Here is a 112,966-nt window from a genome sequence, read left to right as displayed (position 1 = left end):
CCTTTTTGCTGCATGACGACACGCTGGAGCGCACGTCCAGCGGCACGGGATCACCGGCGGAGCAGGACTGGGCTTCGCTCGCCAAGCTCGATGCCGGCAGCTGGCACAGCCCGGCGCACACCGCCGAACCCCTTCCCCGCTTCGCCCAGATCGCCGCCTTCTGCCAGGCCAATGGCTGTGCGCTGAACGTGGAAATCAAGCCCTGCCCAGGCGAGGAGGCCCGCACCGGCGCCACCGTCGCCCGGGAGGCCGCGCGGCACTGGGCGGGCGCAGACATCGCGCCGCTGCTGAGCAGCTTCAAGCCCGAGGCCCTGGCTGCCGCGCGGGCTGCCGTGCCCGCCCTGCCCCGGGCCCTGTTGCTCGATCGCCTGTGGGACGGCTGGGCGGACACCGCCGAGGCCTTGGGCGTGGTGGCCGTCATCACGAACTGGCGCTGCATGGACCGCGCCCTCATCGAGCAGCTCCACACACGGGGCTGGCGCGCCCTGGCCTACACGGTCAACGATGCCGACGTGGCCGCGCGCTTGCTGGCAGACGGCATCGACGGGATCATCACGGACGCGGTGAACCGCCTGGGGCCGGGCGGTAGCAGCTGATCAGCGCCGTCACGCGGTAGAAGTGGCTGGCCGGTCGCAGGCGTGCCGCCTCGCACGCGGGCTTGAAGTCGGCCTGCGCCTCGTTGAGCAGCATGCGCACGAGCCGCTCGCCGGCCGGGCCCTCCCAGACCTCCCACTGCACGTTCGCTGCCATCGGGATGACGCGCTTCGCGCGCCACGGGTTGTTGGCGTGGCTGTAGGGCTGGCTGCGCGTCAGCGGCTGGTGCACGCTCGCCACGCCGATAGCGGATACCAGCGGGGCGATGATCTCGGCGTGCGCAAAGCGCAGCGCAGCCCCCCGGCCAGCCGGCAGGCGGTCGAGCATGTCGTCGAGCAACTGCGTGGCGATGTCGTAGGTCACCGGGCCGGCCTCCAGCAGGCCGGGGCCCTTGCGGTAGAAGTCTTCGGCGTCGTCCAGCGCCATGAACACGGCGGCCGCGGCAGCCGGCACGAAGGGCGCCACCTCGCCGCCCATCTCCAGCGTCAGCCCAGCCATCGCCCCGCGCACATCCATCACGTGCCGGGCGGCAGCGACCGGGTCGGCCACGCGGGCCGTGAAGGCAGCCCCGTACAGTCCGGCCAGCAGGGCCTGAGCCGCCTGCGGCAGCTGCGGGTCAGCCTCGATGCGCTCCTGCTGCTCGGAAAGCAGCGGGCTGCGCAACCACGCCTGGTAGGCCTCGCTGCGCTGCAGGGTCGCGCGGCGGGCAGGCGTCTCGGCCAGGTCGCGCCGGGCATCCAGGCGGTGGAAGTACAGCAGGAAGCGGTCGGCGCCCCAGCTTGCCGGCACCTGCGCGCGCGGCGCCGCCTGCTGCAGGGCCGCTGCAAAACTGCGTGAACTGTCCACGGCACGGTCCACGCCCGAACTGAGCAGTTCCACGGCAGGCTGGGCGGCAAACAGGCCAGGCAGCCGCGCCACCAGCCGCTGCGCCAAGGCCTCGTGCTCCTGCACGCCGAGCTGGCTCAGGTTGCCGTAGCCCAGCTGCCGCTGCGCTGCGATGAAGCGCTGCAGGTCAGCCCCAAAGCGCCGGCCCAGCGGCGTCAGCGCGCCCGCTGCCTCGGCCTGGCGCCACACGGCCAGCGCGGCCTCGTCGCTGCCGGCCTTGGTCAGCCCGCGGCTGCCATGCCGGGCCACCAGCTGCACGGCCACCGGTGTGTAGCCCGGCGGCGCGGCCTCGTACTGCGCGGCGGGCTCCTGCGGGCGGTAGGGCGTCTTCGAGCCCAGATCGCTGCCGGCCTGCGCGGCGCCGGCCAGCAGGCTCAGGCCGATCGCCCACCAGGGCAGCCATCGGCGTGTCATGTCATCGGGAATTCGCATTGGGTTTCTAGGCTGCGCGGCTTTGTCAATCCAACCGAAAGCCTAGCCATGTTCCGTGACAACCTGTCCACCACCCTGACCGCGGTCGCCGCCGCCGTCCTGTGCCTGCCCGCGCAGGCCCAGAACGCCGCACCGGCCGAGAAGGTGGAGGCGGTGGTCATCTCGGGCCAGGCCTCCAGCCTGCGCAAGTCGCTGAAGATGCAAGCCGAGGCCGACAACATCGTCAGCGCCGTTGTCGCCGACGACATCGGCGCCCTGCCCGACATCAATGCCGCCGAGTCGCTGGCCCGGCTACCGGGCGTGGCCGTGCAGCGCGACCAGGGCGAGGGCCGCTATGTCGTCGTGCGAGGCCTGGGGCCCGACATGAACACCATCACCGTCAACGGGTCTCTGGTGCCATCGCCCGAGGCCAGCCGCCGTGGCGTGAGCATGGACGTGCTGCCTTCGGGCCTGATCCGCTCGCTGGAAGTCATCAAGTCCCTCACGCCCGACATGGACGCCAACTCGCTGGGCGGCACCGTGGACGTGAAGACGCTGTCGGCCTTCGACCTGCCGCGCAGCCTGCTGAGCGCGGGTACCTCGGTCAGCCGCGATGCGCTCTCCCGCCAGACCAGCCCAGCCGCCAGCCTGCTGGGCGCCACGCGCCTCATGGACGGCACGCTGGGCATCGCCGCCGCGCTCAACGTGGACCGCCGCAAGTTCGGCTCCGAAGACGTGGAAACCGACGGCGCCTGGGCTGCCGGCAAGCTGACCGGCGTGGAACTGCGCCACTACCGCCCCAACCGCGACCGCGCCGCCTTTGCGGCCAACGTCGACTACAAGCCTTCGGCCGAGAGCAGCTTCTACCTGCGCGGCATCCTGGCGCGTTTCAGCGACGACGAAGAGCGCGACCGCCTGACGATCAGCAACATCACCGGTGGCTCGGTCGCCGAGGGCGCCACCGCCACCGTGCGGGCCGAGCGCCGGCTGCGGGCCCGCAAGTACACCCGCACGATCACCTCCCTGGTGGCCGGCACCGAGCAGGACCTGGGCGACTGGCTGCTGGAAGCGAACCTGGGCCTGGGAGGCGGCAAGGAGCGCACGCCGGAGCAGATCAACGACGCGCGCTTTCGCCAGAACAACGTGGCGGGCGTGTCCTTCACCGACACCGTCAAGCCGCTCGTGACCGGCCCGGCCGCCCTCTACGACGCCAGCAAGTACACGCTCAACAGCTTCACGCTGCAAAAGCGCCAGAGCGATGACGATGAACACAACGGCCGCCTGGACCTGACGCGCACCTTCACGCTGGCCGACGGCGGCAAGCTGGCGCTCAAGTTCGGCGCCAAGCTGTCCCGCCGCGAGAAGCGCAACGACACCGACCAGTGGTCCTACAGCAGCGCCTCGGCTACCAGCGCCAACTACTGGGGCGCCGGCTCGACCGCCCTGTCGGCCTTCGTTACCGGCTCGACGCTGGACTTCTCCATGGGCGACATCGGCCCGGCGATGGATGCCGCTGCGGTGCGTGCGCGCCTGGCCACCCTGCCCCGCGACCCGGCCAAGGTGGCCGGCGCCTCGGCGCTGTCCGACTACCAGATCCACGAGAACATCGACGCCGGCTACGTGCAGGCCACCATGGACCTGAGCCCCGCCTGGATGGTGCTGGCCGGCCTGCGCGTCGAGCGCACGCGCTTTGACGCGGCGGGCTTCCAGAGCTCCGTCGCCGGCGTGCTCTCGCCCACGCGCTTCGAGCGGGACGACAGCCATTGGCTGCCGGGCCTGCACACCCGCTACAAGCTCAGCCGCGACACCAGCCTGCGCGCGGCGTGGACGAACACGGTCGTGCGGCCGAACTTCGACCAGCTCTCGCCCGCCGTCACGCTGAGCAGCACCACCGAGGCCAGCCTCGGCAACCCGCAGCTCGCGCCCATGCGCGCCCACAACCTCGACCTCGGCGTGGAGCAGACGCTGGGCAATGACGGTGCCGCGTCCGCCTACCTGTTTCACAAGGACATCCAGGACTTCACCTACGCCACCAACCTCGCCGGCACCGGCCCCTGGGCGGGCTACACCAGCGTGACGAGCTACGCCAACGGCCCGCGCGCCACCGTGCAGGGCGTGGAGCTCTCCTGGCAGCAGCAACTGCGCAGCCTGCCGGGCTGGATGAGCGGCTTCATCGTCGGCGCCAATGCGGCGTTCACGCATTCGACAGCCGACGTCGGCCGCTTCGACACGGCCAGCCAGTCGCAGCGGGTGCGCCGCAGCCGCATGCCGGGCCAGTCCGACAGCACCGTCAACCTGATGCTGGGCTATGAGGCCGGCCCGCTGAGCGCCCGCCTGGCCGTCAACCACAAGTCCAAGTACCTGCTGCAATTCGGTGCCGACGTGACCAACCCCGCGCAGGACCAGATCGTGGCCGCACAGCGGCAGGTGGACCTGTCGCTGTCCTACAAGGTCACGCCGTCGGTGCAGCTCACGTTCGAGGGTGTGAACCTCAACAACGAGCACTACTACACCTACGTCGGCGTGCCGGCGCTGAACTACCAGTACGAGCAGTACGGTCGCACCTTCAAGCTCGGCCTGAAGGTGAGCCTGTTCTGAGCAGCCGCACAGGTCAGCCCGCCGGGCGGGCGACCTGGGCGTAGACGGCCGTGTCCCTGGGCTGGCCGTCCACGCCGAGGGTGTCGCAGCGCAACACGCCCTCCAGCTCGAACCCGCAGCGCTCAGCCACGGCACAGCTCTTCAGGTTGCGCGCATCGCAGCGGATCTCCACCCGCCGCGCCTCAAGCAGCCCGAAGGCCAGCACCGACAGCAGGCGCACGGCCTCGCTCACGTGGCCTTGGCCAGCGGCATCCGGCCGGACCCAGTAGCCGATCTCGAACTTGCGCAGCGTCCAGTCGATGCGGTGCAGCCCGGTGCCGCCCAGCAGCCGCCCGGGGCTGCCGTCAGCCCGGCGGGCGTAAATCTGCCAGCACAGGTCGGTGCGCGCGATGAAGTCGGCTTGCATGCGGCGCACCACCAGCTCGGCGCTCTCGGCGCTGGGTGCGTCCTGCGCCCACGGCATCCAGGGACGCAGGTGGGCCAGCGATTGCGTGACGACGACCGCCATTTCGGCACCTAGCCCGGCACGCGGTGCCATCAGGAGGGTGCGCTCGCCATCCAAACGCTCGGGGATGTCGATGAGGACCGGATCGGTACTCATGCTGTGGCCACCTCCACCGGTTTGGGCAGCTCGCGCACGCCGCGGATGACCGGGTGGCGCCAGGCCAGGAGCGCAAGCAGGCAGGCGCCCACGCCGGCAAAACCGAGCGCCGCGCGCAACCCGACATGCTCGCCCAGCCAGCCGCCGATCAAGGCGCCGGGCCCCGCGGGCAACAGGATCAGCCAGCGCATGGTGCTCGTCATGCGGCCCAGCATGGGCGCGGGCGTGACGGCCTGACGCAGCGACAGGAAGTTGATGAAGATCAGCACCGCGCCCACCCCGAAAGCGAAGAGCATCACGCCGAAACTCATGACGCCGAATTGACCCGCCGGGGTCAGGGCCAGTTGCAGCCAGCCCAGGCCACACACCCCGTAGCCCACCACCAGGCATGGCCCCGGCCCGAGGCGCCGGCTGATGCGGTGGCCAAAGATGCTGGCCAGCACGGTGCCCGCGCCCAGCGCCACATAGGACAGGCCGACCGTCTGCGGGCTCAAGCGCAGCTCGCGGGTGGCGAACAGGATCTGCACCACCAGCGCTGCGTTGTGGAAGATCTGCCAGGACCCGGTGGCCGTGGCCAGGCTGACCAGCAGCGGCCGCTCGCGCACGAAACGCAGGCCGGCCTTGAGCTCCTGCCAGAAGTGCTGGTCGCGCCGCTCGGCCAGGGTCTCCTTGACCTGGACGCCGCGCAGGATGGCCGCCGAGATCAGCAGCAGCGCGGCGTCCACCGCCAGCGCCAGCGGTGCCCCGAACAGCTTGATGAGCGCACCCGCCAGGCCCGGGCCGGCCACCTCGGCGCCAGACGAGGCCAGCGCGTTCTTGGCGTGGGCCTCCACCAGGCGTTCGCGCGGCACGACCTGCGTCAGCACGATCTGCGCCGCGCTGCCCGCCACCGTGTAGACACAGCCGAGCACGAAGCCGACGACATAGAGCCAGCCCATGCCCAGCCAGCCCATCCAGGCGGCCAGGGGCACCGTGGCGACCGCCACCGCCAGCAGGCTCTCACCGGCGATGTAGACCGGCAGCTTGCGCACCCGGTCCAGCAGCACGCCGGCCGGCAGCGAGAACAGCACGAAGGGCAGGATCTCCATCGCCTGCAGCAGGCCCATTTGCGTGGGGCTGGCATTCAGCAGCACGGCGGCCGTGAGCGGCAGCGCGAGCATGGTGATCTGCCCGCCGAGCGAGGAGATGAGGATGGACGACCACAGCCGCCGGTACACCGCGTCGCGCAGCAAGTCGCCAGGCGCGAGGGTGAAAAACTGCATCAGACGAGACCACATGGTTAGGCTCTGCTCAAGACCACTCAACACGCAGGCAGCACCTGCGCAGGACGGCGTGAAGCGCACGAACGATACGCCGGGCGGGCCGGCTGCGCTTCGTGGGCGCTTCAGGTGCGCTTCACGCGCACAACAGCGCCGTCAGTCGAGATCGAGCAGCTTGGTCATGCGGTACATGCTAGCAGCGCAAGCCTGCGGCGTCGGGTGCCAGCGGTCACGGGTGGCGGACGACCAGCTCGGTGTACCCGGTGGCCGGGTCCGGCGCCCGTGTCAGGCTGCCAGGCGGCAGCGGCGCGATCAACAACTCCGCCGTGGTGAGCACCTCGCAGCCGGCGCACACATGCCCGCCCATCACGCGCCCGGCCGCGTCTGACACGCTGATGTGCAGGTGCACGCCGGCGGGCGTGAAGCTGCCGCTGAGCGACAGGATCTCCAGCGGGCCGTCGATGCGCGTGGGCCCGGGCGCCCCGGCCAGGCGAAGTTCGGCATGTCGCAGGCTGCCGATGCCAGCCACGACGAAGCCGGTGCCATCGCCCAGCGTGGCACGCAAGTCATCCCCCGGGTGCAGGCGCCGCGCCGCCAGCATCACCACCCCACCGCAGCGCCGTCTCGGCGCGGGTCGCTGGCCGCCACGTAGCCGTCCACGGCCGGGTCGCCCAGGCGCCAGATGAATTGGCCGGCGCCGAAGTCTTGGTAGCTGTCGTGGATGTCGCCGATCTCGTGGCCGCGCGCGCGCAGGCCTTCGACGGTGGCGGCGGGCATGTGGCGTTCCACGTTGATGGACAAGCCCTCGTTGAACCGCCAGCGCGGCGCATCGCACGCGGCCTGCGGGTTCTGGCCGTGGCAGAGCATGCGCACAAGCGTCTGCAGATGCCCCTGCGGCTGCATGTTGCCGCCCATGACGCCGAAGCTCATGACCGGTGCACCGCTCTGCGTCAGAAACGCCGGAATGATGGTGTGGAACGGCCGCTTGCCCGGTGCCACCTGGTTGGCATGCCCGGGCTCCAGCGTGAAGCAGTGGCCGCGGTTTTGAAGGCTCACACCATAGCCCGGCAGCACCAGGCCCGAGCCGAAGCCCATGTAGTTGCTTTGGATGAAGCTGACCATCATGCCGGTCTCGTCGGCCGCGGTCAGGTAGATGGTGCCGCCCTTGATCGGGTTGCCCGCGCCGAAGACCTGGGCCCGTGCGGGGTCGATGAGGCGGGCACGCTCGGCCAGGTAGCCGGGGTCCAGCAGTTGAGCCGGGCTCACCGCCATGGCGTGTGGCTCAGCGACGAAGCGGTAGACATCCGCAAACGCGAGCTTCATCGCTTCGACCATCAGGTGCTGCGCCTCGGGGCTGTCCACGTGATGGTCGGCGTGTTGGGTGCAGGCCAGCAGGCCCAGTGCCATTTGCGCTGCGATGCCCTGACCGTTGGGCGGGATCTCGTGCAGCGTGTGGCCCGCGAAGTCCTGCGCCAGTGGCGTGACCCACTCGGGCTGGTAGCCGGCCAGGTCGGCCTCCGTCAGCGCGCCGCCTGTGTCTCGCGCAAAGCGCGCCAGCGCGGCAGCGATTTCGCCGCTGTAGAACGCCTCGCCGCGCGTCTCGGCAATGAGCCTCAAGCTGCGGGCTGCATCGGGGAAGCAAAAGCGCTCACCGATGGCGGGTGCGCGCCCCCGGGGCAGGAAGGCCCGCGCAAAGCCCGGCTGCGACGTGATCTCGTGCAGCGCCGCAGCCATCGCCCATTTGCCTTGCACGATGGGCGGCACGGCATAGCCGCGCTCGGCGATCTCGATGGCGGGCTGCATCAGGTCGGCGAACGGCAGCCGTCCGAACCGCTCGCTCAGCGCCCTCCACCCGCCCACGGCGCCGGGCACCGTGACCGAGCCCCAACCGCGACGGGGCATGACCTGACCCTCGAAGAAGCTCGGCGTCCAGGCAGCCGGTGCGGGGCCGGAGGCATTGAGCCCATGCAGTTGCCGGCCGTCCCACAGGATGCAGAAGGCGTCCGACCCGAGGCCGTTGCTGCAGGGCTCCACCACCGTCATGCAAGCGGCGGCGGCGATCGCGGCGTCCACCGCATTGCCGCCCGCCTGCAGCACGCGCAAGCCGGCCTGCGCCGCCAGCGGGTGCGAGGTGGAAACCACGTTGCGCGCGAACAGCGGGCTGCGTTGGCTGGGGTAGCCAGCCGTCCAGTTGAAGGTGTTCATGGCACCCGATTCTGGCGGGTGTAAGGCTTTGCAACCGCGTCAACGACGGGCACCGAGGCGTCGTTGTCTGCTCAAGCTTTCGCGAAGCCCGAACCGAAACCTGAAACCACCCTGGAGCCCTCAAGATGAACACGCTGAAGACCTCGATCGCCACCGCCCTCATCACGCTCGCCTCGGGCGTGGCCCTGGCACAAACCGCCGCCCCTGCGGCCACTGCCACCTCGGCTGAAACGAAGGTCGCGGCCCCCGCCGCCACCACGGCACCCGCTGCGACCACCACCGCCGTGACGGCCACCCCGACAGCTGCCCCGACGGCCACGGCCGCCGCCACCCCGGCTCCGACGGCCAAGCCTGCCGTGGCGACTGCAACCACGCCTGCCGCTCCTGCCGCACCGGCCGCCACCTCGGCCACCTCGGCCACTGCGCCGACCGCCGCCAAGCATGCGGCCCATCACAAGGGCCACAAGACGACGGACAAGGCCAGTGAAAAGGCCGGTGACAAGGCCACCAGCAAGGCTGGCGAGAGCGGCATGAACGCGTCCGCCCCCGCAGCACCGGCGGAGAAGCACGTCAAGGTGACCGCACCGGCCGCGGCACCGGCCAAAGCACCGACCACGGCCACCGCCCCGACGACTGCCACGGCCACCGTGACCGCCGCCGCCACCCCGACCAAGACGCAGTAAGCGCAACCGCGCTCAGCGCAAGGCCGCAGTCCTCACGGGCTGCGGCCTTTTTTGTTGACGCTTGCGAACGCGTTGTCTCAGCGCATGGGCGCCAGCTCGCGCAGCGCCTTCACCGCGCCGGCCCCGGCGGCAGCGCCGAAGCGCTTGGCCAGCCGCTCGGCCACGTTGTCGCGCGGGGTGTAGTCGATCACGTCCTCAGCCTTCACCACCTCGCGCGCCACGTAGTCGAGGTTGCCGAAGTGATCGGCCAGCCCAAGGTTCACGGCCTGCTCGCCGTTCCAGAACAGTCCCGAGAAGGTGTCCGGCGTTTCCTTCAAGCGCGAGCCCCGGCCTTCGCGCACCACCGTGATGAATTGCTGGTGGATCTGATCGAGCATGGCCTGGGCGTACGCGCGCTGCTTGGGCGACACGGGGCTGAACGGGTCCAGCATGCCCTTGTTCTCCCCGGCGGTCAGCAGGCGGCGCTCCACGCCCAGCTTGTCCATCAGGCCGGTGAAGCCGAAGCCGTCCATCAGCACGCCGATGGAACCCACCACCGAGGCCTTATCCACGTAGATGTCGTCAGCAGCGGCAGCGATGTAATAGGCCCCGGACGCGCAGATTTCCTCCACCACCGCGTACACCGGCTTGTCGTACAGCTGCTTGAGCCGCTTGATCTCGTCGTACACGATGCCCGCCTGCACCGGGCTGCCGCCGGGCGAGTTGATGCGCAGCACCACCGCCTGGGCGCCTTCGTCCTTGAAGGCGTCCTTCAACGCGGCCAGCAGCAACTCGGCGCTGGCTTCGGTGTCGGCCGCAATCTCGCCCCGCACTTCCACCAGCGCGGTGTGCGGCGTGGTGCTGGGCGTGACATGCCGGCCCTGCGTCCAGGCGCTGTACGCCACCAGGCCCGCCAGCCCCAGCCAGAAGAAGCGCCACACGTTGCGCCAGCGGCGCTCCTGCCGGCGCTCACGCAGGAATTCGCGGGCCAGCTCCGCCATCAGCGGCTCGGGCACGGCGGGTGCAGCCACGGGTGCGGCCACAGGGGCGCCCACGGGTTCGGGCATGGGGGGCGGCAGATCGTCAACAGGGGAGGTCATGCTTCAGTCTTCAAAGGCGGGGCGCGTGTCGGCCGTCGGGTGCCAGAACACCTCGCCGTCACGCTCGGTCAATTCGATCTTGGTGAGCCGGCCGCGGGTGCAGGGGCCCATGAGGCAGCGACCTGACAGCGGGTCGTACACCGCGCCGTGGATGCTGCACATGATGTAGCGCTTGTCGCCGTCTAGGAACTCGCCTTCCTGCCAGTCCATCTCGGTGGGCACGTGGGCACAGCGGTTCAGGTAAGCCACCGCCTGCCCCTCGAACCGCAAGGCGAACGCCCGCACCGGCTCGCGCCACTGCAACACGTCAAAACTGACGGCCTTGCCGCGCTCCGGCAGGTCCGCCGACGCGCACAGCCGCTGCGGCGGCGCGATGGGCTGCTCAGGCATGGGCCACCAGCCAGTCGTGCAACTCCCGCGTGGAGTGCGCAATGAACAAAGGATTGAACGGCGCGAACGCATCGGGGTCATGCGCCCCAAAGCTCACCGCAACACACGGCGCGCCGGCGTTGGCGGCGAGCTGCAGGTCGTGCGTGGTGTCGCCGATCATCAGCGTGCGCTCGGGCTCCACGCCGAACTCGCGCATCAGCTCCAGCAACATCTGCGGGTGCGGCTTGGACTGCGTCTCGTCCGCCGTGCGTGTGCCGTCGAACACGCGCTGCAGCTCGCGGGCGTGCAGCAGCCGGTCCAGGCCCTTGCGCGTCTTGCCAGTGGCCACGGCCAGCCAGTGATGGCGGGCTTTCAGCGCCGCGAGCATGTCCAACGTGCCGTCGAAGAACGACAACTCGTCTTCGGCCGACAGGTAGTGGTGCCGAAAGCGCAAACCCAGTTCCGGGTAGCGCGCCTCCGGAAGGTCCGGCACGGCGTGTTCCAAGGCGTCGCGCAAGCCCAGGCCGATGACGTACTTGGCCCGCTCAAAGTCCGGCTCGGGCACGCCAATGTCCACCGCCGCGCGCTGGATGCAGCGGGCGATCAGCGCCGTGGAGTCGAACAGGGTGCCGTCCCAATCGAAGGCGATCAGGTCAAAGCGTTGGGGTCGGGTCGCGGTCATGGGGCGATCAGCTTCTCACACTCGGGCGGCAGCGGGGCTTCCAGGGTCACCTCCTCGCCGGTGGCGGGGTGCTGGAACCGCAGGCGGCGCGCGTGCAGGAACATGCGGTCAAAGCGCTCGCCGCCCCGCGCCAGGGTTCGGTTCTTCTCGAAATCACCGTATTTGGGGTCGCCCACGATGGGGTGGCCGGCCTGCTGCAAATGCACACGAATCTGGTGCGTGCGGCCGGTTTTGATGGTCACGTCCAACAGGCTGAACTGCGGTGTGGTCTGCACGACCTTGACGAGGCTGATGGAACGCTTGGCGTCTTCCTCACCCTCTTTGCCCGGGCGCACCCAGCGTTCGCCGTCGCTGCCGATGAACTTCACCAAGGGCACGTCGATGACCTTGAGCTTGGCCGGCCAGTCGCCCCACACGAGTGCCGCATACGTCTTGCCCGTCTCGCGGTCGCGCAGTTGATCCTGCAAATTCACCAGCGCGCTGCGCTTCTTGGCAATCATCAAGAGGCCCGAGGTTTCCTTGTCCAGCCGATGCACCAGTTCCAGGAACTTGGCCGTCGGCCGGGCTCGGCGCAGCGCTTCAATGACGCCGTAACTCACGCCCGAGCCGCCGTGCACCGCCACCCCGGCGGGCTTGTCGATCACCAGCAGGTGCTCGTCTTCGAACACCACGGGAAACTCCCGCGCCGGGGCTGCTGGCGCCGCGGCCCGCTCCGGCACCCGGACCGGCGGAATGCGCACCTCGTCGCCCAGTTCCAGCCGGGTGTCGGCCTGTGCGCGACCCTTGTTCACCCGCACTTCGCCCGCCCGGATCACCCGGTAGACATGGGTTTTGGGCACGCCCTTGAGCTCGCGCAGCAGGAAGTTGTCCAGCCGCTGGCCGGCCGAACCCTCGTCCACGATGACACGCCGAACTGCGGGTTTATCCGTACTCACGGCGGTGGTCGCCCCCGTGGCAGGGGCCGCAGGGCCTGCCCCTATAATCCTTTTCACCACGTTGCTGCCGTAAGTGTTTGATTTTTTTGATTTTAGCGGCGGCAACGAGGCGTCCGTGGGGCCCGCCCCACAGGCACAACCAGGCGATGCAACGCATCCAGCAGCCGGCAGGCGGTTTCCCCAAGTGAAATCGCGGTGGGCCACTCGATGCGGCAGAGCGATGACACCCGGAACCCACCCGTGCGACTTCACCCCGCCTCACCGCGAGAAGCGCCACGGTTGCCAAACAAGGTTTTCACGGTGTGAGCGCGCGCGATCGGTCTTTCAGGCCGGGCCGCAAACGCTCGCACCAGCGTCCAGCCCTCCTCCGCGGATGAGCCCTTCCCTTCCCCACCCGCTGCGCCCCGCCGCGCGACCCCAGCCAGAAGCTGCGGTGGTCGTCCGGTCCGGCGCCTTGGCATGCGGCCAGGACGAGGCAGAGCTTTCCCGCGGCAAGAAGAGCCGGTCGCATGCGCCAACGCTGCTCGACGTCTGACCTCCGTCAGAAACCCGAGCGGTCCAGGGCACTCCTTCCACGGTTCCACGCTGTCGCTCGTGCGTCTTGAACGCCACCTGCGGGTGGCTTGACGTGGCGCGCTTCCACCCGAAGCGCGCGAAGGAGTGATGACATGAAACGCATGCTGATCAATGCGACGCAGCCGGAAGAGCGGCGCCTCGCAATCGTTGATGGCCAGAAGCTGCTGGACTTCGAGACCGAAATCGAAGGCCGCGAGCAGCGCAAGGGCAACATCTACAAGGCCGTGGTGACGCGGGTCGAGCCCTCGCTCGAAGCCTGCTTCGTGGACTACGGTGAAGACCGCCACGGCTTCCTGCCGTTCAAGGAAATCTCGCGCCAGTTCTTCCGCGAAGGCACCGACGTCAAGAACGCGACCATCAAGGACGCGATCAAGGAAGGCCAGGAACTGCTGGTGCAGGTCGAGAAGGAAGAGCGCGGCAACAAGGGTGCGGCGCTCACCACCTTCATCTCGCTGGCCGGTCGCTACCTGGTGCTGATGCCCAACAACCCGCGGGGTGGTGGCGTGAGCCGCCGCATCGAGGGCGAAGACCGCGAAGAGCTGAAGGAAAACCTCGACCAGCTCCAGTACCCCAAGGGCATGAGCCTGATCGCCCGCACCGCCGGCATCGGCCGCTCTGCCGCCGAGCTGCAGTGGGACCTGAACTACATGCTCAAGCTGTGGGACGCCATCGACGGCGCCTCCAAGGCGGGCAAAGGCGCCTTCCTGATTTACCAGGAGTCGTCGCTGGTCATCCGCGCCATCCGCGACTACTTCACCGCCGACATCGGCGAGATCCTGATCGACACGGACGACCTGTTCGAGCAGGCCCACCAGTTCATGAACCACGTGATGCCCGACCAGGGCCATCGCGTGAAGCGCTACCGCGATGACGCGCCGCTGTTCAGCCGCTTCCAGATCGAGCACCAGATCGAGACGGCCCACAGCCGCACGGTGAACCTGCCCTCGGGCGGCGCCATCGTCATCGACCACACCGAAGCGCTCGTCTCGGTGGACGTCAACTCCGCCCGCGCCACCCGCGGCGGCGACATCGAAGAAACCGCCACCCGCACCAACCTGGAAGCGGCCGACGAAATCGCCCGCCAGATGCGCCTGCGCGACCTGGGCGGCCTGATCGTCGTGGACTTCATCGACATGGAGGAGTCCAAGAACCGCCGTGACGTGGAACAGCGCCTGCGCGACGCCCTGCGCAACGACCGCGCCCGCGTGCAGTTCGCCTCCATCAGCAAGTTCGGCCTGCTGGAAATGAGCCGCCAGCGCCTGCGCCCGGCCCTCAGCGAAGGCAACCACATCACCTGCCCGCGCTGCAACGGCACCGGCCACATCCGCGACACGGAGTCCTCGGCGCTGCAAATCCTGCGCATGGTCCAGGAAGAGGCCATGAAGGACAACACCGCCGCCGTGCACGTGCAAGTGCCGGTGGAAGTGACGTCGTTCCTGCTGAACGAGAAGCGCACCGAGATCACCAAGATCGAACTCAAGCAGCGCGTGACCGTGCTGCTGGTGCCCAACAAGCACCTCGAGACGCCGAACTACAAGCTGGAGCGCCTGCGCCACGACGACCCGCGTCTGGAAAACCTGCAGGCCAGCTACACCATGATCGACGAGCCGACCGACGAGGTGGGCATCACCCGCCGTGGCGACGTCGAGAAGAAGAACAAGCAGGAGCCTGTGATCAAGGGCATCCTGCCCGAGCAGCCGGCGCCCATGCCGGAACCCGCCCCCGCCCCGGTCGCAGCCCCCGTAGCCGCACCGGCGCCGGTCGTGGCCGCGCCGGCCCCCGCCCCCAAGGGCTTCTTCAGCCGTCTGTTCGGCGCCCTCTTCGGTGGCGGCGCGGCTGCACCGGCGCCGGCTCCGGCCGTGGAAGCCCCGGCTCCGGCCCCGGCCGCAACCGACAAACCCAAGCGCGAAGGCGGCCGTGACGGTCGCCGCGACGGCCGCCGTGGCGACCGCAGCGAGCGCGGGGAACGTGGCGAGCGTGGTGAGCGCAGCGACGGCCGCAACGCCGGTGGCCGCCGCGACGGCAAGCCCCAAGAGGGCCGCAACGACCGCGGTGACCGCAACAACAAGCGTCCGGAAGCAGGCGACAAGGCCGAGGCCTCGACGCAGCGTCCGGAGCGTGGCGAACGCACGGAGCGCGCAGAACGTGGTGAGCGCAGCGAGCGTGGCGAACGCCGCCCGCGTGGTGAGCGTCAAGACCGCCCGGACCGTGCCGAGCGCACCCCGGCGGACGTGACGGCCGCCCTGCCCGTCACCGCGTCGCTGACCGAAGATCAGGCCGCCGCGCATGACTCGCCGCCCGCGTTCGTCGACAGCCAGGCCGAAGGCGCGTTGCCGCCCACCGGCGACACCCCGGCCGGCGAAGAACGCCAAGGCCGTGGCCGCCGCCGCCGCCGTGGTGGCCGTGACCGCGACGACCAAGCCGGCTCGGACGGCGCAGCCGCACCGTCCACCACTGACACCGCGGAAGGCACCGACGCCGCGGCATCGGCTGCGATCGACGCGCCCGCCGAGGGCGGTGCCGCCGCCGCCGAAGGTGACGACGCAGGTGAAGGCCATGGCCGCGAAAGCCGTCGCCGTGGCGGCCGCGGCCGCAACCGCAACCGCCGCGAAGACGCAGCCGCTGATGGCCAGGACGCCCCGGCCGCCGACGCTGCCGCGCCGGTGCAAAGCTCGCTGATCGAAGACGCCATGGCCAACGCCGCGGCACCGGCTGCTGCCGCACCGGCGCCTGTGGCCGAAGCGCCTGCCGCAGCCGCGCCTACCGCCCCCGTGGTGCAGCCGTTCGCGCTGCCGATGAGCGAACTGCACGCGATTGCCGACGCTGCCGGCCTGCAGTGGGTCAACTCCGACGCCGACAAGATCGCTGCCGCACAAGTCGCGATTGCCGCCGAGCCCGCCCCGGCCCCGCTGGGCCGTGAACCGGCACCGGTGGTGGTGCTGGACGAAGGCCCGCTGGTGCTCGTGGAAACCCGCAAGGATCTGAGCCAGGTGAAGCTGCCTTTCGAGGCATGATGCGCCACGGCTGATTTCCGCCCCCTCAAACGCCGCCGGCCACAAGCCGTGCGGCGTTTTCCATTCCTGAGCTCCATCGAGGCTGCTTCATGACCACCCTCTCCGCGAACCCCCACGCGCCTGCCGCGGCGGCCAAGATGCCGCCGCAGATTCCGTACATCATCGGCAACGAAGGCTGTGAGCGCTTCAGCTTCTACGGCATGCGCAACATCCTGACGATGTTCCTCATGACCAGCCTGCTGATGGCCGTGCCCGAGGACCTGCGCAAGGCCGAGGCCAAGGAGGTGTTCCACACCTTCGTGATCGGCGTGTATTTCTTCCCGCTGCTGGGCGGCTGGCTGGCCGACCGCTTCTTCGGCAAGTACCCCACGATCTTCTGGCTGAGCCTGCTGTACTGCGCGGGCCACGCCTGCCTGGCGATCTTCGAGAACAACCTGCGGGGCTTCTACTTCGGCCTGTTCCTGATCTCGCTCGGCTCCGGCGGCATCAAGCCGCTGGTGAGCTCCTTCGTGGGCGACCAGTTCGACAAGAGCAACCGGTCCCTGGCCCAGAAGGTGTACGACGCGTTCTACTGGATCATCAACTTCGGCAGCTTCTTCGCGTCGCTGCTGATGCCGCTGATCCTGAAGAAGTACGGCGCCAGCATCGCCTTCGGCCTGCCCGGCGTGCTGATGGCCCTGGCCACGCTGATCCTCTGGAGCGGCCGCCACAAGTACGTGCACGAACCCGCCCGCGGCGCCAACCCGCACAGCTTCCTGAAGGTGGTGCTCACGGCCCTGAAGGCCGGCGGCCTGGGGCTGTCGGTTGCGGTGCTGGGCCTGGGGCTGGCGGCCTACAGCCTGAGCCAGATGGGCAGCCTCGGCTTCGTGCCGGCGGTGTGCCTGGCCCTGGTGCTGGTGATGGCCTTCGGCGGCGTGGGCGCAGCCCTGCAACTGGAGCGCGCACGCGGCGTGCATCCGGACGATGCGGTGGACGGCGTGCGCGCCGTGCTGCGCGTGCTGGTGCTGTTTGCGCTGGTCACGCCGTTCTGGTCGCTGTTCGACCAGAAGGCCTCCACCTGGGTGCTGCAGGCCAACCAGATGACCAAGCCCGAGTGGTTCGAGTCGTCCATGATGCAGGCGCTGAACCCGGCGCTGGTGATGATCCTCATCCCCTTCAACAACCTGGTGCTCTACCCGCTGCTGGAGCGCACCGGCGTGCGCGTGACGGCGCTGCGCCGCATGGGTGCGGGCATTGCGCTGGCCGGCGCGGCCTGGATCGTGGCCGGCGTGTTGCAGTTGTGGCTGGACGCGGGTAACGCGGTCAGCATCGTCTGGCAGATGCTTCCGTATGCCTTGCTGACGCTGGGCGAGGTGCTGGTGTCGGCCACCGGGCTGGAGTTCGCGTACAGCCAGGCGCCGCTGTCGATGAAGGGCACCATCATGAGCTTCTGGAGCCTGTCGGTCACGGTGGGCAACCTGTGGGTGCTGCTGTCCAACATCAGCATCAAGAGCCCCAGCGCCTTGGCGGCGATCCAGTCCACCGGGTACAGCGAAACCGCCTGCCTGATGTTCTTCTTCGCCGGCTTCGCCCTGGTGGCGGCCGCCGTGTTTGGCTTGGTGGCACGCCGCTACCCGATGCTGAACAACTACCGCGGCTGAGATCGGTGAAATTACCGAGGGCGGGCCGTGAGGCGGGCCCTCGGTGCGACGGGCCCCTAAACTGCCCGTCGCCTGCAGGGCGCGGCCGCGGGGCCGCACGGTCCACCGGGCGATTCACCCACCGAATGTGTGCCGCCATGACCTGCGCCCCCCGCCACGACCGCACGCGCCGCTCGCGCTTGAGCCCCGGCGCGACGGCGGCCTGCGTGGCGGCCTGCATCGTGGCCCTCTGCGCGCTCAGCGCGTGCGGAGGCGGTGGCAGCAGCAGCGCCATCGCCCCCACCCCTGCGCCGGCCCCCACGCCCAGCGTCTCGCCCCTGCAACCACCGGCACCGCCCGCCGTGGAGCCCGACGACGCCCGAGGCGCCATGCCCGGCCTGAACGGGGTTCGCGCCCGGATCTCCATTCCGGCCGGCTGGGACGCCAGCGTGTGCCTGAACCTCGACGTGTTCAACCGCCACCCCAGCGCCCCCCTTCAGCGCTGGGAAGCCGTGGTGGACCTGGGCGTGTGGACCTTGCGCAGCACGCCCGGCGCTCGGGCGGAGGGCACCACCGGCTTCATCACGGTGCGATCCGACGCCCTGGCCCCTGCCGTGGCGGCGGGCACGCAGACGCAAGCGCAGCTGTGCCTGCAACCCCGCAGCACCTGGGACCGCACGCCCACGCTCGTCAGCGTCGGCAGCGACCTGCCCGCCGCCAGTGCGGATCCGCTGGAAGCCGGGTTGTGGCGCCTGGTGTCGGCCAGTTCACGGCTGACCGCCAGTTGGCAGGCCTCCGGCCGCTTCGCGATGCGACCGTACAGCGGCCACCCCGATCAGCAATGGCGCCTGCGGGCCCAAGCCAACGGCAGCTACCGCTTCGCGCTGGCCAGCCGCGACCAGTGCCTGGGCGCCGCCTCGCCCGCCGTGCCGCTGGTGGCCTGCAACGCGGCCGCGCCCGGCTGGACGCTGGAGACCCTGCGCGCCCGCAGTGACGCGGCGCCTGGACGCTTTCGGCTGCACCGCAGCGACGGCGACAGCGAGTGCCTGCGCCTGAACGAGAGCGAGGCCGCGACTCTGGGGGCCTGCGATGCACAGTCCGACCTCTACCTGGAACCGGTGGGGTATGGCGAACGCGTGGCGCCCGTGGAATTCGAGCTGCGCGGACGGCTGCTGATCAAGCCCAGCACCGATGTGGCAAGCCCGCGCATGATCGGCCGCATCCCGGCGGACACGCAGGCCGCCGTGCAACTCGCCTACCGAGACCACCTGCCCGTGTGGTTCCAGCGCGCCACCGACGGCCGCGTGCGCTGGGTGGGCGACAGCGTCATCGCCTCCCCCATGACGTCTGCGGTGGTGGAAGGCGGCAACGCCCTGCCCTCGGCCGCGACGATGCCAGCCGATGTGGCGGCCTTCTTGCCCCTCGGTCGCTACGACACGGCCGCCGTGTTCTACATCTCCGGGGTGGACGCGGCAGGCGCGCCGGTCGCCGGCGGCTGGGGTTGGGGGCCGGGCGCCAGCGCGGCGTCCAACGGCACGCTGTGGGTCACCGTGAACGGCGGCGCCACGCCCGCGGCGGCCTGGGTGTCGTGGCAGAACGAGCCCATCGAAGTGTTCGTGCACGAGCCCATGCACGGGCTGGACAGTTATTTCGACCGCCTGGGTGTGCCCTTGCCTGAGGGCTACCTGCACGGCGGCGAACAAAACCTCTACGCCAACAACCAGCACGGCTGGCTGCCCTGGTACCGCGACATCCTGCTGGGCCGCGTGATCGCGGCGGACGGCAGTTATCGCGGCTACGGCCCCCGTGCCTTCCAACTCGGCCCGCCGCGCCTGCGCGTGGCCGCGCCTTGACCGCTGCATTCCATGAACGACGCCACCCGCCGCCGCCCCTACATCGACCCCACCTCCGCCGAAGCGGAGGCCCAGGCCGCGCCCAAGCCCGACGAGCCGCCTGCGACCTGGCAGCTGGCGTCCAAGCGCCCGCGCCCGCCCTCCCAACCCGGCCGCCCGCCGCGCGGCGCGTTGCCAACCGAGGGCTCGTACTTTGCGCGCCACTGGCGCGGCGAGATGAGCCTGCCGCGCAGCTTCTGGGTCAACCACATGCTGGTGGCCACGCCGCTGGCGATGCTGCTCACGGGCTTGATGAGCTGGATCAGCGTGAAGGGCGATTCGCTGCAGATCAACGCCATCGTCGTGCTGCTGGGTTTCCCGCTGCTGACCGCCTTGGACGTGTGGTGCATCGTCGGCGCCTGGCGGGCGGCCACCGTGTACTTGCGACACCACGGGTCGCTGCTATGGGGCTGGCTCACACGCGGCGCGCTGGTGCTGGGCACGCTGCAACTGGCCGCGTCACTGCTGTTCGGCCTGCTGCCCAGCCTGGGGGAGTATTGGCAAATGGCGCGGGGCATCGACCCCATCGGCCAAGCCACGTTCACCGTGGCTGAAGACGGGCGCAGCCTGCTGCTGTCGGGCGTCATCGGCATGGGGGACGGCGAGCGCCTGCGCGCCTTGCTGGCCAGCGACGCCGCGCGGGACCTGAAGCGCGTGGAGTTGTCGTCTCCGGGCGGCCGGGTGCGCGAGGCCGAGCAGATGGCTGCGGCCGTGAAGGCGCACCGCCACGAGTCGCGCGCAGTGGGCACCTGTGCCAGCGCCTGCACGCTGGTGTTCCTGGCCGGCAGCCAGCGGCACCTGGCCCCGGAAGGCCAACTGGGCTTCCACCGCGCGTCCACCGGCACGTTCAACCCGGTGTTCGAGCAACTGGCCAACCAGCAGCTGGCCAGCACCTACCGCAGCCTGGGCCTGCCCGAGGCCATGATCGAGAAGACGCTGCGCACGCCGGCGCGGTCGATGTGGTTCGTGCCGCGCGAGGAGCTGCAGTCCTACCAATTGATCGCACCGTCGCCGCGCACCTTGGCGATTGCGCTGCCGCCGGCCGGCGCCCCGTTGGCCGACTACACCGACACGCTGCGCCAGCACCCGGTGTGGCAGGCGCTGGACCGCCGCACCCACGGCACCATCGACACCGTGGCGCAGCGCATGCTGGCCGCGCGTGCCGCCGGGGCGGCCGACGATGCGGTGCAAGCCACGGTGCTGGCCCCGCTCGCCAGCCAGATGCCGAGTCTTCTGCAAAACACCGACGGCGTGCTGCGCCGGCGCTACGTGCAGATCGTGAACGACCAGCTCAAGGCGCTGCGCACGCCCGCCACCGGCAGCAACCGCGCCCTGTGCCGCGACCTGCTGGACGGTCGGCTGACCGCCCGTACGCAGATGCCGCAGGAGCTCCAGGCGCGCGAAGCAGCCTGGCTGCTGGACGCGGCCAACGGCACGCCGCCGCGCTTCCAGCCCAAGGCGCCGACGCGCATTGAAGTCGAGGTGCTGGATCGCTCGGTGGGCAGTGCCGCCATGGGCCTGCTGTCCCGCCTGTGGGCCGACGCCCCCGACGCGCCGGGCGCCTCGCCCGCCGCGGCAGCCGCGTCCTGCGACCCGGTCATCGCGCTGCTGGACCGCCTGCCGGCGCAAACGCCGGCTCGCCGTGAGCTGGCCGAGCGGCTGATGTTCCACCCGCGCTGAGTTCGCTGGCGCGTCCACCGCGCTGCGTCCTCCAAATCGCCATCCTTCACACACCATCCATATGCGGCGCTTACACGGTGCCTCCTAGGATGCCCCGCACCCCGCCGATGTGGCGGCGTTCCTCTCCCGGAGTCCCATCCATCATGTCCTTCCCATTCCCGCTGCGTGCGCCCGCCCTGGCCGCCTTGCTGACTGCATCCCTGCTGGGCGCGCAACCCGCGGCCCAAGCCGCACCGGCCGCGTCCGCCGCCATCAGCCTGGACACCACGCCCCGCGCCGGCCAGCACCAGCGGCAGTTGATTGACATCCAGGCCGTCATGAAAATGCGCGCCGAAGCTGCTGCTGACGCCACGGACGAACAGCGCGCGAAGACCGCCAAGGCCAACGAGCAGATGGCCCAGATGGGCGGCATGAAGATGACCATGCAGATGGAGCAGACGATGAAGGTCGGCCAGCCGGATGCCGCCGGCTGGTTGCCCTTGACCGTCACCTCCGGCAGCAAGAAGGGCACCATGCAGATGGGCGACAAGGTCATTCCCCTGCCGGACGGCAAGCAGGGCGACATGGCCATCACCGCCCGATTCAACCCGCGAGACTTCAGCTTTGAGGTCCAGAAAATCGAGGGCAGTTCACCCGAGATGAACGCGCTGATGCGGGCCCAGGGCGAGACCCTCATCAGCCAGGCGCTGCAACTGCCCAAGGCGCTCAGCCAGCAACCGCTGAAGGTGGGCGAGAGCGTGACGGTGCCGTTCAACATGGCGATGCCCGTGCCGGTGCCGGGTGCGGGCGGCGGCATGCAGGCCCAGATCCACTACACCCTGGTTCGCGTGGACAAGGGCGTGGCCTACTTCGACCTCGGCATGACGCTGGACGTCAAGCTGGACACCCCGCTTCCCAAGCCCGCCGCGGCCGCGGCTGCGGCCTCGTCCGCTTCTGCGGCGGAGACCACCGACACACCGGACGCCCCGCCCCGCATGTTGCACGTGGTGATGACCGGCGGCGGCAAGGGCACGAGCAGCCTGCGCCTGGCCGACCGCCTGCCGCTGGCCGGCCAGCTGACCATGGACATGAAGATGACCATGGACGGCCCCGACCACCAGCGGGTGCTGATGGACATGGACATGGCCATGCAGACCAAGGGCGAGTCGCTGGCCAAGCCCGCGACCAAGAAGAAGCCGTGACCGGGCCGGCCTACGCGGCCGGCGGCGCCTGCTCGACGACGACGAAGCTGACCGCGTAGTCGCTCTCGTCGCTGAGCGTGACGAGGCCGCTCAGGCGGCGTTCGGCAAACCAGTCGGCCAGCGGGCCCAGCAGCTTCAGCACGGGCCGGCCGCTGGCCTCGTTGAGGATCTGGCAGTCGGGCAGCCGCATGGGCAGGTGCAGGCCCAGGCCGATGGCCTTGCTGAAGGCCTCCTTGGCCGAAAAGCGTGTGGCCAGGAAACGCACGCCACGCGCGTGCGAACGCTCCCGCCGCGCCAGGAACACTTGCAGCTCCTGCGGGCCCAGCACCTTCTCGGCAAAGCGGTCACCGCGCCGGGCCAGGGTGGTCTCGATGCGGCGGATGTCGCAGATGTCGGTGCCGATGCCGTAGATCATGCGCACTCCCAGGCGTAGACGAAATTGCGGTGGGCCTGGCCGTCGAGGATGAAGTCGGTCTCGCCCTTCACCACACCACCTTCACGCGCATAAAACCGCTGCGCGCCGGTGTTGCCGGCCCAGACGGTCAGCCACAGGCCGTCGGCCGGCCACGTGGCCCGCGCCGCCTTCAGCAGATGCACGCCCTGGCCCTGGCCGGTGCAGGGCGGCGCCACGTACAGGCGCTCCAGCTCCACCGTCGCGCGGGCTGCCACGGGCGCTGTCGCGCCGCGGCGCAGCTGGGCCAAGGCCTGCAAGTGGCCCTCGTGTTCATGCACCCACAAGGCGCGGTCGGGGTCGGCCAACAGGTGGCGAAACGCCCCTTCGCTGAACGACGCCGCGAGGTAGGGCAACACGCCGGCGTGCACGCCCGATTGGGCATAACTGTCCAGCCACACCCACTGTGCCAGGGCCGCCAGGCGCGGCGCGTCGTCGGCATGGGCCCGCCGCAGGTTCATGTGCCGGCGGTTGCAATGGCGCGCAGGTAGGCGCGCACAGTCTCGGCGTAGCCCAGTTCCAGCGCATCGGCGATCAGTGCGTGGCCGATGGACACCTCCTGCACCCCGGGCACGGCGGCCAGGAAGGCGCCGAGGTTGTCGCGGTTCAGGTCATGCCCGGCGTTGATGCCCAGCCCCGCCTGCAAGGCGGCCTGTGCCGTGGCGGTGAAGCCCGCCAGCACGTCGGCCTGGCGCGGCGTGCCGAAGGCGCTGGCGAAGGTCTCGGTGTACAGCTCGATGCGATCGGCGCCCAGCTCCGCCACCGCGGCCATGGCAGCGGGAAGCGGGTCCATGAACAGGCTCACACGCACACCCAGGTCTTGCGCCTCGCGGATCAGCGGCGCCAGGCGCGCCGCGTCTTGCGGAAGCGTCCAGCCGTGGTCCGACGTGAACTGATCTTCCGCATCGGGCACGAAGGTGACCTGGTGCGGCCGGTGGCGGCGCACGAAGTCCATCAGGTTCTGGGTGGGGTTGCCCTCGATGTTGAACTCGGCCTGCGGCCAATCCTTCAGGAAGGCGGCCAGGTCGTCCACATCCCTGGCGCGAATGTGCCGCTCGTCCGGCCGCGGGTGCACGGTGATGCCCTGCGCGCCGGCCTGCAGGCACTGCTCGGCGGCCCGCAACACGCTGGGAATGCCCAGGTGGCGGGTGTTGCGAAGCAGCGCGACCTTGTTGACGTTGACCGACAGCGCGCAGCGACCGCTGGCAGGAGCGAAGGGATTCATGGGTTCAAACATCCAGCAGTTGTTGCACGTCCAGCATCAGCGCCCGGGTGCGCAGCGGCTGGTGGCCCAAATGGTAGTGAAGCAGGCCGCGCAGGGTCGTCTTGAGCCCCTGGGGGGCTGCCGCACAGGTCTGGCGCAAGGCGGCGGGGCTGCCGTGCAGGAGCGCCGCCTGCAGTTGAATGAGCAGCGCGCCGGGCAGGCTCGCGTCGCTGACCGGCGGGATCACGCCCGACTCGGGCGAGAGTTGGTAACGCCGCTCCGGGTCCACCGCGGCCTGGGTGGGCGTGACCACGCTGAGGTCTGGCAGCAAGCCCAGCGCCGACAGCAGCTGGATTTCAAACGCCCGCAACGTACTGTCGCCCTCGGCCAGATGCGCCAGCGCATCGGCGTAGGCGTCGAACAACTCGGGGTGCGGGTCGTGTCGGGCCAGCAGCTTGAGCAGCAGTTCGTTCAGGTAGTAGCCCGAGAACAGCGCCGCCCCGGAGGGCAGCGTGGCGCCGCCGCCCCACTCGGCGCTGCGAAGCGTCTGCACCTCGCCCCCGTCGGCCTTGGCCGGGCGGCTGAGGCTCACGGTGATGCGCTGCAGCGGCAACAACACGGCGCGCAGCTGCGAGTACGGGCGCTTGGCCCCCTTGGCTGCCACCGCCACCCGCCCGGACTCGCGCGTGAACAGGTCCAGGATCAAGCTGGACTCGCTCCAGTCGTGCTGGTGCAGGACGTAGGCCGGCTGGCTGGGCGGCAGGCGTGGGCTCATGGGTGTCGCCCGTGCGGGCCGGCGCTCACTCGTAGCCGTAGGAGCGCAGGTGCTCTTCGCTGTCGGCCCAGCCCGAGCGCACCTTCACCCACAGCTCCAGGAACACGCGGCCGTCCATCAGGTGCTCCAGCTCTTGGCGCGACTCGGAGCCGATGCGCTTCAGGCGCTCGCCGCCCTGCCCGATGATCATGCCCTTGTGGGCGTCGCGCTCGACGACGATGCTGGCGCTGATGCGGCGCAGTTCGCCCTCGTCTTCCCACTTGTCGATCACGACGGTGGAGGTGTAAGGCAACTCGTCGCCCGTCAGGCGGAAGAGCTTCTCGCGGATGATTTCGCTGGCCAGGAACTTCTCGCTGCGGTCGGTCAGCGCGTCCTCGTCGTAGAACCAGCCCTGCTCGGGCAGGTAGGGCTTGAGGATCTTGAAGAGGCGGTCCACGTCCGCCGGCTTCTTGGCCGACAGCGGCACGAACTCGGCAAAGTTACGGCGCTCCTGCATGCCTTTGAGCCAAGGCGCAAGTTCGGCGCGGCGGTGCACGGCGTCGAGCTTGTTGGCGATCAGCACCACCGGCTTGTCTTCCGGCAGCAGGCCCAGCACCTTGGCGTCGTCCAGGCCGAAGCGGCCGGCTTCCACCACGAACAGCACCAGGTCCACGTCGGCCAGCACGCCATGCACCGTGCGGTTGAGCGTGCGGTTCAGCGCGGCGTTGTGCTTGGTCTGGAAGCCCGGCGTGTCGACGAACACGAACTGCGCTTCGTCCACCGTGCGCACACCCGTGATGCGATGGCGCGTGGTTTGGGCCTTGTCCGAGGTGATGCTGACCTTCTGGCCCACCAGCGCGTTCAAGAGCGTGGACTTGCCGACGTTTGGACGACCCACGATGGCGATGAGGCCGCAGCGTTGCGGGACGGGTTGGGGCAGCGTGGGCTCGGTCATGGGTTGCCTCGTACGGCGGTGAGTTTGTCCAGCAGGCGGCGGGCGGCCTCCTGCTCAGCGGCGCGGCGGGATCGCCCTTCGCCCAATTCGGCGGCATCCAAGGCGGCCACCGCGCATTCGACCTCGAAGGTCTGCGCATGGGCCTGGCCGCGCGTGGCGACGATGCGATAGGCCGGCACGGCGATGCGGCGGGCTTGGAGCCACTCTTGCAACGCGGTCTTGGCGTCCTTGGCGAAGTCGCCCGCACTGCTGGCCGTGGCAATGGTGTCGCCCAGCAAGCGACGCACGATGGACAGGGCCACCTCGTAGCCCGCGTCCATGTAGGCTGCGCCCAGCAACGCCTCCACCGCATCGGCCAGGATGGACGGGCGCTGCGCGCCGCCGCCGCGGGCTTCGCCGTCCGACATCTTGAGCACGCCCGGCAGGCCCAGCGTCAGCGCCAGCTTGTGCAGGCTGTCCTCGCGCACCAAGTGGGCCCGCACGCGGGTCAGGTCGCCTTCGTCCGAGCCGGCGTAGCGCTCGTACAGCAGACTGGACACAGCCAGGCTCAGCACCGCGTCGCCCAGGAACTCCAGGCGTTCGTTGTGATCGGCGCCATAGCTGCGGTGCGTGAGCGCACGCGACAGCAACTCCGGCCGCTGGAAACGGTGGCCGAGACGGCGCTGAAGGTCGTCGAGTGCGGGATTCATTGACGCGACGCGGGCGTCAACGAGACTTGCCGCGGTACTTGATCGTCAGGTAGACCGGCCCGAACAGGTCGATCTCCTTGTCCCAGGCGAACTCGATCACGACCTTGTCGTTGTTGTCCTTGGTCACCGTCAGGTCGCCGCCCTTGATGCTCTGGATGGAGTATTCAACCTGCGTGGCGCGGTCAAACTCCTGGCGCACCTGTGGCACCGTGGCCGGATTGCCGGACGCGATGCGGTCCACCACGCGCTGCACGGTGTAGTACTCCAGCACCGTGGGGAACACCTTCATCAACACCACGGCCGAGGTGGCGATGACCGCCCCCCAGAACAGCAGGCCGATGAGGGTGAGGCCGCGTTGGCGGCGAGGCAGCGAGGGGGAGCAGCGGCGAGAGCGCATCTGGATCAATCGAAAAAGGTTCCGACGCGCTTGAGGTTACCGAAATTCATCCAGACCAAGAAGGCCCTGCCCACGATGTTCTCGTCCGGAACGAATCCCCAGAATCGAGAGTCGCGCGAGTTGTCGCGGTTGTCGCCCAGCATGAAGTAGTGGCCCGCCGGCACCTTGCAGGTCACGCCTTCGAGCGTGTAGCGGCAGTTTTCATGGAACGGGAACGGGCCGTCGGCCCGGTCGGCACGGAAAAAGCGCTGGGCGTCCGGCTGCACGAGGATCTGGTGTTCCTTCTCGCCCAGCTTTTCCAGGAAGCGCTGGCGGTACACGCGGCCGTCTTCGTCGTAGAAATTGCCCTGCGACTGCACCGGCACCGCTTGGCCGTTCACGTACAGCTTCTGGTTGACGTAGCTGATCTCGTCGCCCGGGATGCCTGCCACGCGCTTGATGAAGTCGGTGCTGGGGTCTTCCGGGTAACGGAACACCATGACGTCACCGCGCTTCACGTCGTTGTTGGCGATGATCTTCTTGTTCAGCACCGGCAGACGAATGCCGTAGTGGAACTTGTTCACCAGGATGAGGTCCCCCACCAGCAGCGTGGGCACCATGGAACCGGAAGGGATCTTGAACGGCTCGAACAGGAAGCTGCGCAGCAGGAACACCGCCAGGATCACCGGGAACAGGCCGGCGGTCCAGTCCAGCCACCAGGGCTGTTGCAGGATTTGCTGGCGGGCCGGCTCGATGTCACCGTCCACCCGGGCAATGCCCTGGGCCGCCAGTTGCTCGCGGCGCTTGGCGTCGTTGGCCACCAGGGCCTCAGCCGCAGCACGGCGTGCCGGCGCGAAGTAGTAGCGCTCTGCCAGCCAGTACAGCAAGGTCACCGCGGTCAGGATGAACAGCAGCAACGCGAAGTTGCCGCTCCATCGACCGGTGTACCAGCCGCCCAGGTAGGCCACCAGGGCCGCGTACAAAACACCGGTCAGAGCGCTCATCAAGGAGGTTTTCAAGGCAGAGGGAGAGAGGGTCAGTCGTCGACTTGCAGGATGGCGAGGAAGGCTTCTTGAGGCACCTCGACCGAGCCGATCTGCTTCATGCGCTTCTTGCCGGCCTTTTGCTTTTCCAGCAGCTTGCGCTTGCGGGTGATGTCACCACCGTAGCATTTTGCCAGCACGTTCTTGCGCAGCGCCTTGATGTTCTCGCGGGCGATGATGTTGGCACCGATGGCGGCCTGAATGGCCACGTCGTACATCTGACGCGGAATCTGCTCGCGCATCTTGGCGGCCACGCCGCGGCCGCGGTACTGGCTCTGGCTGCGGTGCACGATCATGGCCAGCGGGTCGACCTTGTCGCCGTTGATGAGGATGTCCACCTTCACCACGTCGGCGGCGCGGTACTCCTTGAACTCGTAGTCCATGGACGCGTAGCCGCGCGAGGCGGACTTCAGCTTGTCGAAGAAGTCCAGCACGATCTCGGCCAGCGGGATCTCGTAGGTCAGCATGACCTGCTTGCCGTGGTAGGCCATGTTGAGCTGCACGCCGCGCTTCTGATTGGCCAACGTCATGACGACGCCGACGTAGTCCTGCGGCATGTACAGGTGCACCGTGACGATGGGCTCGCGGATCTCGCGGATGCGGCCCACGTCGGGCATCTTGGACGGGTTCTCGACCTGGATGACCTCGCCGTCGTTCAGCTCCACCTCGTAGATGACGCTGGGGGCGGTGGTGACGAGGTCTTGGTCGAACTCACGCTCCAGACGCTCCTGCACGATTTCCATGTGCAGCAGGCCCAGGAAGCCGACGCGGAACCCGAAGCCCAGCGCCTGGCTGACTTCGGGCTCGTAGCGGATGGAAGCGTCGTTCAGGCAGAGCTTCTCCAGCGCATCGCGCAGCTGGTCGTATTCGCTGGCCTCGGTCGGATACAGACCCGCGAACACCTGCGGCTGGATTTCCTTGAAGCCAGGCAGCGCTTCCGTTGCCGGGCCGGCATTGTTGGGCAGCTTCTTTTCCAGCGTGACGGTGTCACCCACCTTCGCGGCGGCCAACTCCTTGATGCCGCAGATGATGAAGCCCACCTCGCCGGCCTTGAGCACGTCACGGTTCTCGCTCTTGGGCGTGAACACGCCCAGGTGCTCAATCGGGTAGACCGAGTTCGTGGCCATCATGCGGATGCGCTCGTTCTTGCGCAGCTCGCCGTCCACCACGCGCACCAGCATCACCACGCCCACGTAGTTGTCGAACCAGGCGTCGATGATCATGGCCCGCGGCGGGCCTTCCGGGTCGCCCTTGGGCGGCGGCATCTTGGCAATGACGGCTTCCAGGATCTCATCGATGCCCATGCCGGTCTTGGCCGAGCACGGGATCGCGTCGGTGGCGTCGATGCCGATGACGTCTTCGATCTCCGCCTTGGCGTTGTCCGGGTCGGCCGACGGCAAGTCCATCTTGTTGAGCACCGGCACCACTTCAACGCCCAGATCCAGCGCCGTGTAGCAGTTGGCCACGGTCTGTGCTTCCACGCCCTGCGACGCGTCCACCACCAACAGCGCCCCCTCGCAGGCCGACAACGAGCGACTGACCTCGTAGGAGAAGTCCACGTGCCCCGGCGTGTCGATGAGGTTGAGGTTGTAGACCTGACCGTTCTGCGCCTTGTATTGCAGCGCGGCCGTCTGGGCCTTGATGGTGATGCCGCGCTCGCGCTCCAGGTCCATGGAGTCCAGCACCTGCGCTTCCATCTCGCGATCGCTCAAGCCGCCGCAGCGTTGAATGATCCGGTCGGCCAACGTGCTCTTGCCGTGGTCGATGTGGGCAATGATGGAGAAATTGCGGATGTGGTTCATGCTGTGTTTCGCGAAATCCTGGGGCCGCTACAACGGCGTCAGCCGTTGCGACGCAAGCTCAAATCGCGAAGCGATGTGAAGGCGCGGAACGCGCCGTGCTGGAGTCAAAAAAAAGGCACGTCGAAGAGGCGACGTGCCTTCCAACAAAAAGGTATGGCAACTGCTTGTTGGGCCTTCATTGTAGCCAAAAGCCCCCGCCGGGACACCGCACCAGCATTGGTTTTGCGGCCGTTGCGGGCCGCCAACAAGGATTTTGACCACAGGTTATCCACAAGCCGCTGTGAATGTCCTGTGGATGCTTTTGCGACCGCCGCCAACACCTCGAATTGCGTTGCTGGGGGCGATGAAGCCACGCCTTTCAAGGGTGCATTTTAGCGTTCCAGAGAAACAATCCGGCACCGCCCCGATAAGTGAGCCTGCACCCACTTGCGAAATCGCCCCGAAAGGTCAGAAGCTCTTTTTTCGGATTGTGGAATATCCGACGTGCAGCCCCGGATTCCCGCGCTCAGCGCCCTGGCTTCAACAACACAAAGCTGACCACATCGTCACGCCGGACGACCAGGTTGATCACCTTCGCCTTGTCGGCCTTGGCGATTTGCGCCTGGAAAGCCTTGACCGTCGACACCTCGACGTTGTCGACCGAGAGGATGAGATCGCCCTCGCGCAGGCCCGCACGCGCTGCAGCCCCGGACGCAGCCTCGACGCGAACACCCGCCTTGAGCTTGAGTTCCTTGCGCTGCGCGTCCGTCAGCTCGGCCACCTTGAGACCCAAGGCCAGGCTGGCGTTGGCCGGCGCCGCGTCTTTGCCCTTGTCAGCGTCCACATCGCTGCCCTTGGGCTTCTCGGCCTCGCCCACGGTGACGACGATGTCTTTGAAGCTGCCGCGGCGGAACACGGTCAGCGTCGCCTTGTTGCCCGGCTTCACCGCCGCGATCATGCGGCGCAGATCCAGCGCCTTCTCCACGGGCTTGCCATCGACCTTGGTGATGACGTCACCGCCTTCGATGCCCGCCTTCTCCGCCGGGCTGCCGGCCGTGACGTTGCGCACCACCGCGCCAAGCGTCTTGCCCAACCCGATCGACTCGGCAATTTCCTTGGTCATGTCGTCGGGCAGCACGCCCAGGAAGCCGCGCACCACACGGCCGCCATTGCGGAGTTGGTCCGCCACCCGCATCGCCTCGTCGATGGGGATGGCGAACGAGATGCCCATGTAGCCGCCGTTCTGGCTGTAGATCTGCGAGTTGATGCCGATCACCTCGCCCCGCATGTTCACCAGCGGCCCGCCCGAGTTCCCCGGGTTGATGGCCACATCGGTTTGGATCAGTGGCAGCAGGTCGCCGGTGTCGCGCTGTTTGGCGCTGATGATGCCGGCCGTGACCGTGTTCTCCAGGCCGAACGGCGAGCCGATGGCCATCACCCACTCACCCACGCGGGCGCGGTTGCTGTCCCCCACCTTCACGAAGGGCAGCGCCGACGCGTCCACCTTCACCACGGCCACGTCGGAACGCGCATCGGCGCCGACGATCTTGGCCTTGAGTTCTCGCTTGTCGGTCAGCGTGACGATGACCTCGTCCGCGCCTTGCACCACGTGCGCATTGGTCATCACGTAACCGTCGGCCGACAGGATGAAGCCCGAGCCGACGCCACGGCGCGTGGGCGCGTCATCCTCAGGCGTCGAGCCGCCCCGCGGCGCCCCGCGACGCGGGTTGGGCACCGGGATGCCGAAGCGGCGGAAGAACTCTTGCATCTGCTCGTTCATCTCGCCCTGACCTTCCGCGGCCTTCACCTTCTCGGCGGTGCGGATGTTCACCACGGCCGGGCCAACGCGCTCGACGAGCTCGGCAAAGTCCGGCAGGTCGCGAGGCTGCGCAGCAGCAGGCGCCTGTCCGAGGGCCAGCGAAAACGCCAGCACCACGCCCGTCCAAAGAAAACGCGTGCGAGAAGAAGGGGTCAAGATCTCAACCTGCATGGGTCATTTCCAAAAGGTCACGAAAGGGGCGAACGACGCGGATTCTGACGGGTTCGCCGATGCACCGCGGGGCGTGGGGCATCGCACATGCACCCAGACTCAGCGACGGATGGCCCCGGAGCGCGCAGCAACGTCGAATATGACGCATGCCCGAACGCAAGGCAGAGGTCACCGAGGTCCTCGCCGGGGGCGTTCAGGGCTGCATCGGCGCTGAACGCACTTTGGACGCTTTTGGCGCTGCGTACAGCGTGGCCCGAAGGCCGCCCCAGGTGGCCGGCGCTTGGCCTCGGCTCACCACCAGCCACCGGGCTGGCGCGGCGGTATGGAGCAGCATCCAGCGATCCAGATCCATCAGCACCGACGGCACGACGGCCCGCTCGGGCGCGGCATCGGCCTCCCTCAGCCACCAGGCTTGCCCATCCCAGCGCAAGCGCCGTGTTTGCGCACGCGACTCGCGCCATCCCCAGGCTGCGGTGGCGGGCACCGCCGCCCACGCCGGCCACAACGCGGGGTTGTGCGACACAGCCCAGGCCGCCAGCCCTGCCGCCATCAAGGCTGAAAAAAAAGAAACCGCGGCCTGCACTGCAGACAGCGGTTGGATGTGGATGACCAGTGGCGGTGCAGGTCGCATCGCCGCGGCCGCAAGGCGTCAGACGCGCTTGAAGATCAGCGTGCCGTTGGTGCCGCCAAAGCCAAAGTTGTTCTTGGCCGCCACATCAATCTTCATCGGCCGCGCCTCATTGGCGCAGTAGTCCAGGTCGCACTCGGGATCCTGGTTGAAGATGTTGATGGTGGGGGGCGCCACCTGGTCATGCACCGCCAACGCCGTGAAGACCGACTCGATGCCCCCGGCCCCGCCGAGCAGGTGACCCGTCATGGACTTGGTGGAACTGACCACCATCTTCTTGGCGTGGTCGCCGAACGCCAGCTTGATGGCGTTGGTTTCGTTCACGTCCCCCAGCGGCGTCGAGGTGCCGTGGGCGTTCATGTAGTGCACCTGATCGGGGTTCATGCCGGCGTTTCGCAGCGCCGCGCGCATGGAGCGCTTGGGGCCGTCAACGTTCGGCGCGGTCATGTGGTACGCGTCCGCACCCATGCCGAAACCCGCCAGTTCGCAGTAGATCTTGGCGCCGCGCTTCTTGGCGTGTTCGTACTCTTCGAGGACGAGAACGCCGGCGCCCTCGCCCAGCACAAAGCCGTCGCGATCCTTGTCCCAGGGGCGGGACGCAGTGGCGGGGTCGTCGTTGCGGGTGGAGAGTGCCCGGGCGGCGGCAAAACCACCGATGCCCAGCGGCGACACCGCGCCTTCGGCACCGCCGGCGATCATCACGTCGGCGTCGCCGTACTCGATGAGTCGACCGGCTTCGCCGATCGCATGCAGACCCGTGGTGCAGGCCGTCACGATCGCCAGGTTGGGGCCCTGGAAGCCGAACTGGATGGACACGTGGCCAGAGATCATGTTGATGATCGAGGCCGGAATGAAGAACGGAGAGATGCGCCGCGGGCCGCGGTTCATCAACTCCATCTTGGTCTCTTCGATCAGCGGCAAGCCGCCGATGCCAGAGCCGACGAGCACGCCGATGCGCTCGGCCTGCTCCTCGCTGAGTTGATCTCCGGTGGGAATGCCGGAATCACGCACCGCCTGCATCGCCGCCGCCAGGCCGTAATGGATGAATCCATCCATGTGCCGGGCTTCCTTGGCGGGGATGTAGTCCTCGATGTTGAAGCCTTTGACCTCGCCCGCGAAATGACAGGCCAGGTTGCTGGCGTCGAAGCGGGTGACGGTGGCGATGCCGGAACGCCCGGCGAGGATGTTGGCCCAGCCTTCGGCAACCGAGTTGCCGACAGGACTGACGAGGCCAAGACCGGTGACGACGACGCGGCGACGGGTCATGCAGTGCGGATCAGGGATCAGAGTTGCGAGAGAAGGAAGGCGCTCAGGCCTTCTGGTGCTTCACGGCGTAGTCGATCGCCAGTTGCACGGTGGTGATCTTCTCGGCCTCTTCGTCCGGGATTTCGATGCCGAACTCGTCTTCGAGGGCCATCACCAGTTCCACGGTGTCCAGCGAATCAGCGCCCAGATCGGCGACGAAAGCCTTTTCGTTGGTGACGTCGGCTTCCGCCACGCCGAGTTGCTCGGCAATGATCTTCTTGACTCGTGCTTCGATATCGCTCATGAACTCCTCCAGGAGAGGTTTACTGAAAACAGCCCGGCATTCTACGGGCTCTAGATGAGCGCCCCTAAATCGGGGCGCCCGGGCCCAAATCAGGCCATGAACATGCCGCCGTTGACGTGCAGCTCGGCGCCCGTGATGTAGGCACCGCCCGGCGAGGCGAGGAAGGCCACCGCGGCGGCGATTTCCTCGGGCGCGCCCAGGCGGCCGAGCGGGATCTGCGCAAGCAATGCAGCCTTTTGCGCCTCGGGCAGCACCTCGGTCATGTCGGTGGCGATGAAGCCCGGGGCGACACAGTTCACCGTGATGCCGCGGCTGCCCAGTTCACGGGCCAGCGAGCGCGTGAGGCCCGCCACGCCGGCCTTGGCCGCCGCGTAATTGGCCTGGCCGGCATTGCCCGACGCACCGACGACCGAGGTGATGTTGATGATGCGGCCCGACCGCTGCTTCATCATGGGCTTGGTCACCGCGCGGGACATGCGAAACACCGCCTTCAGGTTGGTGTCCAGCACCGCATCCCAGTCCTCGTCCTTCATGCGCATGGACAGCGTGTCACGGGTGATGCCGGCGTTGTTGACCAGCACGTGCACGCCACCGTCCTTGGCCACGATCTCGTCCACAGCGGCCTGTGCGGCCGGGCCGTCGGTCACGTTCAGCACGATGCCGCGCCCGCCGTGGGCAGCCAACGCTTCGGAGATGCCCGCGGCACCCGACTCGGTCGTGGCCGTGCCGATCACGCGCCAGCCAGCCTGCGCCAGCGCGAGCGCGATGGCACGGCCGATGCCCCGGCTCGCGCCGGTGACCAGGGCCACGCCCAAGGTTGCGGATTCAGTCATGGGTCAAGCTCCCAGCAGAGTGCGGGCTTCAGCAAGCGAAGCCGGGTCGAAAACACAGGCGGCTTGCAGCTCGCCATCGATGCGCTTGGCCATGCCCGTCAGCACCTTGCCCGGGCCCGCCTCGATCACATGCGCAACACCGCGCGCCTTCAGCGCCTGAACCACTTCCACCCAGCGCACGGGCCCGAAGGCCTGCCGGTACAGCGCGTCGCGCAGCGCATCGGCGTTGTCGGTCACGGCCACGTCGATGTTGTTGATGACCGGGAACAGCGCTGGCTGGAAGGACACCGAGGCGAGCTTGTCCTTCAGGCGCTCCGCGGCGGGCTTCATCAAGCTGGAATGGAACGGCGCCGACACCGGCAGCGGGAGGGCACGTTTGGCGCCCGCAGCCTTGAGCAACTCGGCCGCCTTGTCGGCGCCCGCCTTGCTGCCAGCAATCACGGTCTGCTTGGGGTCGTTGAAGTTGACCGCCTCGATGACCTCGCCGCTTTGTGCCGCAGCCTCGATGCAGCAGGCGCGCACCGCGTCACCGTCCAGCCCCAGCACGGCGTACATCGCACCCACGCCCACTGGCACAGCCTCTTGCATGGCCTGCGCACGAAACCGCACCAGGGGCAGCGCGTCGGCCAGCGACAGCGCCCCCGCCGCCACCAGGGCCGTGTACTCGCCCAGCGAGTGGCCGGCAGCGGCCACCGGCTGCACGCCGGCTTCCGCCACGAAGGCCCGCCAGCAGGCGATGCCCGCCGTCAGCATCACCGGCTGGGTGTTGGTGGTGAGGTCGAGCTGGTCCTTCGGACCGGCGTGCATCAGGGCGCCGATGTCCTCGCCGAGCGCGTCGGACGCCTCGGCCAAGGTGCGGCGCACTTCAGGGTGGTCGCCCCAGGCGTCGAGCATGCCGACGGCCTGCGAGCCTTGGCCGGGAAACACTACGGCGAAAGGTGCAGTCATGATTGAACTCCAGGGTGTGTCGCGACAGTGTGCGCAGCGGGCGCTGCGCCGTCGCATCAGTACTTGAGCAGGGCCGCGCCCCAGGTGAAGCCGCCGCCCACGCCTTCGAGCATGACGGTCTGGCCTCGCTGGATGCGGCCACTGCGGACCGCTTCATCCAGCGCCAGCGGCACGGAGGCCGCCGAGGTGTTGCCATGGTCATGCACCGTGGCAATCAGCTTGCTTAGGTCCATCTTCAGCTTCTTGGCCGTGCCTTGCATGATGCGGATGTTGGCTTGGTGCGGGATGAGCCAGTCGATGTCGGCATCCGTCAGTTGGGCCTTCTCCAGCACCGAGCGCGCCACCTTCTCGAGCACGCCCACGGCGAGCTTGAACACGGCTTGCCCGTCCATGCGCAGGAACGGCGTGCCTTGCACCTGCCCGCCGGCCACCGTGCCGGGCGTGCACAGGATGTCGACATGGCGCGCATCGGCATGCAGTTCAGTAGCCAGCACACCGGGCTCATCGCTGGCAGCCAGCACCACGGCGCCCGCGCCGTCGCCGAACAGCACGCAGGTGGTGCGGTCTTTGAAGTCGAGGATGCGAGAGAACACTTCGGCGCCAACCACCAGCGCCTTGCTGGCCGCACCACTCTTGATCATCGAGTCCGCCACGCTCAGGGCGTAGATGAATCCCGAGCACACCGCCTGCACATCAAAGGCCGGGCAGCCGTGTACGCCGAGCTTGTTCTGCAGCAAGCAGGCGGTGGACGGGAACACCATGTCGGGCGTGGACGTCGCGACGATGATGAGGTCGAGGTCTTGGGCCGAGATGCCCGCGGCCTCCAGCGCAGCGTGTGCGGCGGGCAAGGCGAGGTCGCTGGACGACTCGTGCGGCGCTGCGAAATGTCGCGCCCGGATGCCGGTGCGTTCGACGATCCACTCGTCCGACGTTTCGATGCAGTCCGCAGCGAGCCGCTGGACCAGATCCTGGTTGGTGACGCGAGCGCCCGGCAGATGGCTGCCGGTGCCAATAATTCGTGAGTAACGAGGCGAGTGATTTCCAGAGGGGCTCATGCAGCCTGCGCGACAGCGGGTGTCGCGTTGTCTCCTGCATCGCTCGCCTGGGCTTGCAGCGTGGCGACGATGCGGTCGTGGACCCGGTCAAGCAGCCGGTTGCGGGCGGCATCATAAGCGCGGGCCAGCGCGTTCTCGAATGCGACCGCATCGGCCGCGCCGTGGCTCTTGAACACGAGCCCCCGCAAGCCCAGCAGCGCCGCGCCGTTGAAACGGCGATGGTCCACCCGGTGCTTGAAGGCCTTGAGCACGGGCAACGCCAGCACCGCCAGAAGCTTCGTCAGCAGGTTGCGCCCGAACTCTTCCTTGATGAAGTTGCCCATCATGGTGGCCAGGCCTTCGGACGTCTTGAGCATGACGTTGCCCACGAATCCGTCGCACACGACGAGATCCGTCGTGCCCTTGTAGATGTCATTGCCTTCGACGTTGCCGAAGAAGTTCAGATGGCCGGCCGAGCCCGCTGCACGCAGCAACTCGCCAGCCTGCTTGATGACTTCACTGCCCTTGATCGCTTCTTCGCCGATGTTCAGCAGGCCCACGCTGGGCTCTTCGATGCCCTCCACGGCAGCCACCAGGGCGCTGCCCATCACGGCGAACTGCAGCAGGTTCTGCGCGGAAGAGTCCACGTTGGCGCCGAGATCCAGCACAGTCGTGAAACGGCCCGTGGCGTTGGGAACGACCGCGGCAATGGCCGGGCGATCGATGCCTTCGAGCGTCTTGAGCAGCACCTTGGCCACGGCCATGAGCGCGCCCGTGTTGCCGGCCGACACGCAGGCGTGCGCCTGCACGGGCTCGCCATCGCGACCCGCCTTCAGCTGCTGGATGGCCACGCGCATGGACGAGTCGCGCTTGCGTCGCAGGGCCACGTCGATCGGGTCGTCCATGGTGACCACTTCGCTCGCGGGCACCACGCGGCAACGTGACCAGCCGGCCGCGGCCGTCAAGGCCTCGGGTTGACCGACGAGCAACAGCTCGGCGCCCGGGTGCTTTTCAAGAAAGGCCCGACAGGCCGGCAAGGTGACCGAGGGGCCGTGGTCGCCGCCCATGCAGTCGACGGCCAGGCGGATCGGTTCAGACAACGGAACGGTCATTGCAGTGGTTTTCGTGAGCCACAAAGACCAAACCCGGCACTGCGCGGTACGCAGGCCGGGTCGGCAGATTCATCGCGTGGGTGGGCGCTGCAGGCAGCGCCCGTCACCATCAGGCCGCGTCGGCCTTGCTCTTCAGCACCTTGCGACCACGGTAGAAACCGGTGGGGCTGATGTGGTGACGCAGGTGCACTTCGCCCGTCGTCGGCTCGATGGCCGTGCCCGGGGTCACCAGGGCGTTGTGGGAACGGTGCATGCCGCGCTTGGAAGGCGACTTCTTGTTTTGCTGAACGGCCATGAAATTCTCCAGACTCTGCGGAACTTGGGGACGCGACCCCGAGGAGTGAGAACCACGCTCGAACTCCAGGCCGCAGAAAAGCCCATGAGTATAGCAGCGGTTCACCAACTCGCCAAGTCACGCACGTTGAAATGCGCGCGCTGCCTGGCACCCACATGCGGTCACCCCTGGCCGGTGCGCTTCAGCGCCGCGAGTATGGCGAACGGGTTGGGGCGCTCTTCGACCTCAGCATCTTCCGCGTCGTCGGCCAGCGGAAGCGGCTCCGGGCACACCTCATGCCGCGGCACCAGGGGCAGCGCCAGCAGCAGTTCGTCTTCGATCAATTCCCGGGCATCCAGATGCCGCGGCAGGGCCAGAACGTCATCGTCGCTGTCCACATCCAACTCGGCCGCCTCGGCCTCGGTTTCAACGAACCGAATCCACCGGTCAATGTCGATCGCCTCGTGCACGGGCTTCAGGCAGCGCTGGCAGGTCAGCGCCACTTCGCCAGATGCCGTCAGATGCAACCAGGTTTGTGCTTTGCCGCCCTTGGGCTGGCGCACTTCACCGGCCAGACTCCACTGCAACACGGGCCACCCACTGGCCGGGGCCTCGGGCGCCGCCGCGTCGGCCAGGCGCTCCAGCGAAGCCGCGGGCCATTGGCCGGACAGGCTGGCCGCATCCTGCGCCAGCGCCGCGACATCCAGCTTCTCGGGAACAAAGGTACGGGTTTTCATGGGCGTGAGTTTAGGCGCGCGAGAATCCCGCGATGCCTCCGCTGATCCTCGCCTCCACATCTCGATACCGCCAAGAACTGCTCGCCCGATTGCGCCTGCCGTTCGCATGCGTGGCGCCCCATGTGGACGAAGCCGCCCTGCCGGGCGAAGCCCCCGCCGCCCTGGCCGAGCGACTGGCCCTGGCCAAAGCCCGCGCCGTGGCGGCCCTGCATCCGGACGCCATCGTGCTGGGCTCGGATCAAGTGGCCGACCTCGCGGGCGAGGCACTGGGCAAGCCGGGCACCCATGACGCCGCGGCTGCGCAATTGCGTCGCATGAGCGGGCGTGAAGTCGTGTTCCAGACGGCGGTGGCGGTGGTAGCGCCGGGTCTGGCGGCCATCGAACGCGCCGAAGTGCGGGTCACCGTGCGCGCGTTGACCGACGCGGCCATCGAAACCTACCTCCAGGCGGACCAACCGTACGACTGCGCCGGCAGCGCGAAGGTCGAAAGCCTGGGCATTGCCCTGCTCGACAGCGTGGTGTCGGACGACCCGACAGCCCTCATCGGTCTGCCGCTGATTCGCACCTGCGCCCTGCTGCGCCGCGCTGGCCTGGAGCCGCTGGCATGAGCACGCTCGGACGCCTCCTCCTGATGCCCAACACGCTGGACTTCGGCGTCGATGACAGCTTGGACTTGCGCGAAGTGCTGCCGGACCGCGTCATCGCCCAAGCCGCAAGACTCACCCACTGGGCCGCCGAAAACGCCAAGACCACCCGCGCCCTGCTCAAGCGCGTGGACGCCATCGCACCACTGGCGCAGCCCTTGCAATCCGTGCAAATCGTGGAATTGCCGCGCGCCGCCAAGGGGGGCAAGGCCGCGGGCGACGACAGCGGCGCCTGGCGCGCCTTGCTGGCCCCGGCGCTGGCCGGCCACGACGTGGGTTTGATTTCAGAAGCGGGCCTGCCGGCGGTGGCCGACCCCGGTGCACGGCTGGTTGCGCTGGCTCATGAAGCCGGGATCGAAGTGGTGCCGCTGTCAGGCCCCAGCTCGCTGCTGCTGGCGGTGGCCGCCAGCGGGCTGAACGGACAGAGTTTTGCGTTCGTGGGCTACCTGCCCGTGGACGCCGGCGGGCGTACGGCGCGCATCAAAGAGCTGGAGGCGCTGTCCGCCAAGGCGCAGCAGACCCAACTGCTCATTGAAACGCCGTACCGCAACGAATCGATGCGGCAGGCGCTGCTGTCGGCTTTGAAGCCCAGCACACGCCTGTCGATCAGCGTCGGCCTGACGCTGCCTGGCGGCTGGACGCGCACCGCCACGGTCGCCGAGTGGCGACGCCACGCGACGGCCCTGCCCGACCGGATTCCGGCCGTGTTCTCGCTGCTGGCTTAGCCCTCGACAGGCGCCGGCTTCTTGGCGCCGAACAAGGCCGCGACCTGGCGCTTGGGCTTGATGTAGCTGGACAAACCCTTGCCGACACCGGCCGCGGGCGCTGCCTTGGCCTTTTCCCAGGCGGGCGTGGCTTCCGACGCCGAGGCCTCATAGGGCTTGTCGAAGAACGGGTCGGCTGCCGGTGCGGGCGGGCGATGGGCGGGGCGCGCCGGGCGCGGCGCCTCGTCCCGCTCCGCCACATCGTCACGACGACGGCGCTCGAAGCGCGGCCGGTCGCCCATGCCCGCGTCCAGCTCGAACGCGTCCAGGTCGATCTTGCGCTTGATGAGCTTTTCGATGTCGGCCACCAGGCGCGCATCGGCCTTGGTGACCAGCGTCACCGCCAGGCCCGAAGCCCCAGCGCGGCCAGTGCGGCCGATGCGGTGGACGTAGTCTTCGGCGTTGAAGGGCACGTCGAAGTTGAAGACTGCCGGCAGATCGGCAATGTCCAGGCCCCGCGCGGCCACGTCTGTGGCGACCAGCACATCGACCTCGCCGCGCTTGAAGGCCTCGAGGGACTTCAGGCGCTCGTCCTGCGACTTGTCGCCGTGCAAGGCCGCGGTGCGGAGGCCATCGCGCTCGAACGCACGCGCCAGTCGCGCCACGCCCAGTTTGGAGTTGCCGAACACGATGGCTTGCCGGATCGACCGCTCGCGCAGGATCTGGCGAATGATGGCGCGCTTGTCGTCATCGGTGGCGCTGATGAAGCGCTGCTCCACCGTCGACGCCGTCTGGTTCGGGCGCGCGGTCTCCACCAGGATGGGGTCCTGCAGGTAACTTTGGGCCAGGCGCTTGATCTCGGGCGAGAACGTGGCCGAGAACAGCAGCGTCTGGCGCGCCTTCGGCAGGAAGCTGAGGATGCGCTGCAGGTCCGGCAAGAAGCCGATGTCCAGCATGCGGTCAGCCTCGTCGAGCACGACGTACTCGACCTGGTTGAGCACGCAGTTCTTGGCTTCGATGTGATCCAGCAGGCGGCCCGGCGTGGCGATCAGCACTTCGACACCCGCCTTGAGTTGGGCCGTCTGGGGCTTCATGTCCACGCCGCCGAACACCACGGCAGAGCGCAACTGTGTGTGCTTGGCGTACTTCTTGACGTTGTCGGCCACTTGGTCGGCCAACTCACGCGTGGGGGCCAGCACCAGAGCGCGCACGGGGTGACGAGCGGGCGAGACGCTGGGGTTCTCGTGCTTGAGCATGCGCTGCAGCAGCGGAATGGAGAACGCGGCCGTTTTGCCCGTTCCGGTTTGCGCCGCCCCCATGACATCACGCCCTTGCAAGACGATGGGGATCGCTTTCGCCTGGATGGGCGTCATCGTCAGGTAGCCGGAATCGGCGACCGCACGGAGCAGCTTGGCGTCCAGCGGCAGGGTGTCGAAACGGGCAGGCGCGACCGCCTCGGCAGGGGCCGCGACGGCGGACTCGGGGTTTTCTTGCATCCGGCGATTATCCCGGATGGGCGCCGGTCACTCCGAACGGGCGACCGGCGGCGTCGCGGGCACCCGCGAGTTCAGCACCATCCAGCGCGGCGTGCGGAAGCGCACCACGCGGCGGTACAGCAGCACGTAGCACACCACAAACAGCCCGAGGATCACCTGCAGCATCACGGTGTCATCCCACCAAATGGTGGCGGGCACCACCGACAAACTGCACAGCACCCACAAGTAAGGTGCCGTGAGCGCATTGCGCCGCGTCAGCACCGCGGCATCTTTGCTGCCCAGCGCCCAGCGCATGAGGCGCCGGTAGATCAAGCTGTGCAAATGAATGCCGTCGGGCATGCCGACCGGGCGACCGCGCACCACCTTGCGGCGGTACATGGAGAACACCGTCTCCCAGACCGGGTACGCACACAGCAGCAGCGGGAACATGGGCGAGACGTCCGGGTTGCGCACCAGTAACAGGATGGCCAGCTCCGACAGCATGAACCCCAGGAAGTACGCCCCGCCGTCGCCCAGGAAGATCAGGCCGAACGGGTAGTTCCACATGAAAAAGCCCAGCACCGCGCCGATGACCGCAATGGCCATGGCGGCCACCAAGCTGTCACCCGCCTGGATGGCGACATAGGCCAAGCCGGCCAGCATGATGGCCGAGCACATCGAGGCCAAGCCGTTCATGCCATCGATGATGTTGATGGAGTTGGACACCCCGCTGACCACCAGCAGCGCCAGCAGACAGCCCCCGAGCGAGGTGGCTGCAATCGCGTCCAGGCCCGGAATGGCCGTCGCCTTGATCTGCGCGCCGAGCAGCCAGGCGCCCAAGCCGGCGGCCAGCAACGTGGCCAGCATGCGGCGCAGCGGGCTCACGCGCTTGGTCAGGTCCTCCACCACGCCCGACGCGAAGGCAGGCAGGCTGCAAACCAACAGCAGGCCGGCCATCTCCCGCATGGGCGGATAGCGCCACGCCAGCAGCCCCATCCCGACCACGAATCCGCCAAAGATCGCCATGCCGCCAATGCGGGGCACCGGCTGCGAATGGAACTTTTGAGGCCCAGACAGGTCGTGGTCCGCCGACAACGCACCGTGCAGGTGCGACGACCGGATGATCAACAGCGTCAAAGCCGCAGCGACGGCAAAGCTCAGGGCAAGGATGGGCAGCATGGAAATGGGCGGCGCTAGCGCCCACCACCAAACTTGGTCAGGCACGCATTGCCCGGGCAGTGTAGCCAGCCCCCAGGTTTGCCCCGAGGCCCCCCTGACCCGCTGGCTAGAATCCGCGCGCCTCTCAGCCGCCGCCCGAAGGCGGGGGCTAAGTTCTTTTTCGACCCGAGTCCCTCCATGAAGATCAGCGCGCACCAGGAAGTTCCAGGACCTTTGACCGCCAGACTTTCTGCAAGTGCGCGGGACCTGCGCGTATGGGCGTCGGTGGCACTGCTGGCCAGCGTTTTCAGCGTGTGCGGCAATGCGTTGGCCGCAACCGAGGCGACCGAAACGGCCACGTCGACCGCGCCCGGTCCCGTACGGCTGGTGGCGCCGGCCAAAGGCAGCGCAGCTGACTCCCAACTGGACACGACGCTGCAACTGCAGCGGGAAAACCTCCAGTTGCAGCAGCAACTGCAAGAGCAGCAGCAACTGAAGCTGCCGCTGACCGCTGAAGCGCTGGCCGCTCGCAACGCGATGCAGACGGAATTCGAGCGCCACGTGCAACGCATCGTCGGCGACGATGTGGAAATCCGCCGGTTCGGCTGGGAGTTGATGACACCCGGCGGCCGTGCTGTGGGTGGCCAGGTGGGCGAAGCGTCCAGCCAGGTGCCGCAGGACTATCAGGTGGCGATCGGCGACGAAGTGGTCGTCACCCTGTGGGGCGCGGTCGAAGCCGACTTGCGCTTGACCGTGGACCGCAGCGGCCGGATCACCATTCCGCGTGTCGGCCCGGTGTTGGTGGCTGGCGTGCGCTACGCCGACCTGAACGCCACCATCGACCAGCGTGTTGCCCAGGTGTTCCGCAACTACCGCCTCAGCGCGTCGCTGGGCAAGCTGCGCAGCATCCGCGTGTACGTCACCGGCTTCACCAAGCGCCCCGGCGCCCTGGTGGTCAGCAGCCTGTCGACGGTAATGCAGGCGCTCATGCAAGCCGGCGGGCCTTCGCCGGCCGGCAGCTTCCGCAACATCGAACTGCGCCGCGCCGGCAAGCTGGTGGGGCGATTCGACCTATACGACCTCCTGCTGCGGGGCGATGGCAGCCAGGACCGCGTGCTGCAACCCGACGACGTGGTGCACATCGGCCCGGTCGGCGCGCAAGTCGCCTTGATCGGCAGCGTGAACCGCCAGGGCATCTTCGAGTTGAAGTCAGGTGAAACCGTCAGCGACCTGCTCGCCATGGGCGGCGGCCTGAATGCCGTCGCGGAGCGCTCACGCATCGCGGTTGAAAGCATGGACCTGCGCAACGACGCACGCGTCGCGGAAGTCGCGCTGCCCGCCCAGGGCAACGTCAAGCTGAGCGGCGGCGATGTCGTGCGAGCCTTCAATGCGCTCGATGCCGTGCTGCCGCAGCACCGCCAAAACAAGCGCGTGCGCGTCGAGGGCGAGGTGCAGCGCCCGGGCGACTACATCCTGCCGCCGAGCAGCACGTTGGCCGACGTGATCAAGGCTGCAGGCGGCTTGACCCCGGGTGCTTTTGTGTATGGCACCGAATTCAACCGCGAGAGTGTCCGCATCACGCAGCAGAGCCAGTACGAACGCGCCCTGCGTGACCTGGAAACCGAATTCGCCCGCGTGCAGTTGACGCAAAAGGCCCTCACCACCGACGAAGCCGGAGCCCAAGCGGCGCGCGGACAAAACTCGACGCGATTGATCGAGCGCCTGCGCGCGGTGCGCCCGACCGGCCGCATCGTGTTGCAGCTCTCGCCCACGGCCACAGCCCTGCCCGACCTCGCGGTGGAAGACGGCGACCGCTTGGTGATCCCGCCCGTGCCCACGTCGGTGGGTGTGTTCGGCAGCGTCTTCAACGGCGGCAGCTTCGTGTTCAACAAGGGCGCCAGCATCGACGACATGCTGCGCCTGGCCGGCGGCCCGACTCGCGGCGCGGACAGCACCAGCACGTTTGTGATCCGCGCCAACGGCAGCGTGGTCAGTGCCAAGCAGCAGACCAGCGGCTGGCTGACGCTCAGCAGTGGCCTTTCGGCCCTGCCGGCCTTGCCGGGCGACACCGTCTTCGTGCCGGAAGACCTGAACAAGACGAGCTTCAGCCAGGAAGCCAAAGAGTGGACGCAGATCCTTTACCAATTCGGCCTGGGTGCAGCAGCGCTCAAGACGATCAAGAACTGAGCGAGCCCACCGTGTCGACGCTTCCGAACTCTGGCGCGGCCGTGGCCGCCGAATCTGCGATCACGCTCTCCGACTACGCCGCCGCCCTGCGCGCACGCTGGGTCGCCGTCACGGCGGTACCGCTGGCCGCCGCTGCACTGGCCCTGGGCGCCAGCTACCTGGTGACTCCCACCTTCACCGCGCGCACCAGCTTCATGCCGCCGCAACAGCAACAGGGCAGCGCTGCGGGCGCCATCGCCTCGTTGGGCGCGCTGGCGGGCCTGTCAGGCTCCGTGCGCAACACGGGTGACCAGTTCGTCACCTTTGTCCAGAGCCGCACCGTGGCCGATGGCCTCTTGCAACGCTTTGACCTGAAAACTGTCTACGACGAAAAGCTCGCCCACGACGTCCGGCTGAAACTCGCCGACCGAACGCGCGTCAGCATCGGCAAGAAGGACGGCGTCATCACCCTCGAAGTCGACGACGAGAGCCCCCAACGGGCGGCCGACATGGCCAACGCCTACGTGGAGGAAGTGCGCAAGCTGACCGCCGGCCTCACCCTCACCGAGGCCCAGCAGCGCCGGGCTTTCTTTGAAGGTCAACTCAAGCAGGTTCGCGCCAAGCTGGACAGCGCACAGGCCGCACTCCAAGGCACCGGCGTCTCCACCGAATCCATCAAGGCCGAGCCCAAGGCGGCGGTGGAGGCGCTGGCCAAACTCCGCGCAGAACTGACCAACGCCGAGGTGCGGTTGCAGATGCTCAGCAGCAGCCTGTCGAGCAACACACCCGAAGTGCAGCAGCAAACGGCCGCCGTGAGCCGTCTGCGGGCCGAACTGAACCGCGCAGGGCAGGCCGAGCGGTCCGCCCCGGGCGGCTACGTGGGCGCCTACCGCGAGTTCAAGTACCAGGAAACCCTGTTCGACTTGATCGCACGGCAGTACGAGCTGGCTCGCGTCGATGAAAGCCGCGATGGCGGCCAATTGCAAGTGATCGACGTTGCACAGGTGCCCGAGCGCAAATCCAAGCCCAAGCGCAGCTTCTTCATGATTGCAGGCTTTGCTCTGGGCCTGTTGCTGATGGGGCTGCAAACCGGCCGTGAGCTCAAGGCGCGACGCGAACAACGCGCCGCTTGAATTCGCCGCGCGACGCCACTGCCACGCACCTCGACAGGTTGACAGGTCCTTCCGTGAAACGCTCCGCCCTTCCCGTTCTCGATCGCAAGGTTCGCTTCGCCCTAATCGGCTGCGGCCGCATCGCCCAGAACCACATGGAGGCGATCAAGAAGCACGCCGAGCGTGCGGAGCTGGTGGCCGTGTGCGACACCGCCCCGGAGGTGCTTGCGGCGGCCGTCGCCAAGACTGGCGCACGGGGTTTTGCGTCGCTGACCGAACTGCTGGCCGCCAAGGCTGAATTGGGTATCGACTGCGTGGTGCTCACCACCCCCAGCGGCCTGCACCCGCGCCAGGCCATCGAAGCAGCACAGGCCGGGGTGGACGTCATGACCGAAAAGCCCATGGCCACGCGCTGGCAGGACGGTCTGGACATGGTGAAGGCGTGCGACGAGGCCGGCGTGCGCCTCTTCGTCGTCAAGCAAAACCGCCGCAACCCCACGCTGCAACTGCTCAAGCGCGCCGTGGCCGAGGGCCGCTTCGGTCGCCTGTACAACATCGCGGTCAACGTCTTCTGGACCCGCCCGCAAAGCTACTACGACAGCGCCGCGTGGCGCGGCACCTGGGAGTTCGACGGCGGCGCGTTCATGAACCAGGCCAGCCACTACGTGGACCTGCTGGACTGGATCTGCGGTCCCGTGGAAAGCGTCATGGCCTACACCGGCACGCTGGCGCGCAACATCGAAGTGGAAGACAGCGGCGTGGCGGCGCTCAAGTGGCGCAACGGCGCCATGGGCACCGTCAACGTCAGCATGCTGACCTATCCGAAGAACCTGGAAGGCTCGATCACCCTGCTGGGCGAGAAGGGCTCGGTGCGCGTGGGCGGCCTGGCCGTCAACGAAATCCAGCACTGGGAGTTCGACGCGCCGCACGAGATGGACGCCCTCATCCACGACGCCAGCTACCAGACCACCTCGGTGTACGGCTTCGGCCACCCGCTGTACTACGACAACGTCATCAACACCCTGCGTGGCGAGGCGCAGCCCGAGACCGACGGGCGGGAGGGCCTGAAGTCGCTGGAGCTGCTGATCGCGCTGTACATGAGCGCCCGCGACGGCAAGCGCATCAACCTGCCGCTGCACTACTGACCCGATGGCCACCACCATCCACCCCAGCGCCATCGTCGACGAAGGCGCCCAGCTCGGCGACGGCTGCCGCGTCTGGCACTTCGTGCACATCAGCGCGGGTGCCCGCATCGGCGAGCGCTGCTCGTTCGGGCAAAACGTCTACGTGGGCAACGACGTCACCATCGGCCACAACGTCAAGATCCAGAACAACGTGTCGGTGTACGACGCGGTCACGCTCGAAGACGACGTGTTCTGCGGCCCGAGCATGGTGTTCACCAACGTGTACAACCCGCGCTCGGCCGTCACCCGCAAAGACGAATACCGCCGCACGCTCGTGAAGCAAGGCGCCACGCTGGGGGCCAACAGCACCCTGGTGTGCGGCACCACCGTCGGCCGCTACGCCTTCATCGGCGCGGGCGCCGTGATCAACCGCGATGTGCCCGACTTCGCCCTCATGGTGGGCGTGCCGGCCCGGCAGGTGGGCTGGATGAGCCGCTTCGGCGAACGTCTGAACCTGCCCGTGACCAGCACGGAGCCGGTTGAAGCCACCTGCCCGCACACCGGCGACCGCTACCGTCTGGCCGACGGCCGCTGCACCCTTGTTCAGGGCTGAGCCATGCAATTCATCGATCTCAAAAGCCAGTACGAAGCGCTGCGGCCCAGCATCAATGCCCGCATCCAAAAGGTGCTGGACCACGGCCAATACATCATGGGCCCGGAAGTCGCGGAGCTCGAAGCCGCGCTGGCCCAGATGACCGGCGCCAAGCACTGCATCACCGTCTCCAGCGGCACCGAAGCCCTGTTGATTGCGCTGATGGCCGAAGGCATCGGCCCCGGGCATGAAGTCATCACCACGCCCTTCACCTTTGCCGCCACCGCTGAAACCATCGTGCTGGCCGGCGCCAAGCCGGTGTACGTGGACATCAAGCCCGGCGACTGCAACATCGACCCGGCCCTCATCGAAGCCGCCATCACGCCTGCCACCCGCGCCATCATGCCGGTGAGCCTGTACGGCCAGGTGGCCGACATGGACGAGATCAACGCCATTGCCGAGCGGCACGGCCTGAGCGTCATCGAAGACGCCGCACAGAGCTTCGGCGCCACCTACAAGGGCCGCAAGAGCTGCAACGTCTCGCGCATCGGGGCCACCAGCTTCTTCCCGAGCAAGCCACTGGGCTGCTACGGCGACGGCGGCGCGCTCTTCACCAGCGACGACACCCTGGCCCAAGCCATGCGCGAAATCCGCGTGCACGGCCAAAGCCAGCGCTACACCCACACGCGCGTCGGCGTGGGTGGCCGCATGGACACCCTGCAGTGCGCCGTGGTGCTGGGCAAGCTCGAGCGCTTCGAGTGGGAAGTTGCGCAGCGCAAGAAGCTGGGCGACCGCTACGCTGAACTGATACGCGCCAGTGGCGCCAAAGTGGAGCTGCTGGACGTCGCCGCCGACCGCGATTGCGTGTGGGCACAGTACACCGTGAAGGTGGACGACCGGGCGGCGGTGATCGAAGCCCTGAAGGCCCAAGGCATCCCGACCGCCGTGCACTACCCGCGCCCGATGCACTGCCAGCCTGCGTATGCGCGGCCCGAGTGCCCGCCGGAAAGCCTGCCGCACAGCGTGACCGCCGGCCAACGCGTGATGAGCCTGCCGATGAGTGCAGACCTGACCGACGAGCAACAACAGCGCGTCGTGCAGGCCTTGGCCGCGGCATGTGCGCGTGCCTGAAGGATTCGGCCGCGTGAAGCCCGGTTCGTTGACGATCGACGCGGCCCGCGATCACGACAGCCTCTACTGGCTGTTCCTGGTCACGTTTCCTGGGTACTTCATTTACCACTTCGCCGTCACGATCGGGGTGCTGCCTGCCTTCCTGGCCGGCTATTCCACGCCGATCTGCTTCATCAGCCTGCCGCTGCTGCTGGGCGTGCACATGCGCGTTGCCCTGAACCGTTCGGCGGACGAACCGGTGGTCATCGAACGGGCCTTGTTCGCCTTCCTCGCGTTCTACGCCTGCGTGACGGTGTGGGAGCTGTCCACGCGCAACATGCTCAACAGCGCCGAAGCCCACCCCACGGTGATCGCCCAGTTCATCACGCTGTTCTTCCTGGCGCTGTACACGCCCTTGCATCAGCGCCAAACAACCCTGCTGTTGGTGCTGATTGCGGCGATGACTGGCATGGTCATCAACAACGCGCTCAATGGCGGCTTCATCAGTGCGGCGCTGGAGTCCTACGGTGTGCAGAACAGCTTGATCACCTACCAGGGCTACGCCTTCGCGTACTGGGTCACGCTGGTGACCCTGGTGGCGCTGCTGGCTGACCGGCCGAAACTGCGCGCCCTCACCTACTTGCTCGCGTTCGTGGCGTTGTTCCTGAACGGTGCGCGCTCGGAATTCGCGGCGGCGCTGGTGGCCTTCATCGCGCTGGAGTTCCTCCAGGCCCGCTCCAAGTGGCGGTTGGTCCAAGGGTTCCTCATCGCCATCGGCATCTTCGTTGTCGTGTTCCTCGTCTTTCAAGACGAATTGCAGGACTACCGGGTGATCACGATCTTCACGGAGTACGAGGAAGACCTCTCGGTTCTGGACCGTAAGAAGATGCTCGAAGACGGGCTGGCCACCATCCTTCAGCACCCCTGGACCGGGCGCATGGGCAGCTACCTCGGCGGCGAATACATCCACAGCTATTTGTCGGCTTGGGTTGACCTGGGCGCTTTGGGCTTCATCGCGTTCCTGTTGCTGCAGAGCCTGCCCGTCTTTCACCTGTGGACGCAGCGGCGATCCATCCGCCACGATCCCACGCTGCAGCAACTGTTCCTGTTCACCGTGTCCACCCTGCTGCTTTCATTTGCGGCCAAGCCGTTCACTCAGTACCTGCTGCCGATCACCTTGGGGTTGTGCGCGCGGCACATGCGACTTGCGCACCTCGCGGCCGCAAGCAAACGCACCGCGGCATGAGCATCGCCACATTCTGGAGGGATGTTCGCTGGCAAGCGATGGGCAACACCCTGGCCCAGGCCATTGGCATTCTGGGCCTGCCCGTCCTGACACGGCTCTACACCCCGGCCGACATGGCCGCCCAAGCGGTGTTCCTGCAGTTCGCCATGTTCTTCGCGGGCGTCATGACCTTGCGGTACGAATACCTCGTGCAACTGCCGCGGGCTGACCAAGAGGCCTTCTCGCTGGTGAAGTGGGTGGTCGCCTTGGCTGCAGTGGGCACCGCTGTGTTCACGCCCCTGGTGCTGCTCGTCGTGGCGCTGTGGCCCGGGTCAGAAGCCACGGCGGGCGGAGCCTCCCGGTGGGCGGCGTGGCTGTGGCTGACGCCGGCCACCGCCGCGCTGATTTCGGTGTCGATGGCCGTGCAGCACCTCGTTCAGCGTTTGGGCCACTTCAAGAGCTCAGGCATGGGTGAGGTGGCGGCCAAAAGCGGCTTCATCGGCTTTGGCGCGCTGGCGGCCTTGATGCATGTCGGCACGGCCGGCATCTTGCTGACCACCGGATTTGGCGCACTCGCCAAACTGCTCGTGCTTCGTGCTTCCAACGCATTCCAGTGGGGTCAAGTCCTGCCGCGCCCCAGCTGGCGCCGCACCGCCTGGCAGCCGCTGCAGTCGGTCGCCCACGCGCACCGGCACCTGTCGTTCTCGATGGTGATGTCCCATCTGAGCGGCACTGTGACCGGCATGGCGCCCATCCTGTTCATTTCGGCGGCGTACGGCGACAGCCAACTGGGCCAATTCAACCTGGTGGCCATGACCATCTTCCTGCCCGCGAGTCTGATCGGCACGGCGATTGGCCAAGTCTTCTACCAACGCGCCGCCAAACAATGGGCCGATGGCGAGGGCTTCGCGCCACTGTGGCGGCAAACCGCATCGCGGCTGACCCTGATCGGGGTGCCGGTCTACGCCGCGATCGCCATCTTGTCCCCTTGGGCCTATCCCTTCCTCTTCGGCGCCCAGTGGGAGCCCGCAGGCGCCCTGGCCCCGTGGATGGCGCTGCCCGCACTGTGCGCGTTTGTCAGCACGCCGTTGGAGCGCTCCTGCCTGGTCACGGGGCGATGGAAGTACCAAATGGGGTGGCATGGCGCACGCGCAGTCACCACGCTGGCTGTTGTGGGCATCGCCCACCACCTGCAGTTGCCGCTGCCGACCTTCATGGAACTCCTGGTGGTTCAGATGGCCACGCTCTACCTGATCGACCTGGGCATGGAATACCGCTTCGCACACTTACGGCCGGGCCTCTGAATGCAGCACCCCGAGCCGAACAAACCCACCCGCTCACCGGCGACTCGCCAGCGCGTCGCCGTGGTGATCAATTTCCTCACGCACTACCGCGAGGACCTCTACCGCCGACTCACGGCACGGGACGACATCGACCTGACCATCTACTGCCACCTTCCCCCGGAGGGCAGCAGCCTGAAGTCCATTCACGAGCAGTTCGCGCCACACGTCCAAGTGCGCCCCGCCCGCTTTATCCGCGGAGAAACGCTGGTGTGGTCGTCGCTGCCCTGGCGGCAGTTGGCCCGCGACTACGACACCGTGTTCGTCGAAGGAAACCCGCGCTACCTCGCATTCGCGCTGCTGGCGACGTGGCTCCGGCTATGCGGAAAGCGTGTGGTGCTCTGGACCATGGTGCAGTCCTTTCGCAACCATCCCGGCCGGCAGCGCCTTCGGCTGGCATGGACGCGCGCCTTTGACCGGCTGCTGGTGTACTCCGATGCCGAGGTCAGCCTGCTGCGCCAACTCGGCTTCACGACGCCGCATTTGCACGCCATCAACAACGGGCTGAACCAAGACGCGATTGACGCCGCATCCCAGGCCTGGGACGCCTCCCGCCTGCGGCATTGGCAGGGCGAGGCTGGTCTCGACGGACGTCAGATCGTGCTCAGTTCCGCGCGGCTGGAACACAAGAACAAGTTCGAGCAAGTGGTCGAAGTCGTCGCGCGCCTCGCCGCCGAGCGCCCGCATCTGCTGTGGTGCGTCATCGGTGACGGCGCGGCGCGGGAGGCGCTTCAGCACCAGGTCGCCGAGCGCGGCCTTCAGGCCCACGTGCGGTGGCTGGGTGCCATGCACGGCGAGGACCGCTTGGCGCCGTGGTTTCTGTCGGCGCAGGCCTTGGTGCACCCGGGCGCCATCGGCTTGTCATTGCTGCACGCCTTTGGTTATGGACTGCCCGTGGTGACGCACAGCAACGCGCTGACCCATGGCCCCGAGTTCGCGGCCATGCGCGATGGCGAGCACGGGGTGCTGTACCCCGAAGATGACGTCGACGGACTGGCGCGGGCGCTCCAAGCGGTGCTGGATCAGCCCGCGCTGCGCTCGGCCCAATCTGCGGCATGCCTGGCGCGCGTCCACCAGGACTACAACACCCGGACCATGGCCGAGCGGTTCGTTGAATGTCTGGCCCCATGAAGATCCTTTTCATCGCTCCACTGCCGGAACCGGTCACCGGTCAATCGCTGGCCTGCAAGGTGCTCTTCGATGCGCTTGCACCGCACCACGACATCTCGGTCATCAACATCAACAAACCCAGCCTGAAGAGCGGGCAGGGTTCGCTGCACCGCGGCCTCCAATCCCTGCACTACGCGTGGCGCGCGTTTCGCAGCGCTCGACGGGCGGATGTCATCTACTTCACGATCGCCGAATCCGTGGCGGGCAATCTCAAGGACATGGCCATCTACTTGGCCTGCCTGCCTCACCTGTCACGCATGGTCATTCACCTGCACGGCGGGGCCGGCATGCGAGTGTTGATGCACGACCGCCCGCTGCTGTCGCGCATCAACCAATGGTTCCTGCGCAAGTTGGGCGGCATCATCTTGCTGGGCGAGCGTCATCTCGACATCTTTCAAGCCCTGCCCCCACCGCGGCGGATTCACCTGATCCCGAATTTCGCCCAAGACGCGTTCTTCCTGCCTCCTGCCGATATCGATCGCAAGTTCGCGCAGGTCGCGCCGCTGCGACTCCTGTACCTCAGCAACTTGATCCCGGGCAAGGGGTACCTGGAGCTGTTGGCCGCCTTTGAACTGCTCAGCGACGAGGAGCGCAGGCAACTGCGCATCGACTTTGCCGGTGCATTTGAAAACCCGGAAGACGAAGCCTCGTTCAAAGCACGCATCGCCCCGCATGCGGGCCTGCAGTACCACGGGGTGGTCGGCGGCGCGGCCAAGGCAGATTTGCTGGCCAAGGCGCATGTGTTCTGCCTGCCCACCTACTATCCCTACGAGGGTCAGCCCATCAGCATCCTGGAAGCTTTTGCCTCCGGCTGCGCCGTCATCACCACCGACCACAGCGGCATCTTCGACGTCTTCGAACCCGGGGCCTGTGGGTTGGCCGTGGAGAAGCAGTCGCCCGCCGCCGTCGCGCAGGCACTGCGCACCTGTTTGACCGACCCCAGCCGGCTCCGGGCCCAGGGACAGCACAACCGCGCACTCGCTGACGAACGCTTCAGAGTCGCCACCTACAATTTTTCCCTTGCCAGCCTGCTGGAGACCTTCGCCCCCCCGCGAAGCTGACCCCCTGGCCTGCGACCCTTCTGCGCACCATGTCCAAACGCCCCTACCAAATCTGCTCCAACTGCATCATGGACACGTCCGACTCGGGCATCGTGTTCGATGAGCGTGGCTGGTGCGACTACTGCAACAACTACCACCGCAACATCCTGCCCAACTGGCACACCGACGAGCGCGGTGAGCGCGAAATCATGGCCCAGGTGGAGCAGATCAAGCGCGACGGCAAGGGCCGCGACCATGACTGCCTGATCGGCCTGTCCGGCGGCGTGGACAGCTCCTACGTGACCTACCTCGCCAAAGAGAAGTTCGGCCTGCGGCCGCTGCTGTACCACGTAGACGCCGGTTGGAACTCACAGCAGGCGGTCAACAACATCGAGAAACTGGTGGACGGGCTGGGGCTGGACCTCTTCACCGAAGTGGTGGACTGGCCCGAAATGCGCGACCTGCAGTTGGCCTTCTTCAAGGCCCAGGTGCCACACCTGGACACGCCGCAAGACCATGCCTTCTTCGCAGGCCTGTACAACTTCGCGGCCAAACACAACGCCAAGTACATCCTGACGGGCGCCAACTACTCCACCGAGTGCGTGCGCGAGCCGCTGGAGTGGCACTACCACGCGTCCGACGTGCGGCAGCTGAAGGACATCCACCGCCGCTTCGGCACGCGCCCGCTCAAGAAGTTCCCGCTGGCTGGCATCTTCCGCTTCAAGATCTATTACCGCTTCTTCAAGGGCGTGCAGGTGGTGAAGCCGCTCAACAACGTGCCCTTCTTCAAGGAAGCGGCGATGGACGAGCTGGTGGCCAAGTACGGCTGGCAGAAATACGCCCACAAGCACTACGAGTCGCGCTTCACCCGCTTCTATGAAGGCTACTGGCTGCCCAGCAAGTTCGGCTACGACAAGCGCCGCGCCCACTTCTCCAGCCTCATCCTGACCGGCCAGCTCCAGCGCGAAGAAGCCCTGGCCAAGATTGCCATTCCGGCCTACGACGAAGAGACGCTCGCGCACGACTTCGAGTACATCGCCACCAAGCTGGGCCTGTCGATTGCCGAGTTGCAAGAACTGCACCGCGGTCCGAACAAGACCTACAAGGACTACGCCAACGACATGGCGCTCATTGACCTGGGCACCAAGGTGCTGCGCGGTCTGGGCATCCAGCGGGCCATCATTCGATGATCACCATCGTCAGCTACGGCGTGGGCAACATCGGGGCGCTGGCCACGATGTACAAGCGCATGAACATCGCCACCCGCTTTGCCACCACGGCGGCCGAGATCGAAGATGCCACGCACGTCATCCTGCCCGGCGTGGGTGGGTTTGACGACGCCATGACGCGGCTGAACGACTCCGGCCTGCGCGAACCGCTGGACCGCATCGCCGCCCGTGGCGACGTGCCGGTGCTGGGCATCTGCGTGGGCATGCAAATGCTGGCCGACCGCAGCGACGAAGGCCAATGCGCAGGCCTGGGCTGGATTCCGGGCGACGTGCGCCACTTCGACAGCACCGGCAAGACCGGCGCCCTGCCCCTGCCCCACATGGGCTGGAACGACGTGAAGCCGCTGCCCGATGCGCCGCTGTTCAAAGGCCTGGAGCAGGACGCGCGCTTCTATTTCCTGCACTCCTACTTCTTCGAGTGCCGCGACGTTGCCCACGCCGCCGCACACGCCGAATACGGCCTGTCGTTCACGGCGTCGGTGCGCAAGGGATGCATCTACGGCATGCAGGCCCACCCCGAGAAGAGCCACCACTGGGGCGCTGCCCTGCTGAAGAACTTTGCGGAGCTGGAGTCATGATGCCCCCACGTTCACTCCGTTCAATGCCCCCCGAGGGGGCGCTCAACGCCCTTCGGGCGGCCGGGCGGGCGTTGTCATGCTGAGACCCCGCATCACCCCCTGCCTGCTGGTGCACGAGGGCGGCCTCGTGAAGACGGTCGGCTTCAAAGACCCGAAGTACGTCGGCGACCCGATCAACGCGGTCAAGATCTTCAACGAGAAGGAATCCGACGAACTCGTCGTGTTGGACATCGACGCCACCCGCAACGGTGCCGAGCCCGACTACAAGCTCATCCAGGACCTGGCCGCCGAGTGCCGAATGCCACTGGCCTATGGCGGCGGCGTGCGCACGCCCGAGCAGGCCAAGCGCATCATCGAACTGGGCGTCGAGAAGGTCTGCATCAGCAGCGCCGCGATCGAGGACCCCACCGTCATCCGCCGCATTGCCGACGCCGTGGGCGGCCAGAGCGTCGTGGTGGTGCTGGATGTGCGCAAGAAGACCGGCTTCTTCGCCAGCGGCTACGAACTCTGCACCCACAACGCCACCAAGGCGCACAAGCTCGACCCGGTTGCATTCGCCAAGGAATGCCAGGCTCAAGGCGCCGGCGAAATCGTGCTGAACTCGGTGGATCGCGACGGCGTGATGAAGGGCTACGACCTGGAACTCGCCCGCCAGGTGCGTGCCGCCATCCGCATCCCCATGAGCGTGCTCGGCGGCGCCGGCTCGCTGGCCGACATCGAGGCCCTGATCAAGACCTGTGGCGTGGTGGGCTGTGCCGCCGGCAGCCTGTTCGTCTTCAAGGGCCAGTACCGCGCCGTGCTCATCAACTACCCGCAGCCGGCTCAGAAAGACGCGCTCTTCGCCGCTGCCCTGCCCCGCTAACCATGTTCGACGACAAGACCCTGCTCATCACCGGCGGCACCGGCAGCTTCGGCAACGCCGTGCTGCGCCGCTTCCTGGACTCCGGCCTGCGCGAGATTCGCATCCTCAGCCGCGACGAGAAGAAGCAGGACGACATGCGCAAGAAGTATGCGCATCCCAAACTCAAGTTCTACATCGGCGACGTGCGCGACCCCCGCGCCGTGGCCGGCGCGATGCGCGGCGTGGACTACTGCTTCCACGCGGCCGCACTCAAGCAAGTGCCGTCCTGCGAGTTCCATCCGATGGAGGCCGTGCGCACCAACGTATTGGGCACCGAGAACGTGCTGGAAGCCGCCATCCAGGCCGGCGTGCAGCGCGTGGTGTGCCTGTCCACCGACAAAGCCGTCTACCCCATCAACGCCATGGGCATCTCCAAGGCCATGATGGAGAAGGTGATGGTGGCGGCCTCGCGCAACCTGGAAGGCACGCGCACGGTCATCTGCGGCACGCGCTACGGCAACGTCATGGCCTCACGCGGCTCGGTGATTCCGCTGTTCGTGGACCAGGTGCGCGCCGGCAAGCCCATCACGCTGACCGACCCCGCCATGACGCGTTTCATGATGACGCTGGACGACGCGGTGGAGTTGGTGCTGTACGCGTTTGAACACGGCCGCAACGGCGACATCTTTGTGCAGAAGGCCCCAGCGGCCACCATCCGCGTGCTGGCCGAATCGGTGCTGGGCGTGCTGGGCTGCCCGGAGCACCCGATCAAGGAGATCGGCACCCGCCACGGCGAGAAGCTGTATGAAGCCCTGCTCAGCCGCGAGGAACGCGCCTGCGCCGAAGACCTCGGCGGCTACTACCGCATCCCGCCGGACGGGCGCGACCTCAACTACACCAAGTACGTGGAGCAAGGCGAAGCCCGCATCCAGGACGCCGAGGACTACACCTCCCACAACACCGAGCGACTGGACGTGCCGGGCATGACCACGCTGCTGATGAAGCTCGACTTCATGCGGCGCATCGCCGCCGGCGAGTCCAACGTCACCGCGGAAGACTGAGCCATGAAGATCGGCATCACCGGCGCCTCGGGCTTTGTCGGGCGCAACCTGCAGTGGCGGCTGCGCGAGGCCGGCCACACCGACCTGCGCCTGATCTCGCATCAATGTGACGACGCCGCGCTGATCGAGCAACTGACCGGGTTGGACTTCGTCTTCCACCTCGCCGGCGTCAACCGCCCGCAGGACCCGATCGAGTTCGACGACGGCAACGCCGACTTCAGCCTGCGCCTGGTGTCCATCCTCGGCAGCCTGCCGGGCTCCCGGCCCGGTATCGCCTTCGCGTCCTCCACGCAGGCCACGCTGGACAACATCTACGGCCGCAGCAAGCGCGCCGCGGAAGACGCGCTGCTGCACTACGAGCGCCAGTGCCGCATCCCGGTCTACATCTTCCGGCTGACCAACGTGTTCGGCAAATGGTGCCGCCCGAACTACAACTCGGTGGTGGCCACCTTCTGCCACAACATCGCGCGTGACCTCCCCGTCACCATCAACGACCCGTCGGCCGCGCTGCGCCTGGTCTACATCGACGACGTCATCGACCGCATGCTCGCCTTGCTGGGCCCCACGCCGCCGGCCTCGGGCTTCGTGGACATCGAGCCCACCTACGACACCACGGTGGGTGAACTGGCGGCCACGCTGCAGGGCTTCCGCGCCACGCGCGACGGCCTGATGACCGATCGCGTGGGCACAGGCCTCACGCGCGCGCTGTACGCCACCTACGTGAGCTACCTGCCGCCTGAAGCCTTTGCCTACAGCGTGCCGCGCCATGCCGACCCACGCGGCGTGTTCGTGGAGATGCTCAAGACGCCGGACTGTGGCCAGTTCAGCTACTTCACGGCCGGCCCCGGCATCACGCGTGGCGAGCACTACCACCACACCAAGACCGAGAAGTTCCTCGTCATCAAAGGCACCGCGCATTTCGGGTTCCGGCACATCGACAGCGGCGACGTGCACGAGATCGTCACCCGCGGCGGAGAGGCCCAGATCGTCGAGACCATTCCCGGCTGGACCCACAACATCACCAACATCGGCGACGACGAACTCATCGTCATGCTCTGGGCCAACGAGGTCTTCGACCGCGCCCGCCCCGACACCACTGCCATGAAGGTCAAGCCATGAGCCTCAAGAAACTGAAGGTGCTGACCGTCGTCGGCACCCGCCCGGAAATCATCCGCCTCTCACGCGTGATGGCCGCGCTGGACGAACACTGCGAGCACGTGCTCGTGCACACCGGCCAGAACTACGACTACGAACTCAACCAGGTCTTCTTCGACGACCTGGGCGTGCGCAAGCCGGCCCACTTCCTCAATGCCGCCCAAGGTGGTGCCGCGCAAACCATCGGCAACATCATTGCCGGCATCGACACGGTGCTGGAGGCCGAGAAGCCCGAGGCCCTGCTGGTGCTGGGCGACACCAACTCCTGCCTGTCGGTCATCGCGGCCAAGCGGCGCAAGATTCCCATCTTCCACATGGAAGCCGGCAACCGCTGCTTCGACATGCGCGTGCCCGAGGAAACCAACCGCCGCATCGTCGACCACACGGCCGACATCAACCTCACCTACAGCACCATCGCGCGTGACTACCTGCTGCGCGAGGGCCTGCCGCCCGATCACGTCATCAAGACCGGCAGCCCGATGTTCGAGGTGCTGAACCACTACCGCGCCGGCATCGACGCGTCGGACGTGCTGCAGCGCCTGGGCCTGAGCGAGCACGGCTACTTCGTCGTCAGCGCCCACCGCGAAGAGAACATCGAGTCCCCACGCACCTTCGGCAAGCTGGTGCAGGTGCTCAATGCGGTGGCTGAGGACCACGGCCTGCCCGTCATCGTCTCCACACACCCGCGCACGCAAAAGCGCATCGACGCCGAAGGCATCCGCTTCCACGCCGGCGTGCGCCTGATGAAGCCGCTGGGCTTCCTCGACTACGTGCGCCTGCAGGCGTCGGCTCGCGCCGTGCTGTCCGACAGCGGCACCATCACCGAAGAGTCCTCCATCCTCAATTTCCCCGCACTGAACCTGCGCGAGGCCCACGAGCGGCCCGAGGGCATGGAGGAAGCCTCCGTGATGATGACGGGCCTGTCGGTCGACCGCGTGCGCCAAGGCCTGGCCCTGCTGGAAACCCAGGCGCGCGGCGACGCGCGTGACCTGCGCCTGGTGGCCGACTACAGCATGCCCAACGTGTCGGACAAGGTCGTGCGCATCATCCACAGCTACACCGACTACGTGAAGCGCGTCGTCTGGCGCCAGTACGACTGAGGATGCGCGTTCTCGTTGTCAGCCAGTACTTCTGGCCTGAGATGTTTCGCGTCAACGAGATCGTCTCGGAACTGCGCGCGCGCGGCCACGAGGTGACCGTGCTGACCGGCCGCCCGAACTATCCGGGCGGCACCGTGTTCGACGACTACGCCGCCGACCCGGCCGCCTTTGCCAAGTACCACGGCGCCGAGGTCATCCGCCTGCCGCTGCGCCCGCGCGGCAAGGGTTCTCTGCGGCTGCTGTTGAACTACTGGAGCTTCGTCTTCTGGGGCTGCCTGCTCGGCCCGTGGAAGTTGCGCGGCCGCGCGTTCGACGCCATCTTCTGCTTTGAAACCTCACCCATCACCTCGGCCTTGCCCGCCGTGCTGCTGCGCCGCGTCAAGCGCGCACCGCTGCTGCTGTGGGTGCTCGACCTCTGGCCCGACACGCTCTCGGCCGTGGGCATGGTCAAAAGCGAACGCGGCCTGAACGCCGTGGGCGCGTTGGTGCGCTTCATCTACCAGCGCTGCGACCTGATCCTGGCCCAATCCAAAGGCTTCTTCCCAGCCATCGAGCGGTGGTCCCGCGCGCCGGAGAAGACGCGGTACTTTCCGCAATGGGGCGAAGCCGCGTTCGATGGCGACCTGGATGCCGTCGACGTCGCTCCGGAAGTGGCAGCCCATGACGGGCACTTCAAGCTGATGTTTGCCGGCAACCTGGGCGATGCGCAGGACTTTCCGGCCCTGCTGGAAGCCGCTGAGGCCACCCGCCATCGCCCGGACCTGCATTGGCTGCTGGTCGGTGACGGCCGTCAGGCCGAATGGCTGCACGCCGAGATCGAACGACGGGGCCTGCAGTCCACCGTCTTCATGCTGGGGCGCCATCCGCTCGAGCGCATGCCGGCGTTCTTCAAAGGCGCCGATGCCCTGCTCGTCTCCCTCAGGGCCGAGCCCATCTTTGCCATGACGATTCCAGGGAAGGTGTCCGCCTACCTCTCTGCCGGGCGCCCGATTCTCGCGATGCTCGACGGCGAAGGTGCGCGCGTCATCACCGAAGCCGGCGCAGGCCTGGTGGCGCCCGCCGGACACGGCGCCGCGCTGGCCCAGCAGGCGTTGGCCATGGCGGCACTGCCCGCCGAAGCCCGAGACGCCATGGGCCAACGCGCCCGCGCCTACGCACGCCAGGAGTTCGACCGCGTGCGCCTCATCAGCCAGCTTGAACAATGGCTGCACACCCTGCGGGCCTGACGGCTCAAGCGCAGCCCTCCAGCGCCGCCTGCGCGCCCACGCGCGTTCGGGTGCTCGTGCTCACCCCGTACTTCCTGCCCGCCGAGCAGGGCGGCGGCTCTGTCACCGCGGTGCTCCAGGTGCTGCAGCAACTGCGTGACGATTTTGAGTTCACGGTACTGGCCCGCAACCACGACCTCGGCCAGACGCAAGCGTTCCTCCCGCAGGCTTGCCGAGACGCCGAGGCCGCGACCGGCACCCGCATCCACCACCTGCCGTCCGGCTGGCGGGGCCTTGTGGCCCTGGCCCGCGAACTGCGCGAGCCTTGGGATGTGGTGTACGCCAACAGCGTGATGGCGCCGGACCTGGCACTTTGGCCGCTGCTGCTTCGACGCTTGGGCCTGGCCACCCGAAGAGCCGCTTGGCTGCTGGCGCCGCGAGGCGAATTGATGCCCGGAGCCCTCGCCCAACGAGCCCGCCTCAAGCGGTCCTACTTGGGCTTCATGCAGGTGCTGGGGCTGTGGCGGGGCCTCACGTGGCAAGCCACCAGTAACGAGGAAGCGCAGGCCTTGCGCACTCGTTTTGGCTGCACGTCCATCGCGGAGGTGGCAGACCTGCCCAACGCACCGGCTGACATGCCAGATGGCATGACGCGCGCCCCAGGGCCGCTGCGGGTGCTGTTCGTGTCCCGCATCGACCCGGTCAAGAACCTGGCCGGCGTGCTCGAGGTGCTGGCTGGCGTGCTGCACCCGGTCGAGTTGTCCATCGTGGGTCCGATCGGCGATGCGGCCTACTGGGCTCGATGCCAAAGCCACATCACCCAACTTCCTCCGCAGGTTCGCGTGGTGTACCGCGGGCCGGTGCCACCGCAGGCCGTGGCGCATCAGTTCAAACAAGCCGACCTGCTCTTCCTGCCAAGCCTGGGCGAAAACCACGGCTACGTCATTGCCGAAGCACTGGCTGCGGGATGCCCGGTGCTGATCAGTGACCGAACCCCTTGGAGGGACCTGACCTCCCAAGGCGTGGGCCACGATTTGGCGCTGGACGACCTGCCGGCGTTCCGCGAGGCGCTGGCCCGCCATGCCGCCATGTCTGACGAGGCGTGGCAAGCCCAACGACGCCGCTGTCACGCGTGGGTTCGCGCCAGACTGGCGGACGCCAAGCCCGCCAATGACTTGCGGGCCCTGTTGCGGCAGTTGGCTCAGCCGAACGAGCGCATGGACTCCAACAGCTCCGTCCACGGCGGCGGCACATAACCCGTCAACTGCTGGAATCGCTCTCCATTGAGCGAACGGTCGATCACCAACGTCTGCACGGGCTCCACCTGGCTGTCGCTGCCATACACGCGGGCCACCATTCGAAGCAGTTCGTACTTGTTGATGGTGGGGCCAGCCACATGGTGGATGCCCGACAGCTCCGGCCGGGCCAGCACGTGCTTCTCAATCACGCGCGCCAACTCCACGGTCGGCAAAGCAGAAAAGATTGCATTGCTGTAGCCCGGCACAACCCCGCGCTGCGACAGGAACCACCCCAGCAGCGCGTGTGCCGACGACATCTCGTGGCCGATGATGGACGTGCGCAAGGTGACGGCGTGTGGCGCCACCACCTCACCCATGAGCTTGCTGCGGCCATACAGGTCGATCGCATCCGCGTCGTCGGTTTCGCTGTAGTGGCCACGATTGCCGGAGAAGACGCAGTCGGTGCTGATGTGCACCAACCGCGCACCGTGGGCTTCGCACAGACGCGCCAGACGGTGGGGCAGCAAGGCATTGATCGGAATGGCCTGGCTCGGGTCATCGGCACCCGCCAGTTGCTTGACGACACCGATGCAATTGATCACCACATCGGGCCGCACCTGCTCGAACAAGGCCCGCAGGCTGCTCAAACGGGCCGCATCGAACCCGTCGATCAACTCCGCCTGCGGCACGCGCCGGCGCAACTCGGCGGCCGCGGCGCCAGAACGCACCGTGCCGACCACCTGGCAGCCGGGCACTGCTGCAAACCATCGCAGCACCACGTGCCCGAGCATCCCGTTGGCGCCCAGCACCAGCAGCTTCTGACCGTTCATTGAATCCCGTCCTTCACGCGCCGCCCGAAGTACGCCCGGCGCAAAAAACCCACCAACACCTGCCGCCACGTCGCGGCCTCCAACAGCAGGCCCGGCCGCATCCGAAATGCCTCGCCGTAACGCTGCAGGGCCAGCCACGGGCGGCCCGATTGGGCGTGATTCTTGCCCGCAAGGGCCAGCGCCCGCGCCACGGAACGGCGCACGAGGCCTGGCGACACCTCGCTCCGCGTGGCCGCTCGGACCCAATGTTTGCGAACCACGGCCACGATCTCCTCGGCCCTCGCCAGCGGCATTCGCCGGTAGGACGCCGAGCCTTCGTGGATGCGGTACTCCGACAGGCAGGCGTCCAGCCGCGTGAAATCGCCGCACTCCACGGCTCGCAGCCAAAACTCGAAGTCAGGCACTTGGCGGCGCTCCGGGTCCCAGCCCCCGGTGCGATCGAACACTTCGCGCCGAAAGATCGCGCCCACGCCGGGTGCGCAGACCAAATCCTCCAACATCGCGCGGCGGTCAAACTCCGGTGCGACGGCCACCCGCAGCCGCGCGCCGGCCGGGTCGATCAGCCAGAAATCCGCATACACAAGCACCGCCTGCGGGCGTGCCTGCAGCGCAGCCACCAGCTGCCGAATGGCGCCCGGAAGCAGCACATCGTCAGAGCTCAAGTACCCCAGCAACTCGCCGGTCGTCGCCGCCCAGGCCCGGTTCAGGGTGAGCGCCTGCCCAGCGTTCGGTTGCGTCAGCACCCGCACGCGGCCCGGGTAGTCTGCAGCCACGCGCTGTGCCACCGCCAGGCTGTCGTCGGTCGACCCATCGTCGACCACGACGTATTCCAGGTCCGGATAGTCCTGCTCCAGCACGCTGCGCATCGCGGCTTCTAGGAACTCGCCCTGGTTGTACGCCGGCGTCACCAGGCTCACACGCGGCCATCTCGAGGCAGCATCCGTCGTCAAGATTGAACCTCCAAGGCTCGCGCCCGAAAAACGCCGCGCCTGGTCATTTGCCACGCAGCGCCCACCGCGCCAACGCCGGCCAAGCACCACACGGCCAGGCGCAACACCCATGAAGGCTCCATCAGCGCGATGCCGAACAACATCGCGACGCCAGCCCCCGCCAGGGTCATCGGCCAGCCGGGTCGCTCACGCTGCTCCATGCTGCACAAGGCCAACAGGCACGCCGTGTCGAACACCATGCGAATCAACCAAGCACAGGCCGCGCCGGTCAGCCCCCATGAGGTCGCCATCGCCCAGACCAGCAGCACGAACAACGGCAATTGCAGCACCTGCAGCACCGCAGGCGCGCGATAGCGCCCCCCGGCATGCAGCCAAGTGAGCGCCACATGGGCCGGCCCGTTGATCTGGATGCCCAAGGCAAACAGCATCAGCACGCCGCCACTGTGCTCGGCAAATTCCGGCCCCAACCAAACTCCAAGCAACTCGCGTGCAAACAACGCCAGCCCGAGCGTGAACGGCAGCAACACCAGGCCCACGGCCGCAGTTGCGCGGCGGAACAGCATCCAGCCACCGGCACCCGCGTGACGTTGCCGCGCGAACTCGGGCAACAGCACACCGGTCACGGCGCCCGGGATGATCCACAGCTTGGTCACCAATTCCTGCGGCGCCGCATAAAAACCCGCCGCCGCACCCGACAGCAGCACCGCCAGCATGAAACGGTCGGCGTACCCCATCAACGGACTCACCAGGTTGCCCACCGTGAGCCACCCTCCCGCTTTCAGCATCGGCAGTGCGCGTGCCCCGTCCCATTGCCACAACCCCGAAACCGGGCGCAAGGCGCGCCGGGCCAAGGGCAGGTGGGCGGCTAACGCCAGAGCCCGGCCGGCCGCCAGCGCGGCCGCAATCCAACCCAGATCGGGCCCCACCCATTCGGCCACAGCCCAAGGACCCGCAAAGGTCCACAGGCCCAGCGGCAGCCGCACCAGGTTCAGGCTTCGGAACGCCCCGCACGCCTCCAACGCGCCTCGCAGCGCTGTCGTCAACAGCGACAGGGGCAATGCCCAGGCCATCCAGCGAAACGCCACCATCAACCGCTGCGCCTCCGCGCCCGCGGCCAACCGCTCGGCGATCCACGGCGCCAAGAGCCACAGCACGCCCCCCACGGCCACGCCGAGTGCCAACACCAGCACGGCTGCACTGCCCAGAATGCGGCCCGATTCGGGCCAATCGCGCCGCTCCAGCGCCGGGGCCAGCGACTGCGTGAGCACGCGCGGGAGCCCAAGGTCAAACAGACTCAGGTAACTCACCAGCCCCCAAAGCAACGTGAGCCAGCCAAACCGTTCCAAGCCCAGCAAGCGCACCAGAGCCGGCATGGCCACCACCCCCAGCAGCAGCGGCAGGCCCATGCCCAGCAAGTTGTAGATGGAATGTCGGGCAAGGCGCAAGATGGCGGCCGCAGCAAATGGCAGCCCAGGATTCTAGGAGGCGCCCCAAGGGCCGGCCGATAGAATGCAGCCCCTCCTTCAGCGCCACCGGGCCAGCCACGTCATGCCTTCCAAGCGTTCCTGGCAACAACGTCTTCCGCTCGTTCTTGTGTTGTGGCTGGGCGCCATGTCGCCTGCCTTCGCCTACATCGACCCCAACGCTGGCGGGCTGCTGTTCCAGATGCTCGCGCCCGTCGTGGCCGCCGTGGTGGGCGGGTGGCTGTTCCTGCGGCGCTGGATCGCCGACTGGGCACGCCGCACCTGGCACAAACTCACGGGTCGGCGCAACCCGGAATGAGCATCAACCCGGTGCCTGCGACGCCGGCGTCACCGGCGCTCCCATTGCCTTCGCTCACCTTCTGGCGGTGCTTCAGCACCACGCACGCCGCCTTGGCCGTGTTGTGGATGCCCTGGGCCCTGCTGAAGCAAGTCGACGCCTTTCTCGGGTTCCTGCGCCCGACAGCACTGCTGCACGACCTGGCCCTCGCCCTGCTGGTGCTGACACTGCCTGCTGCGCTGCTCGCGAGCTTGGGCCTGACCGTATGCGGCGTGCTCAAGCGACTGGGCGCGAGCAATGCCGCCGCCCAGCATGGGGGCTGGGCCATCGCGCTCACGCCAGTCGCTTGGGTGTGCGTGTGGCAATTCGGTTCGGCAAGTTGGGCCTGGCTGCGCGCCGTCACGCAAACCTCGCTGGCTCTCAATGCGCCGATGCGCGTGATCTTCGCGGCCGTGTTGATCGGGATTGCGGTCGTGGGCTTGCGAGGCGGCCGTTGGCGTACTGCGTTGGGTGCGACCGTGCGCACGCTCATGGGTTTGACCGGTCCGACGGCCGTGGCCCTGGTGCTGGCCGTGCTGTGGGTGGCCGTGGCCCCACCGCGGCTGCTGCGGCCCGCGCCCGTCGTGCCGGTCGACACGGCGGCCGATGCCCGCACCGAACAGCCGGATGTGTTCCTGATCACCATCGACACCCTGGCCGCCATCGACGCCAACGTATGTGGCACCAGCCCCACCTTGATGCCTCGGCTGCGCGAGTTGGCCCAGCAAGCGAGTTGCTTCGACCGCGCCTACAGCAGTGCCAACTTCACGACCCCCGGCACCGCCACACTGGAAACCGGGGCGCTGCCCTGGACCCACTGGGGCGTGCAAATCGTGGCCAAGATGGCGCCGGACGTGCAACCGCACACGCTGGCCCAGACACTGCGCACCCACGGCTGGGAAGCGCACGCCATCAGCGCCAACCTGATGGCCAGCCCACGCCACCATGGCAGCTTCGGCGGGTATGACTCCGACACGGTCTCACCCTCGCCCTCGTGGGGTCTGAAGCCGCGGCTGGCCCTCACCGCCCTGCCAGACACCACGCTCCCTTTTTGGCTGTCCGGACTGGTTCCATTCCTGGACACCCTGGACGTCTATCGCTTCGCCGAGCACAGCCCCTTCCCGGCGGAACTGAGCTATGCCGCGGCGCTGGAGCGCCTGGCGTCCACCCGCAAGCCGACGTTTCTGTGGGTGCACACACTGCCTCCGCACGACCCCTACCTCGCCACACCGGAGTTCAAGTACCGGCTGTTGCCCGCGGGCGAGCTGGACCGCTGGGCCCAGATGCGGGGCATGGGCCCGTTCACCCCGAGCGAGCAGCCGCTGATCGACAAACACCGCCTGCGTTACCGGGAATCCATCATGGCCGCGGACGCTGCCCTGGGCCGATTCCTCGATCAACTGCGGCAGCAAGGGCGCCTCGACCGAGCGCTGGTGGTGGTGTCGTCAGACCACGGGGAGTCGTTCGCCCACGGCATGATGGGTCACGCGGGCGATGTCATGAATGAAGGGGTGCTGCGCGTGCCGCTGGTCATCAAACGCCCCGGCCAGCAGCAGGGGCAACGCATCCAGGCCCCGGTGAGCCTGGCTGATGTCGTGCCCACGCTTGCAGACCTGCTGAGCCTGCCCGTGCCGGCCCATGCCGACGGCCACAGCCTCAAGCCCGCGCTGTTGGGGCAAGACTGGACGCCCGCGCCGGTGTACGCCATGGCCATGGAACGGCAGAGCCGCTTCCAACGACTCGCGTCGGGCCAGTACGTGGTTGTCGACGGCGCATTCAAGCTGGTGCTGGACCTGGCACGGGACCGCGCGACGCTCTACCGGCTCGACACCGACCCCGACGAACTGCACGACCTGAGCGCCAGCGACCCGGCCACCACAGCCCGCCTGCGGGGCTTGCTCACGCAGCAACTTGCCGCAGCCGAGCAGCGGCGCACCCGCCTGTTCGACACCCCGTGACCCACAGCCCTCTGCACACCCTCGATGCCCCCGCGCTAGCATGGCTGCGCGCCGACCGACGGTGGCGCCAGCTGAGCCTCGGGACACGGGCCCAGCTGCGCTGGCGCTCGGCCTGGGCCTCGTTGAACCGCAAGCTCAGCGAAGGGCGCGTGGCCGATGCGGCGCCGCTGCAAGCCCCGCTGTTCATCGTCGGCCCCTGGCGCAGTGGCACGACGGTGATGCACGAGTTGCTCACCGCCGCCACCAGCTGGCCCACACCGCTGACCTGGCAGTGCATGAACGCCACGGCGTTTCAGTTGCTGCCGGCACCGCCCGCACGCAGCGGTGTGGCGCGGCCCATGGACGGTCTGGAAATCAGCGCCCTGTCCCCGCAGGAAGACGAATTCGCGCTGCTGACCCTGGGCGTGGACTCGGCCTACCGGGGCTTCCTGATGCCGGAGCGCCTGCCGGAACTGCTGCACACGCTGGACCCCGCACATTGGCAGGCAAACACGGCCGACTGGCTGCCGCGTTTTGAGCGCTTCATGGCGGGTGTGCTGGCCAGTGCCGGCCAACCGGGCCGGCGCCTGATCCTGAAGTCCCCCAACCACAGCTTCCGCCTGCCCGCGTTGCTGCAGCGGTTTCCTCAAGCCCAGGTGGTGTGGATGGCCCGCGATGCAGCCACCGTGTTCCATTCCAACCGCAAGATGTGGCAGGCGATGTTTGCCGAGCACCGGCTCAGCACAGGCGCGGCGGACGGGTTGGACGCATTCCTGGGCACGGCCCTGCAGCAGTGCGCGCACGTGCTGGCGTCCCTGCAGGCCACTGTGCCGGCGGACCGCTGGGTCACCGTCGATCAAGCCGACCTGGCGCGCGATCCGCAGGGCACGGTGCAGCACGCCCTGGCCCAACTGCAGCTGGAACTGACCGACCCGGCGGCGTTGCAAGCCGCGCTGGGCCGCACCCGGCAAGGTCGAATCGAGCGCTACGACACGCCCGTTCCAGCCGTCGCGGCGGCCGGCGTGGCGGCGCTGGACGCCGCCCAGCGCCGCTGATCACACCAGCGTGTCGAAGCTGGTGATGGCCATCATCACGGCCACCATCACCACGCCGATGACGGCGCCGATGAGCAGGATCGCGATCGGCTCGATCAGCCCCAGCATGCGGCGCTGAAGCAGCGCGGCGGCGTCGCGTTGGCTGTGTCCCAAGGCCAGCAGCATCTTGGGCAACTCCCCCGAGCGCTCGCCCACGCGGATCAGGTTCAACCGTGTGCGCGGGAACCAGGCCTGCGTCTCCAGGCCTGCACTCAGCGTGTGCCCTTGCTGCAGCCCCTTGGTGGCACGCTCCAGGCCCAAGCGCAACAGGTTCAGCCGCACCACGCCCTGCGCCAGTTCCATGGCGGTGAGGATGGGCACGCGGTTGTCCAGCAAGCTGCCCAGCACGGTGGCCCAACGGCCGATCTCGGCCTGCACCAGCCACGGGCCCACCACCGGCACGCGTTGAAGGGCCTGCAGCACTGCTTGCCGTGTGGCCTCGCGCGAAAGCGCGGTCACCGCCACAGCCACCAAGGCGGCCAGGATGAGCAGCGACTCCCACAAGTGGCCCCGCACGTACACGCCCGACTCGATCACCCAGCGCGACAGCTCCGGCACCTGCCGGCTGCCCTTGATGAGGTTGGCAAACCGCGGCACCACGCCCACGAAGATGAAAAACACCGCGAGCGAGCCCGCCCCCACCAGCACGCTGGGGTAGATGAGCGCGCTGCGCAGGTCTTCCTGCGCCTTGCGGCTGAGCTCCAACTGCTCGGCTGACTCCTGCAGCGCCCGGGCGATGTCACCACTGGCCTCGCCGGCTTGTGCCAGGGCGATGACGTAGACCGGCATGCGCAGGGCCTCGATGCGCAATGCATCCGACAGCTTGCCGCCGCCGCGCACGGTGGACTCCATCTGCGCCAACGGCCCGCCCAGCGGCTGTCCTTCGTAGGCTTGCACCAGGCTGGGCAACGCGTCGCCCAGGGTGACGCCGGCGGTGAGCAAGGTGGCAAGTTCGCGCAACAGCACCACCTGGTCGGCCAGCTTGATCTTGCCGCGCACGGCGGCGCGCGCCGGCGTTGCCGTGCGGGCGCGCAGGCTGACGGGCGTCATGCCCTGTGCGGCCAAGCGGGCCATGGCGTCGGCGGCGTCCGTGGCCTCCAGTTGGCCGCTGTGCGGTTGCCCAGCGGCGTCGCGTGCGGCGTAATCGAAGCGCATCAGCTCTCTGCGGTGCCGGTGGCGCGCAGCACTTCATCCAGCGTCGTGGCGCCTTGCACCACCTTCAACGCACCCTCCTGGGCGAGCGAGCGGTAGCCCGTTTGGCGGGCCATGGCCACCAACTCCGGCAGGCCAACTTCTCGCGCAATCGCGTGCTGCATCTCGCTGCCCACGTCCAGCATCTCGTAGATGCCCACCCGCCCCTTGAAGCCGGTGTTCTGGCAGGCCGGGCAGCCCACCGGCCGACGCCAGCGCGGCAGATCGCCCGGCGCATCGGTCTCCGCGCGCGCGTCGGCCAGAGCCGCAGCCAATTCCGCCTCGCCCAGGGCGGGCGCGTCGTCGGTCGGCACTGCGCAGGATTCGCACAGCCGTCGCACCAGGCGCTGGGCCATCACGGCCCGCAGCGAAGCGCCCACGAGGAAGGGCTCCACGCCCATGTCCACCAGCCGGGTCACGGCCGAAGGTGCGTCGTTGGTGTGCAGCGTGGCCAGCACCAGGTGACCGGTCAGGGCGGACTGGATGGCGATTTCGGCCGTCTCGCGGTCACGGATTTCGCCGACCATGATGATGTCCGGGTCGTGCCGCAGGAAGGCGCGCAGGGCCCGCGCAAAGGTGTAGCCGATCTCCGGCTGCGCCTGCACCTGGATGACCTGCGGCAGCCGGAATTCCACCGGGTCTTCCACCGTCAGGATCTTGCGCGATTGGTCGTTGGTGGCGGCCAGCGCCGAGTACAGCGTGGTGCTCTTGCCCGCACCGGTCGGACCCGTCACCAACACCAAACCGTTAGCCAGCCCCAGCCAGCGCTTGAACTGCTGCAGCTGCGACGGGCGCAGGCCCAGGCGCTCCAGCGACAAATCGGCGCGCTTCTTGGGCAACAACCGCATCACGATGGATTCGCCGTACACCGCCGGAATGGACGACACCCGCACATCCATCTCAGCGCCCGCGGCGCGCGTGGAGATCCGGCCGTCCTGAGGCAATCGGCGCTCGGCGATGTCCACCCCGGCAATCAGCTTGATGCGGGAGGCCACCGCCGGGTAGCGATCCATGCCCAGCGACAACCGGGTGTGCAGTTGCCCGTCGATGCGCAGGCGCACCTCGAACTCGCGCTCGCCCGGCTCCAGGTGGATGTCCGACGCGCGCGACTCGACGGCCTGCGCGATCAGGTTGTTGACCCAAGCGATGACCGGTGCGTCTTCCGCCAGCTCGCGCAAGGCGCGTTCGTCCAGCGTTTGGACGGTCAAGTCACCCTGCTGCAGTCGCTGCACCCAACGCTCGGCGTCGTCTGGCGCCATCAGCCACCACACGGCCGACTTCAAGTCGGCGTGCTGCTGCGCGAACTCGCGCAGCTCGGGCTCCAGCGGGTCGGCGCAGGCCAGTTGCCAGCCGTTCTCATCGCGCCAGGGCAGCAGGCCCATGCGCAGCAGGTGGCCGGCCACCGGAGCCAGGTCTTTCAGAGCCAGGCGCAGCGCGCCCTCGTCCAGATCCTCGAAACGGCGCCAGCCCAGGCCGAGCTGGTCCGACAACGCCGCGTACAAGCGCTCGGCCGTCACGGCGCCCATGCGCAGCAACACCGCCCCCAGCCGCCCGCCCTGCTCCGCCTGGAAGCGCAGGGCTGCGTTCAGGTCATCGGCGCGAATCTGCTCGCGGGCGAGCAGCAACTCGCCGATGCGGCGGGGGGCCACGGGCATCTCGCTCATGGCTTGGGCGCGGACGCCGCAGCGCCCGGAGCCGGCACGGTGGTGCGAGCCCAGTCGCCCAGCGCCTTGCGGAAGCTGTCGGTGATCGCCTCGGCCTCGGTCGAGTCGTTGGCGATGTAGGGCGTGATCAGGATGATCATTTCGCGCCGGGACTTTTTGACCGTCTGGTTGCGGAACAAGCTGCCCAACAGCGGAATGTCCTTGAGCACCGGCACGCCGCCGTTGCCGTCGGATGAGGTACCGTCGATCAAGCCCGCCAGCAGCATGGTCGAGCCATTGCGCAGCGTCAGCTTGCTCTCCACCTTGCGGGTGGAGATGGTCGGCATGGTGGTGTTGCCGGCCGTGGTTTGCACCGGCTGGCTCACTTCCTGCGACAGGTCGATGTCGATCTGGTCGCCGGAATGGATCACCGGCTTGATCTTCAGAATGACGCCGGTGGAGCGGTATTGGTAGGTGGCCAACAGGTTGCCGGTGGTACCGCCCGAGGTGCTGGTAGTACCCAGCTGCTGGCTGAGCACGGGCACTTCGTCGCCGACCTGGATGGTGGCCGTCTCCCCGTTGCGCGCCATGAGCCGCGGGCTGGACAGGATGGTGGCCCGCGAGTTGCTGGCCAGTGCGTCGATGGCGACGCGTGGCGTTTTCAGGCCGTTCAACACCTGGATGTTGAGACCGCCCGTGCTGCCAGACCCACTGCTCGCCGAGGCGGTGTAGCCGCCCTTGGCTTCGAGGTGGCTGGTCAGCCACTGCACGCCCACTTGGGCGCCGTCTTCCAGCTTCAACTCAGCCACGGTCACTTCGATCAGGGCCGACTTGGTGGGCTTGTCCAGGCTTTGCAACAACGCAGAGATCTGGCCGAATTCTTCCGGGTTCACCTGGAAGATCAGCGTGTTGCTGGCCTTGTCCACCACCACGTTGCTGGATCGGTTGGTGGCCGCCGTCGCTGTGCCCCCAGCCGCCGCAGCGGCGGCCGCTGCGTTGGAGCCCGTGCCGCCCAACACGCGCTCCAGCGTGCCGGCCAACTGCTCGGCGTCCTTGTGCTTCACCGCGTAGGTGAACATGTTCTTGCCCACGCCGCGCTCGTTCGGGCGGTCCAGCGACCGGGCCCACTCCGCCACATGGCTGGCCACCTTCTCGCCCGCAGCGAACACGAACACCTGGTTCAGGCTGGACACCGGCAGCAGGATGATGGGGCTGCGCACGCCACCCGATGTGACCTGTGACCCCACCGGGTGCACGGCATACCCTTCAGCAGACAGCACTTCGGCCAAGCGGCGGGCGAGTTCGTCGGCCGACCAGAACGCCGGCGTCAGGGTCAGGCTGGTGCGGCCTTTCAAGGTGGGTTGATCCAACACCATCAAGGCTTCCACGGCCGCCTTCACGTTGTCCGGGTTGCCGCTGATCAGCACTGCATTGCGCGTCGAGTCTTCCTGCACCTTGATGCGATCCCCGAACAGCGTGCGCAACCAGCCGGTCACGTCGACCTGCCGCACCGCCTCCAGCGGGATCAGCTGGAACACCGGGCGCAGCGAAGGCGGCACCTCCGGCATGGCCGCACCGAAGCGGATGCCGGGCAAGTCGCCTTGGCTGGCGTTGTCGGGCACCACGCGCACGAGGCCCGCCACCTCCACCACGGACAAGCCATAGCTCTTTAGCAGCATCCGCACGGCCGTCTCGATCTGCGCCGCCGTCTGGCCCGGCCCAGTCTTGAATGTGACCAGATCCGGGCGCGCCGTCACGGTCGGATCGACGCTGACGTTTTTCTTCAGCACGTCGGCGTACACGACCTGAATGAACGTCGGCAAAGCCACCTGCTGCAAATGCACAGCGGCCATGGTCTCGTCCGCCGGCTGCGCCGCAGGCGCTTCCACGGCCAGACGCGGCCCTTCCACCTCAGGCGCCTTGGGGCCTGGCGTGACCCGCGTGCCGGCGCGCGCGCTGGCATCGGCCTGAGGGGCCGCGGCCGTGGTTGCGCGGGGCACCGGCAGCGGTGCCGGCAGTTCCGGCACCAGGGGAGCACAGCCGCTCAAAACCACGCCTGCCAGCACGGCCAGCGCCACGGGGTGCAGCGTCAGGGACATCTTCTTTTCACTCACGGTAATCAGCTCCCAACGGAACCTGCTTGTTGCCCACGCGAATCAGCACCTCGCCCTCACGGATCTGCGTGATGCGTTCGCCGCTGGGCACCTTGTCGCCCACCGCCAGCCGCACCGGCGCCTTGCCCGCGGCTGCGAAGACGATCAAGACCTTGCGCTCATGGCCGCGCCCGAACACGCCAGCGGCACGCCAGCGCAGGTCTTCGGCCTGCGCCGCCGCTTGGGCGGCGGCCGCGGCCTGGGTGGCTTCCGGCTCGAACATCGGTGACGCGGCTAGCGCCATGGCGCGGGCCACGTGGTCCGGCCGCTGGGGCAGGTCCGGCAGCTGCCAACGGTCCTTGCGGGCTTGCACCACCGTGCCCGCCGGCTCCGCGCCCGGCGCAGCCAGCCAGCCGATGCCAAAGGCTGCCAGGGCCATCAAGGCAGACGCTCCGCGCTTCATGGTTTGGCTCCAGCCAAGGCCAGCGCCTTCAGGTCCATCTCGGCCACGGACGGCTGGCTCATGCCCCGCAGCGCAAAGCGCTCGACCACGATCCGACGCTCCTGGCTGCTCATCTCGGCCAGCAGGGCGAACAGCGGCACGCGCTGCACTTCCACCACCACCCGTGCGTGCAGTTCCACATAGCCCGCCGGCACGCTGCCCGACGGCTTGGCGGACGGATCAGCACGCACCAAGGTGATCTCGCGCACCTTCAACCCCAGTCGCTGCGTGACGGTGCGCAACCAGTCTTGCAAACCGGCCTCGGCCAGCGCCAGGTCGCCATCCGACCACACGGCCGTGTCGTAGGCCGCCTTCAGGGCCTGCGCCTCCTGTCGGCGCTCCGGCCACCCCGTGTCCTTGGCCAAGGCCTGCAGGCGCACCAGCTCAGCGGCCTGCGCGCGGTTGCGCTCCAGCAGCGCATCCGCCTCGTCGAAACCCGCCAACAGCAGGTACAGCGCCAACAGCGCCACGCCCGCCCAGGCACCCAGGCGAACCAGGCGCGATGCTTGCCACTGCTCGCGCAGTTGGGCCCAGGGAGTCAATGCAGGGTCAGCACTCATCAACGGTTCGGAATGGCGTTGAACACGTCCGCCGGCGGCATGCCGTTGGCGTCAGGCGTGGCGATGATGGGCTTGGGCGGCCCCTTGGGCGCGGGGCGCGGAGCCGGCGCTGCGGGCGTTGCCGCGGGTGCGGCAGGCGCCGGACTGGCCACCGGCCGAGCCGGCGCGGCGGCCGGCACGGTCGTGGCCACCGCCGCCGCAGGCGGCGCCGGGCGCGCATCCACGCCCGCGGGTCGCATGGGCGCCGGAGCCGGGCCGGCCGCCCCATCGGCCGCGGGCGCGGCGGACACCGGCGGTCGCAGGCCCGCCAGACGCATTTCCATCGTCAGCAAACCGCGCGCGTTGTCGGCCCGCACTTCCGTCACGTCCACCAGCCAGTTGCCCGCCTGCAGGTCTTTCACGATGCCGGCGCGCGTCGCGTTCGGCCCCAACTGCAAGCCCAAGCGCAGCTTGTCGCCTTCGAGCTCGAGGTCTTTGATCAGCACACCCGACTTGCTCAGGGTGTCGTGCAGATGGCCGAGCACATCCACCGGCAGCGGCACGGCAAACCAGTTGGCGAGCCGCTCCACCTCCGCCACGGCGGACAGCGCCGCGTCGCGCGCGGCCAGCGTCGGCTGCATGGTTTTCTTGATGTCCGCCATCTGCTGCGTGAGCGCGGCGGACTCGCGGCTGGCGTCCCAGAGTTGATGGGCCATCAACCCGGCCACCAGGCTCAGCCCCAGCCCGCCCAGCAACACCAACTGCCGCTCGCGGGCATCGGCGCCGTCGGCGGAAGGATGGAAGGCGTGGTGACGCACCCAAGCGGTGGGCGCCCAGGCCAGCGACACAGGTTCGGGCACGGGCGCGTCCCACGCCACCTCGGCGCCGCTGGCATGCACAAACTCGTGCCAGTCGCGTTCGGTCAAGGGCTGCGCCCACCACCGGCTGGCGCGCAAGAAGCCGCCCTGCCAGCGCTGGGCCTCGAAGCCTTCCGCGCTGCGGATCAGGCGCACTCCCTCGTCGGCCGCTGGCTGCAGCAAGGGCTCGGGCAGGCATTGGATGCGGTCCCGCGGCACACCGGCAGACGCGAGGTCTCGCTCCAGGGCCGCCGCGTCCCAGGCGATGGCCAAGCCGTCTTCGCCCGACAGCACCAAGCGCGCATCGGTCACGTCAAAGGGCTGCCACGCTTGCACCTGCAAGCGCAACGCGCCCAGGCGTTCGGCGGCCGGCACGCCCGACAGCCGGAACCAGCGCAAACGGCAGCGGCTCCGCGCCACTGCCACCGTGGCAGATGCCCACCACGCCACGCGCGGCAGGTCGACCAAACCGTCAAGGCGCAGGACGGTCGGCGGCCGCGGTGCGGGGGCGAAGCGCGAGAGGAAAGGGGAGAGTTGGGGGAGCTTCATCAATGAAGGGGCGCCGCGTGATGCTGTGCTGTTCGGTGATCACCCACGGGCCAAGCTCCCCTGCAGATGTCAGCCGAATATTGTACTCATGGGCCCTGGGCAGACCCGGCGCCCAGACGGTGACGCGGCTCTCTGGGCCAGGGGCCAGCAGGTGCTCATCCTCATGGAACGGCAACCCGGTCAAGCGCTGCGCGCTGCGGATGTCGCGCAGTTGGTCGGAGCGGCGCAAGGTCTGCACCAACTGAAGCTGCGCGGCGTTGGCGTTGGGGAACAAAGCCTTCAACACCGGCAGTGGCGCCGTCGCGGGGTTCATGATGTGGCCAAAGTCGGTGCTGAACAAAGGAGCCCACCGGGCCAGCAACGCGACGTCGTCTCGCCACAGCGGCATGCCCTGCAGCTCCTGCAAACTCACGATCCAGTCATTGGCCGGCCCTGGCAGGCCCAAGGCCTGGTACTCGGGCCGCTCCGCCCCGTTGATGTGCTTGAGGCTGTCGGTGTCGATGTAGTCATCCAAGACATCCGTCATGGCCTGCGCACGGCTGAGCGATACGCCGTCGAGCACCAGCAGGTTTCGAAGCATCGACCGCGAGGCGCCGTTGATGGACAGCAAGCCTCGATAGTCCTGCACCGCGACGCGGGCTTCGTCCACGGTCAGGTAAACCTGACCGTCGTGCCGCAGTTGCTGATCGAGCGTGCCGCGCCCCGCAGGCATCAAGGGCCGCGTGGCGTTCCAGTACAGCGTGGCCGCCAGCGCGCCCTGCGTCGCCGCCCGGGCCTGCGCGTAGCGGTCAAAGTCCAGCGCATTGCGACGCAGGTCATCGTTACGCTGTGCAAAGCGCTGCGCCACCAAGGCCATCACGGCCAGCGCCACCAGCACCATCACCAGCACATAACCCCGCTGCGCAGACCGACCTTGGCGCCTCATTGCCGTTCCCAAACGTCGCGGCGCACCCGCCCCAGCTCCGTGACGCTGAGGGTCACGATCAACGGGCCGCCCACCTCGTCACCCAACTCCAGCAACACCGCGCGCGGCAATTGGGGCACTTCAGCCGCAGCCGCGCGCATCTGTTCATCCTCCCCCCGCGCCGCGGCAAGTCGAATGGCAAATGCCGGCGGCCACTGGTCATGCCACTGCCCGTTGACGTCCAGAAACTTGGCAGCCCCCACACGCCCTTCCCAAGAGAGCAGTTCAACGGGCGCAGCAGGCGTGCGCAGGCCCTGCGCAAACGCATCGGCTGCCGGAGCCTCCGCCACCATCAGGCGCCTTCGCCCGGGCACCGGGCTGGCCTCGAAACGAAGCTGCAGCCGCCCCGCAGGCAGCCCTGGCAGATTCAGCCCATCCGCGCCCGCCACGGTGAACTCTTCACCGGTGCCAGCGAGTTGGCGCGGGGCGCCGGTGCGCTCCACCAGGCTGGACTCGATCACCGCGCGCAACCATTCACGCCTCACGACATCGAGTTGCCCGTCCACGCCCGATCGCTGCAGCAGGCGCTCCACCCGCATCGTCTGGCCCAGCGCCTGCCACAGCAGCGCCGAAATCATCGCCAGGATCGCCAACGACACCAGCATCTCCATCAGCGTGAAGCCCCGGGCAGGCCGTCGAGACTGAACGATTGGCGGGTTCATGGCTTCTGCGCGACGCCGCCACGCAAGGGGCGCCAACCGGCCAAGGTTTGCTCCCATTCCGCGCGCAGGGTGCCGTCGCTGCGGGCGATCGTGGCCCGCAGCCGGTACAACCCCACCATCCAGCGCGGCATCAGGCTGCCACCAAAGTCGAACTCCGCCCTCTCCGGCTCGATCAACTCGGCTCGCCAGGTCAAACGCAGGCCTGCCATCTCGCGCACGCCCTCCGGCTCCGTCGACGGGTTGACGGTCGCCAGCCACGACACACCTTCCAACTGCAGTTGAGCGCGCGCCTGCGCCTCGCGCAGGCGCACTGCGGTGGCGAGGTTCTGGTTGATCCAGCCGAACAGCATCAGGCCCGAAGTCGACAAGATCACCAGCGCAACGATGACCTCCAGCAGCGTGAAGCCGCGGGCGATGCGCGGCCGAGCGCTCGGCGCCGAGGGAACCCGGTCAGCCACCTTCATGCACCTTGCCGGTCACCGGCTCGATCACCCACACGTCACGCGCACCGCGGCGCCAGACTTCGACGCGACCGCCCCCCGCAGCGCCACCGGCCGCGTACACCAGCGGCTGCGGCAGACGAAGCTCCACGCCGTCCGGCGCACCTGGCACGGCCGCCAGCAATTGCGCGGCATCCAGCCGCAATTCATCACCCGAGAGGAAGGCACGCACGGGCAAGGCCTCGAGGTGCGCACGAAGGTCGGCGCGCCAACCGCGCTCCTGCACGGCATCCAGCCAATTCGAGGCACGCGGCAGAGCAATGCCAAACGCCAAGGCCATGAGCGCCAGCACCACCAGCATTTCCAGCAACGTGAACCCACGGTGCTGCCGCCGCTGGGGCAGGCTGCGCCCCAAGGCTCGTGTGGCAACCCACGGCCGCCCGGCGGGCTGCGTCAAGGCAGAGGCTCCGTCAGTTGGCGGGCAGCACACCCAAGTCCTGGGCATCGCCCTCGCCGCCCGGCTGGCCATCGGCCCCGAGCGAATACAAGGCAAACGGCTGACCATCCCGGCCCGGCACCGCGTATTGGTACGGCTTGGCCCAGGGGTCCAAGGGCACCGACTCTTCAAGATACGGGCCGCGCCAACGCGACGCCAACGCCGGATCAGTAGGCGCCTTCATCAACAAATTCAGGCCTTCTTGCGGTGTTGGATAGCGTCCGATGTCCAGGCGCAGGTTTTCCACAGCGCCGCGCAATTGCTTGATCTGGATGGTGGCCGCGGTGACGCGAGACTGATCCACCTTCTTGAACAAACGCGGCCCGACCAAGCCGGCAATCAAACCGATGATGGCCAGCACCACCAGCATTTCCAGCAAAGTGAAACCGCGCCGACGCAGAGGTGCTTGAAGTGAATGTCGAACCATGATGCCGTGCAATCGCGAGAGGCTGGCAGTGTACCGGCGTCCCGATTCACCAAAGAAAAAGGGCGCCCGAAGGCGCCCTTGCGATAGACAACTGCCGAAGCAGTCGACGATCAGTACGTGTTGTTGCTCGAGTTGTACGGGCGATCCAGGGGGATGTAAGCGGTCGAAGAACCGTTCACAGCTTGCTGGTACACACCCTTGATCTTGCTGATCGACGAGTTGATCGTGAAGGTGATCGAGCCACGCTTGCCGGTGCTGAACGTGCAGATGTCTGCGGCGTTCACAGCGGTCAGGCCAGCGCCCAGCGAACCAGTCTTGGCCGAGCCGTACGTGACGGTCACGCCCGATTCAGCTTGGCAAGCAGCCGAGTAGCTGGCAGCAGCGCCCGTGTTCTGGAAGAAGAAACGGGTCAGGTTGCCGGTGCTGTTGTCGTTGTTGAAGAAAGCCGAACGCAGTTCGATGGCGTTGGCCGTCCAGGTCCACCACGAGCTGTTGCCCGTCAGCGTGCGCTGAGCGCCGATGGCGGGGTTCACCACGCCCGACACGCCGAAGGTGCGCGACGTACCCAGGGACTGGGTCGCAGCCGTCACCAGCTTGACGGTCACGTTCGTGGCCGTACCAGCAGCGTTCAGGTTGGCGCCGCCACCGACCGTGAACACGGCGGTGCTGGAAGCGCCACCGGCGGTGTAGGTCACTGCCGGGGTGGTGGTGTTCGGACCAGCAACGGTCACGACGCTGTTGCCAGCGGCGGCGTTGAAGGTCGTCACCAGGCCGGCGAAGTCGCCGGTCACGGTCACGACGACGTTGCCGACAACGGCGTTCGTCACGGCGGAACCAGCAGCGTTCAGCAGCGAGCTGTTCACGCCGATGTTGAACGTGGCCACAGCGTTGGTGGCCGTGTCGTCGCCGCCGGCGATGAAGCCGAACAGGGGCGAATTGCCGCTGTTGTAGCCGACGTCAGCGCTGGTAGCCGTGTCGGCAGCAGCGCCCAAGGTCACGGCAGCAGCCGAGTTGGCGACCGTGAAGGTCTTGTCGGTCGAGTTGTCGACGCGAGCGGTTTCACCCGTGTCGTACAGGGCGATGTTCAGCGTCTCCGAAGCGCCAGCCGTAGCCAGGCCGTGGCTGTTCAGGCCAACACCGGTGAAGTTGATCGTGTTGCCGACAGCGACGTTGGCGCTGTTGGTGTTCAGGTCGATGTCGTATGCGCACTCAGTGGCCGACGAACGCTTGACCGTCACGATAGCGGCGTTGCCGTTGTTCGTGCCGACGGTCGGAACGGCGGGGCAGACCAGCGAGGTCGTCGAGCCGGAGGGCTGACGCAGGATGACCGTGAAGCCTTGCGAGGCAGCACGAGCGACACCCATCGTGTACGAAATCGTGTCCACCGTCACAGCGGTCGTCGAGGTCAGGGCCTCAACAGCGTAGGTACGGACCGAAGCTGCGGCCACAGTGCCTGCGTGAGCCGACACGCCGCAGGCTGCCACAGCAGCTGCGACCAGAGCCTTTTGAGAAAAGTTCTTCATCTTGAATGAGCCTTCCGGATCAATGTTGCAACAAACATACAAGTAGTAGGCCAGGTTTTCAGTGCGCCGAATCTTCTGGAATGCACTGACCGGTTAGAGCCTTTGCAGCCACCGAAACGGCAACACCGCGTCGACACAAACCTAACCCACCTCCCCCACATCGACTCAAGCGTGAACGGCCATAGCCTCAGCAGGTTGCCCGGCAGCATATCAGACGGTTTTTGCCGACCTTGCCATCCCAAGCCACGACAGGTCAGGAATTTCCCTAGCGCTGTTGCAATCTTGCGTCAGCAAGCACTCGCCCGCCGCCCCGGAGAGAGTTTCAACGCGCCCGGTAAACTGCAGTACGGCCGTCGGTCTCCTTGTTCCGCCGGGTTCCATACTGTCCCAGCAGTGCACCACTGCCAACCTGCACCAGCCTGACGAGCGCCCGAGAACGAGCACGTTCTGGCGCTGGCTGACTCAATTTCTGCGATGACTTCTGAAGCCACCCCGACCGTAGACGTGTTGATCGACCAGCTGGAACGCGCCGTCTTTCAACGCCAGACCCAAGAAGGGGTGCGGCTGCTGTTGCAATTGCTTGCATCAATTGCAGAGTCCCGCGTGCCGTTCGGCATTCTGCCGCCCACGTCCAAGCCCGAAGAGCGCCGCGCTGCCTACACGCGGATCGCGGCCATGATCTCGGCCCTGCTGTGCAGCCCAGACTTCCAGATCACGCTCGGACAGATCGAGTTCCTGGTGGGCCGAAAGCACATGCTGGAGGCCATCTTTGAACTGAGCGGCTACGAAGGCCCCTTCCACCTGCTGCGCTATCTGGGTCAGCGCAACCCGGACGGCAGCGTCAAACTGCTGGCCAACCAGGTGTTCGTGCTCTCGCTGTTCTATTCACTGGACTCGCTGCCCGAAGAACTCGCGCAAGGCGTGCTGAAACTGCCGCCCGAGCAGTTGCTGCCCTTGATGATTGGCTGGATCACCACGCCTTTCGTGCACCACGAACGTGGCGAACGCAATCGTGGGCTTCTGATTGAAAACAGCAAGCTGATCGAATCGGTGATGCCAACGGCCGGCATCATCCAGGCCATGACGTCGGCCTGGATGCACTGCAGCTACGCCGATCACCCGCGCAAGCATGCCCTCAAGCAGAGCATGAATGAGGTGTGGAAGCGCTTGAATCAGAAAACGGGCTTGAAGTCGCGCTCGAGGACCTACCGGAAAGACGCTGACCGCCCCACCATGGTGATCGCCGCCGAGCGGATGCAGAGCGGCCACGCCATGGACCGCTGCTATCGCTCGGGCCTGGAGCAGCTTCGCTCGAAGTTCCACACGGTGTGCGTGGTGGCCCAAGGCTATTTCACTGAAGACCTGCGGAGTTTGTTCGACGAAGTCGTGATGTTCGAGCGTGGGCTCGCCATCAACGAAATGGGCGCACGGCTGGTGAAGATCGAGCCGGACATCATTTACTTCCCGAGCTTGGGCATGTCGGAGTGGACGCAGATGGTCGCCAACCAGCGGTTCGCGCCCATCCAGATCATGTCGCTGGGCCACCCGGCGCCGCCGATGTGCGACACCATGGACTACGCGCTGGTGTCCCCTGGCGTGGGCGAATTCGCGTGGGAGTTCGGCCGCAAGGTGGTGGAACTCGGCGTGACGCCTCGTTTCGACGCGCACCCAGACGTCATGGCCCACCAAGTGAGCCACGAAAAGTTCGATGACGGGCGGATTCACCTCGCCGTGAACAGCTCGCTGATGAAGCTGTCGCCCCGCTTCCTGGCGCTGTGCGAGCGGATTGAGGCCGAAGCCACGCGACCGGTGCATTTCCACTTCTTCGCCTCCGCATCTGGCGTGATGTACGACCGGCTGAAGCAGGTGTTTGAGCGCCGCTTCCGGCACTTCACGCTGGAACCGTCGCGCACGTACGGCGGCTTCCTGCAGGTGCTGGAGAAATGCCACGTGGCGCTGGCGGCATTCCCGTTCGGCAACACGAACAGCACCGTTGACACCTGCCTGGTGCATGTGCCGACTGTCGCCTACCGTGGCAACGAGCCCCTGAGCATCTTCGACCGCGATGTGCTGCGCATGGCCGGCATGCCGGAATGGCTGGTGTGCGACAACGATCAAGCCTACTTCGACACCGCGATGCGCTTGATCCATGACGACGCCGCCCGCGAGGAATTGGTCAGCCTGCTTAAGATGAGCGACCTCAAGAAGCAGATGTTCGAGTGGCAGAAGCCGGGCGACGAAACGGACTTCGTGGAGTCGATGGAATGGATCTATCGCCACCACGAAGCGCTGCAGGCCAGCTCGTCCCACGTGCTGCGCGCCCATCAAGACATTCCCGCCTGACGCACACCCCACCCGACATGAGCGCCAAACCCCTGTACGTCACCGAGCCGTTCCTCCCGCCGCTGGAGGAGGTGATTCCGATGCTGGAGCAAATCTGGAACAGCAAGTTCCTGACGAACGGCGGCCCGATGCACCAGCAGTTGGAGCGCGCGCTGTGCGAGCACCTGGGCGTGCCGTACATCTCGCTGTTCTCCAATGGCACGCTGGCCCTCGTGACGGCTTTGCAGGCGCTGCGGATCACGGGGGAAGTGATTACAACGCCCTATTCGTTCGTGGCCACGGCGCATTCGCTGCTGTGGAACGGCATCAAGCCCGTGTTCGTCGATGTGGATCCGGTGCACCTGAACCTGGACCCGAAGAAGATCGAAGCTGCGATCACGCCGCAAACCACGGCCATCATGCCGGTGCACTGCTACGGCAACCCGTGCGACGTGGATGAGATCCAGCGGATCGCCGACCGCTACAACCTGAAGGTGATCTACGACGCCGCACACGCTTTCGGCATCCAGTGCCACTGCGGCAGCGTGCTGAACCATGGGGACATGTCCATCCTCAGCTTCCACGCCACCAAGGTGTTCAACACCTTCGAGGGCGGCGCCATCGTCTGCCAGGATGCCAAGACGAAGCAGCGCATCGACCACCTGAAGAACTTCGGCTTCGTGGACGAGGTCACGGTGGTGGCCCCGGGCATCAACGGCAAGATGAGCGAGCTCAACGCCGCCATCGGCTTGTTGCAGCTCAAGCACGTGGACGAGATTCACCGCCTGCGCGGCGCGGTGGACGCACGCTACCGCGAAGCCTTGCGCGATGTGCCCGGCATCGAATGCCTGACGCCGGGCAACGCGACGCGTCACAACCACTCGTACTTTCCCATCCTGGTGAAGCCCGAGTACGGTCGCACGCGAGACGGGCTGTATCACTACCTGAAGGAGTTCGGCATCAACGCCCGGCGCTACTTCTACCCGTTGATCAGCAGCTTCCCGATGTACCGCGCGCTGCCGTCGTCGAATCCGTCGAACCTGCCCGTGGCGCACCGCGCAGCGGAACAGGTTTTGTGCCTGCCGATCTTCCCGAATCTGACCGAGAGCGACCAGCAGCGCGTCATTGACGCGATTCGAAGCGGCCGCGGCTGATTGGCACGCCGCCCGCGATCTCAGGAAGATTTGACGCACATCAACGGCCGCGTCGGACGTCTGCAGCCTGCGCTGCTAGCGTCCGAGGCTGCCGCACCGAAACCGAACTGGTTGTCATGCCCTTGAACGCCACACTCCTGGACATCGCGACGTTCCTGCCCGCCGGCCGGCTGGACAACAACGCCCTGGCGGCGCTGTACCCGGCGTGGTCGGCCGACAAGATTTTCGAGAAGACCGGCATCCAGACGCGCGCGATTGCCGCAGAGGACGAAACCGCGGGCGACCTGGCCTTTGGTGCCGCCCAAGCACTCTTTGCCCAGGGCCGGGTGAGCGCATCGGACGTGGACTTCGTGATCCTGTGCACCCAGGCGCCTGACTACGTTCTGCCCACCACCGCGTGCGTGCTCCAGCACCGGCTGGGCATTCCAACGTCGGCAGGCGCGCTGGACGTGAACCTGGGATGCTCAGGCTACGTGTATTGCCTGTCGCTGGCCAAGGGGCTGATCGAAACCGGTGCCGCGCGTTGCGTGTTGCTGCTGACGGCCGACACGTATTCCAAATACATCCACCCGCTCGACAAGAGCGTGCGCACGCTGTTTGGCGACGGCGCCACCGCTTCGGTGGTGGTGGCCCGAGAGCAAGGTGAGCCTTCCATCGGCCCGTTCGTGTTCGGCACCGACGGCAGCGGGGCCGAGCAGTTGATCGTGCCAGCAGGCGGCTTCCGCCGGCCCTGCGATGCGCAGTCGGCCGAAGAAGTGCGGGATGCGTCCGACAATGTTCGGAGCGCAAACCACCTCTACATGAACGGCGCGGAAGTGATGGCTTTCACGCTGCGGGAAGTTCCGCGGGCGGTGGATGCCACGCTGACCAAGGCCGGCCTGACACGCGAAGACATCGACTACTTCGTGCTGCACCAGGCCAACCGCTTCATGCTGGACGCCTTGCGCAAGAAGCTGAAAGTGCCGCCGGAACGGTTGCCGATCCATGTGGAAACGGTGGGCAACACCGTGTCTTCGACAATCCCGCTCACGTTGCACGCCATGAAGTGCGCCGGTGAGCTCGCCGAGCCCCGGCGTCTGATGCTGGTGGGGTTTGGCGTGGGCCTCTCGTGGGCCGCCTGTGTTTTGAACCTTGAAGGAATGAAGAATGAGTGAGTTTTACGAAGGCTTGGCCGAAATCCTGGAAGTGGATGCTGCGGTGATCAATTCCGCCTTCGACCTGCACAGCGGCGAGGCCGCCTGGGACTCCCTGGCCGTGGTCTCGACCATGGCTCTGGTCGATGAAGTGTTCAACGTGATGGTGGACGGTCAGTCGCTCGGCAAGTGCGCGACGGTGGCGGACATCGAAGCCCTCGTGGACGCAGCCAAGAAGGCCTGACGCCCTATTGCCCCCGCCGGGTGGCCGTTCTCGCTGAGCGCCCACCCGCCGCCGCACCGCGGCCCGTGACCTCAATCCAACCCGCCCAACCGAAATGAACCCGCTCAACACCCCCGCCGGAAAGCATGTCCGGGTGGACCATGTGGCTCTGCGGGGCGTCGTCAGCGCGTCGCCACGCACCGAAGTTCGCAACCAGGACCTGACCGACCGGTTCAGCCCCGAGTTGATCGAGGAAATCGGCAAGATGACTGGGGTGCGCGCCCGCCGGGTGGCCGCCGAGAACCAAACGACGTCCGACCTGGCCGAAGCAGCAGCGCGTGAACTCCTGGCCGACCTGGGCTGGGAGGCGGACTCGGTCGACGCGCTGGTGTTCGTGTCGCAAACGCCCGACTACCGCTTGCCCGCGACCGCCTGCGCCTTGCAAAGCCGCCTCCAACTCGGCACCCACTGTGCCGCGTTCGACGTGAACCTGGGCTGCTCGGGCTACGTGTACGGGTTGTGGCTGGCGTCGCGGCTGATTGATGGCCATGCGGTCAAGCGCGTGCTGCTGCTGGCGGGCGACACCTCGTCCAAGCTGGTGAACCCGGACGACCGGGCCACGGCGCTGCTGTTTGGCGATGCCGGCACGGCGACCGCGTTGGAGTACGACGCGAACGCCCCGGCCACGCCCTACGTACTGGGCACGGATGGGCGCGGCGAGATGAACCTCATCATTCCGAAGAGCACCTACCGGGGCGCCTGCGGCACCACGCCTGCGCTGCCCGAGAGCCACCCGGACTACCTCTACATGAACGGCCCCGAGGTGTTCAACTTCACCATCCGCAGCGTGCCGCTGATGGTGAATGCGGTGTTGGAAGGCGCAGGCAAAACCGTCAACGACATCGGCGCCGCCTTGTTCCACCAGGCGAACGCGTTCATGCTCAAGCACATCGCCAAGAAGCTGAAGCTGCCCGCAGAGAAGTTCCCGCTCAACATCGACCGTTTTGGCAACACCTCCAGCGCCACCATCCCGCTGCTGATGAGCACCATGGAAGACCGCCAGGCCCTGGCCGGTGACGTGGTGATGGCTGGCTTCGGTGTCGGCTACTCATGGGCGGCCGCGCTCGTGTCGCTGCAACAGATGCGGGTGTGCCGCTGGGTGGAAGTCTGATGCAGGTGTTCAACGAACAGTACCTGGCCGGCAAGCGGGTGCTGGTGACCGGCGCCTCGTCCGGCATCGGCCGGCAAACGGCGATCGCGTTGGCGGCTTGCGGCGCCCGCGTCTGCGCCTCCGGACGCGATGCCACCCGCCTGCAAGCCACGCTCGACGCGCTGGCGGGCACGGGCCACGGCCTGTTGCCCCTGGACCTCAACGGCGACGACACCATCACGGAAGCCATCCAAGCCGACGCCAAGGCGCACGGTGCGTTCCACGGTGCCTTCCATTCGGCCGGTGTGAGCATGGTGCGGCCGATCAAGATGTGCAAGCGCAAGCAGTTCGATGACGTCTTTGCGTCGAGCGTGCAGTCGGCGCTGGCCATTGCCCGGGCCATGTCGCTGCGCGGCGTCATGGAAGACGGCGGTTCGCTGGTGTTCATGTCGTCCGTGGCGGGCTTGCGCGGCCAAACCGGCATGAGCCTGTACTCGGCGGCCAAGGCGGCGATGGACGGCATGACCCGTTCACTGGCCGTGGAATTCGCGCCGCGCGGCATCCGCGTGAATGCCGTCTGTGCGGGCGCCATCGAGACGCCCATGCACAGCAGCCTGCTGACCACGCTGAACGACGATTCGATCGAGGCCTACCGCAGCAAGCACCTGCTGGGCTTTGGCCAGCCGGATGACGTGGCGAACGCGGTGACGTTCCTGATGGGCCAAGGCGGGCGCTGGATGACGGGAACGTCGCTGGTGCTGGACGGCGGCTACACAGTGAGGTGAGGTTTCCATGAAGCAAATCGTCTTGGTTGGCGCCGGCGGCATGGCGCGCGAACTGCTGGCGCTGATGGCGCCGCAAATTCAAAGCGGCCAGATCCGCGTTCGGGGCGTGGTGGACGACACCCGCGAACCCTGCGACGCGGTGTTTCCTGGCTACCCCTATCCGGTGCTGTCGGGCATCGCCCAGTACACGCCGCAGGCCGATGACGAAGTGGTGATCGCGATCGGCGATCCGACCGCGCGCCTGCGCATCGCCCACGACCTGCGGGCGCGGGGCGCGCGCTTCCACACCTTCATCCATCCGATGAGCGTGGTGGCCCCGGACGCGCAAATTGGGGAAGGCGTGATCGTCTATCCCTTCAGCCTCATCTCGGCCAACACCCGCCTGTCCGACTTCGTCGTCATCAACACCCACTCGGGTGCCGGTCACGACGTGTCCATTGGCGAAGGCAGCGTCATTTGTGCCCACGTGGACCTGACCGGCTGGGTGCAGATCGGCACGGCGGTGCTGGTGGGCTCGCACGCCTCCATCCTGCCCAAGGTGCGCATCGGTGACGGTGCACGCATCGGCGCCGGCTCGACCGTGGTGCGCTCGGTGAAGCCGGGCGCCACCGTCTTCAGTCAACCCGCGCGCACGCTCCAGCAAAGCTCCTGACGATGAACTCCTTTCTCCGCGACCGGTACTGGCACCTGCTGTGTCACGCGTCGGAACTGCCCCAGCCGGGCGATTTCCTGAAGCTGCGCTGGCTGGACCAGGACGTCGTGGTCGCCTCGGACCAGGGCAACCTGGTGGTGTTCGACAACCTCTGCCCGCATCGCGGCGCCAAGTTCTTCAACACCGAGTACGGCAACGGGCCGATCACCTGCCGCTACCACGGCTGGACGCACCACGGCGGCGAGCTGCACATCCCGTGTCGTCACAAGTTCCAGGATGCCGAGCTGGCGGGGCTGTCACTGTCCACGCTGAAGATCGACTGGTGCGGTGACTTCCTCTTTGCATCGCCCCAACCCGCGCACAGCCTGGACGAACAACTGGGTGACCTGTTCAACCCGCTGGCGGCCATCTCCATGGAGATTCAGGGCCGTCACGCCTGGAATGCGTACACCTACCAGTGCGACTGGAAGCTGGCCATCGAGAACGCGCTGGACTCGCTGCACACGCCCTTCGTGCACAAGGACAGCCTGAACCGGCTGCGCCTGTCTGATCCGGTGAACAGCTACAGCGGCGCCAACTCCGTCGCGCGCTTTCAAATCTGCGATGAAGCGGTACTCAAGCGACTCAAGAGCACTGCCCGACTCTTTGCCGGAACGGAGCGGTTCGAGGGCTACATGAGCATGTACCTCTTCCCGTTCACGATGCTGACCTCGACGTTTGGGTACTCCTACTCGTTGCAGCACTTCTTCCCGTCCGATCAACCGCAACGCACCCACTTCTACAGCCGTTTGCTGCGGGGCAGCTTGCGCGCCGGCCTGCCAGCCAACGCGCTCGACCACTTCTTCGACTCGTCCGCCGAGATCAACAAGACGGTGTTTGAGGAAGACAACGCCATCTGCCGCGAAATGGAATTCAGCCGGTACTCCATCCACGACGTGGCGCGCCTGTCGACCGACGAAGAAAAGATCGTGCACTTCCGCAAGACGCTGCAGGCCGTGCAAGCACGCGCCGCGCAAAGCGCCTGAGTCGGTGAACGCCCCCCTGAAAGTCGTCTGGCTCACCGGCCTGTCCGGCGCCGGTAAGAGCACCCTCGCCGAAGCCTTGGCGGTGCAGTTGCGGGCACTTGGTGAGCGCGTCTCCATCCTGGACGGTGATGTGCTGCGCCAGGGCCTGTGCTCGGACCTGGGGTTCAGCCCGCAGGACCGCGTCGAGAACATCCGCCGCACCGCAGAAGTGGCGCGGCTGATGCAACAGGCCGGCTTGCGGGTGATCGTGGCGCTGATCTCGCCCTATGCCGCTGAGCGCGCGGCCGCCGCGGCGCGATTCGGCCCAGACGAGTTTGCGGAGGTGCACGTCCACGCTCCATTGGCCGTGACCGAAGCGCGTGACCCCAAGGGCTTGTACGCCCGGGCGCGGCGCGGCGAGATCCGCCAATTCACCGGTATCGACGCCCCCTACGAAGCGCCCATCACGCCCGCCCTTCGCATCGACACCAGCCAGTGCTCGGTGGAAGCGGCGGTGCAAGCGTTGCTGAACTTGCTGGTGGCCGCGGCCTGATTCATGCGACGCCTGGCGTTGGTTGGCGGTGGCTACAGCGCCGTCGCGCTGCTCTTGAGCTTGGCCGAGCAGTGGCGGCCGGACGACGGGGCGTTGGCGGTGGACGTGTTCGAGCCCTCCGCCACGCTGGGTCAGGGGTTGGCCTACGCTCCCTGGGAACGTGGGGACTGGGGCCCGTTGCTCAACGTGCCCGCTGGCCGCATGGGCCCCACCGTGGCCCGCCAAGATGACTTTGCACAGTGGTGGCGGCAACGCGGGGGCCGTGCTGCTGACTTCGCGCCGCGCGCGGCCTACGGGCGCTACCTCGCACAGACCCTGCATGCCGCGCTGGCGGCAACGCCGGCCCTGCGACTGACACACCACCGGTCGACCGTGCAGGCACTGGCACCCACCCCCGAAGGCTGGCAGGTGCGCACCGACGCGGCGGCCCACACCGCGGATGACGTGGTGCTGTGCACCGGACACGAAGCGCGCGGGCTGCCGCCGGGCGCGTGGTCGGCCTCCGGTTGGTGGTCTGACCCCTGGAGTTGCGGCGAAGCGCTGGACGCGCTGCCGGTGCAGGTGCCCGTTCTCCTGATCGGGTCCGGCCTGACCGCCGTGGACGTGTGGCAGCGCCTGATGCGGCGCCCTGGCGCGGCCCAAAGCGCCCCGGTGACACTGCTGTCGCGCCACGGCTGGCTGCCCCAGCCGCACCGCCCGCACGACGCGCCGCCACCCAGCGGTTTTCTGCCGGACACGGTCCTGGGCGATGCTCACACCGCACGGCAACTGCTGCGTGGTTTGCGCCAACTCACGGCCACCGCAGGCGGGGCTGGGCTCGACTGGCGGGACGTGATGGCGGACCTGCGTCGGCACACGCCGCGACTGTGGCACCAACTGCCAGTGCAGGAGCAGCGCCGTGCCGTCCGCCACGGCACCGCGGCATGGGACAGTCACCGCCACCGTGCCGCGCCGGAGGTGGCCGCTCAAGTGGCTGAAGCCCGGCGAACGCAACGGCTGCAGGTCATCGCCGGGCGACTCGTCGACTGGGCGCCGTTGAGCGCTGGCAGCTGGCAGCTGCAACTGCAGCGCCGCGACGGCACCCGACAGGAAGCTGTGGCCGGTGCCATCGTGAACTGCACCGGCCCCGCGCCACAGCGCTGCGCCCCCGCCGCAAAGCTACGTCAACAGGGGCTGCAAGCCGGCTGGTACCGCCCACACGCCAACGGCTTGGGCCCGGCCGTGGATGCCGAGGGCCGCATGCTGCATGCCGACGGCCACGTGCAAAGCCGGCTGTGGTGCCTGGGCCCGGCGCTGCGCGCTGCCCACTGGGAAGCGACCGCCGTGCCCGAATTGCGCCAACACGCGCAAAGGCTGGCTCAACACCTGGCGCAACCGCTGCTGCAACGCCGCTGAAGCGGTGCGGCCCGCGGCAAACCGTCGATCGCCGAACGTCAGACCATCAGCTGGCGCTGGACGCAGCCGGCGCCGGTGCGGTGGCCGGCGTCGGCGCAGCCGCCCGTTGGCGCAGCGCATCGTCCAGGCCCAGCATCAAGGCCGCCCGGTGCGGCAGCACCTGCTGGACCTGGAAGCGCGCACCCAACAGCTGCATCAGGAAAGGCACGGTGACCTGCCCCTTGGTGATGCCCACGGTGAGGTCCATCCGGCTTTCCACATAGTTCTGAACGCCCTGCCGTTCCATCGTCGACAGCGCCTGGCGGATGCTCTGAATGGCCGGCTCGACCTCGCTCCAGTTCATCGCCAGCACGGTGTCTCGCGTGAGCTGGCGCAACGCGGCTTCATCGCCCCGCGCCAAGGCCTGGCGGGCCAGCAGTTCGTTGAGCAGGCCTGCCGTCTGGCGCCCTGCCGGGCTGGGCTGCAAAGCGCGTGCGGCGTCGACTGAAGCCAGCACGTCTTTCCACCGCCCCTCGGCCTGGGCGAGCACGGCCGAATGGATGTGCCACTCAATTTGCTCGGCCGGCTTCAGCGTGGCCCAGTTGGCCCGTCGCGCGTCCATCAACGGGCGCGCCGCGGCCAAAGGAGCTTTCCAGGCTTCGTCCGACGCCACCAACCATTCACTGGGTTTGCCCGCCAGCGCGATGACGGCCAGGTTGTCAGAGACCGGCGCCGCTGCTGCGGGGCTGGACGCGCCGACAGCCGCCAGCGCTACCAAGGTCGACAGGCTCAGCGCCAGCAGTGCCTGGCGAGCGCCCCCCCGTTGGGCAGGCTGCGGCGCGCGCGGCGAAGGAGAAGTCTCAGTGGGAACCACAAACATGATCAAACGTCCGTCCAAGGGGCATGAAATTCGGCGCCCAGCCACGCACCCAGCAAGGCGCGCGGGCGGGCCACATCCAGGTGCTGCAAATCGCGCAGCACCTGCTCGCCGGCGCCACGGTCGGCCAAGCGCGCGATGCGCACGCCGGCACAAGCGGTGGGCAGGCTGGTTTCCTGGTCGGCCAGCAACTCTTCGTAGAGCTTCTCGCCCGGGCGCAGGCCCGTGAATTCGATGCGGATGTCGTCCAGCGTGTGGCCGCTCATGCGGATCAGCTCGCGGGCCAGATCGGCAATGCGCACCGGTTCGCCCATGTCCAGCACCAGCACCTGGCCGCTCTCGCCGATCACGGCGGCCTGGATCACCAACCGAGCGGCTTCCGGAATGGTCATGAAGTAGCGAATGATGTCCGGGTGCGTGACCGTGACCGGCCCGCCGCGGGCGATCTGCTCCTTGAACTTCGGGATCACGCTGCCGCTGGAGCCCAGCACGTTGCCGAAGCGCACCGCCATGAAGCGCGTGCCCGGATGCTGCTTGGACAAGGCCAGCAACGCCATCTCGGCCGCGCGCTTGGTGGCGCCCATCACGTTGGTGGGGTTGACCGCCTTGTCGGTGCTGATGAGCACGAACCGCTCGGCACCCGCCTCGGCCGCGGCCAGGGCTGCGTGGTAAGTGCCCAGAGTGTTGTTGCGGATGCAGGCGCCGGCGTTGGCCGACGCCTCCATCAAGGGCACGTGCTTGAACGCGGCCGCATGGAACATCAGCTGCGGCCGATGCTCCAAGGCACACGCGCGCAGGTGCGGCAGGTCTTTCACATCGCCGATCACGCAAACCAGTGTCAGGTGCGGGAAGGCCTCCGCCAGGGCCTGCTCCACCGCGTACAGCGCGAACTCGCTCAGCTCATACAGCACCAGGGTGCTGGGGCCATAACGAGCAATCTGCCGGCACAGCTCGCTGCCGATACTGCCCCCCGCCCCGGTCACCATCACCACGCGGCCGTTGATGCAGTCGACAATGCCGGCTTCGTCCAGTTGCACCGGCGCCCGGCCCAACAGGTCTTCAGGCTCGATGTCGCGCACCTCATTGACGCGCCGCCCGGCCCGCAGCTCCACGCTGCTGGGCACGGTCAGCACCGGCAGACCGGTGTCCCCCGCCACATCCAGCGCCCGGCGCCGCTCGGCCGTGGACGCGGCCGGCATGGCCACGATCAAGTGCGTGACGCCGTGCAGCCCGGCGTAACGTCCGGCGTCCGCCAACGGCCCCAGCACGGGCACCCCGGCCACACGCTGGCCCAGCTTGGTCGCGTCGTCGTCCAGAAAGCCCACCACCACCCAGCCCTGGCTGTGCTGGATGCCGGCCACCAGCAGTCGGCCCGCGTCACCGGCCCCGAGCACCAAGGCACGCCGCTGTTCCTGCGCGCTGCCGCTGATGCGGCTGCGCATGTGCTCGTACAGCATGCGGTAGCCCATGCGCATCATGGCCAGCAGCATCAAGGTGAAGAGCGGGTGCAAGGCCAGCACGGCGCGCGGCACGGCGCGAAGGTGCGCCATGAGCACCAATGTAGCGCCGATCAGGCCCGCCACGGCGCAGGCCGCCGCCAGGCGCTTGACCTCGCCGAAGCCCGAGAAACGCCACATGCCTTTGGGCACGCGCAGACCCCAAAGCACGAGGCCGTACACCGCCAGCAAACCGGCCAGCACCGCGGCGTCATAAACAGGCCGCGCCTCGAACCAGCGCTCAAAGCCCAGGCGGAACAGGTAGGTGGCCTGCCAGGCCAGCGCCACGGCGGCCAGGTCCATCACCAGCGCGAGGCGCTCGCGGTGCGGGCGCAGGCGGGTGAGGAAGGTGTCGAGCGACTGCCAGTTCATGGAGGTGAGATTGTCAGCCGCGCACGACGCGCGCGAGGGTGGAGAAAATCAGCCGCAAATCGGTGGCCAGGCTCGCACGGGCCGCGTAGTCGGCCGACAAGCGCAGCTTGGCCGGCAGGATGACCTCGCGGTACTCGCGCTCGGGGTCATCGGCCACGGCCAGCAATTCGGCCTCGTGGCTGAAGGCCAGCGACGCTGGATCGGTGATGCCTGGGCGCACCGCCAGCACGCGCTCGCGCAGGTCTGCCGGGTACAGGGCCACGTAACGAGGCAACTCGGGCCGCGGGCCGACCAGGCTCATCGCCCCGCGCAGCACATCCCAGAGTTGGGGCAGTTCATCCAGCTTGGTTTGCCGCAACACCTGGCCCGAGCGGGTGATGCGCGGGTCGGCCCCCACCGTGATGGCCGCCCCCGGCTCGGTGCGCATGGTGCGGAACTTGTGAATGGTGAACGGCACGCCGTAGCGCCCCACCCGCACCTGGCGAAACAGCACCGGGCCGGGCGAGTCCAGCTTCACCCACAGCGCCGCCAACAGCAGCAGCGGCCACAGCAGCGCCAGACCCAGGGCGGCGGCGATCAGGTCGAACAGCCGTTTGGGCAAGGCGATCAGCCCAGCAAGCCGCGCACGGCGGAGATGACCCGCTCCACGTCCGCGTCGCTCATGGCCGTGTACAGCGGCAGGCTGACCGTGTGCTCGAAGACCTTCTGCGCCTGCGGGAACTGCTCGGGCGTGAGGCCGTAGCGGTCGCGCCAGTACGGGTGCAGGTGCAGGGGCACGTAATGCACGCTGCAGCCGATGCCGGCGGCGAACATGCCTTCGATGAATTCGTCGCGGCTGATGCCGGCGTCCTCCGCCAGCCGCAGCACGTAGAGGTGCCACGAGTGCACGTCCCCCTCCGGCGCGTCCGGCGGCAGGATGACCGGCAGATCGGCAAAGGCCTCGTGGTAGCGCGTGGCGATCTGCTCGCGGCGCTTCTGGAAGGCCGGCAGGCGCTTGAGCTGGTGCAGGCCCAACGCGGCGGCGAGGTCCGTCAGGTTGTACTTGAAGCCTGGCGCCACGATCTCGTAATACCAGCTGGGCACCTTGGCGGTGAAGCGGTCGAAGGCGTCGCGGTTCATGCCGTGCAGCCGCATCACGCGGGCCCGCTTGGCCAGCTCGGGGTTGCGGGTGACGAGCATGCCGCCTTCGCCCGTGGTCATGGTCTTGTTGGCGTAGAAGCTGAACACCGTGGCGTCGCTGCCCAGCGTGCCAATGAGTTCCTTCTCCAACGTGGTCGGCAGCGCGTGGGCCGCGTCTTCCACCACGCGCAGGCCGTGGCGGCGGGCGATGTCCAGGATGGCCAGCATGTCCGCCGCCAGCCCCGCGTAGTGCACCGGCAGGATCGCTTTCGTGCGCGGCGTGATGGCCGCCTCGATGGCCGCGATGTCGATGTTCAGCGTGGCCGGGTCCACGTCCACCAGCTTCACATCCGCGCCGAGATAACGCACCACTTCGGCGGTGGCCGTGAACGTGTGCGTGGTGGTGATGACCTCGTCACCCGGGCCGATGCCGATGGCCTCCAGCGCGAGGTGCAGACCCGCCGTGGCGGAGTTGACGGCGATGCACTGCAGCTGGCTGTCCTCAGCGTTTTGCCCCAGGAACTCGGCGAAGGCCTGCTCGAAGCGTTTGGCCTTGGGGCCGGTGGTCACCCAGCCGGATTTGAGCGTGTCCACCACCTCGGCGATTTCGTCGTCGCCGATTTCGGGCAGGGCAAAGGGCAGGAACGGCAGGGCAGTCATCGGGCAGATTTTCCGGGATCAGGGCTTGGTGATCAGCACCAGGCGGTGGGTGCGCAGCCAGGGCACCAGGTTCAGCAGGCCGTAGGCCAGGGGCAGCGCGCGGGCCAGCGGGGGCGCGAGCGTGACGCGCCGCGCTGTGAAGTGGCCGGCAGGAAAGAGCTGCCGCACCCGCGCCAGCGGCACGCCGCGCACATCCGGGTTGCGGGGGTTGTTGAAGGTGAAGTCGTACCAGACCACGGCGCCACCTGGCTTGAGCCAGCGCCACATGGCCTCGGCCACGCGCTCTTGCAGCGCGTCGTCCAGGATGGACGAGAACACGGTGGACTGCAGCACCAGGTCTTGGCTGCCATCGGCCACCGGCGCAGCGGACGCGTCGCCCGCCAGCAGCCGCACGCCCTCGGGCAGCGCCGCGCGGGCGGCAGACAGACGCTCGGGCAGCAGCTCGATGCCGGTCAGGTGCGCGGGCTGCAAGCCCAGCCGCAGTAGGTCCAGCAGGTTGCCGCCCGCGCCGCAGCCCACCTCGGTGGCCCGCCAGTCCTCCGGCCGACCAGGGCGCTGCGCCAGCAAGCGCAGCAGTGCACGCTGGCGCTCCTGCCACATCTGCCACACCTCGGGGCGCAGCAGGCTGTAGCGGTCGCCCGCGTCACGGCGCGCGTAGCGCTGGGCGATCTGGTCCAACTCGGTCATGACAGGGCCTCGATGAAGCGTTGCGCCAGCACCGGGTACGCGTGGCGCGACTCGGCGTAGGCCCGCCCTTGCGCGCCCATGGCAGCGCGCTGCTGTGGGGTCAGCGCGGCCAGTTGGCGCAGGCCCTGCGCCACCGCGGTGGGGTCTTCGGGCGGCACGGTCAAGCCGGCGCCGGCCTCGGCCACGGGGTCGTTGCCGGCCTCCACCGAATGCAGCACCGCGCGCTCGGCCATCAGGTAGTCGATCAACTTGTTCGGCGCAATGCCAAAGCGGTAGATGGGCGTGCGCTGCCAGCCGATGTAGGCGATGTCGAAGTGACGCAGCAACGTCGGGATCTGCGCCTTTGGGATGGGTGCAAAAAAGCGCACGTGGTGGAGCCCCTCGGCCGCGGCTCGCTCCGCCAGCCGCGTGGCCTCATGCCCGCCGCCAACGAGCACGAAGCTCAACAGTGCGTCCTTCAACTGGGCTGCGGCGTCCAGCAACACGTCCAGCGCGTTGGGCAGGCCCATGGAGCCGGCATACCCCACCACCACGCGGCCCGCCGCACGCTCAGCGTCCAGGTGTGCCTGCAGCGTGGCGCCGAGCGGGGCAGACTCGCCGTGCCACTCCTCCGGTGCAAAGCCGTTGGGCACGATGTGCAGCTTGGACAGGTCCAACCCGCGCGAGGCCATGTGCGCGTGCACGCACGGCAGCATCGAAACGACACGGTCCGCGTCCCGGTAGGCGTCGGCTTCCGCCTTGCCGCACATCAGCGCGAACGGATGCCGGGGCGACATGCCCGACAACTCGATCAGCGACAGCGGCCAAAGGTCATGCACTTCGTAGACCAGCTTGGCCTTCGCAAGCGTGGCCAGTTTCCTGGCCACCCAGACATCCATCGGATAGGTGCTGGAGGCAATGACCGCATCCGGCCGGAACTCACGCGTCAAGCGCCAGGCGTCAGCCCGCAGTTGCCGCAGGAACGACAGGATGTTGCGCAGCCGACCGATGCCGTTGCCGGCGTAGTGCGGCGTGGGCAGCCAGCGGTAACGAATGCCGTCGATGAACTCTTCGCGCGGCAGACCCGACATCTGCGGCTGCACGGCCCGCACGTGCGAGTAACTGGCCGCCACGATGGTCACCTCATGCCCCGCCCTCACCCACTCGCGGGCGAGGTAGTACGGACGGAACTCCATGCCATGGGCGGGGGAGCCGGCGTAGTGGTTGATGAGGAGGAGTCTCATGTGGGCGTGAGTTCCTTCAGGCGCGTGAGGAACCGCTGCACGTGAGGCTCGAAAAGACCATGGGCTGCCACCCATTGGCGGTTGGACGCACCCAGCCGCGCCGCATCCAGCGCTGCCATGCGGGTCGGCAGGTCGTCCAGCGAATCAACGATCAAGCCGCGCGCTTCATGATCCTCAAGTTGGCCGATCAGTTCGCGGTTGGCCGGCAGTTCGGACAGCAGCGGCACGCATCCATGCGCCATGGCCTCCAGCACGGAGACAGACACCGAGTCGCTCTCGGGCAGGCTCAAGAACCAGGTCGAGCGGGCATAGTGCGCCGCTTGCGCCTGGGCATCCAGCCGGCCGACGAAACAGACTTTGTCGGCCAGGCCGCGCGCGGCAACGAGTCTTTCCACCGCAGCGCGCAGCGATCCGTCGTTGGCCACCACCAGCCGAGCGTCCGGGTGCATCGCAACAATCCGCGCGAACGCCTCGATGACCCGTTCAGGACGATAAATCGACTCCAGGCCCCGGTTGGCAAAGCACAACCACGGTTGCTTGGTCACGTTCTGCTTGGGCAAAGCCTCCAAGCCAAACGGGAAGGTCATGACCTCGCCTGCGCCGAGCTCACGCATCCGATCGGCCATGTGGAGCGAGTCGGAGGTGGTGATGGCGCAACTTCGCAAAGCCTTCTTCGTCAGCCACTTCCAGCTGGCGCCCCGATTGGGTGTGACAAGAATGTCGCTGCCCCAAGCCGAGCCGGCAATCTGCGCCCGCAGCCGCCAACCCAGCTTCGCCGCCCAGGCCAGCGTGCCATGGGAGGTGAGGTAGTGGGCATGCAGCCAGTCGGCGTCGGCATCCGCGAGCCACGCACCCACCTTCGGCAACTGCTTGACCAAGGCGATGTTGCCGCCGCCATGCTCGGGTGCGGTGTTCAGCGCCAGGCGACGGGCATCGGGCAGCAGTTGGTGAAATTCGGGCAAAAAGCCCCGGGACGAGATGGCGTGCAGTTGCACGCGTGGTTGCAGAGCTCGGGCCCATTTCAGGAGGTGAGGGCTTTCCCCGTCGCCAATCAGCACGAGCTTGAGGCCACCCGTCAACGTTGGTCGCATCAAGGCAACTCTCCCGCCCAAGCTTGGTAGTGGACCGCAAGTTCCGGGTGCTGCCGCAGCAACTGGGCATCCTTTTTTCGCGTATCGCCGACAACGCGGGCGGGCTGGCCAGCCACGATGGCGTAGTCCGGGAATTCACCTTGCACGAGACTGTAGGCGGACACGAGACACCCCTTTCCCAGTCGCGTTCCCGGCAACAGCGTGGCGTGTGCACCCACGAAGCAATACGGTCCTAGCTCAACGGGTGCGGTGAAGTACGCCTGCTTCTCCGGCACCTGCACGTACGCCCGTCCGTACAGCCGAATGGCAGCATGGCTGGAGTGTGTGAACACGCCTGTAAAGAAGCCGATTTGGCAACCTTCGCCGATCCGCAGGCCGTAGGTGGCATCGAGCACGCTGAAATGGCCAATGAAGACATGGTCGCCCACATTCAGCCGATCACGGGCAAACACAACGGCGCTGTTGCTGACGCGGGTGTGAGGCAAGAACTCTCCGTCGCCCCTCACAAAGCCCCCAACCATCCGCGGCCCCCACAGGCGCGAAATCAGTTGCTTCATCGGCTGCCACATGCGCCGGGTCAGGCTTGCCTTCACCGTTTCTCCTCGATCACAGGAGCACGCTGCAGCAAGCCCCAAAAAAAGTAGCCAAAGTAGCACGAGGTGACCGCCGACACGCCCCAACCCGCGCCCACCAGCCCCCCAAGCGCCAATCCAACCCCGAGCCCGGCCAAGAACACAAACTGGCCCACCGCGGCCAACTTCAAGGCCCACGCCTGGCAGCCCCAGGCCAGCGGCACCACCGACAGCGGCGACGCGATGAAGTGAAAAGCGACATACGGCGCAAGCGACCGGGCCAACTCGCCTGCCGCGGCCCATTCTGGACCGAACGCCAATCCAAACAACCAGGGCCCACCCGCCAAGAGAACGGCCATCAAAGGCAGGGCCAGCGCGGCCAGCAGCATCAAGTGGCGCTGCACCAACGTGCGGGATTGACCCGCGCATGTGCTGCGTGTCAGCTGCGGGTACAGCACCTGAGACACCGCACCGCCCACCAGCGAAGCAGGCGCCTTCAAGTAACGAAGGGCCAGCGCCCAGGCACCCGCCTCGGCGCCACCCAGCCACGCAGTGAGCAGGGCCAAGGTCAGGGTGTCTTGCAAAGCGCCTGCAAACGCATGCGGGGTGTTGAGGAGCGGAAAGTCCTTGTGCTGCCGGGCGGACTCCCGCCACGCGTGTTCCCCCAGAAGCCCACGCCAGCCGCCCGTTGGGGCGGGGCGCGCCTGAATCAGGGCCGCAGCGGCGGCTCCCAGCGTGGCGCCGGCGAGCAACCCCCAAGGCCCTGCCTGCATCAATCCCAACCCGACCTGCGCCACGGCCGCCCCGCCCCACTGCACGAAACGCGCCCAAGCCAATGCCCCAAAACGACCGGCCCGCGCGGCCCATTGACCCAGAGCCTGGCTGGCCGAAGCGGCCGCCACGGCCAACGGAAGCCAGGCCGCTAGGGCCAAGTTGGCCCACAGCATCCACACCGCCCCCATCAATACGGCTGCAGCGACCACCGCCAGCCACACCCGCAGGCAAAGCGACAGCAGCGTCGCCGCCCCGGACTCCTCCGTCTCCAGCGCCAGTGCAAACTCGTAACGCGCACAGCCCACCACGGCCAGATTGCTGGCCACCGTCCAGACCAGAGAGAACTGCCCGTACTCGTCCGGCGTGTACAGCCGGGCGATCCACGGCCCGAGCAATAGGGGGAGCGTTTGCGCCAGCGCGCTGCCGGCAAGCAAGGTGAAGGTGGCGCGCGTCAGGCTCATAGGGGGCGCGCGATTCTAAAATCGCTGGTTCGACTAAGGCCCGCAATGAATCAAGCCACTCCCACCCCCGCCCTCCCCGCTCAGGCAGATGACAACCAACTGATCGCCGAGCGCCGCAGCAAACTGGCCGCTTTGCGGGCCGCCACGCCGGTGCCCTTCCCCAACGATTTCAAGCCGCAGCACCGCGCTGAGCCGCTGCAGGCGCAGTACGGGCAGGTGCCGAATGAGGAGCTGGAGCCTCAGGCGATCAAGGTCAGCGTGGCCGGTCGCATGATGCTCAAGCGCATGATGGGCAAGGCGAGCTTTTGCACGCTCCAGGACGCCACCGGCCGCATCCAGCTGCGCGTGACCATCGACAACGTCGGCGCCGAGGTTTACGACGCCTTCAAGCACTGGGACCTGGGCGACATCCTGGGCGCCGAAGGCACGCTGATGCGCACCAAGACGGGTGAGCTGTCCGTCGTCGTGACGACGCTGCGCCTGCTGACCAAGAGCCTGCGCCCGCTGCCGGACAAGTTCCACGGCATGACCGACCAGGAGCAGAAGTACCGCCAGCGCTACGTCGACCTCATCACCGACGAAGACGCCCGCAAGCGCTTCACCGCGCGCTCCAAGGCGGTGTCGGCCATTCGCAGCTTCATGGTGGACCACGGCTTCCTGGAAGTGGAGACGCCGATGCTCCACCCCATCCCGGGCGGCGCGAATGCCAAGCCCTTCATCACCCACCACAACGCGCTGGACCAGGAGATGTACCTGCGCATCGCGCCGGAGCTCTACCTCAAGCGCCTGGTGGTGGGCGGCTTCGAGCGTGTGTTCGAGATCAACCGCAACTTCCGCAACGAAGGCATCTCGGTCCGGCACAACCCCGAGTTCACGATGATGGAGTTCTATGCGGCCTACTGGACGCATCACGACCAGATGGACTTCACCGAGGCCGTGCTGCGCCACGCCGCGATTGCCGCCACCGGCAGCGCCGCGCTGACCTACGCCGGCAAGCCCGTCGCTTTGGACAAGCCCTTCGCCCGCGTCTCGGTGCGGGACTCGCTGATCCGCTACGCGGGCCTGACCGAAGCTGAGGCTGACAACCCCGACGTGCTGCGCGCCAAGATCGTGGCGGCCGGTGAAGACGCTCCCGCCCGCTGGAGCCTGGCTGAGCTGCAGTTCGGCCTGTTCGAGGCGGTGGTGGAAGAAAAGCTGTGGGAGCCGACCTTCATCATCGACTACCCCGTCGAGGTGTCGCCCCTGGCCCGCGCGTCGGACGCCAACCCCAAGATCACCGAGCGCTTCGAGCTCTTCATCACCGGCCGCGAGTACGCGAACGGCTTCTCGGAGCTGAACGACGCGGAAGACCAGGCCGCGCGCTTCCAGGCTCAGGTGGCCAACAAGGACGCCGGCGACGAGGAAGCGATGTTCTTCGACGCCGACTTCATTCGCGCGCTGGAGTACGGCATGCCCCCGACCGGCGGCTGCGGCATCGGCATCGACCGGCTGATGATGCTGATCACCGACAGCCCGTCGATCCGCGACGTGATCCTGTTCCCCGCACTGCGGCGGGAGGCCTGATCAAGCGGGCAGGCAGGCCGCAGCCGGCTTGCCCGCGATGATCATCGCCAGCACTTCGTCCTCGGTCACCGCGGCCGTCTGCGTCACCCCGACCAGGCGGCCGTTTTTCATCACCATCAGCCGGTTCGACAGGGCGAACACGTCCGGCATGTCGTGGGTGACGAGCAGGATGCCCACGCCCTCGGCCGCGAGGCGGCGGATCAGGTCGTGCACCATGGCGGTTTCGCTCGGCCCCAGCGCCGCGCAGGGCTCGTCCATGATGAGCACGCGGGCCTTGAACTGCAGCGCCCGCGCAATCGCCACCACCTGACGCTGGCCGCCGGAGAGCGACTGCACCGGGTCGGCAATGTTCTTGAAGTTGGGGTTGAGCCGCGCGAACAGCGGCACGGCGGCCGCGCGCATGGCGGCGTCGTCCAGCAGGCCGAAGCGGGTGCGCAGCTCGCGGCCGAGGAAGAGGTTGGCGACCGAATCCAGGTTGTCGGCCAGCGCCAGCTTCTGGTGGATGGTCTCGATGCCGGCGGCGCGGGAATCGGCCGGGCTCGCGAACTTCACCGGCTGGCCGTTCAGCAGCAGCTCGCCGCCATCGAACGGCAGCGCGCCGGCCAGCATCTGCATCAACGTGGATTTGCCCGCGCCGTTGTGGCCCAGCACGGCCAGCACTTCACCGGGCGCCAGGCTCAGGGACACGCCATCGACCGCGTGCACACCGCCGAACGATTTGCGCGCACCGCGCACTTCGAGAAGAGCCGTCATTTCTGCACCACGCGATCGAACACCACGGCCGCAACCAGCACCTGGCCCAGCACCACCATGCGCCAGCCGATGGACACATCGGTCAGCAGCAGGCCCGAGTCGATGCTCTGGATGATGAGGGCCCCCAGCACCGTGCCGCCCACGCTGCCGGCGCCGCCGGCCAGGCTCACGCCGCCGATGACGGCTGCGGCGATGACGGTGAGCTCCATGCCCGTGCCCATCGAGTTCGTGCCGGCATTCAGGCGCGCCATCGCGACGACGGCGGCCAGGGCGACCAGGGCTGCCAACAGCAGGTTCAACTGGATCATCACGCGCCGCACCGGAATGCCCGCCAGCCGCGCCGCATCGGGGTTGCCGCCGATGGCGTAGACGTAGCGGCCGAAGCGCGTGTGCTTGGCCACGAAGCCCAGCAGCAGCACGACGGCCACCCAGATCACCAGTGGCAGCGGCAAACCTTGGCCCTGCTCCTGGCCTTCGATCTTGTAGGCATTGAACACAGCCACGGTGACCAGCACCGCCAGCGCTGACAGGCCGGCCTTCAGCAACGCATGCTGGGCGTTGCCCGCCTCGCCACCGGCGCGCGCCAGCGCCCGGCGTTGCACCGCCTGCCAGCCCCACATCAGCGCAATCAGGGCAACGCCCAGCAGCCAGCTGCCCTGCTCACCCAGCGAGCCGTCCAGCCCGCCACCCAAGGCCAGCAGCCAGGGCTCGGTGACGGGTTGGGTCTTGCCGTCGGCAATCAGGAAGGCCGCGCCGCGCAGCGACACCAGCCCGCCCAGCGTGACGACGAAGGACGGAATGCCGATGACTGCCGACAGCCAGCCCTGGAACAGCCCCACGGCCAGCGCCAGGCCCAGGCCCGCGAACAGCGAGGCGATGACCGACCAGCCCTGCGTGTATTGCAGCCAGGCCATCAGCACGCCCACGGCGCCGAGCAGCGAGCCCACGGCGAGGTCGATCTGGCGCGCCACGATGATCAGGGCCATGCCGCTGGCGACGATGCCGACCACCGCCGTCTGCTGCGCGATGTTGTAGAGGTTCTCCGCCGTCAGGAAGCTGCCGGTGAGCACATGAAAGCCGATGGCAATGGCCACCAGCACGGCCGCCATCACGGCGAGCCGCTGGGTCTGGGCGTTCATCGCGGTCCTTACTTGCAGGCGGCCGGGGCCTTGGCGGCGTCCACGCCCTTGCAGACCACGGCCTTGGGCACCCAGCCGGCGCTGATCACGTCGCCCAGGTTGGCTTGCGTGATGGCCACGGGCGCCAGGAACTTGGCCTGCAGGCTGACCTTGCGTTCACCGCCCGCCCAGGGCGCCGCACCCGGCACCTTCTGGCCCGCGGCCAGCTGCACCGCGGCCGCGGCGGCTTCCTTGCCCAGCGCGCGCGAGTCCTTCCAGACGGACACGGTCTGCGTGCCGAGCGCAATGCGGTTCAGCGCGGCGTGGTCGGCGTCCTGGCCGCTGACCGGCACGCCCTTGATGCCCTTGCCGGCGAGTGCCGCAATGGCGCCGCCTGCCGTGCCGTCGTTGCTGGCCACCACGGCGTCCACCCCACCCTTGAGCTTGGTGAGGATCTGCTCCATGTTCTTTTGCGCAACCTCGGGCTTCCAGCCGTCGGTGTATTCCTCGGCCACGATCTTCACGTCGCCCTTCTTCACCACATCGGCCAGGGCGTCCTGCTGGCCGGCGCGCAGGAAGTCGGCATTCGGGTCGCTGGGCGAGCCCTTGATCATCACGTAGCGGCCCTGCGGCTTGGCGGCCAGCACGGCCTTGGCTTGCAGGCGGCCGACCTCGCGGTTGTCGAAGGTCAGGTAGAACACCTCGGGCGCTTCGATGAGCCGGTCATAGGCCACCACCGGCACCTTGCGGGCCTTGGCCTTGTTCAGCGCAGGGACGATGGCGTCCTTGTCCATGGCCAGGATGATGAGCACCTTGGCGCCCTTGGCCAGCAGCGACTCGACGTCACCGATCTGCTTCTCGGGCGAGCCTCCGGCATCCGCGCTCACGTAGCTCGCACCCAAGCGGGCCAGTTCGGCCTTGATGGCGGCCTCGTCGGTCTTCCAGCGCTCTTCCTGGAAGTTGGACCAGCTCACACCCACCACCGGCCCGGCCGCAAGCGCTTTCAAAGTTGCAGCCAGCAAGGCGCCGGCCACCCACATCTTTTGCATTCCCATCGTGTCTCCAAGGCCCGGTTGTTTGGGTGGGCGGCGGATTCTAGGAATGCAGGCAACAAAAAAGCGACCCTTTCGGGTCGCCTTTCGTTCACTTGAAACCGCTTTGTTTCGTTCGCGTGTTTAGCGAGCGGCCAGGGCCGAGGCGCGACGCACATTCGGGGCCGGGAAATCCCCGAGTTCGCGGGCGGCGTTCTCGCCATGGTCAGCGGCCAGCGCGGCAGCGGTCTTTTCGTCAACGCGCACGTCCGTCGGCTTGACGGTCAGCACGGCTTGGCGGGGCAGCTTCACGGTGGCGACGGCCGCAGCCTTGGCCGTGGCGGGCGTGGTCACTTCAACGCCCTTTTCGCCTTGGATGGCGGCCAGTTCGCCGCTGTTGCGGGCGGCCACCAAGTCGGCAATGACTTGCTCGCGGGTCGGCGAGGCGGTTTGGGCCGAGGCGGCGCCGGCGGCGATCAACAGGGCGGCGGCGATGACGGTGGACAGCTTGCTCATGACGGGCTCCTTCAGTACGGGCAGGAACGTCCTGCGTGGGGGTCTTTCGGACATCGCGACCGCGGTGTCCATGGCCTGAACTGTAGGGAGTCGATCTCGGTAGAAACACTAGGGTGGCGGGAACTTACTGTTTACGATTTGCAAATAGTTTGAGTCCCCACCCGCCCGCACCGCCACAAAAACAATCAATCAGCGGTGCTCGAAGTTCGGGGCTCGCTTGGCCAGGAAGGCCTCCATGCCTTCGCGCTGGTCGTGGCTGCCGAACAGCGCGTGGAAGTAGCGGCGCTCCACGGCCACGCCGTCGGTCAACGGGCCCTGGAAGGCCAGGTTCACGAGTTCCTTGATCAGCATGACCGAGGGCGCGCTGAAGCCGTTGATGGTTTCCGCGGCGGCCAGGGCTTCCTCCATCAGCTTGTCGGCCGGCACCACGCGAGACACCAGGCCGGCGGTCTCGGCCTCGGCGGCGGCCATCATGCGGGCGGTCAGCAGCAGGTCCATGGCCTTGCTCTTGCCCACCGCGCGCGGCAGGCGCTGCGTGCCACCCGCACCGGGCACGATGCCCAGCTTGATCTCGGGCTGGCCGAACTTGGCGGTGTCGGCCGCAATGATGAAGTCGCACATCATGGCCAGCTCGCAGCCCCCGCCCAGTGCGAAACCCGCCACCGCCGCGATGACTGGCTTGCGCACCTGCAGGATGGTTTCCCAGTTCTTGGAGATCAGGCCGCTCTTGAACGCTGAAGCGAAGGTGTGCGGCAGCATGGTGGGGATGTCGGCCCCCGCGGCAAAGGCCCGCTCAGAGCCGGTCAGCACGATGCAGCCGATGCTGTCATCCGCATCGAAGGCCAGCAGGGCCTCGCCCATCTCGTCCATGAGTTGGTCGTTCAGCGCATTCAGCGCCTTGGGGCGGTTCAGCGTGATCAGCGCCGTCTTGCGCGGGCCGTCGCCGTGGACGGACGTGATGATGCATTCGTAGGTCATGGACGGGATCTCCGGGAAGGGTTGTCGGACGATTCTGGCGCGGCTTGCAGCGGCGCAGCTTGGAGGTTGAGGTCGATGAAGGTGTCGGCATCCTGCCGGATCAGCAGGCGCACCGGCAGGTATTGCAGGGCGGGCGCGAGCCACACGTCGGCCGACAGGTCGCCGCTCACGGCCACGCGGGTGGGCTTGAGGTGCCAGGTGGCCAGCGGCCCCATGGGCGTTTGCAGCAGTTCCTCGCCCAGCACCTCGTACTGCCACGCATATTGGCGGCGCGGCAGCACCAGCGGGAACTGCACGAGCCGCCCCGGCTCCAGCACCTCGCGGCCGGTCAGGAACAGCCAGGTCAGCTGCACGAACTGGCTGGCAGCGTCTTGCCCGCCGAAGGCCGCGCGCTCGCGCACGCCGGTGGCCAACTGCACCTCGGCGCCCAGGAAGAACACCGTGCTGCGCCGCGTGTCCAGCAGCAGCACGCGCGTTTCCTCGTCGTAACGCTGCGGCGCGATGCCCTGCGGGGTCAGCGTGCCCTGGCTCAGCATGCGGCGCGACACCGGCCCCACGCTGACGTCCAGGCTCACTTGGTAGTCCTTGCCCTTGCGCATCCACTCCACCTGGGCCTGGCCACTGACCGGCCCGCGGTAATGCCCCGTGAGCTGGTAGCTGAGCCGGGTGGACAGCGGCCACTCGGGCCCGGGCCCGGGCTCGTCCGGCGCGGCCGCAGAGGCCGCAGACGCCGCCGACTGCGGCGCGACGGGCAGGGCGGGTTCGGTGGTCGCGTCTGTGGGCGCGGGAAGCGTGCGCGCGGCGGCCGGTTCCGACGCGGCCCGGTCGGGCGCTGACGCAGCCGGCGCAGGGGTGTCACCGGCCGGGACGTTTCCGTGCGCCACAGCGGCAGGGCTCACAGCCGGCGGGGCCGGTGGCGGCGCAGGCGCGCGCGCCGCCGGGCGGGGGGCGCTGAGCGTCATCGCCTGCGTGAATTCCATGGCCATACGCGGCGGCATGGGCGGTGTGTCGTCCCGGCGCCAACCGTCCTGCATGCGCTGCACCTCGTGACCGGCCAGCAGGTGCAGGCCCAGCACGGCCAACACGAGCAGGCCCGGAGGCCGCACGCGGCGCATGTCCGCTCAGGCCGCCGGCCAGCCGGCCGGATCGGGCCGATCGGCCACCAGGGTCACGCCGGCCGCAACCCCACCCGCAGCCGCTGAGGCCGGCGGCACGGTCAGCACGCGCTCCACCAGGCGCTGGTCCCGACTCAGCAGCAGCCGAACAGGTGCACCGCTCGCAGGCTGCAAGGCGGCCAGGTCGTCCAGGCGGCGCAGACGCCACCCGTCGGCGCCCAAAATTTCGTCGCGGGCATTCACGCCAGCGTGTTCCGCCGCGCTGCCCGACAACACATGCGTGACCGTGATGCCGGTCAAAGCGCTCTCGCGCACGCGCAGCCCGAGGCGCTGGGCCATCGTGGCCCGTGCGCCATCGCGCCAGGCCACGCCGGCCGTGGCCAGCAAGGGCTGCAGGGGCAGCTCGCCGGTGTCATGCACCCACGCGTGCAGCTGACGGGCCAGGTCGGCACCGCCCAGGTCCGCGACCGCCGCGAGCACTGCCGCTTCGGTCAGCAAGCCCTCAGGTGTTTGCTGCCAAAGCCGGCGCATGAGGGCATCCAGACTGGCCCCGGCCGCGCGCAGGCTCAAGTCCAGGCACAAGGCCACCAGCGCGCCTTGGGCGTAGTAGTTGCTCGTGGCGTTGGGGCTGTTTTCGTCGGGCCGGTAGTACTTCGTCCAGGCCTCAAAGCTGGCCTGCGCCAGCGCCTGCACCCGGCGCCCCGGGTTGGCCAGCACTGACTGCACCGAGGCCGCCAGCAGTTGCAGGTAGCGGGGCGTGTCCACCAGCCCCGCTCGGCGGAGCATCAGCTCGTCGTAATAGCTGGTGAAGCCCTCGAAGAACCACAGCAGTTCGGTGTGGTTCTCGCGCTGGTAGTCGAACCGCGCGAACTCGGCCGGCCGCAGGCGTTTGACGTTCCACGCATGGAAGTACTCGTGGCTGAACAAACCCAGCAGGCGCAGGTAGCCTTCGCTGGGTGCGGCGGGTTCAGCGCTCGTCGGCAATTCGCGCCGAGCGCAGATCAAGGCGGTGCTGGCCCGGTGTTCCAGCCCGCCGTGGCCCTCGTCCACCGCCCAGAGCAGGAAGCTGTAGCGTGTGAACGGCGCTTCGCCCCAGAACTGCACCTGCGCCTCGCAGATGCGCTGCACGTCCGCCAGCAAGCGCTCCCCGTCGAAGCTGGGCCAGGCGCCGGCCACCACCACCCGGTGCGGCACACCGGCTGCGATGAATTCGCCCTGCCAGTGGCCCCCCAGCTCGAAGGGGTGATCGACCAACTCGTCGTAGTCGGCAGCGAGGTAGCCGTCGCCATCCACTGCCATTTCCGTGGCCACGCGCCAGCCGGCTGGGACATCCGCCAGCGTCAGGCGATGAGGACGATGTTCTTGCCCGAGCACCCGCAGGCAGAGACTGCTGGCATTGAAAAACGCCCGGGCGTCATCGAGCCACGCGGTACGCACGGAAGGGTCGAACGCGTAAACGGTGTAGGTCAAGGTCAGCGGCACGTCGGCCGCGCAGGCCACCTGCCAGGTGGCCTTGTCGACTTGCGTCAAAGCGCATTCGGCACCGGACTGGTGGGCGCGCAAGTCCTGCAGATGCTTGGCGAACTCCCGCACCATGTAGCTGCCAGGAATCCAGACCGGCAAGCTGACCCGCTGCCCCGCCACCGGGGCGGGCACGTCCAGCGTGACCTGGAAGCGGTGGGCCGCCGGTGCCTGCAGCCCGATGCGATACCGGGGCCCAGCGCTCATCAGCTGCCCGCTGCGGCGAGGAAGCAGCTGAGCGACGCCACCGCTGTCAGGCGAAACCGCAGCGTCAGCCATTCAGCCACACCCAGCACGGGGTACAGGCGGCGATCCATCACATAGCAAGCGATCAACACCCCGCCATGCAAAGCCAACCCGGCGTACGCAGGCATCAGTGCCGCCACCCAGCCCAGCAGACTGGCACTGACGCCCCAGATCAAGGCACCGCGGTGCGGCAAGCCCTTGGCAAACGCCACGCCCCAATGAATGCCGCCGAGAAAGGAGATGACCACCGCCGCGTAGCGCGAGAGGCCATCCACAACGAACGCGTGCTGCGCCGGGCTGTAGCCGCCGAGCAGCCACGTGAGCGCAGCGCCGAAACCGAAAGGCAGCAGGCCGGCATACCCCAGCCGGTGCACGAGTTGACGGTTGTCCGGGCTCATGGTGTCAGGACTTGCCGCCGCCGAGCGCCTGCAAGCGCCGCTCCAGTTCGACCGCGCCAACGGCCCCCGGAATGCGGTTGCCGTCCTCCAGCAGGATGGCAGGTGTGCCGTTGACGTGGATCTTGCGGGACAGCGCCAGATTGCGCTCGATGGCGGCGTCATCACAAGCGGCCGGTGCCTTGGGCGGTTGCTCGCCCTTGAGCATCCAATTGAGCCAGGTGCCCACGCCGTCTTTGGCGCACCAGATGGCCTTGCTCTTCTCGGCGGAATCTCCGCCGAGGATGGGAATCAGGAAGGTGTAGACGGTCACGTCCTTCAGCTCCTGCAGCCCCTTCTCGAAGCGCTTGCAATAGCCGCAGTTCGGGTCCGCGAACACGGCAATGCGCCGCTTGCCCGTGCCGTTCTTCCACATCAGCGCGTCCTTGAACGGCAGGGCGGCGAAATCGACGCGGTTCAACTGCGTGACCCGCTCCTCCGTGAGGTTGCGCTTGGCCTTGAGGTCGATCAGCTCGCCTTCCAGCAGGTAGGTGCCAGTCGCATCGGTGTAGCGAATCTCGTTGCCGATGCGCAGCTCCCACAGGCCTGGCATGGCCGCTGGGCGCACTTCATCGATCTTGGGCGCATTGGGCATGCGCTCGGCAATCGCCTTGCGGATGACCGCCTCGTTGGCCTGAGCCGCCGTGGCGCCCAGCACCAGGGCCGCCAGCAATGTGGAACGAAGTAGCACGGAAGGAGTCCTGATCAGGAAGGTTCAGTGGCCCAGGGCGCGCTGGGTGAGCCAACGCTTCAAGGGGGGCAGATGGTCCAGGGCATTGAGCCCTTGATTGCGCAGCATGCGCATGGCTTGCGACGGATGGGCGAAGCTGCGCTGCAAGGCGTCGGTCAGCTCGCCCATCGCCAACGTCGGGGCCAGGCGGGCGCGGGCATAGCGGCGCAGCAGGCGCTCGTCGCCCAACGGCCGCCAAGCCTCTTTCTCGGCCAGCACGGCGGCCAGTGCAATAACGTCCCCCAGGCCCAGGTTCAGGCCTTGGCCGGCCAGCGGGTGGACCACGTGGGCCGCATCGCCCAGCAGCACCCAGCCCGCGCCGCTGACGGCATCGGCCCGGGCCAACGTCAGCGGCCAACTCGCACGCTCGCTGGCCAACTGCAACTGGCCGGGCGTGGCGCCTGCAGTCTGCTGCAGCGCCGCCTCGAATTCCGTTGGGCTCAGTGCCATCAAGTGCTGGGCGCGCTCCTGCGGGCACGACCACACCAAGCCGTACGACTGCCCGGCCTGGGGGCGGTCAAAGGGCAACAAAGCCAGCACATCGCCCGAGGGGCCGAACCATTGCCGCGCCACGCCCTGATGCGGTCGGTCGGCTGTGAGGCGGGCCGCCACAGCGCTGTGGCCATAACTGCGGGCATCGACACGCACTCCCAGGGCTTCGCGCGACGCTGCGTCGCGCCCCTCACACACCGCCACCAAATCGGCCGGCACGTTGGCCTCGACCTGATGGATGTGCGGAGAAAAGCGAACAGCGGCGGCGAGTTGCACGTCCAACGCACCAGCGTCGACGATGTACGCCAATTCGCGCACCCCCTGCTGCCACGCCGAAAAACTCAAGCGCCCCGGCGCACGTTTGGCTTCACCGTCGCCATGGATCACCATGTCGAAGACCGGCGTCGCGGCGTCGGCAGGCAGCGCATCCCACACTTTCAAATCACGCAGCAGCGCGACCGAAGCCGCGTTGAGCGCGTAGGTGCGCACATCGTCGGCTCTCGGCGGCGCCTCGCCGCCCGTGAGCCCGACGCGAAGGCCCTGTGCAGCCAGCCGCAGCGCCAGGCAACTGCCCACGGCACCACGACCTTTGATCAACACATCCACGCTTTGCATCCGTCGATTGTAGGCAGCCGGTCCGTTCCGGCGGCGCGCAAGGCCACCGGCAACACCGCCCCACTAAAATCGCAGGTTTTGCGGTCGCGCCAAGGGCCGCAGCCTCCACCAGAAAGTCCTGCCATGAGCCTGAAATGCGGCATCGTGGGCCTGCCCAACGTCGGCAAGTCCACGCTCTTCAATGCCCTGACCAAAGCCGGCATCGCCGCCGAGAACTACCCGTTCTGCACCATCGAGCCCAACGTCGGCATCGTGGAACTGCCGGACCCGCGCCTCGCTGCGCTCGCGGAAATCGTCAAGCCCGAGCGCGTGCTGCCTGCAGTGGTGGAGTTTGTCGACATCGCCGGTCTCGTCGCCGGTGCCAGCAAGGGCGAAGGTCTGGGCAACCAGTTCCTGTCGCACATCCGCGAAACGGACGCGATCGTGAACGTGGTTCGCTGCTTTGAAGACCCGAACGTCATCCACGTCAATGGCAAGGTCGATCCGATTGCGGACATCGAGGTCATCCAGACCGAGCTGTGCCTGGCCGACCTCGGCACGGTGGAGAAGAGCCTGCACCGTTACACCAAGGTCGCACGGGCCGGCGACAAGGACGCCATCGCTCTGGTGAAGGTGCTGGAGAAGTGCCAGGCCGCGCTGGACCAAGCCAAGCCGGTGCGCAGCATCGACTTCAGCAAGGAAGAGCGCGCCATTCTCAAGCCGCTGTGCCTGATCACTGCGAAGCCCGCCATGTTCGTCGGCAACGTGTCGGAAGACGGCTTCGAGAACAACCCGTTCCTGGATCGTTTGCGCGAGTACGCTGCCGCGCAAAACGGCCCGGTGGTGGCCATCTGCGCCAAGACCGAGTCCGAGCTCTCCGAAATGGAGGACGAGGACAAGGCGATGTTCCTGGCCGAAATGGGCCAGGACGAACCGGGTCTGAATCGCCTCATCCGCGCGGCGTTCAAGCTCCTAGGCCTGCAAACCTACTTCACCGCCGGCGTGAAGGAGGTTCGTGCGTGGACCATCCGCATCGGCGACACCGGCCCGCAGGCAGCCGCGGTCATCCACACCGACTTTGAACGCGGCTACATCCGCGCGCAGACCATCGCCTACGACGACTTCATCCAGTACCGCGGCGAGCAAGGCGCAAAAGATGCCGGCAAGATGCGCGCTGAAGGCAAGGAATATGTGGTGAAGGACGGCGATGTGCTGCACTTCCTGTTCAACGTCTGAACCGACTGGGACATACGGCCTCTTTTCCAAAAACCGCCACGAGGCGGTTTTTTTGCGCCTTAGCGCCGGGGGATTAACGTCGGTCAGTGCGCAGCCTCCCGCAAGAGGGGAAATGCGAAGTGCTGGGAGGCAGTTCGACAGGGCGGTACAGCGGCGCGCGTTCAGTCGGTTGAGCGGGGGCGGCCCGGGCGGGCCAATGACCTGATGCGAGGCCGGAGTTGCGGGGGCGCAGCGCTCGGCCTCACGAGCGCTGGCGTTGGAACGCCCGGCTCCCACCCGTCCGCGACCGCGTTCTTGCCGGCGACTGCGAGGATCGATTGAACGTCGACCATTCCCCTTGCAAGCCGTCCCCACCGCTCGCAACGATCAAGAAGCCGCATTTGCATATGGGATGGGCTTTGGGCATGGGGATATGTGCACCCAGCTAATCCCATATCCCCACACATGATTTCCCGCGCCGCAAAAGCAAAACCCCCACCAGTTTGCACTGATGGGGGTTGGCTTCAATAAATAGCCTGACGATGACCTACTTTCACACGGGAATCCGCACTATCATCGGCGCTGACTCGTTT

General features: G+C 67.6%; 106 protein-coding genes (1 of these 106 cut by a window edge). 42 read left to right on the top strand and 64 right to left on the bottom strand.

The annotated features are described in order from the left end of the window. A protein-coding gene (gene ugpQ / locus ACG01O_RS19215) for a glycerophosphodiester phosphodiesterase (RefSeq protein ID WP_394387021.1) crosses the window boundary here: on the top strand, nucleotides 1-596 show its 3' portion. The gene continues 148 nt to the left of window position 1, outside the view; the window shows 596 of its 744 coding nt (coding positions 149-744); its start codon lies beyond the left edge, outside the window; the stop codon is at nucleotides 594-596. Here the strand turns inward: ugpQ and ACG01O_RS19210 are convergent. Beyond that, the gene (locus ACG01O_RS19210) at nucleotides 553-1,893 is read right to left on the bottom strand and encodes a histidine-type phosphatase (RefSeq protein WP_394387020.1); all 1,341 of its coding nucleotides are present in this window, start codon (nucleotides 1,891-1,893) and stop codon (nucleotides 553-555) included. The genes ugpQ and ACG01O_RS19210 overlap by 44 nt on opposite strands. Before the next feature lie 66 nt (nucleotides 1,894-1,959). On the opposite strand from ACG01O_RS19210, the gene ACG01O_RS19205 reads away from it, so the two are divergent. Next, complete coding sequence (locus ACG01O_RS19205) at nucleotides 1,960-4,488, top strand: TonB-dependent receptor (RefSeq protein WP_394387019.1); 2,529 nt, start codon at nucleotides 1,960-1,962, stop codon at nucleotides 4,486-4,488. Between the two features lie 13 nt (nucleotides 4,489-4,501). Here ACG01O_RS19205 and ACG01O_RS19200 read toward each other — a convergent pair whose 3' ends face one another. From ACG01O_RS19200 to ACG01O_RS19185, 4 genes are all read right to left on the bottom strand, one after another. Continuing rightward, nucleotides 4,502-5,089, bottom strand: a complete 588-nt coding sequence (locus tag ACG01O_RS19200) for a GNAT family N-acetyltransferase (protein ID WP_394387018.1) — start codon at nucleotides 5,087-5,089, stop codon at nucleotides 4,502-4,504. Continuing rightward, entirely contained in the window at nucleotides 5,086-6,366 is a 1,281-nt protein-coding gene (locus ACG01O_RS19195) for an MFS transporter (RefSeq protein WP_394387017.1), read from the bottom strand. Before ACG01O_RS19195 ends, ACG01O_RS19200 begins: the two co-directional genes overlap by 4 nt. A 211-nt stretch (nucleotides 6,367-6,577) precedes the next feature. Then, a complete protein-coding gene (locus ACG01O_RS19190) occupies nucleotides 6,578-6,949 on the bottom strand; it encodes a PPC domain-containing DNA-binding protein (protein WP_394387016.1) in 372 nt (123 codons plus the stop codon). Then, a complete protein-coding gene (locus ACG01O_RS19185; protein WP_394387015.1) occupies nucleotides 6,949-8,553 on the bottom strand; it encodes a gamma-glutamyltransferase family protein in 1,605 nt (534 codons plus the stop codon). The genes ACG01O_RS19190 and ACG01O_RS19185 overlap by 1 nt, the downstream gene beginning before the upstream one ends. A gap of 125 nt (nucleotides 8,554-8,678) precedes the next feature. Between ACG01O_RS19185 and ACG01O_RS19180 the strand changes: the two genes are divergently transcribed. Further along, nucleotides 8,679-9,236, top strand: coding sequence for a hypothetical protein (locus ACG01O_RS19180; protein WP_394387014.1), 558 nt, complete (start codon nucleotides 8,679-8,681; stop codon nucleotides 9,234-9,236). Between the two features lie 77 nt (nucleotides 9,237-9,313). Here ACG01O_RS19180 and ACG01O_RS19175 read toward each other — a convergent pair whose 3' ends face one another. The 4 genes from ACG01O_RS19175 to ACG01O_RS19160 are packed head-to-tail and all read right to left on the bottom strand — an operon-like array spanning nucleotide 9,314 to nucleotide 12,301. Continuing rightward, the gene (locus ACG01O_RS19175) at nucleotides 9,314-10,315 is read right to left on the bottom strand and encodes a S49 family peptidase (protein ID WP_394387013.1); all 1,002 of its coding nucleotides are present in this window, start codon (nucleotides 10,313-10,315) and stop codon (nucleotides 9,314-9,316) included. Nucleotides 10,316-10,318: 3 nt separating this feature from the next. Continuing rightward, a complete protein-coding gene (locus ACG01O_RS19170; RefSeq protein ID WP_394387012.1) occupies nucleotides 10,319-10,705 on the bottom strand; it encodes a Rieske (2Fe-2S) protein in 387 nt (128 codons plus the stop codon). Beyond that, nucleotides 10,698-11,366 (bottom strand): HAD family hydrolase, encoded by a 669-nt coding sequence (locus ACG01O_RS19165; RefSeq protein ID WP_394387011.1) that lies wholly within the window; start codon nucleotides 11,364-11,366, stop codon nucleotides 10,698-10,700. Before ACG01O_RS19165 ends, ACG01O_RS19170 begins: the two co-directional genes overlap by 8 nt. After that, nucleotides 11,363-12,301, bottom strand: coding sequence for an RluA family pseudouridine synthase (locus ACG01O_RS19160; protein WP_394387010.1), 939 nt, complete (start codon nucleotides 12,299-12,301; stop codon nucleotides 11,363-11,365). The genes ACG01O_RS19165 and ACG01O_RS19160 overlap by 4 nt, the downstream gene beginning before the upstream one ends. A gap of 668 nt (nucleotides 12,302-12,969) precedes the next feature. On the opposite strand from ACG01O_RS19160, the gene ACG01O_RS19155 reads away from it, so the two are divergent. From ACG01O_RS19155 to ACG01O_RS19135, 5 genes are all read left to right on the top strand, one after another. After that, nucleotides 12,970-15,891 (top strand): Rne/Rng family ribonuclease, encoded by a 2,922-nt coding sequence (locus tag ACG01O_RS19155; protein WP_394387009.1) that lies wholly within the window; start codon nucleotides 12,970-12,972, stop codon nucleotides 15,889-15,891. Nucleotides 15,892-15,980: 89 nt separating this feature from the next. After that, on the top strand, nucleotides 15,981-17,531 hold the full coding sequence (locus ACG01O_RS19150) for a POT-type proton-dependent oligopeptide transporter (RefSeq protein WP_394387008.1): 1,551 nt from the start codon (nucleotides 15,981-15,983) through the stop codon (nucleotides 17,529-17,531). A gap of 137 nt (nucleotides 17,532-17,668) precedes the next feature. Then, nucleotides 17,669-19,363 (top strand): hypothetical protein, encoded by a 1,695-nt coding sequence (locus ACG01O_RS19145; protein ID WP_394387007.1) that lies wholly within the window; start codon nucleotides 17,669-17,671, stop codon nucleotides 19,361-19,363. Between the two features lie 12 nt (nucleotides 19,364-19,375). Next, nucleotides 19,376-21,082: a COG3904 family protein gene (locus ACG01O_RS19140; protein ID WP_394387006.1), complete on the top strand. Its 1,707-nt coding sequence runs from the start codon at nucleotides 19,376-19,378 to the stop codon at nucleotides 21,080-21,082. A gap of 143 nt (nucleotides 21,083-21,225) precedes the next feature. After that, nucleotides 21,226-22,263 (top strand): hypothetical protein, encoded by a 1,038-nt coding sequence (locus ACG01O_RS19135; RefSeq protein WP_394387005.1) that lies wholly within the window; start codon nucleotides 21,226-21,228, stop codon nucleotides 22,261-22,263. Between the two features lie 10 nt (nucleotides 22,264-22,273). On the opposite strand, the gene acpS is transcribed toward ACG01O_RS19135, so the two are convergent. The 19 genes from acpS to ACG01O_RS19040 form a co-directional block, all read right to left on the bottom strand. Next, nucleotides 22,274-22,678 carry a holo-ACP synthase gene (gene acpS, locus ACG01O_RS19130; protein WP_394387004.1) on the bottom strand — a complete coding sequence of 135 codons (405 nt, stop codon included), beginning with the start codon at nucleotides 22,676-22,678 and terminating at the stop codon, nucleotides 22,274-22,276. After that, entirely contained in the window at nucleotides 22,675-23,175 is a 501-nt protein-coding gene (locus tag ACG01O_RS19125) for a GNAT family N-acetyltransferase (RefSeq protein ID WP_394387003.1), read from the bottom strand. The genes acpS and ACG01O_RS19125 overlap by 4 nt, the downstream gene beginning before the upstream one ends. Then, complete coding sequence (locus ACG01O_RS19120; RefSeq protein ID WP_394387002.1) at nucleotides 23,172-23,939, bottom strand: pyridoxine 5'-phosphate synthase; 768 nt, start codon at nucleotides 23,937-23,939, stop codon at nucleotides 23,172-23,174. The genes ACG01O_RS19125 and ACG01O_RS19120 overlap by 4 nt, the downstream gene beginning before the upstream one ends. A 4-nt stretch (nucleotides 23,940-23,943) precedes the next feature. Continuing rightward, entirely contained in the window at nucleotides 23,944-24,693 is a 750-nt protein-coding gene (recO, locus tag ACG01O_RS19115; protein WP_394387001.1) for a DNA repair protein RecO, read from the bottom strand. A 25-nt stretch (nucleotides 24,694-24,718) separates the two neighbouring features. Further along, entirely contained in the window at nucleotides 24,719-25,627 is a 909-nt protein-coding gene (era, locus tag ACG01O_RS19110; RefSeq protein WP_394387000.1) for a GTPase Era, read from the bottom strand. After that, nucleotides 25,624-26,316, bottom strand: coding sequence for a ribonuclease III (rnc, locus tag ACG01O_RS19105; protein ID WP_394386999.1), 693 nt, complete (start codon nucleotides 26,314-26,316; stop codon nucleotides 25,624-25,626). Before rnc ends, era begins: the two co-directional genes overlap by 4 nt. A gap of 16 nt (nucleotides 26,317-26,332) precedes the next feature. Then, complete coding sequence (locus tag ACG01O_RS19100; protein ID WP_394386998.1) at nucleotides 26,333-26,713, bottom strand: DUF4845 domain-containing protein; 381 nt, start codon at nucleotides 26,711-26,713, stop codon at nucleotides 26,333-26,335. A gap of 5 nt (nucleotides 26,714-26,718) precedes the next feature. Then, a complete protein-coding gene (lepB, locus tag ACG01O_RS19095; RefSeq protein WP_394386997.1) occupies nucleotides 26,719-27,696 on the bottom strand; it encodes a signal peptidase I in 978 nt (325 codons plus the stop codon). Between the two features lie 32 nt (nucleotides 27,697-27,728). Further along, the gene (gene lepA, locus ACG01O_RS19090; RefSeq protein WP_394386996.1) at nucleotides 27,729-29,537 is read right to left on the bottom strand and encodes a translation elongation factor 4; all 1,809 of its coding nucleotides are present in this window, start codon (nucleotides 29,535-29,537) and stop codon (nucleotides 27,729-27,731) included. 505 nt (nucleotides 29,538-30,042) lie between these two features. Then, nucleotides 30,043-31,506, bottom strand: a complete 1,464-nt coding sequence (locus tag ACG01O_RS19085; protein WP_394386995.1) for a DegQ family serine endoprotease — start codon at nucleotides 31,504-31,506, stop codon at nucleotides 30,043-30,045. Between the two features lie 193 nt (nucleotides 31,507-31,699). Continuing rightward, on the bottom strand, nucleotides 31,700-32,056 hold the full coding sequence (locus tag ACG01O_RS19080) for a hypothetical protein (RefSeq protein ID WP_394386994.1): 357 nt from the start codon (nucleotides 32,054-32,056) through the stop codon (nucleotides 31,700-31,702). A gap of 99 nt (nucleotides 32,057-32,155) precedes the next feature. Then, nucleotides 32,156-33,400: a beta-ketoacyl-ACP synthase II gene (gene fabF, locus ACG01O_RS19075; protein WP_394386993.1), complete on the bottom strand. Its 1,245-nt coding sequence runs from the start codon at nucleotides 33,398-33,400 to the stop codon at nucleotides 32,156-32,158. A gap of 43 nt (nucleotides 33,401-33,443) precedes the next feature. Then, nucleotides 33,444-33,683, bottom strand: coding sequence for an acyl carrier protein (gene acpP, locus ACG01O_RS19070; RefSeq protein WP_056204266.1), 240 nt, complete (start codon nucleotides 33,681-33,683; stop codon nucleotides 33,444-33,446). 89 nt (nucleotides 33,684-33,772) lie between these two features. Beyond that, nucleotides 33,773-34,516 (bottom strand): 3-oxoacyl-ACP reductase FabG, encoded by a 744-nt coding sequence (gene fabG / locus ACG01O_RS19065; protein ID WP_394386992.1) that lies wholly within the window; start codon nucleotides 34,514-34,516, stop codon nucleotides 33,773-33,775. Between the two features lie 3 nt (nucleotides 34,517-34,519). After that, nucleotides 34,520-35,464 (bottom strand): ACP S-malonyltransferase, encoded by a 945-nt coding sequence (fabD, locus tag ACG01O_RS19060; RefSeq protein ID WP_394386991.1) that lies wholly within the window; start codon nucleotides 35,462-35,464, stop codon nucleotides 34,520-34,522. Between the two features lie 56 nt (nucleotides 35,465-35,520). Next, entirely contained in the window at nucleotides 35,521-36,519 is a 999-nt protein-coding gene (locus ACG01O_RS19055) for a beta-ketoacyl-ACP synthase III (protein WP_394386990.1), read from the bottom strand. After that, entirely contained in the window at nucleotides 36,516-37,610 is a 1,095-nt protein-coding gene (gene plsX / locus ACG01O_RS19050) for a phosphate acyltransferase PlsX (RefSeq protein WP_394386989.1), read from the bottom strand. Before plsX ends, ACG01O_RS19055 begins: the two co-directional genes overlap by 4 nt. A gap of 109 nt (nucleotides 37,611-37,719) precedes the next feature. Beyond that, nucleotides 37,720-37,905, bottom strand: coding sequence for a 50S ribosomal protein L32 (rpmF, locus tag ACG01O_RS19045; protein WP_056876082.1), 186 nt, complete (start codon nucleotides 37,903-37,905; stop codon nucleotides 37,720-37,722). A 161-nt stretch (nucleotides 37,906-38,066) separates the two neighbouring features. After that, nucleotides 38,067-38,621, bottom strand: a complete 555-nt coding sequence (locus tag ACG01O_RS19040) for a YceD family protein (protein WP_394386988.1) — start codon at nucleotides 38,619-38,621, stop codon at nucleotides 38,067-38,069. A 32-nt stretch (nucleotides 38,622-38,653) separates the two neighbouring features. On the opposite strand from ACG01O_RS19040, the gene ACG01O_RS19035 reads away from it, so the two are divergent. Next, nucleotides 38,654-39,229, top strand: a complete 576-nt coding sequence (locus ACG01O_RS19035) for a Maf family nucleotide pyrophosphatase (RefSeq protein ID WP_394386987.1) — start codon at nucleotides 38,654-38,656, stop codon at nucleotides 39,227-39,229. Next, nucleotides 39,226-39,990: an SAM-dependent methyltransferase gene (locus ACG01O_RS19030; RefSeq protein WP_394386986.1), complete on the top strand. Its 765-nt coding sequence runs from the start codon at nucleotides 39,226-39,228 to the stop codon at nucleotides 39,988-39,990. The genes ACG01O_RS19035 and ACG01O_RS19030 overlap by 4 nt, the downstream gene beginning before the upstream one ends. On the opposite strand, the gene ACG01O_RS19025 is transcribed toward ACG01O_RS19030, so the two are convergent. After that, nucleotides 39,987-41,465 carry a DEAD/DEAH box helicase gene (locus ACG01O_RS19025; protein WP_394386985.1) on the bottom strand — a complete coding sequence of 493 codons (1,479 nt, stop codon included), beginning with the start codon at nucleotides 41,463-41,465 and terminating at the stop codon, nucleotides 39,987-39,989. The genes ACG01O_RS19030 and ACG01O_RS19025 overlap by 4 nt on opposite strands. Before the next feature lie 27 nt (nucleotides 41,466-41,492). After that, nucleotides 41,493-42,623, bottom strand: coding sequence for a glycosyltransferase family 4 protein (locus ACG01O_RS19020; protein ID WP_394386984.1), 1,131 nt, complete (start codon nucleotides 42,621-42,623; stop codon nucleotides 41,493-41,495). A 177-nt stretch (nucleotides 42,624-42,800) separates the two neighbouring features. On the opposite strand from ACG01O_RS19020, the gene ACG01O_RS19015 reads away from it, so the two are divergent. The 17 genes from ACG01O_RS19015 to ACG01O_RS18935 all read left to right on the top strand — a co-directional run bounded on the left by ACG01O_RS19015 (nucleotide 42,801) and on the right by ACG01O_RS18935 (nucleotide 61,906). Further along, on the top strand, nucleotides 42,801-44,789 hold the full coding sequence (locus ACG01O_RS19015; RefSeq protein ID WP_394386983.1) for an SLBB domain-containing protein: 1,989 nt from the start codon (nucleotides 42,801-42,803) through the stop codon (nucleotides 44,787-44,789). 11 nt (nucleotides 44,790-44,800) lie between these two features. After that, nucleotides 44,801-45,901, top strand: a complete 1,101-nt coding sequence (locus ACG01O_RS19010) for a Wzz/FepE/Etk N-terminal domain-containing protein (protein WP_394386982.1) — start codon at nucleotides 44,801-44,803, stop codon at nucleotides 45,899-45,901. A 53-nt stretch (nucleotides 45,902-45,954) separates the two neighbouring features. Next, the gene (locus ACG01O_RS19005; protein ID WP_394386981.1) at nucleotides 45,955-47,025 is read left to right on the top strand and encodes a Gfo/Idh/MocA family protein; all 1,071 of its coding nucleotides are present in this window, start codon (nucleotides 45,955-45,957) and stop codon (nucleotides 47,023-47,025) included. Between the two features lie 4 nt (nucleotides 47,026-47,029). Beyond that, the gene (locus tag ACG01O_RS19000) at nucleotides 47,030-47,617 is read left to right on the top strand and encodes an acyltransferase (RefSeq protein ID WP_394386980.1); all 588 of its coding nucleotides are present in this window, start codon (nucleotides 47,030-47,032) and stop codon (nucleotides 47,615-47,617) included. 3 nt (nucleotides 47,618-47,620) lie between these two features. Further along, complete coding sequence (locus ACG01O_RS18995; protein ID WP_394386979.1) at nucleotides 47,621-48,727, top strand: DegT/DnrJ/EryC1/StrS family aminotransferase; 1,107 nt, start codon at nucleotides 47,621-47,623, stop codon at nucleotides 48,725-48,727. A 13-nt stretch (nucleotides 48,728-48,740) separates the two neighbouring features. Next, a complete protein-coding gene (locus ACG01O_RS18990; protein WP_394386978.1) occupies nucleotides 48,741-49,952 on the top strand; it encodes an O-antigen ligase family protein in 1,212 nt (403 codons plus the stop codon). Then, nucleotides 49,949-51,235 (top strand): lipopolysaccharide biosynthesis protein, encoded by a 1,287-nt coding sequence (locus tag ACG01O_RS18985; RefSeq protein WP_394386977.1) that lies wholly within the window; start codon nucleotides 49,949-49,951, stop codon nucleotides 51,233-51,235. The genes ACG01O_RS18990 and ACG01O_RS18985 overlap by 4 nt, the downstream gene beginning before the upstream one ends. Further along, a complete protein-coding gene (locus ACG01O_RS18980; RefSeq protein ID WP_394386976.1) occupies nucleotides 51,236-52,402 on the top strand; it encodes a glycosyltransferase family 4 protein in 1,167 nt (388 codons plus the stop codon). Continuing rightward, the gene (locus ACG01O_RS18975; protein WP_394386975.1) at nucleotides 52,399-53,502 is read left to right on the top strand and encodes a glycosyltransferase family 4 protein; all 1,104 of its coding nucleotides are present in this window, start codon (nucleotides 52,399-52,401) and stop codon (nucleotides 53,500-53,502) included. The genes ACG01O_RS18980 and ACG01O_RS18975 overlap by 4 nt, the downstream gene beginning before the upstream one ends. A gap of 29 nt (nucleotides 53,503-53,531) precedes the next feature. Further along, on the top strand, nucleotides 53,532-54,671 hold the full coding sequence (locus ACG01O_RS18970; RefSeq protein ID WP_394386974.1) for an N-acetyl sugar amidotransferase: 1,140 nt from the start codon (nucleotides 53,532-53,534) through the stop codon (nucleotides 54,669-54,671). Further along, on the top strand, nucleotides 54,668-55,288 hold the full coding sequence (gene hisH / locus ACG01O_RS18965; RefSeq protein WP_394386973.1) for an imidazole glycerol phosphate synthase subunit HisH: 621 nt from the start codon (nucleotides 54,668-54,670) through the stop codon (nucleotides 55,286-55,288). The genes ACG01O_RS18970 and hisH overlap by 4 nt, the downstream gene beginning before the upstream one ends. Before the next feature lie 76 nt (nucleotides 55,289-55,364). Beyond that, entirely contained in the window at nucleotides 55,365-56,150 is a 786-nt protein-coding gene (locus ACG01O_RS18960) for an AglZ/HisF2 family acetamidino modification protein (protein ID WP_394386972.1), read from the top strand. 2 nt (nucleotides 56,151-56,152) lie between these two features. Further along, the gene (locus tag ACG01O_RS18955; RefSeq protein ID WP_394386971.1) at nucleotides 56,153-57,190 is read left to right on the top strand and encodes a polysaccharide biosynthesis protein; all 1,038 of its coding nucleotides are present in this window, start codon (nucleotides 56,153-56,155) and stop codon (nucleotides 57,188-57,190) included. Nucleotides 57,191-57,193: 3 nt separating this feature from the next. Next, nucleotides 57,194-58,309: a UDP-2-acetamido-2,6-beta-L-arabino-hexul-4-ose reductase gene (gene wbjC, locus ACG01O_RS18950; RefSeq protein WP_394386970.1), complete on the top strand. Its 1,116-nt coding sequence runs from the start codon at nucleotides 57,194-57,196 to the stop codon at nucleotides 58,307-58,309. Continuing rightward, nucleotides 58,306-59,445: a non-hydrolyzing UDP-N-acetylglucosamine 2-epimerase gene (wecB, locus tag ACG01O_RS18945; RefSeq protein WP_394386969.1), complete on the top strand. Its 1,140-nt coding sequence runs from the start codon at nucleotides 58,306-58,308 to the stop codon at nucleotides 59,443-59,445. Before wbjC ends, wecB begins: the two co-directional genes overlap by 4 nt. A gap of 2 nt (nucleotides 59,446-59,447) precedes the next feature. Next, on the top strand, nucleotides 59,448-60,671 hold the full coding sequence (locus ACG01O_RS18940; RefSeq protein ID WP_394386968.1) for a glycosyltransferase family 4 protein: 1,224 nt from the start codon (nucleotides 59,448-59,450) through the stop codon (nucleotides 60,669-60,671). Next, the gene (locus ACG01O_RS18935) at nucleotides 60,647-61,906 is read left to right on the top strand and encodes a glycosyltransferase family 4 protein (protein ID WP_394386967.1); all 1,260 of its coding nucleotides are present in this window, start codon (nucleotides 60,647-60,649) and stop codon (nucleotides 61,904-61,906) included. The genes ACG01O_RS18940 and ACG01O_RS18935 overlap by 25 nt, the downstream gene beginning before the upstream one ends. Here ACG01O_RS18935 and ACG01O_RS18930 read toward each other — a convergent pair. The 3 genes from ACG01O_RS18930 to ACG01O_RS18920 are packed head-to-tail and all read right to left on the bottom strand — an operon-like array spanning nucleotide 61,852 to nucleotide 65,113. Beyond that, entirely contained in the window at nucleotides 61,852-62,718 is an 867-nt protein-coding gene (locus ACG01O_RS18930; RefSeq protein ID WP_394386966.1) for a dTDP-4-dehydrorhamnose reductase family protein, read from the bottom strand. The genes ACG01O_RS18935 and ACG01O_RS18930 overlap by 55 nt on opposite strands. After that, entirely contained in the window at nucleotides 62,715-63,635 is a 921-nt protein-coding gene (locus tag ACG01O_RS18925; protein ID WP_394386965.1) for a glycosyltransferase, read from the bottom strand. The genes ACG01O_RS18930 and ACG01O_RS18925 overlap by 4 nt, the downstream gene beginning before the upstream one ends. 29 nt (nucleotides 63,636-63,664) lie before the next feature. Then, nucleotides 63,665-65,113 carry a flippase gene (locus ACG01O_RS18920; RefSeq protein WP_394386964.1) on the bottom strand — a complete coding sequence of 483 codons (1,449 nt, stop codon included), beginning with the start codon at nucleotides 65,111-65,113 and terminating at the stop codon, nucleotides 63,665-63,667. Between the two features lie 166 nt (nucleotides 65,114-65,279). On the opposite strand from ACG01O_RS18920, the gene ACG01O_RS18915 reads away from it, so the two are divergent. Genes ACG01O_RS18915 through ACG01O_RS18905 form a run of 3 tightly spaced genes read left to right on the top strand, consistent with a single transcriptional unit; the run spans nucleotide 65,280 to nucleotide 68,460 of the window. Then, nucleotides 65,280-65,450 (top strand): hypothetical protein, encoded by a 171-nt coding sequence (locus ACG01O_RS18915; RefSeq protein ID WP_394386963.1) that lies wholly within the window; start codon nucleotides 65,280-65,282, stop codon nucleotides 65,448-65,450. A gap of 44 nt (nucleotides 65,451-65,494) precedes the next feature. After that, entirely contained in the window at nucleotides 65,495-67,426 is a 1,932-nt protein-coding gene (locus ACG01O_RS18910) for a sulfatase family protein (protein ID WP_394386962.1), read from the top strand. Further along, nucleotides 67,423-68,460: a sulfotransferase family protein gene (locus ACG01O_RS18905; protein ID WP_394386961.1), complete on the top strand. Its 1,038-nt coding sequence runs from the start codon at nucleotides 67,423-67,425 to the stop codon at nucleotides 68,458-68,460. Before ACG01O_RS18910 ends, ACG01O_RS18905 begins: the two co-directional genes overlap by 4 nt. On the opposite strand, the gene ACG01O_RS18900 is transcribed toward ACG01O_RS18905, so the two are convergent. From ACG01O_RS18900 to ACG01O_RS18845, 12 genes are all read right to left on the bottom strand, one after another. Next, entirely contained in the window at nucleotides 68,461-69,654 is a 1,194-nt protein-coding gene (locus ACG01O_RS18900; protein ID WP_394386960.1) for a type II secretion system F family protein, read from the bottom strand. Then, the gene (locus ACG01O_RS18895) at nucleotides 69,654-71,354 is read right to left on the bottom strand and encodes a GspE/PulE family protein (RefSeq protein ID WP_394386959.1); all 1,701 of its coding nucleotides are present in this window, start codon (nucleotides 71,352-71,354) and stop codon (nucleotides 69,654-69,656) included. Before ACG01O_RS18895 ends, ACG01O_RS18900 begins: the two co-directional genes overlap by 1 nt. Next, a complete protein-coding gene (locus ACG01O_RS18890) occupies nucleotides 71,351-73,432 on the bottom strand; it encodes a secretin N-terminal domain-containing protein (protein WP_394386958.1) in 2,082 nt (693 codons plus the stop codon). The genes ACG01O_RS18895 and ACG01O_RS18890 overlap by 4 nt, the downstream gene beginning before the upstream one ends. A 7-nt stretch (nucleotides 73,433-73,439) precedes the next feature. After that, nucleotides 73,440-73,889, bottom strand: coding sequence for a hypothetical protein (locus ACG01O_RS18885; RefSeq protein ID WP_394386957.1), 450 nt, complete (start codon nucleotides 73,887-73,889; stop codon nucleotides 73,440-73,442). Then, complete coding sequence (locus tag ACG01O_RS18880) at nucleotides 73,886-74,488, bottom strand: GspMb/PilO family protein (protein WP_394386956.1); 603 nt, start codon at nucleotides 74,486-74,488, stop codon at nucleotides 73,886-73,888. The genes ACG01O_RS18885 and ACG01O_RS18880 overlap by 4 nt, the downstream gene beginning before the upstream one ends. Beyond that, on the bottom strand, nucleotides 74,488-75,873 hold the full coding sequence (locus ACG01O_RS18875) for a hypothetical protein (protein WP_394386955.1): 1,386 nt from the start codon (nucleotides 75,871-75,873) through the stop codon (nucleotides 74,488-74,490). Before ACG01O_RS18875 ends, ACG01O_RS18880 begins: the two co-directional genes overlap by 1 nt. Then, nucleotides 75,797-76,798 (bottom strand): type II secretion system minor pseudopilin, encoded by a 1,002-nt coding sequence (locus ACG01O_RS18870; RefSeq protein ID WP_394386954.1) that lies wholly within the window; start codon nucleotides 76,796-76,798, stop codon nucleotides 75,797-75,799. Before ACG01O_RS18870 ends, ACG01O_RS18875 begins: the two co-directional genes overlap by 77 nt. Beyond that, nucleotides 76,795-77,499: a PulJ/GspJ family protein gene (locus tag ACG01O_RS18865; RefSeq protein WP_394386953.1), complete on the bottom strand. Its 705-nt coding sequence runs from the start codon at nucleotides 77,497-77,499 to the stop codon at nucleotides 76,795-76,797. Before ACG01O_RS18865 ends, ACG01O_RS18870 begins: the two co-directional genes overlap by 4 nt. Beyond that, nucleotides 77,496-77,963 carry a type II secretion system protein gene (locus ACG01O_RS18860; protein ID WP_394386952.1) on the bottom strand — a complete coding sequence of 156 codons (468 nt, stop codon included), beginning with the start codon at nucleotides 77,961-77,963 and terminating at the stop codon, nucleotides 77,496-77,498. The genes ACG01O_RS18865 and ACG01O_RS18860 overlap by 4 nt, the downstream gene beginning before the upstream one ends. Further along, entirely contained in the window at nucleotides 77,950-78,396 is a 447-nt protein-coding gene (locus ACG01O_RS18855) for a type II secretion system protein (protein ID WP_394386951.1), read from the bottom strand. The genes ACG01O_RS18860 and ACG01O_RS18855 overlap by 14 nt, the downstream gene beginning before the upstream one ends. Nucleotides 78,397-78,409: 13 nt before the next feature. Next, the gene (gspG, locus tag ACG01O_RS18850; RefSeq protein ID WP_394386950.1) at nucleotides 78,410-78,862 is read right to left on the bottom strand and encodes a type II secretion system major pseudopilin GspG; all 453 of its coding nucleotides are present in this window, start codon (nucleotides 78,860-78,862) and stop codon (nucleotides 78,410-78,412) included. Nucleotides 78,863-78,972: 110 nt separating this feature from the next. Further along, nucleotides 78,973-80,385, bottom strand: a complete 1,413-nt coding sequence (locus tag ACG01O_RS18845) for a hypothetical protein (protein WP_394386949.1) — start codon at nucleotides 80,383-80,385, stop codon at nucleotides 78,973-78,975. Nucleotides 80,386-80,859: 474 nt separating this feature from the next. Here ACG01O_RS18845 and ACG01O_RS18840 point away from each other — a divergent pair, with 474 nt between their 5' ends. The 10 genes from ACG01O_RS18840 to ACG01O_RS18795 all read left to right on the top strand — a co-directional run bounded on the left by ACG01O_RS18840 (nucleotide 80,860) and on the right by ACG01O_RS18795 (nucleotide 90,756). Then, entirely contained in the window at nucleotides 80,860-82,728 is a 1,869-nt protein-coding gene (locus ACG01O_RS18840) for a hypothetical protein (RefSeq protein ID WP_394386948.1), read from the top strand. 17 nt (nucleotides 82,729-82,745) lie between these two features. After that, on the top strand, nucleotides 82,746-83,861 hold the full coding sequence (locus ACG01O_RS18835; protein WP_394386947.1) for a DegT/DnrJ/EryC1/StrS family aminotransferase: 1,116 nt from the start codon (nucleotides 82,746-82,748) through the stop codon (nucleotides 83,859-83,861). A gap of 116 nt (nucleotides 83,862-83,977) precedes the next feature. Further along, a complete protein-coding gene (locus ACG01O_RS18830; protein WP_394386946.1) occupies nucleotides 83,978-85,015 on the top strand; it encodes a ketoacyl-ACP synthase III in 1,038 nt (345 codons plus the stop codon). Next, entirely contained in the window at nucleotides 85,008-85,238 is a 231-nt protein-coding gene (locus tag ACG01O_RS18825) for an acyl carrier protein (RefSeq protein WP_394386945.1), read from the top strand. The genes ACG01O_RS18830 and ACG01O_RS18825 overlap by 8 nt, the downstream gene beginning before the upstream one ends. 94 nt (nucleotides 85,239-85,332) lie before the next feature. Beyond that, entirely contained in the window at nucleotides 85,333-86,388 is a 1,056-nt protein-coding gene (locus ACG01O_RS18820; RefSeq protein ID WP_394386944.1) for a ketoacyl-ACP synthase III, read from the top strand. Further along, a complete protein-coding gene (locus ACG01O_RS18815) occupies nucleotides 86,388-87,152 on the top strand; it encodes an SDR family NAD(P)-dependent oxidoreductase (protein WP_394386943.1) in 765 nt (254 codons plus the stop codon). The genes ACG01O_RS18820 and ACG01O_RS18815 overlap by 1 nt, the downstream gene beginning before the upstream one ends. Before the next feature lie 7 nt (nucleotides 87,153-87,159). Next, complete coding sequence (locus tag ACG01O_RS18810) at nucleotides 87,160-87,804, top strand: acetyltransferase (RefSeq protein WP_394386942.1); 645 nt, start codon at nucleotides 87,160-87,162, stop codon at nucleotides 87,802-87,804. Nucleotides 87,805-87,806: 2 nt separating this feature from the next. After that, a complete protein-coding gene (locus ACG01O_RS18805; RefSeq protein ID WP_394386941.1) occupies nucleotides 87,807-88,829 on the top strand; it encodes an aromatic ring-hydroxylating oxygenase subunit alpha in 1,023 nt (340 codons plus the stop codon). Nucleotides 88,830-88,833: 4 nt separating this feature from the next. Continuing rightward, a complete protein-coding gene (cysC, locus tag ACG01O_RS18800; protein ID WP_394386940.1) occupies nucleotides 88,834-89,361 on the top strand; it encodes an adenylyl-sulfate kinase in 528 nt (175 codons plus the stop codon). A 3-nt stretch (nucleotides 89,362-89,364) separates the two neighbouring features. Continuing rightward, the gene (locus tag ACG01O_RS18795; RefSeq protein WP_394386939.1) at nucleotides 89,365-90,756 is read left to right on the top strand and encodes an FAD/NAD(P)-binding protein; all 1,392 of its coding nucleotides are present in this window, start codon (nucleotides 89,365-89,367) and stop codon (nucleotides 90,754-90,756) included. A gap of 46 nt (nucleotides 90,757-90,802) precedes the next feature. Here the strand turns inward: ACG01O_RS18795 and ACG01O_RS18790 are convergent, their stop codons facing one another. The 9 genes from ACG01O_RS18790 to ACG01O_RS18750 are packed head-to-tail and all read right to left on the bottom strand — an operon-like array spanning nucleotide 90,803 to nucleotide 100,067. Next, nucleotides 90,803-91,615: a hypothetical protein gene (locus ACG01O_RS18790; RefSeq protein ID WP_394386938.1), complete on the bottom strand. Its 813-nt coding sequence runs from the start codon at nucleotides 91,613-91,615 to the stop codon at nucleotides 90,803-90,805. A gap of 2 nt (nucleotides 91,616-91,617) precedes the next feature. Then, on the bottom strand, nucleotides 91,618-93,480 hold the full coding sequence (locus ACG01O_RS18785) for a polysaccharide biosynthesis protein (RefSeq protein WP_394386937.1): 1,863 nt from the start codon (nucleotides 93,478-93,480) through the stop codon (nucleotides 91,618-91,620). 13 nt (nucleotides 93,481-93,493) lie between these two features. Continuing rightward, complete coding sequence (locus ACG01O_RS18780) at nucleotides 93,494-94,081, bottom strand: sugar transferase (RefSeq protein ID WP_394386936.1); 588 nt, start codon at nucleotides 94,079-94,081, stop codon at nucleotides 93,494-93,496. 5 nt (nucleotides 94,082-94,086) lie between these two features. Further along, entirely contained in the window at nucleotides 94,087-95,259 is a 1,173-nt protein-coding gene (locus ACG01O_RS18775; protein WP_394386935.1) for a DegT/DnrJ/EryC1/StrS family aminotransferase, read from the bottom strand. An 18-nt stretch (nucleotides 95,260-95,277) separates the two neighbouring features. Next, a complete protein-coding gene (locus ACG01O_RS18770) occupies nucleotides 95,278-95,946 on the bottom strand; it encodes a class I SAM-dependent methyltransferase (RefSeq protein WP_394386934.1) in 669 nt (222 codons plus the stop codon). Continuing rightward, entirely contained in the window at nucleotides 95,943-97,169 is a 1,227-nt protein-coding gene (locus ACG01O_RS18765) for a glycosyltransferase family 4 protein (protein WP_394386933.1), read from the bottom strand. Before ACG01O_RS18765 ends, ACG01O_RS18770 begins: the two co-directional genes overlap by 4 nt. After that, on the bottom strand, nucleotides 97,166-98,227 hold the full coding sequence (locus ACG01O_RS18760; RefSeq protein WP_394386932.1) for a glycosyltransferase: 1,062 nt from the start codon (nucleotides 98,225-98,227) through the stop codon (nucleotides 97,166-97,168). Before ACG01O_RS18760 ends, ACG01O_RS18765 begins: the two co-directional genes overlap by 4 nt. Before the next feature lie 32 nt (nucleotides 98,228-98,259). Continuing rightward, entirely contained in the window at nucleotides 98,260-98,853 is a 594-nt protein-coding gene (locus ACG01O_RS18755; RefSeq protein WP_394386931.1) for an acyltransferase, read from the bottom strand. Next, nucleotides 98,850-100,067 carry a lipopolysaccharide biosynthesis protein gene (locus ACG01O_RS18750; protein ID WP_394386930.1) on the bottom strand — a complete coding sequence of 406 codons (1,218 nt, stop codon included), beginning with the start codon at nucleotides 100,065-100,067 and terminating at the stop codon, nucleotides 98,850-98,852. Before ACG01O_RS18750 ends, ACG01O_RS18755 begins: the two co-directional genes overlap by 4 nt. 45 nt (nucleotides 100,068-100,112) lie before the next feature. Here ACG01O_RS18750 and lysS point away from each other — a divergent pair, with 45 nt between their 5' ends. Next, nucleotides 100,113-101,630, top strand: coding sequence for a lysine--tRNA ligase (gene lysS, locus ACG01O_RS18745; protein ID WP_394386929.1), 1,518 nt, complete (start codon nucleotides 100,113-100,115; stop codon nucleotides 101,628-101,630). Here the strand turns inward: lysS and ACG01O_RS18740 are convergent, their stop codons facing one another. From ACG01O_RS18740 to ACG01O_RS18695, 10 genes are all read right to left on the bottom strand, one after another. Continuing rightward, the gene (locus ACG01O_RS18740; protein WP_394386928.1) at nucleotides 101,631-102,383 is read right to left on the bottom strand and encodes an ATP-binding cassette domain-containing protein; all 753 of its coding nucleotides are present in this window, start codon (nucleotides 102,381-102,383) and stop codon (nucleotides 101,631-101,633) included. Next, nucleotides 102,380-103,522 (bottom strand): sugar ABC transporter permease, encoded by a 1,143-nt coding sequence (locus ACG01O_RS18735; protein WP_394386927.1) that lies wholly within the window; start codon nucleotides 103,520-103,522, stop codon nucleotides 102,380-102,382. Before ACG01O_RS18735 ends, ACG01O_RS18740 begins: the two co-directional genes overlap by 4 nt. A gap of 8 nt (nucleotides 103,523-103,530) precedes the next feature. Further along, complete coding sequence (locus ACG01O_RS18730) at nucleotides 103,531-104,550, bottom strand: substrate-binding domain-containing protein (protein WP_394387230.1); 1,020 nt, start codon at nucleotides 104,548-104,550, stop codon at nucleotides 103,531-103,533. 126 nt (nucleotides 104,551-104,676) lie between these two features. Then, complete coding sequence (locus tag ACG01O_RS18725) at nucleotides 104,677-105,048, bottom strand: DUF4148 domain-containing protein (protein ID WP_394386926.1); 372 nt, start codon at nucleotides 105,046-105,048, stop codon at nucleotides 104,677-104,679. A 189-nt stretch (nucleotides 105,049-105,237) separates the two neighbouring features. After that, on the bottom strand, nucleotides 105,238-106,026 hold the full coding sequence (locus tag ACG01O_RS18720; protein WP_394386925.1) for an enoyl-CoA hydratase: 789 nt from the start codon (nucleotides 106,024-106,026) through the stop codon (nucleotides 105,238-105,240). Then, nucleotides 106,023-107,132, bottom strand: coding sequence for a DUF3108 domain-containing protein (locus ACG01O_RS18715; protein WP_394386924.1), 1,110 nt, complete (start codon nucleotides 107,130-107,132; stop codon nucleotides 106,023-106,025). Before ACG01O_RS18715 ends, ACG01O_RS18720 begins: the two co-directional genes overlap by 4 nt. Before the next feature lie 15 nt (nucleotides 107,133-107,147). After that, nucleotides 107,148-108,869, bottom strand: coding sequence for a M61 family metallopeptidase (locus tag ACG01O_RS18710; RefSeq protein WP_394386923.1), 1,722 nt, complete (start codon nucleotides 108,867-108,869; stop codon nucleotides 107,148-107,150). Beyond that, complete coding sequence (locus ACG01O_RS18705) at nucleotides 108,869-109,306, bottom strand: DUF3429 domain-containing protein (RefSeq protein WP_394386922.1); 438 nt, start codon at nucleotides 109,304-109,306, stop codon at nucleotides 108,869-108,871. Before ACG01O_RS18705 ends, ACG01O_RS18710 begins: the two co-directional genes overlap by 1 nt. A gap of 4 nt (nucleotides 109,307-109,310) precedes the next feature. Further along, entirely contained in the window at nucleotides 109,311-110,033 is a 723-nt protein-coding gene (locus tag ACG01O_RS18700; protein ID WP_394386921.1) for a DsbC family protein, read from the bottom strand. A 24-nt stretch (nucleotides 110,034-110,057) separates the two neighbouring features. Further along, complete coding sequence (locus ACG01O_RS18695; RefSeq protein ID WP_394386920.1) at nucleotides 110,058-111,179, bottom strand: FAD-dependent monooxygenase; 1,122 nt, start codon at nucleotides 111,177-111,179, stop codon at nucleotides 110,058-110,060. Nucleotides 111,180-111,302: 123 nt separating this feature from the next. Between ACG01O_RS18695 and ychF the strand changes: the two genes are divergently transcribed. Beyond that, nucleotides 111,303-112,394: a redox-regulated ATPase YchF gene (ychF, locus tag ACG01O_RS18690; protein WP_394386919.1), complete on the top strand. Its 1,092-nt coding sequence runs from the start codon at nucleotides 111,303-111,305 to the stop codon at nucleotides 112,392-112,394. The last annotated feature ends 572 nt before the right edge of the window (nucleotides 112,395-112,966 follow it).

Source organism: Pelomonas baiyunensis, from assembly GCF_043555935.1.
Lineage (GTDB): Bacteria > Pseudomonadota > Gammaproteobacteria > Burkholderiales > Burkholderiaceae_C > Pelomonas > Pelomonas baiyunensis.
This window is presented reverse-complemented; position numbering and strand designations above follow the sequence as displayed.

Excerpts from the sequence above, each read along its gene's own strand:
- ACG01O_RS19210 (WP_394387020.1), bottom strand. The coding sequence starts at position 1,893 with ATGACACGCCGATGGCTGCCCTGGTGGGCGATCGGCCTGAGCCTGCTG.
- ACG01O_RS19205 (WP_394387019.1), top strand. The coding sequence starts at position 1,960 with ATGTTCCGTGACAACCTGTCCACCACCCTGACCGCGGTCGCCGCCGCC.
- ACG01O_RS19200 (WP_394387018.1), bottom strand. The coding sequence starts at position 5,089 with ATGAGTACCGATCCGGTCCTCATCGACATCCCCGAGCGTTTGGATGGC.
- ACG01O_RS19195 (WP_394387017.1), bottom strand. The coding sequence starts at position 6,366 with ATGTGGTCTCGTCTGATGCAGTTTTTCACCCTCGCGCCTGGCGACTTG.
- ACG01O_RS19190 (WP_394387016.1), bottom strand. The coding sequence starts at position 6,949 with ATGCTGGCGGCGCGGCGCCTGCACCCGGGGGATGACTTGCGTGCCACG.
- ACG01O_RS19185 (WP_394387015.1), bottom strand. The coding sequence starts at position 8,553 with ATGAACACCTTCAACTGGACGGCTGGCTACCCCAGCCAACGCAGCCCG.
- ACG01O_RS19180 (WP_394387014.1), top strand. The coding sequence starts at position 8,679 with ATGAACACGCTGAAGACCTCGATCGCCACCGCCCTCATCACGCTCGCC.
- ACG01O_RS19175 (WP_394387013.1), bottom strand. The coding sequence starts at position 10,315 with ATGACCTCCCCTGTTGACGATCTGCCGCCCCCCATGCCCGAACCCGTG.
- ACG01O_RS19170 (WP_394387012.1), bottom strand. The coding sequence starts at position 10,705 with ATGCCTGAGCAGCCCATCGCGCCGCCGCAGCGGCTGTGCGCGTCGGCG.
- ACG01O_RS19165 (WP_394387011.1), bottom strand. The coding sequence starts at position 11,366 with ATGACCGCGACCCGACCCCAACGCTTTGACCTGATCGCCTTCGATTGG.
- ACG01O_RS19155 (WP_394387009.1), top strand. The coding sequence starts at position 12,970 with ATGAAACGCATGCTGATCAATGCGACGCAGCCGGAAGAGCGGCGCCTC.
- ACG01O_RS19150 (WP_394387008.1), top strand. The coding sequence starts at position 15,981 with ATGACCACCCTCTCCGCGAACCCCCACGCGCCTGCCGCGGCGGCCAAG.
- ACG01O_RS19145 (WP_394387007.1), top strand. The coding sequence starts at position 17,669 with ATGACCTGCGCCCCCCGCCACGACCGCACGCGCCGCTCGCGCTTGAGC.
- ACG01O_RS19140 (WP_394387006.1), top strand. The coding sequence starts at position 19,376 with ATGAACGACGCCACCCGCCGCCGCCCCTACATCGACCCCACCTCCGCC.
- ACG01O_RS19135 (WP_394387005.1), top strand. The coding sequence starts at position 21,226 with ATGTCCTTCCCATTCCCGCTGCGTGCGCCCGCCCTGGCCGCCTTGCTG.
- acpS (WP_394387004.1), bottom strand. The coding sequence starts at position 22,678 with ATGATCTACGGCATCGGCACCGACATCTGCGACATCCGCCGCATCGAG.
- ACG01O_RS19125 (WP_394387003.1), bottom strand. The coding sequence starts at position 23,175 with ATGAACCTGCGGCGGGCCCATGCCGACGACGCGCCGCGCCTGGCGGCC.
- ACG01O_RS19120 (WP_394387002.1), bottom strand. The coding sequence starts at position 23,939 with ATGAATCCCTTCGCTCCTGCCAGCGGTCGCTGCGCGCTGTCGGTCAAC.
- recO (WP_394387001.1), bottom strand. The coding sequence starts at position 24,693 with ATGAGCCCACGCCTGCCGCCCAGCCAGCCGGCCTACGTCCTGCACCAG.
- era (WP_394387000.1), bottom strand. The coding sequence starts at position 25,627 with ATGACCGAGCCCACGCTGCCCCAACCCGTCCCGCAACGCTGCGGCCTC.
- rnc (WP_394386999.1), bottom strand. The coding sequence starts at position 26,316 with ATGAATCCCGCACTCGACGACCTTCAGCGCCGTCTCGGCCACCGTTTC.
- ACG01O_RS19100 (WP_394386998.1), bottom strand. The coding sequence starts at position 26,713 with ATGCGCTCTCGCCGCTGCTCCCCCTCGCTGCCTCGCCGCCAACGCGGC.
- lepB (WP_394386997.1), bottom strand. The coding sequence starts at position 27,696 with ATGAGCGCTCTGACCGGTGTTTTGTACGCGGCCCTGGTGGCCTACCTG.
- lepA (WP_394386996.1), bottom strand. The coding sequence starts at position 29,537 with ATGAACCACATCCGCAATTTCTCCATCATTGCCCACATCGACCACGGC.
- ACG01O_RS19085 (WP_394386995.1), bottom strand. The coding sequence starts at position 31,506 with ATGCAGGTTGAGATCTTGACCCCTTCTTCTCGCACGCGTTTTCTTTGG.
- ACG01O_RS19080 (WP_394386994.1), bottom strand. The coding sequence starts at position 32,056 with ATGGCGGCAGGGCTGGCGGCCTGGGCTGTGTCGCACAACCCCGCGTTG.
- fabF (WP_394386993.1), bottom strand. The coding sequence starts at position 33,400 with ATGACCCGTCGCCGCGTCGTCGTCACCGGTCTTGGCCTCGTCAGTCCT.
- acpP (WP_056204266.1), bottom strand. The coding sequence starts at position 33,683 with ATGAGCGATATCGAAGCACGAGTCAAGAAGATCATTGCCGAGCAACTC.
- fabG (WP_394386992.1), bottom strand. The coding sequence starts at position 34,516 with ATGACTGAATCCGCAACCTTGGGCGTGGCCCTGGTCACCGGCGCGAGC.
- fabD (WP_394386991.1), bottom strand. The coding sequence starts at position 35,464 with ATGACTGCACCTTTCGCCGTAGTGTTTCCCGGCCAAGGCTCGCAGGCC.
- ACG01O_RS19055 (WP_394386990.1), bottom strand. The coding sequence starts at position 36,519 with ATGAGCCCCTCTGGAAATCACTCGCCTCGTTACTCACGAATTATTGGC.
- plsX (WP_394386989.1), bottom strand. The coding sequence starts at position 37,610 with ATGACCGTTCCGTTGTCTGAACCGATCCGCCTGGCCGTCGACTGCATG.
- rpmF (WP_056876082.1), bottom strand. The coding sequence starts at position 37,905 with ATGGCCGTTCAGCAAAACAAGAAGTCGCCTTCCAAGCGCGGCATGCAC.
- ACG01O_RS19040 (WP_394386988.1), bottom strand. The coding sequence starts at position 38,621 with ATGAAAACCCGTACCTTTGTTCCCGAGAAGCTGGATGTCGCGGCGCTG.
- ACG01O_RS19035 (WP_394386987.1), top strand. The coding sequence starts at position 38,654 with ATGCCTCCGCTGATCCTCGCCTCCACATCTCGATACCGCCAAGAACTG.
- ACG01O_RS19030 (WP_394386986.1), top strand. The coding sequence starts at position 39,226 with ATGAGCACGCTCGGACGCCTCCTCCTGATGCCCAACACGCTGGACTTC.
- ACG01O_RS19025 (WP_394386985.1), bottom strand. The coding sequence starts at position 41,465 with ATGCAAGAAAACCCCGAGTCCGCCGTCGCGGCCCCTGCCGAGGCGGTC.
- ACG01O_RS19020 (WP_394386984.1), bottom strand. The coding sequence starts at position 42,623 with ATGCTGCCCATCCTTGCCCTGAGCTTTGCCGTCGCTGCGGCTTTGACG.
- ACG01O_RS19015 (WP_394386983.1), top strand. The coding sequence starts at position 42,801 with ATGAAGATCAGCGCGCACCAGGAAGTTCCAGGACCTTTGACCGCCAGA.
- ACG01O_RS19000 (WP_394386980.1), top strand. The coding sequence starts at position 47,030 with ATGGCCACCACCATCCACCCCAGCGCCATCGTCGACGAAGGCGCCCAG.
- ACG01O_RS18995 (WP_394386979.1), top strand. The coding sequence starts at position 47,621 with ATGCAATTCATCGATCTCAAAAGCCAGTACGAAGCGCTGCGGCCCAGC.
- ACG01O_RS18985 (WP_394386977.1), top strand. The coding sequence starts at position 49,949 with ATGAGCATCGCCACATTCTGGAGGGATGTTCGCTGGCAAGCGATGGGC.
- ACG01O_RS18980 (WP_394386976.1), top strand. The coding sequence starts at position 51,236 with ATGCAGCACCCCGAGCCGAACAAACCCACCCGCTCACCGGCGACTCGC.
- ACG01O_RS18975 (WP_394386975.1), top strand. The coding sequence starts at position 52,399 with ATGAAGATCCTTTTCATCGCTCCACTGCCGGAACCGGTCACCGGTCAA.
- ACG01O_RS18970 (WP_394386974.1), top strand. The coding sequence starts at position 53,532 with ATGTCCAAACGCCCCTACCAAATCTGCTCCAACTGCATCATGGACACG.
- hisH (WP_394386973.1), top strand. The coding sequence starts at position 54,668 with ATGATCACCATCGTCAGCTACGGCGTGGGCAACATCGGGGCGCTGGCC.
- ACG01O_RS18960 (WP_394386972.1), top strand. The coding sequence starts at position 55,365 with ATGCTGAGACCCCGCATCACCCCCTGCCTGCTGGTGCACGAGGGCGGC.
- ACG01O_RS18955 (WP_394386971.1), top strand. The coding sequence starts at position 56,153 with ATGTTCGACGACAAGACCCTGCTCATCACCGGCGGCACCGGCAGCTTC.
- wbjC (WP_394386970.1), top strand. The coding sequence starts at position 57,194 with ATGAAGATCGGCATCACCGGCGCCTCGGGCTTTGTCGGGCGCAACCTG.
- wecB (WP_394386969.1), top strand. The coding sequence starts at position 58,306 with ATGAGCCTCAAGAAACTGAAGGTGCTGACCGTCGTCGGCACCCGCCCG.
- ACG01O_RS18940 (WP_394386968.1), top strand. The coding sequence starts at position 59,448 with ATGCGCGTTCTCGTTGTCAGCCAGTACTTCTGGCCTGAGATGTTTCGC.
- ACG01O_RS18935 (WP_394386967.1), top strand. The coding sequence starts at position 60,647 with ATGGCTGCACACCCTGCGGGCCTGACGGCTCAAGCGCAGCCCTCCAGC.
- ACG01O_RS18930 (WP_394386966.1), bottom strand. The coding sequence starts at position 62,718 with ATGAACGGTCAGAAGCTGCTGGTGCTGGGCGCCAACGGGATGCTCGGG.
- ACG01O_RS18915 (WP_394386963.1), top strand. The coding sequence starts at position 65,280 with ATGTCGCCTGCCTTCGCCTACATCGACCCCAACGCTGGCGGGCTGCTG.
- ACG01O_RS18900 (WP_394386960.1), bottom strand. The coding sequence starts at position 69,654 with ATGCGCTTCGATTACGCCGCACGCGACGCCGCTGGGCAACCGCACAGC.
- ACG01O_RS18895 (WP_394386959.1), bottom strand. The coding sequence starts at position 71,354 with ATGAGCGAGATGCCCGTGGCCCCCCGCCGCATCGGCGAGTTGCTGCTC.
- ACG01O_RS18890 (WP_394386958.1), bottom strand. The coding sequence starts at position 73,432 with ATGTCCCTGACGCTGCACCCCGTGGCGCTGGCCGTGCTGGCAGGCGTG.
- ACG01O_RS18885 (WP_394386957.1), bottom strand. The coding sequence starts at position 73,889 with ATGAAGCGCGGAGCGTCTGCCTTGATGGCCCTGGCAGCCTTTGGCATC.
- ACG01O_RS18880 (WP_394386956.1), bottom strand. The coding sequence starts at position 74,488 with ATGAGTGCTGACCCTGCATTGACTCCCTGGGCCCAACTGCGCGAGCAG.
- ACG01O_RS18875 (WP_394386955.1), bottom strand. The coding sequence starts at position 75,873 with ATGAAGCTCCCCCAACTCTCCCCTTTCCTCTCGCGCTTCGCCCCCGCA.
- ACG01O_RS18870 (WP_394386954.1), bottom strand. The coding sequence starts at position 76,798 with ATGAGGCGCCAAGGTCGGTCTGCGCAGCGGGGTTATGTGCTGGTGATG.
- ACG01O_RS18865 (WP_394386953.1), bottom strand. The coding sequence starts at position 77,499 with ATGAACCCGCCAATCGTTCAGTCTCGACGGCCTGCCCGGGGCTTCACG.
- ACG01O_RS18860 (WP_394386952.1), bottom strand. The coding sequence starts at position 77,963 with ATGAAGGTGGCTGACCGGGTTCCCTCGGCGCCGAGCGCTCGGCCGCGC.
- gspG (WP_394386950.1), bottom strand. The coding sequence starts at position 78,862 with ATGGTTCGACATTCACTTCAAGCACCTCTGCGTCGGCGCGGTTTCACT.
- ACG01O_RS18845 (WP_394386949.1), bottom strand. The coding sequence starts at position 80,385 with ATGAAGAACTTTTCTCAAAAGGCTCTGGTCGCAGCTGCTGTGGCAGCC.
- ACG01O_RS18840 (WP_394386948.1), top strand. The coding sequence starts at position 80,860 with ATGACTTCTGAAGCCACCCCGACCGTAGACGTGTTGATCGACCAGCTG.
- ACG01O_RS18835 (WP_394386947.1), top strand. The coding sequence starts at position 82,746 with ATGAGCGCCAAACCCCTGTACGTCACCGAGCCGTTCCTCCCGCCGCTG.
- ACG01O_RS18830 (WP_394386946.1), top strand. The coding sequence starts at position 83,978 with ATGCCCTTGAACGCCACACTCCTGGACATCGCGACGTTCCTGCCCGCC.
- ACG01O_RS18825 (WP_394386945.1), top strand. The coding sequence starts at position 85,008 with ATGAGTGAGTTTTACGAAGGCTTGGCCGAAATCCTGGAAGTGGATGCT.
- ACG01O_RS18820 (WP_394386944.1), top strand. The coding sequence starts at position 85,333 with ATGAACCCGCTCAACACCCCCGCCGGAAAGCATGTCCGGGTGGACCAT.
- ACG01O_RS18815 (WP_394386943.1), top strand. The coding sequence starts at position 86,388 with ATGCAGGTGTTCAACGAACAGTACCTGGCCGGCAAGCGGGTGCTGGTG.
- ACG01O_RS18810 (WP_394386942.1), top strand. The coding sequence starts at position 87,160 with ATGAAGCAAATCGTCTTGGTTGGCGCCGGCGGCATGGCGCGCGAACTG.
- ACG01O_RS18805 (WP_394386941.1), top strand. The coding sequence starts at position 87,807 with ATGAACTCCTTTCTCCGCGACCGGTACTGGCACCTGCTGTGTCACGCG.
- ACG01O_RS18795 (WP_394386939.1), top strand. The coding sequence starts at position 89,365 with ATGCGACGCCTGGCGTTGGTTGGCGGTGGCTACAGCGCCGTCGCGCTG.
- ACG01O_RS18790 (WP_394386938.1), bottom strand. The coding sequence starts at position 91,615 with ATGTTTGTGGTTCCCACTGAGACTTCTCCTTCGCCGCGCGCGCCGCAG.
- ACG01O_RS18785 (WP_394386937.1), bottom strand. The coding sequence starts at position 93,480 with ATGAACTGGCAGTCGCTCGACACCTTCCTCACCCGCCTGCGCCCGCAC.
- ACG01O_RS18775 (WP_394386935.1), bottom strand. The coding sequence starts at position 95,259 with ATGACTGCCCTGCCGTTCCTGCCCTTTGCCCTGCCCGAAATCGGCGAC.
- ACG01O_RS18770 (WP_394386934.1), bottom strand. The coding sequence starts at position 95,946 with ATGACCGAGTTGGACCAGATCGCCCAGCGCTACGCGCGCCGTGACGCG.
- ACG01O_RS18765 (WP_394386933.1), bottom strand. The coding sequence starts at position 97,169 with ATGAGACTCCTCCTCATCAACCACTACGCCGGCTCCCCCGCCCATGGC.
- ACG01O_RS18750 (WP_394386930.1), bottom strand. The coding sequence starts at position 100,067 with ATGAGCCTGACGCGCGCCACCTTCACCTTGCTTGCCGGCAGCGCGCTG.
- lysS (WP_394386929.1), top strand. The coding sequence starts at position 100,113 with ATGAATCAAGCCACTCCCACCCCCGCCCTCCCCGCTCAGGCAGATGAC.
- ACG01O_RS18740 (WP_394386928.1), bottom strand. The coding sequence starts at position 102,383 with ATGACGGCTCTTCTCGAAGTGCGCGGTGCGCGCAAATCGTTCGGCGGT.
- ACG01O_RS18735 (WP_394386927.1), bottom strand. The coding sequence starts at position 103,522 with ATGAACGCCCAGACCCAGCGGCTCGCCGTGATGGCGGCCGTGCTGGTG.
- ACG01O_RS18730 (WP_394387230.1), bottom strand. The coding sequence starts at position 104,550 with ATGCAAAAGATGTGGGTGGCCGGCGCCTTGCTGGCTGCAACTTTGAAA.
- ACG01O_RS18725 (WP_394386926.1), bottom strand. The coding sequence starts at position 105,048 with ATGAGCAAGCTGTCCACCGTCATCGCCGCCGCCCTGTTGATCGCCGCC.
- ACG01O_RS18720 (WP_394386925.1), bottom strand. The coding sequence starts at position 106,026 with ATGACCTACGAATGCATCATCACGTCCGTCCACGGCGACGGCCCGCGC.
- ACG01O_RS18710 (WP_394386923.1), bottom strand. The coding sequence starts at position 108,869 with ATGAGCGCTGGGCCCCGGTATCGCATCGGGCTGCAGGCACCGGCGGCC.
- ACG01O_RS18705 (WP_394386922.1), bottom strand. The coding sequence starts at position 109,306 with ATGAGCCCGGACAACCGTCAACTCGTGCACCGGCTGGGGTATGCCGGC.
- ACG01O_RS18695 (WP_394386920.1), bottom strand. The coding sequence starts at position 111,179 with ATGCAAAGCGTGGATGTGTTGATCAAAGGTCGTGGTGCCGTGGGCAGT.
- ychF (WP_394386919.1), top strand. The coding sequence starts at position 111,303 with ATGAGCCTGAAATGCGGCATCGTGGGCCTGCCCAACGTCGGCAAGTCC.